Here is a 114,705-nt window from a genome sequence, read left to right on the forward strand (position 1 = left end):
TTACGCCGCCCGCAGCAGGGTCATCCCGCCGCTACCGTGGCCGACTTTCTCACCGCCGTTCTCAATGTAGATGGGCGCGGCAACGTTTGCATGGAGCAGGAGCTGCCATGCGAGATAAATGACATTGCTGGTTGTTTGGACGCGTTTGGTTAGCCAATTGGGCGTATTGGCTTTGAGGCTGTTGCGCTCAGTCAGCACCTGGTCTTCGGGCCTTCTGCATGACCGGCCACGGTTTTCGGGTTTCTGGCGCCAGTCGACCAACAGGGGCCGGCTGGCGCTTCAATCAAGCGTTCCTCAGTCGCTGGCCTTCTGCATCGCAGCTTCGAGCTTCTTGATATCGGCGTCGCTGAGCTTTGGACGATCGATCTTGATCGTCAGTTTCTCCAGTTTGGCCGTGAGCGAGAAGGGTGGCTTGTAGTCATCGTCGTTTACGCCCGTGAGGGTATCGGAACCGACGTCGAAGGCTTCGTCCCACTGCAGGATGGTCGGGATGGTGTTCTTCATTTCCTTGGTGTCGACCACCTGGCCATCTACCTTCAAGGTGCCGGTGCCGCCCTTGCCCAACCCGCTTGGGCTGCCGTAGGCGAGCGTCGCCGCGCCGAGACCGTCATACTGGAAGTCGAACTCGACCATATGCTTCCCGGGAGCCAACGCTTCCTTCCCTTCCCACTTGATCCGCTCCAGGTTGACCATGTTCCAGGTGAAGACCGGCTTGCCCTCAAGCAGATAGAAACCGTAGCCTGCGAACCGGCCACCCGAAGTCAAGATCATCCCCTCGGCTCCGCCTTCGGGCATCTCGATCTCTGCCGTGATCGTGTAGGAACTGTTGAGCAGGCTTGGCGAGTCGCCCTGCGGAACTCCCGTCATTGGCCGCGTATAGACGAACTCACTGCGACCCGCCGTGATGCTTGGCCGCGGCTTCGCAAGTCGCGTGGTCACCGACGCGTCCATCGGGAAGACCTGATATTTCTTTGCCTCCTCGATGAACATCGCCTTCATCTCCTTCACCTTGTCGGGATGATCCTTGGCGACATTGGTCGATTGGTTCATGTCGGTCGTCAGATCGTAGAGTTCCAGCACCTGATTGTTGAGCGGATCGGGGTTCGGCGTCCCTGGCGTCTCCCAGGGCATTCGGTTGACCTCGGTGCTCAGCAGCCAGCCGTCGTGATAGAGCGCCCATTGGCCCATCATCTCGAAATACTGGGTAGTGTGGCGCGAGGGCTCATCAGCATTGGTATTATCGAAGGTATAGGCGAAGCTTGTGCCTTCGATCGGCGACTGCTTGATGCCATCAACCGTCTCGGGCTGCTTGATCCCTGCCACTTCGAGGATCGTCGGAACCACGTCGATCACATGCATGAATTGATCACGGCGCCCACCCTTGTCAGAGATACCTTTCGGCCACGACACCACCATGTTCTGGCGGATGCCGCCGAGCCGATTGGCGTTCTGCTTGAAGTAATCGAAGGGTGTGTCGAAGGCCCAGGACCAACCGGCGGACATATGGTTGTAGGTCTCTTCTGTACCCCAGACATCATACCATTGCATCTGGGTCTCGGCGGGCATCTCGGCGATGCCGTTGAACCATGCAACCTCGTTGGGCGTGCCCATCGGCCCTCCCTCCGCACTCGTGCCGTTGTCGCCATTGATGTAGATGATCAGTGTGTTGTCCAACTCGCCGATGTCCTCGATCGCTTGAACGACGCGGCCGATCTCGTGGTCGGTATAGGCGGCATAGGCAGCAAAGACCTCGACCTGTCGGATGAAGAGCTTCTTCTCGTCATCGTTCAGGGTGTCCCAAGGCTTGAGTTTGTCCGCGGGCCATGCGGCTAGTTTGGCGTCCTGCGGCACCAGCCCCAGCTTCTTCTGGTTCTCGAAGATCGTCTGGCGCAGCGCCTCGTACCCATCATCGAAGAGCTTCATGCCTTCGATTTTCTCGACCCATTCCTTTGTCGGATGGTGCGGGGCATGGGTGGCGCCCGGGGCATATTTCACGAAGAACGGCTTTTCCGGATCGACCTGGTGCAGGTCGGTGATCCATCCAATCGCTTCATCGGCCATGCCGGTGATCAGATTCCATTCCGGATCGCCGTCAAACGGGTAGATCTGGGTGGTATTGCGAAACAGGTTCGGCTGCCACTGGTTGGCGTCGCCACCGACAAAGCCATAGAAGTATTCGAAACCGAGACCGCTCGGCCACTGTTCGAAGGGACCGGCTACGCTGGCCTGAAAGGCTGGCACGTTGTGGTTCTTGCCGAACCAAGAGGTACTGTAGCCGTTCTCCTGCAGAATTCGGCCGATGGTCGCCTTGTCTTTGGTGATGATGGAATTGTAGCCGGGATAGGCCGTCGATTGCTCCGAGATGACACCAAAGCCTACCGAGTGGTGGTTGCGCCCAGTGATCAGTGCGGCCCGCGTCGGCGAGCAGAGAGCGGTGGAGTGGATGTTGGTATAGCTCAGCCCCTCGGCGGCCAGGGCATCCATTGTCTCGGTCGGAATGACTCCGCCGAAGGTGCTTGGAACACCGAAGCCTGCGTCATCGGTGATGATCAGCAGCACGTTGGGCGCCTCTTCCGGGGGAACGACGCGCGGCGGCCACCAGGGCGTGGACTTGTTCGCCTGTTCCTCGATCTTGCCGCCAAACGCCATCGGCGGCGGGGGCAGTTGCGTGCCGTCGAGCGTAATGGTGGAAGATGGGGATCCAGTTGGTGTTTGTGCCAGTCCGGGCAGAAGTGAACTGGTCAGCATGACAAGGACCGCCGGCACTGCCAGGACGATCTTCCGATTGAAAGACATCGACTTTTTCCGATCTGATGGCGCGAAATGAAAGCGCCGGGCCGACGCGTTTGCGGGCCCGGCGCTACTGAATCGGCCCTGAAGCCTACATTTCAGGGCAAGGGATCACTCCATTCCCAGCACCTTCTTGACTTCCATTTCGAGCTGAGACGGGTTGCCTTCATGCTGACCGCTCAGGGCGATGATCTGACCGAGTTGCTCTTCGGTCGCGTCCGCCGGAATCTCGACGTTGACTCCGGCACTTTCAAGTTCGCCCTGAGCTTGAGCATGCAAGCCTCCCTGGGCAAATGCAGACATGGCGAGAAGGCCGGAAATTGCGGCCGCAGAAATGAGACGAGTAAACATTGGTCTTCCTCCATATGGACCAGCGCCATCCGTCTGGCACAAAGAGAAATGCAGGTCGCCAAAACAGATGACGCTACGTCATCATGAGCCCCCCACATTAATGGCGCAAGGACAAAGATGCGCTACTTCGCTGCTGAATTTCTTGATTCAGATCAAATTGTTTTGGGAGATTTGACTTTACGGGCCAAGATCTAAATAGAGGGTCGGAGAAACGGCATGAGTTACAACATCCCCTTGATACGGGTCGCCGCGATCGCACCAATCCACAGGTGGCTCGTCGATCGGCAACTCGATGCCAGACCGTTCCTTGAGCGTTCCGGGCTCGGTTGGGTTTCACTTGCCGACCTGCTTCTGCCAATTCCCGTGTCGGGAGCTGTTCGGTTGCTGGTAGACATCGCGCGGGCCGAAGGACCGGACGCGCCATACCGGATGGCCCGTGAACGTGGTGGGTTCGAGATCGGCTTGATCGGAGCGGCTGCACTTCAAGGGCCGACCGTACGTGACGGGTTCCGGCGGCTTTCTCGTCAAATGCCGCTCCATTGTACCCACGAGGTGTTTTCCGTTCAGACCGTCGGGGCAAACATTACCATCAACGATGGTTGGACGCTGAGTCTCGGCGACGACGAAGTTCTGCATTATGTGCAGCAGTATGTGGCTGCGTTGGTGGACTCGATTTGCAGCGTCGCAACGGGGCGCGCGCCAAGCGTGACGCGGGTGGGTATGGTGCCGCATCCGCAATTGGGCGTTTCACACCTCCGGCCTTGGCTCGGTGATCGGGTCGTCGGACGTGCGGATCGCCTGCTCGATATCCTCGTAGACAGTGACGTGGCCGATCTGGCTATGCCGGAACACATCCGCGAAAAGGCTGATTCCAGATTTGTTGGCAAGGTCGCGCCGCTGAACGTGGGCAACAGCCTGTCCGGCGACGTGGCCACGCTTGTTGCCAGCATGATGTCGCACCAGAAACCCACAGTCGATGCCTTGGCGGCGACGGCAGGAATGAGCGCGCGCACTTTCCGGCGACGGCTTTCGGAAGAGGGAACCTGTTTTTCCGATATCCTCGAACGAACACGTGCGCTCATAGCTCTCAATAGCCTGCAGACACCAAACCCGCCGTTGCTCCGAGACCTTGCGAGCGAGCTTGGGTATGCCAATCAGGAGACCCTGACCCGAGCGATGCAACGTTGGGCCGGCCACACGCCGACCGCGATCAAGGCCATGCAGAAATAGCGCACGGCACGCGCCCGGTCGCCGTAAGCAAGCCCATGGCACTGATCTCTCATTCGTCCCCGAGAACGGCGCCTAAGGCGTTCCAGCAACTTTGAGCAGCACCGCGAAGACTGGCGGAGCGAAGGCGCCCCCCATGTCAGATAGGAGAGGATCATCGCCCCGCGCTTCCCGACGTGTCACTGCGGCGCGCGAAAGTTTTTCGGCCCGCCCCAGAAAGTCTGCCCTAAATCCGGTGTATACTAGATCGGCGAGGTATGGGCGCGTTCCTGGTGAGAGCGCGGAATACCTTCCGGCGTAATCTTGATATCGAAGCGGGCCTTGTCACAGGCTTGCCAAGTCGGCGTCGGGATCTCGAGAACACTTGCGTAACAGACAGCCGGAACCGAGGGGTCGAAATCCGTGTCGGTCCAGACAGCGCGCAATTCTGGAGCGCCGATCGTGTTGGTCCACGTCGCTTGTTCTACATCCACAGTGTTGCCAACCGGATCGCTGGCGCGTCCGTCAGCCCCGATTTCGCGACCATCCGAGACCGCCAAGTCAGAGATCCGCTCATGGCGCTCGCTGTCGGTATCGACCCAGCCCTTGATGATCTTTTTCCCGTCGAGATTTCCCGACCAGGGATCCTTGAGTGCCCCAACCATGAAGACGGGCGCGTTTACCCCATCGGGCGCGGTGGCAAGGTCACCGCGCATCGGCACTCCCCTCGCATATCCGATCTCGACCACGTCGGGCCGATAGATTTCCTCCTAGGCATGTCGGCAGCGGTCCAGTCGCGACGGTAGAACGATCCGAGGCTAAGGTTCGAGAAGCGCCACAGCCAGACCTTGCGCTGGAAGCCCCAAGGTCGGCTATGCGCAGTCATCGGACCTGTCGGCCCGAGCACACAGACACCGAGCGGCCATGTCGCCAGCAAGTCTGCTTGGCCGACCATGGAGGCATCTGATCGAAATGATCAGATGACTGCTGCGAGCCCGAAGCGGACATGGGCGGTGTCGGGAGTCGTCATGCCTACCACGCAATGCTAGCCTGGTAGTCAGACCCGCGCGAGCCCAACCGTTCACTTCTGGTGCGGGGGCTCAGGAAGACAGTGTTGGAAAGGCGACTACTGCCATGGCGATCTCCGAACCCTTCGATACCGCAACTCATCTGGAGCTTGGTCTTATGCAGGGGTTTCCGCCGCCTGCCGGTAAGCGGGTGGATCGCTTCAATGGTGTGTGGGAGCCGCCATTCAATCGGTGGGCCTACCAGAATATGCGGCGGATCTGGCCGACAGCACCTGTGCGGCCCAGCGATGCCGGTACCGCGCTGAGGCGCGAGATCGACGCTGACATCGGCAGCCTGTCAGTTCGACGCAAGGATGGCTCTCTCGCTGATTTCGAGTGCTTCCTGCGGCAGACATTCACTGACAGCCTGATCGTGGTTCACAAGGACAGGGTCGTCTACGAGCGTTACCTCAATGGCATGACGCCGGACACGCCGCACATCATGTTCAGCTGCACCAAGTCCTTCATCGGCCTCTTCGCATTGATGGCGATCGAAGAGGGGCTGGTCACGCGGGACACCCCGATCGTGGACATCATACCGGAACTCGACAACGGATCGGGTTTTTCCGATGCCACCTTCGGTCAGGTCCTCGACATGACAGCATCGCTGAAATTCAGTGAGTACTATGCCGACCCCGACGCAGAGATCCACGATTACGTCGCGGTTCTTGGGGCCGGCTTAAAGGCGGTCGATTGGGACGGACCACAGAGCCTCTATGACTATGCCAGCACACTGACCAAGCTCGAGGGGCGCGCGCATGGGTCGGTGTTCGAGTACCAGACGCCGCAGGCCGATGTCCTGAACTGGGCGGTCAGTCGACTGTTCGGTCAGAATTTTGTGACCCTACTGGAAAGCCGCCTGTGGTCAAGACTCGGCATGACCGGCGAGGCCTATGTCCTTCTGGATGCCACGGGCAACCTCTTCGCCGGGGGTGGGCTGAACGCCACGGCAGAGGACATGGCGCGCTTTGCCGCGGCAATGCTCCGGAATGGCCGTGTTGGCGGTGACCAGATCATCCCCGAAGCGGTGATCGACACGCTTTCACAAGGGGGGTCCACCGAAGCCTTCCTGAGGGGCCCGAGTGCAGAAGAAGACATGGCGAATGGCCATTGGAGCTATTGCGCACAATGGTGGATCAGAAACACGCCCGGGTCGGAAGCGATCATCGCGCTCGGGGTGAACGGCCAATGGATCTACATTGACCGAAACAGGGAGATTGCGGTCATCAAGCAATCAAGCCAGCCCGAAGCGGACAGTTGGTACTTCCACGACTATACTTGCAACGCGATGGACGCTCTGGTCCGGCATGTTGCAGGCGAGCACGTGACATAGTGAGCAGGAAGACGTTGGATGCGAGCTTCGGCTCCGTCCCGCGCAGCCGACCTTGCCCCAAGTTCACCCAACGGCAGGAATGCGCAGCTTGCTGATCTCGACTGCTCGCGTGGTCTGCGACGCCACCGGCCGCTGATCTATCGGCAACTTTGCCGACCTTGCTGTCATCTGACGAAAAGGCTCAGATGACCGTTGTGAGCCCGAAGTGGACTTAACTCTTCAAGATTCTTGCCGTTGCTGCGATCCCGTTGACCAAGAACTCTGGCAGCGCGGCAATTCAAAAAGCGATTCTCCATTCCGCCCACAGCGAATGTGTCGATCTGAACGAGAGACTTGCGGAACTTTTTCCGTTCGCTTCACGGATTTTTGGCGTCGTCTGGTTCCGGCGATTCAGATAGGTTCTTTACGTTGGCCTCGGATTCCCGGTCCGTGCCTTTTCCTCTCTCTGCGGAGATGACAGCCCGCAAGACCGAATGCGGGACATCGCTTTGACCTCGAGCCACACCACCCCGCTGAGCCCGCACGAGCATCCACACGAGTTGAACAACACGCGCGGGCTGTTGCTGATGGGGCTTGGCTTTCTGCTATTCTCGGCCGCCGACGCCCAGGCAAAGCTGCTGACGGAGTCATTCCATCCGGTGCAGATCGTCTGGTTCCGTCAACTTGGGTTGCTCTCCGGTGTGGTGATTGCGCTGGCCATACGGGGGCCGTCGATCTTACGCACCCGCCATCCTGTGCTGCAGATCGCACGCGGGATGTTGGCAGTGATATCTGCGACATGTTTCATATTTGCCGTGAAATTCGTACCGCTGGCGGACGCTGTAGCGGTCAGTTTCGTCGCCCCATTTCTGGTCACGGCGATGGGGGCGTTGCTGCTGGGCGAGCGAGTCGGCTTGAAGCGCTGGATCGCCGTTGCCATCGGTTTCGTCGGGACACTGATCGTGATCCGCCCGGGGATGGGAGTCATGCATCCGGCGGTGTTGTTGGTTTTGGTCGCGGCGTCTGCCTTTGCCGTGCGGCAGGTGCTGTCGAGGCGGTTGGCCTCGAGCGACCAGACGATCACCACTGTCGCATATACTGCGCTTGCGAGCGTGCTGGCTCTGTCATTTTCATTACCCTTTTTCTGGACGATGCCCGAGGCAGACTTGCAATGGGCGCTGCTGGCCGGCATGGCCGTGTTCGCGGCACTGGGCGAGCTTATGATTATCAAGTCGCTGGAAATAGCACAGGCATCCGTGCTGGCGCCGATGCACTACAGCCTGATAATCTGGAGCACGTTCTGGGGTTGGCTGGTATTCGACCAGTTGCCAGACCGATGGACATGGACCGGCGCTGCGATCATTGTTGCCACCGGCCTCTACATCATCCACCGGGAGCGACAGCTGGCCAGCGTCGATTGAGGTGACGGTTCTCAGACCGGGAGCTTCGTCCGCACTCCGGACCTAGCTTGGATACGAGAGATTGTCTGCAATGCGCAGTGAGCACCAGTTGGCCTCTGCGGGCCGAACAACTGGACTGTCCGCACTGCGGGTATCGACTATCCGGACGATGCCGCACAGCGCAAAGAACGTCGGCTTTGACGAGGCCGCGCCGCGGCGATGATCATCTTGGCGAATGTCTGTTCAGGGCCGTTCGCATCGGTCGGAAACCTTGCTGCGCGTGCGAAGTGCCGCTCCCGGCCAACGGCCGCAAAGCGCAGGTAGCGCCAGTTGTTCGCAAGGTGCCGAGCGACCGGAGAGCCCGCATGTGAGAAGGCCAACGCGCCTGCAACGAACGACCGGATTGTCCTTCGGCCCGTCTGGCCGTGTTGAGTATTGGAGTAATCCACGGTTCCTCGCATATCGGCCTGGTCATGTGGTTGGCTTTGGATGGAAGGATCGGCACAGCAATGCCTATCCGGATTAACCGGCCCAGGAACATACACGCACAGTTCTCGTCCAATATACTGGATGGTTTTGTCGACTGAGTTAGTTGCCCGCCGGACCTTCGCACTCGTCGCCACGTCAAAAATCCGGCACGTTCAGGGGGTATCTTTGGGGGCACGGATTAGTTTTTGATTCTGAATGCTATTTTTTATCAATGGCTTGAGTGTATTTTAAGAAGCCGCCCCCGGCACCACTTATTCAGCTAATCCCCTGACTATAGTCAGATATCTTGCTTCCCGAAGACATCTATCCACCGAGATATTCACCCTTTGCGCGTCGCTTGAGGGCATATCAGGCGTATTCTGGGGCCTGACAAAATTCGCTTTCAGACCTTACTGCATTGATAGCAAGAGGCAGGCTTTCACTTGCCGCGTTCTTCCCGCCAACGCGCCCAGCGCTTTCTGACTAAAGAGGTCCGCGATGCGGCGCTAATAGAGCCCCGCCTCGCGCAGCGTCGTCGCCACAATGTGGCGCAAGCCCTTGAGCGTGTGGCTGGGCGCGATCAACCGTTCCTCCTCCAGCCCGGTCCTGAAGCCGTTCCAGACGGCAGCAAAGCCGTTGTAGGTCCATGCCGCACCGGTCGCACTGACCAGCACCGTGGCCGCCTCATGCTCGGGGATGCTGTCGAGCGCCGCCTGCAACGGCGAACTGACGGGAATCCCCACCTCCTCACCGGTCTTGCGCGCACGCACCAGATCGTGTCGCCGTCGATCTGTTCCTCGCGCAGCGTCAGAGCGTCTGAAAGGTCGCGCCTGGCGTTCATCATCAACGCTAGCGCCACCCGCACATGCGGCTTTCTCTTCTTCGAGAACCGGGCAAAAGGTGGGGCGAAACACGATGCGCACTATCCTGATCGGCCTCGTCCCCGTCGAGTATGAATTCGAGCGTCGACCAGACCATGTTGATGGAGTGATCGTGCAGTAGTTTGCGCAAGCGCAAACTTTCGCTGCTCGAAGATCGCTAATCACACGTTCCAGAGCCCCAAGCGGGCGCGGGAAAGGGAGCGTGGAGATGGCCCATGCAATCACCATTGTGGCAAGGACACTTCTTGTTCTTCTGTGTCTTGCCGCACCGGTGCATGCGGATGTCCTGATCTCCGGCTTTCTCGACGACGTAACACCGGCAGAGCTGGTGCCAGGAGCAACAGCGTTCGGTGCGCCGGACGGGAACGGGATCGTGCCGGCGCTTTCGGGCGGGGAGACCGTCGGCTGGGTATTTCTGACGTCGGACTTCGTGCCCACGACCGGCTACTCCGGCAAGCCGATCCACATCGTCGCCGGCCTCTCTCCCGATGCGCGGCTGATCGGCGCGAAACTTGTCAAGCATTCCGAACCGATCGTGCTGGTCGGCATCCCGGAGAGCGAGATCCGCGCGGTGATCGACCATTATGCCGGTTTCGACCTGCAGGGCGCGTCGGGCGCGCGGGATGCCGAAGATCTGGAGATCGTTTCCGGCGCGACCGTTACAATCATGGTCATCGACGACTCCATCCTGCGGGCCGGGATCAAGGTCGCTCGCGCGCTCAGCCTCAAGGGGTTTGCGGACGAGGCCCCGTCCGGACCGACCCGTGTCATCGACCGGGAGGCCGGGGAACTCGCGGACTGGGAAACGCTCGCAGGCAATGGGGCCTTGCGGCGCCTGAGCCTCGACGTCGCGACGGTCAATGCCGATTTCGCCGCGCTTGGCGATCCGCGCACTGGCAAGCACGCCGAGCCGGGCCCCGACGACACGGCCCAGGTGGACGTCTGGACGGCGCTGGTCAGCCAGCCCGCGATCGGCCGCTCTCTGCTCGGCGACGCCGCCTACGCAAACCTCGCGGAGCGGTTGCAACCGGGGGACGAGGCGATTGCCGTGTTCGGCGCCGGCCGGTGGTCCTTCAAGGGGTCGGGCTACGTGCGCGGCGGCATCTTCGACAGGTTCCAGTTGATCCAGGGCGAGATCTCGCATCGGTTCCGCGACCGCGAGCAAAGCCGGGTCGTGCATATCGCCGCCGCCGGGGCGCCGGAGTTTCCGGAGATGGACCTGTTCATCATCCCGGCCGATGCCGGTTTCGATCCGGCCGCGCCCTACCGTCTGCAGTTCCTTGTCAGCCGCTCCGTGGGGCCGATTGAGAAGGTCTTCCTGACCTACGACCTCGGATACGAGTTGCCGGAAGCCTACACGCGCACCATAGCACCGCCGCCTGCGCCTACACCGGTTGCCGACACTTCCGACCTGGAGGCCCGCGACGCCCTCTGGCAACGGATCTGGCAGACCAAGCGCACGCAGGTCTTGGTGCTTTCGGCCGCCCTCGCCCTCCTGACCGGCATCTTCTTCTTCCAGTCCTACGCCACCCGGAACGCCCGCTTCTTCGCGGCGTTGCGCAACGCGTATCTCGTCTTCACGCTGGTCTTCGTCGGCTGGATCGCCAATGCGCAGCTCTCTGTGGTCAACGTGATGGCCGTGGCCAATGCGCTCTTCAGCGACTTCCAGTGGCAGACCTTCCTGATGGATCCGCTGATCTTCATCCTGTGGTTCGCCGTGGCCGCGGCGCTGCTGTTCTGGGCGCGCGGCGCCTATTGCGGCTGGCTCTGCCCGTTCGGGGCGCTGCAGGAGCTGTCAAACAAGATCGCCCGCCGCCTTGGCGTGCCGCAGGTAACTCTGCCGTGGGGCCTGCATGAGCGACTCTGGGCGCTGAAATACATGCTGTTCCTCGGGCTGTTCGGAGCCTCGCTCTACTCGCTGGAACTGGCGGAGCGCCTTGCGGAGGTAGAGCCGTTCAAGACGGCAATCATCCTGAAGTTCGCGCGTCCCCTGCCCTATGTGCTGATCGCGTTGGCCTGCCTCGTGCCGGGGCTCTTCATCGAGCGATTCTACTGCCGCTATGTCTGCCCGTTGGGCGGCGGCCTCGCCATCCCCGCTCGGCTGCACATGTTCCAGTGGCTCAAGCGCTACAAGGAATGCGGAAACCCCTGCCAGCTCTGCGCCACCGATTGCCCGGTGAAAGCCATTCATCCGTCCGGCGAGATCAACCCGAACGAATGCATCTCCTGCCTGAACTGTCAGGTGCTCTACCAGGACCACGCCCGCTGCCCGGTCGTCATCAAGACCGACAGGCGGCGCGCAAAGATCGCGGAATCGGCGGCCTCACTGGCGGCCCATGGCGAACGGCCGAACCTCGGCCACCCCAACCAGCTTGCAAGAGTCAAATGACGGAGGGAAATCCAATGAGTGACACGCAAAACGGCATGACGCGCCGGGGACTTTTCAAGGGATCGGCGGGCGTCGCGGCGCTGGCTTCAATTACCGGCGGCAGCCTCGGCCTTGTCAGCGCTCCGCGCGCTGCAGCCGCCGCAGGCTCGGTCGAGGTCGCGCCGGGCGAACTCGACAGCTACTACGGCTTCTGGTCGTCCGGCCAATCGGGCGAAGTGCGCATCATCGGCGTGCCCTCGATGCGGGAGCTGATGCGCATCCCCGTCTTCAACCGATGCTCCGCCACCGGATGGGGCTCGACTCTGGAAAGCCTCAAGATCCTCACCGAGGGCCTGATGCCCGAGACAAAGGAGTTCCTCGCCAAGAGCGGCAAGCTCACCTACGACAACGGCGACCTGCACCACCCGCACATGTCCTTCACCGATGGCACCTATGACGGGCGCTACCTGTTCGCCAACGACAAGGCCAACACCCGGGTCGCGCGCATCCGCTGCGACATCATGAAGACCGACAAGATCATCGAGATTCCCAACACGTCGGACATCCACGGCCTGCGCCCGCAGAAGTACCCGCGCACCGGCTATGTCTTCGCCAATGGCGAGCACCGGGTGCCGCTGCCCAACGACGGCGTGGTGCTGGACGATCCGAGCAAGTACGTCTCGATCTTCACCGCGATCGACGGCGACACGATGGAGATCGCCTGGCAGGTGATCGTCGACGGCAACCTCGACAATTGCGACGCCGACTACGACGGGCTCTACGCCTTCTCGACCTGCTATAATTCGGAAAACGGCGTCACCCTCGCCGACATGACCGCCAACGAGCAGGACTGGGTCGTCGTCTTCGACATCAAGGCAATCGAGGCCGGCGTCGTTGCAGGCGACTACAAGGAATACAACGGCGTCAAGGTGCTCGATGGCCGGAAAGCGGGCAAGTACACGCAGTATATTCCCGTCTCCAACTCGCCGCACGGCTGCAACATGGCGCCCGACAAGCGGCACCTGTGCATCAACGGCAAGCTCTCGCCCACGGTCACCGTCGTCGACGTGACGAAGCTGCCTGAGGTCTTTGCCGGCGCCGAGCCGCGCTCCGCCGTCGTGGCCGAACCGCAACTGGGCCTCGGCCCGCTCCACACCGCCTTTGACGGCAAGGGCAACGCCTTTACCACGCTCTTCCTCGACAGCCAGATGGTGAAGTGGAGCCTCGAGGACGCCGTGCGCGCCTTCAACGGCGAGGACGTGGACCCGATCATCGAGAAGATCGACGTGCACTACCAGCCCGGCCATAACCACACCACCATGGGCGAGACGCTCGAGGCCGACGGCAAGTTCCTAATCTCGCTCAACAAGTTCTCGAAGGACCGGTTCCTGAACGTGGGCCCGCTGAAGCCCGAGAACGACCAGGTGATCGACATCTCCGGCGAGCGCATGGCGCTGGTGCACGATGGCCCGACCTTCGCCGAGCCGCACGACTGCATCCTGGTGCGTGCCGACGTGGTGAACCCGGCGTCGGTCTACGACCGGGGCGACCCGCTCTGGGAGGAGGCCCGCATTCAGGCCGAGAAGGACGGTGTGGACCTCGACTGGGGCGCCGACGTGATCCGCGACGGCAACAAGCTCCGGGTCTACATGCACTCCGTGGCGCCCGCGTTCAGCCTCGAGCAGTTCGAGGTCACCCAGGGCGACGAGGTCACGATCTACGTGACCAACATGGACGACGTGGACGACCTCACCCACGGCTTCACCCTCGGCAACCACGGCGTCGCGATGGAGGTCGGCCCGCAGGCCACCGCCTCGATCACCTTCAGAGCCGATCGTCCCGGCGTGCACTGGTACTACTGCCAGTGGTTCTGCCACGCGCTCCATATGGAGATGCGCGGTCGAATGCTGGTCAAGCCGGTCGCATAAGGGAGGACCCGACGATGCGCCTTCCGGTTCTTGCCCTGCTCCTGTCGACGATCCCGCTGGCTTGCCCGGCGGAGCGGATCGACGTGCATCCCGGGCCGGAGGCGCTGACCCGGGCCATCGCCAACGCCCGGCCCGGCGACGTGCTGGCCCTCTCCGAGGGCAGCTACGCCGGACCGGTCACCATCGACACATCCCTCACACTCACGGGACCCCTTGCCCGGATCGAAGGTCCGGGCGAGGGATCTGTTGTGACCGTAACTGCCCCGGACGTGACGATCTCCGGCCTCGCCATCACGGGCGCCGGAACGAAACTGAGCGACCTTGACAGCGGAATCCGCCTGCTCAAGGGCGCGGACCGCGCGGTGATCGAGCACGTCTCGCTCGAGGGAAACCTTATCGGCATCGACGTGCACGGCGCGAAGGGCGTCACCATCCGCGGCAACCGCATCGACGGGCGCAACGACCTGCGCGTCGCCGAGCGCGGCCCCGGCATCTACGTCTGGAATGCGCCGGGCCTGACGGTGGAGGACAACGTCATCTCCAAGGGCCGCGACGGGGTGTTCATCACCACCTCCAACGAGGCCATCTATCGCCGCAACCGGTTCAGCGAGCTGCGCTTCGCCTTCCACTCGATGTACGCCAACCGGATCGAGGTGACCGACAATATCAGCCGCGGCAACGACATGGGCTTCGCCTTCATGTACTCCACCCGGCTGACGGTCGAACGGAACCTCTCCGAGGGCGACGCCAACCATGGCTTCTTCATGAACTTCGCCAACAAGGCAGAGTTGCGCCACAACGAGGTGCGGGACGGCGGCGAGAAGTGCCTGTTCATCTACAATTCCAACCACAACCTGTTCGAGGCCAACCGCTTCCAGGGCTGCGGGATCGGCGTACACTTCACTGCTGGCAGCCAGGGCAACGTGCTGACCGGAAATGCCTTTGTCGGCAACCGGACACAGGTGAAATACGTCGGCACCCGCTGGCTTGAATGGTCGGACGGGACACGCGGCAATTACTGGTCCGACCATGTCGCCTTCGACGTGAACGGCGATCGCCTGGCCGACAGCCCCTACCGCCCCAACGACAGCATCGACCGGCTGGTCTGGTCGCAACCGGCCGCCAAGCTGCTGATGGGCGCGCCTGCCATGCAGCTCATCCGCTGGTCTCAATCCCGCTTTCCGGGGCTGCTGCCCGGCGGCGTGATCGACAGTCATCCGCTCGTCTCGCCGGTCGGCGCGGGCGTTCCTGCACAGGAGACAAGGCCGTGACAGACACCATTCTCGACATCCGGAATCTCTCGCTGTCATTCGGCCGCCTAAGGGCGCTCGACGCGGTCTGCCTGCAGGTGCAGGCCGGCGAGAGGCTGGCTCTGCTCGGTCATAACGGGGCCGGGAAATCCACGCTCTTCAAGGCGGTGCTCGGGTTTCTCGCGCCAGACGCCGGCTCCATCGCTATCGCGGGCCACGTGCCGGCAACAGACGCCGCTCGGATCGCTATCAATTATCTCCCCGAAGTGGTCGCCTTCCCGCGCAGCCTGACGGGCCGCGAGGTGCTGGCCTATTTCTCCGGCCTTCGCAGCACCCCGAAGGCCGGCGTCGCCGATCTGCTGGAGCGCGTCGGTCTGAGCGACGCCGCCGACCGCGCCGTGGGCACCTATTCCAAGGGGATGCGGCAACGGCTGGGGCTTGCCCAGGCCCTGATCGGCGCGCCGCGCCTGCTGTTGCTGGACGAACCGACGAGCGGGCTCGACCCGGTGTCCCGGCACGAGTTCTACGCGGTGATCGCCGAGGCGGCTGCGCGCGGCTCGGCGGTCCTGCTGTCGTCACACGGGCTGGAAGAAATCCAGACCCGCACCGACCGTGTGGCGATCCTCGCGCGTGGCGCGCTCAGGGCCGACGGCACGCTAGAAGAACTCGCCCGCCGGGCCGCGTTGCCGACGACCATCCGCGTGACCGCCCTCCCGGGCGAGGCCGACCGGCTGCAGACCGAGTTCGGCGGCCGGAGGATCAATGGCTGCCGGCTGGAGATCGACTGCACCGCCGAGGCAAAGCTGGCCCTGCTGGCCCGCATCGGCACCCGCAGCGACGTGCTGCAGGACATCGACGTGGCCGTCCCCGGGCTTGACGACATCTATCGCCACCACTCCAACCAGTCCGACGAGGAGGCCAGCGCATGAGTACCCGCATCGGCACCGTCTTCGCGCAGGAATTGCGCCTCGCCCGCCGCAACCTATGGGTCGCGCTGGCGACCGTTGTCCTGGCGCTCTTCGCCCTCGCGCTCGCCTTCTTCGCAGCGGGCCAGGGCGCGGCACTGGACGCCGATGTGCTCAGCCTCACCTCGGCCAGCCTCGCGACACTCTCGGTCTACCTGATCCCCTTGATCGCGCTGCTGATGTCCTACGATTCCTTTGCGGGCGAGATCGAGCGCGGCGCGCTCGCATTAACCTTCGCCACGCCGGTCCGCCGGTCGGAGGTCTTTGTCGCGAAGTTCCTCGCGCAATGTGCGGCGGTGGGGCTTTCGATCGTTCTGGCCTATTCCATCGCCGGGCTGGCAGTCCTGCCGCTTCTCGGCGCGGGGCCGGAAGGAATCGCCGCCTGGCTCCGCCTGATTGGCTCCTCCGTGGCGCTCGGGGCCGTCTTCGTGGCCGTCGGGCTCATGTTGTCGGCCTTCTCCGGGCGCACCGCCCGTGCCGCCGCGCTGGCCATCGGCACATGGCTCTTGCTGGTCGTGCTCTACGATCTCGCCCTGCTCGGCGGCATCATGGCGGCCGGCGAAGGCCCCTTCGCCTCGCATGTTTTCCCCTGGCTGGTGATCGCCAACCCCGCCGACGCCTTCCGCCTCTACAACCTTGCCTCGCTCGAAACCGCGCCGGTGGCCGGGATCGACGGGCTGGCCCGCACCCTGCCCTTCCCGCCGGTCGCCGCGCTCGGCGCGTTGGCGCTCTGGCTCGGGGCCATGGTCGGGCTCGGCATCTTCCGTACGAAAAGGATCGTCCCATGACACGGCTCGCACTGTCCCTTGCGCTCGCCCTTGCACTCGCCGGCTGCAAGGAGGAAACCGCCGGGATCCCCTCTCCCACCGAGATGACCGACGAGGCGCTCGGCCACTATTGCCAGATGTTCGTGGCCGACCACCCGGGGCCCAAGGCGCAGATCCACCTCAAGGGCTACGACGCTCCACTCTGGTTCAGCCAAGTCACCGATGCGGTCGCTTATATCAGCGACGCGGAACGGGACGGCGAGATCGCGGCGATCTACCTCTCCGACATGGGACGTGCCGAGAGCTGGGCCATCCCCGGCACCGGAAACTGGCTGGAGGCAGGCGCGGCGCACCTTGTGATCGAGAGCAGCCGGCTCGGCGGCATGGGGTTACCCGAGGCGATCCCATTTGGAGAGGAAAGCGCCGCACGCGCCTTCGCCGCCGAGAATGGCGGACGGATCGTCGCCTTTTCCGAGATCCCGGCAGCCTATGCCCACCCGGACATGGAGACGATGACCGCCAGCGACATGCACGCGGGGATGCACTGATGGCGCCGCGTTTTTCCAGACGACGCTTCCTCGCCGTGGCCGCAGCCGCCTGCACCGCCGCACAAGTCCGCGCCGAGGCTCCGCTCGCAACCTGGCGCGGCCCGGCCCTTGGGACACTGGCAGAGGTGCGTCTTGCGGGGCTGGACGATGCGGAGGCCGCGCCGATCCTCGCCAAAGTCGAGGCCGAGCTTGCCCGCATCGACCGGCTGTTTTCGCTCTACCGAGAGGACAGCGCGCTGGTGCACCTGAACCGTGACGGCGTCCTGCCCGACCCCGAGCCCGATTTCCTGCACCTGCTGTCGCTGGCGCGCACCGTGCATCTCGCGACCGAAGGCGCATTTGACCCGACCGTGCAACCGCTCTTCGCGCTGCATGCCGAACATGCCGCCGCCGGGCGGAGCGTCGATCCGGAACTCTTAAGCGACGCTCGCAGCCGCGTCGGTTTCGAGCGCGTCCAGTTCGATGGCCAGTCGGTGTACTTCGAGCGCCCCGGCATGGCGATGACCCTGAACGGGATCGCGCAGGGCTATGCCACCGACCGGCTCACCGACCTGCTCCAGCAGGCCGGGCTACAAGATATCATGGTGAACGCCGGGGAGATCCGCGCGATTGGTTCCGAGCAGGGCGCGCGAGGCTGGCCGGTGCGGCTGCCCGGCGGGCGGCTCTGCCGGCTCGAGAACCGGGCGGTGGCCACGTCCGATCTGCTCGGCACACTCGTCGATCCGGCACGCGGCGTCGGACACATCTTTGCCCCGTCGCAGGGAACGCGCCCGTTGCGTCAAGGGCCCGTCACGGCGTTTCATGAAAGCGCGGCGGTAGCAGATGCCGCCTCGACCGCTGCCGTCGTCCTTGACGACCGGCAACTCGCCCTGCTCGGCCCGCTCGGCGTGCACCTGCAGCCCTCGGGGTGACTTCGTGGTACCGGACGAGGGCAGCCATCCCGATTCCCAAGGAGGAGGCCATGAGCCGCCCGGATCCGCATGACCCCGACCTGCCCCTGTCCGCGCTCTTCGCGGAATGGCCGGACCTGGCCCCGCTGTTCTGGGAGCGGAACATGCTCTGCCCGGGATGCCCCATCGCCCCGTTTCACACGTTGACTGATGCCTGTGAAGTCTACGGGATCGACGAAGCCGACGTCCGGGCTATCGTCATGCAGGTCTTGCCGCGCGACTAGCCCTTCGGACGTGACAACAGCATCAGAGCATGCGGGTCGGTGACGACGATATGCTTGCGGCTGGACCGCACGATACCGTCTTTTTCCCAAGCCGAAAGAAGCCGCGAGACCGTGTGAAGCGTCGTGCCAGTCATGTCGGAGATGTTGTGACGTGTCACGGGAAAGCCGATCTCGATGCCCACCTCCGACTTCTGCCCGCTCTGGTTGGCCATCCGCAGCAGAACCGCCGCCACCCGCTGCTCCACGGCCTGCGTCGCCATCTCGGTCAGCGTCGTCTGGATCTCCCCCAGCCGCTGGCCGAGCGTCTTGTAGCTTTCCGTCGCGAAGCCTTCGTACTGCGCGATGTAGCTCTCCCACAACCGCGTGGGCCAGGAGAGCGCGATCGATTCCGCCGCGGCCACCGCCGTCGCCGGATAGGTTGAACGTTGCAGCGCCTTCGCGATCCCGAAAAGCTGACCGGGCGAGATGTGCAGCACGATGATCTGCTCACCATCCGGCGTCGTACGGATCACGCGCAGGTACCCGTCGAGCAGCAGGTAGAACCGCTCCGCCTCATGCCCTTCCCGGAAGATGGTCGCACCTTCCTCGTACCGCCGCGACGTGGCGTCGTCGAGGATTTGCCGGATCTGGTCCCGGTCGAGCCGGGAAAAGGGCGGCAACCCGGTCAGCAGGCTGGTGTCGAGTTTCAAGGATTCCGTCCGGAAGTTTGAGCAAACGCAAAGTTCGCCGGCCGCTTCTAACGCAAAAGCCGGGCCAACGGAAAGCCACGACTGGATGGAAAGGATTCCCGATGATGAAACCGCTGATGCTGGCCGCCCTTCTTGCTGTCATCGCAGGTATCGCTGCCGCCGAGACCCACGAGGTGCAGATGCTCAACAAGGGCGAGGCCGGCAGCATGGTGTTCGTGCCCGCCTATGTGAAGGCTGCGCCCGGCGATGTGGTCCGCTTTGTCTCTGTGGATGCCGGGCACAACGTGGAAAGCATCGAAGGCATGCTTCCCGAGGGTGTCGAGGCGTTCAAGACCAAACCCTCCGAGGACTTCGAACTGACGGTCGCCGCAGAGGGTCTCTACGGCATCAAGTGCACGCCGCATTACGGCATGGGAATGGTCGCTCTTGTTCAGGTCGGCGATGCCGTGAATCTCGAGGCCGCGACCGCGGTGAAGCAGCGTGGCAAGTCCCGCCAGCGCATGGCGGATCTTCTGGCAAGGGTGGAATGAACGCAACCCGGCCCGCAGGACCAAGACACGCCCCTCAAGATCGGAGGCCAGATTGACCATTCGTTCGGACTACCGCGGGCCGGCCCTGTTTTCCGGAGGCTTCCGCCCGTTCTTCCTCGCCGCAATGTTGTTCGCAATCGGCGTCATCCCCGCCTGGTATCTCGCCTGGCGTGGCGAGATCGCGCTGGGAGGGCCGTTTCCCGCGGTCGACTGGCACATCCACGAGATGATCTTTGGCTACGGCGCCGCCGTGGTCGCCGGCTTCCTGTTCACCGCGGTGCCCAACTGGACCGGCAGGTTGCCTACCCGAGGCTGGCCCCTCGCAGGGCTGCTCGCGCTCTGGGTCGCGGGTCGGCTGGCGCTGGCCGGGGCCTTCCCGCTCCCGCCGACCGGCGTGCTCGCCATCGACCAGGCCTTCCTTCTGGCAGTCGTCGCGATGATCGCCCGCGAAATCGTCGCCGGAAAGAACTGGCGAAACCTCAAGGTGCTGGTTCCGGTGACGCTCCTCTGGGCCGCCAACCTGGCATTCCATGCCGAAGTGCAACTCGAGGGAACCTGCGACCTGTCGCGCCGCGCGGGAACCGCCCTGCTGATCTTTCTCATCATGCTGATCGGCGGCCGCATCGTGCCAAGCTTCACCCGCAACTGGCTCGCCAAGGCGGGTGCCCAGCGCATGCCCGTACCCTTCAACCGGTTCGACGGGCTCTGCATCGGTGCGGGCACAATTGCGCTCGTGGTCTGGTGTGTCTTGCCCGACACCCCGTTGGCCGGGTTCGCGGCGGCCGCCGCCGCGGGACTTCACCTGGGCCGCCTGGCCCGGTGGCGTGGCATGGCGAGCTGGAGATCACCGCTGCTCCTGATGCTGCACGCCGCTTACCTGATGATCCCCCTTGGGTTTGTCAGCGTGGCCGCTGCCGCCGCAGGTCTGGCCGGTCCCGACGTCCCATCCCATCTGTTCGGAATAGGCGCGATCGGCGGCATGACCGTCGCCGTGATGATGCGAGCGAGCCTTGGCCATACCGGGCGGAACCTGGTCGCCGGCCCTTGGTTGACCGCATCTTTCGTGCTGGTGCTGCTCGCAGCTCTTGCCCGGCTGGCCGGCTACGAGCCTCTTCTGAAAGGCATCGACGGCATCTCTTTGGCGGCCGTTTTCTGGACGGTGGCTTTCGCTCTACTGGCAACGCGTCTTGCGCCATGGCTGCTGACCGACAAGGCAGCCGCGCGCGCGCCCAACGCCCGGGTTCGGACTACCGCAATCAATCGGCAAATCTGACCGCCGTCAGAGTTTCCGGGACAGGACGGGCGACTTCGTAACGAGAGTTCCGGTTCACCTTCAGTTTGAAAATCCTGCGGCCGCGTTCTTCTCGTGCAAGCGACGTTTCCGGATGGTCCGTTGCGCGACCTCCGACCTGGTGAACAGGATCATTGCGCTGCGAGCGCGGTACACTTCGGCGGGCGTCTAACTGCCAAGGCTCTCACTCTAGCGCCGGTTCTTGTAAACATGGAGGAAGTCGTCGATCTGCCGTATAGAATGCGCCGGGAACGAAGTGGTTCTCCCGCAGGAATCGGTTTTCATCGCCCGATACCTTGGTTCAATCTTCCATTGGGTCTGAGTGCACTTACGTCAAGCTGCAGCGCTTTCTCGTCCGAAAGATACAATTCCCCGACAGGCTCGCCGGAGAGATGAACTTGCCGATGATCCCACGGGCGTCGGATGATATAGGCTATGCCGGTCCGGTCAGCATGGAAGCCGATGCCAGGAATGACCCGGAAGATGCCCTCGCGGCCTTCCGTGCTGCCTTCACGCTGTAACACCAACTGAAAGAACAATGACATGTTGAAAGTGGGTCTTCTTGGTGCCGGCCGCATCGCCGGCGTTCACGCCACCGCCATTTCCTCCCATCCCGGCAGCACCCTGGCCGCCGTTTCGGACTTCCACCCGGAGAACGCCGAGAAGCTGGCCTCGCAATACGGCTCGGTCGCCCGCACGACAGAGGAGATCATCGCCGATGACAGCATCGATGCGGTGCTGATTGCGACCTCGACCGACACGCATTCCGTTCTGATCGAGGCGGCGACGCAGGCCGGCAAGGCGGTGCTCTGCGAGAAGCCGGTGGACCTGAGCCTCGAGCGTGCGCGAGCATGCCAGAAGGTGACCGCGACGACCGGCAAGCCAGTGATGATCGGCTTCAACCGCCGGTTCGATCCCAATTTCGGGACAATGAAGGCGGCGCTGATAGCCGGCGAGATCGGCAAGCCGGAACTGCTGTCGATCACCTCCTTCGACCCGGCGCCGCCGCCGGTAGCCTATGTCAAGGTATCCGGCGGGCTGTTCCGGGACATGATGATCCACGATTTCGACATGGCCAATTTCATGATGGGCGAGCCGCCGGTGTGGATCATGGCGGCCGGGTCGTCGATCGTGGATCCCGAGATCGGCGCTGCGGGCGACGTCGACACCGCCGTGGTGACGATGACTTATGCCGATGGTCGGATCGCGGTGATCAAGAACTCCCGCCGCGCCGTCTACGGCTATGACCAGCGGGTCGAGCTGCTCGGGTCCGAGGGGCTTCTGCAGGCTCAGAACATGCTGGAGAACACCGTGGTCAAATCCACCACCGCGGGCGTGACAGGCGCAAAGCCCACCTATTTCTTCCTCGAGCGCTACATGCCGTCCTATGCCGCCGAATGGGCAGCCTTCATGGAGGCGATCAACGGTGGCAGCGCGGTTCCGGTGACGCTCGAAGACGGCATCGCGGCGCTGGCCATGGCCGAGGCCGCTACCCGCTCGCACAAGACGGGTGCGCCCGTGCAACTGGCCGACGTCTGATATGCAGACCGTGGCGGGGGCCTGCAAACCCCTCGCCATGGCGCGGCCACATGGCCGGTCTTCTATCGCGAGAACTGCGCCGACATTGTGGTGACGGTAGACGACATCGATCGGGCGTTCATCCGGCGCGCGCGGGCGGCTCCTGCGACGGTTTCATGTCCGGCCTGCTCAAGGGCTGGCTCGACGGCGAGGCCTGACCGATGGTGCTGAAATATGCCAAAGCCTGCGGCGCCTTTGCGGTCAGCCGCCAAGGCTGCACGCCGACCCAACCGAGCGGGGAGAAGCTCCAGTTCATTTTGGAACGCGGGATTCGGTGGACAGACTTGCGCCATCAGGCCGTCAGATGCCCCTGTTTCCGCCATCCTGATCACGATGCGGACATGTCGGCCGCGCAGGAGTCGACGGTTCTGCGCCGGTTCAGCGAGGCTTCGCCGTCGGCCGCAGGATCTTTGGTAATGCGGCGCGAAATTGGATGGCGGGCAACATCTCCAACGGCGAGGCCGTGGCCGAGACGGAGGATGCCGGGCGCATCGGCCACGAGAGCGGCAAACCCGGCCGCCGGATGCCCGCCGAAACCGAGGGGCTGCGCGCCTATCTCGACCGTTACGGCGTCGCGCTCTGCGGCGGCTGGTGCTCGGGCAACCTGATGCGGGCGTCTGTGGCCGAGGAGAAGGAGGCGATCCGCCAGCAGGTCGAGCAATTCGCAGCGCTCCAGGCCCACTGCTTTGTCTATGCTGAATACGCCAATACCGTGCAGGGCGAGACCGGCACCCCTCAGCCAGCGCCCGAAACCTGGCCGGGACGCGGTGCTGGCCTGGGCGGCGAAGCACTCGGAACTGGCCAAATGGTCGGCTGATCAGGGCGTGGTTCTGAGCTATCATTACCACATGTACAGCATGATCGAAGATGCCGAGGAGATCGACTGGCTGATGGATGGCCGCGACCCGGCGCTGACGCTGGTCTATGATACCGGACACCTGCATTTCGCCGGGACGGACCCCCTGTCGGTGCTCGACAAGTGGAGCGAGCGCATCCACCACATCCATTTCAAGGACGTGCGCCAGCCGGTCATGGACCGCATCCGCGCCGAGGATCGCAGTCTTCTCTATGCCGTGGCGGGCGGGGCCCTTACCGAGCCCGGCGCCCCAGAAGGCTGCATCGACTTCCAGGCGGTCACCGACCGGCGCAAGGCGGTGAACTACGCGGGCAGGATCGTCATCGAGGCGGAGCGGGACCCGGGCATCGCGCCGCCGTTCGGCTACTCGACGACGAGCTACGAGCGTATCATCTCGAACCGCGGAAGGTCAGGGTTGCAGATTGTAAGCTGATTTCACCGGTCCCGTCCGGGGCCAGACCACGAACCATGGCAATGGAGGTTTTCATGGTGGATCGTCCTCTTGGATTTATCGGGTACTTCGGTCGCGAGTCCTGCGATCTTGATGAGTTCAAGGTGCTGACCTCCCAGAACCTCCGGACCGACGTGGTGCCCCATGCCGCGGCGGTCGAAAAGAACGTGCCGATCTACGACATGGGCCAGTTGGCCCCGGCGTTCGAGGACCCGGAGAAACGCCATGCCCTGCTGGCGGAATGGGCGTGGGTGCTGCGATACTCGGCTGGCGTCATCGCGCTGAAAGGCGCCCATGCCGACACTGCGCCGATCGACCGCGCTTCGGACGTGTTCCGACAGATCATCTCGGACGAGAAGGCGTCCAACGCCGGCAAGGGTGATCACTTTGCCGCCTCGGGGGCCAACGACCGCATCTGGAACTCGTTGCAGAAGCACTGCCTGCGCGATCCGGAGGGGTTTGCGCTCTACTTCGGCAACACTGCCATCGCGGCGGCGGCAGAGGCCTGGCTCGGACCGAACTACCAGATGACCGCGCAGGTCAACCAGGTGCGGCCAGGCGGCAAGGCGCAGCAGGCGCACCGCGACTATCACCTCGGGTTCCAGAGCGCCGAAAGCGCCGCGCGCTACCCGGCACATGCACACGAGGTCACCGCGACGCTGACCCTGCAGGGCGCGGTGGCCCATTGCGACATGCCGATCGAGAGCGGGCCGACCAAGCTCCTGCCATTCTCGCAGCTTTACGGCCCGGGTTACCTCGCCTTCCACGAGGCGGATCACGCGGCCTGGTTCGAGGAAGCCTGTATCCAGCTTCCGCTCTCCAAGGGCGACGCGGTGTTCTTCAACCCGGCGCTGTTCCACGCCGCGGGCGAGAACCGCAGCGCCGACATCGAACGGATGGTCAACCTGCTCCAGGTGTCCTCCGCCTTCGGCCGCGCGATGGAAAGCGTCGACCGCGCAGCCATGTCGACGGCCCTGCTGCCGGTGCTTATCTCGCTCAAAGAGGCGGGCCGGCTCTCGGACGGCGAGGTGCAGGCCGCGATCGCCGCGACGGCGGAGGGCTACCCCTTCCCGACCAACCTCGACACCGACCCGCCCATCGGAGGCAACGCACCGGTGAGCCAGGCCGAGCTGCTGGCACAGGCCGTTGCCGAGGGAAGCACCGCCGAGGCCTTTGCCGGCGTGCTGGCCGCCCAGAAAACCCGACAGGCCGCGTGACGCGGCGGGTCGCAACTCCAGCTCCGGCCGGCCATTCTGGCCGGTCGGAATGAAAGGACATCAGATGCCCGATCTCCTCAGAAAACCGTTTGGGTCCCGTGGCAAGGTGCACCAGATCACGCCCGATAGCGCCGGCTGGCGCTATGTCGGCTTCTCGCTCTACCGCCTGAAGGCCGGCGACACGGCGCGCGAGGCGACCAGGGAGCGCGAGGTCATCCTGGTGATGGTCGAGGGCAAGGCCCGGATACGCGGTGCGGGGCAGGACTGGGGCACCCTCGGAGAGCGGATGAACGTCTTCGAGAAGACCCCGCCGCATTGCCTCTACCTGCCCAACGGCACCGATTGGGAGGCCGAGGCGGAAACCGACTGCGTGCTCGCGGTCTGTTCCGCGCCGGGCATGGGCGGCCACGACGCGCGGCGGATCGGCCCGGACGGCATCACCCTGACCGAGCGCGGCAAGGGAACGAACACCCGGTACATCAACAACATAGCGATGGAGAAGGAGGACTTTGCCGACAGCCTGCTGGTGACGGAGGTCTTTACCCCGGCCGGCCACTGGTCGTCCTACCCGAGCCACCGCCACGACGAGGATGATTTCCCCCGGATCACCTATCTGGAGGAAACCTACTACCATCGCCTGAACCCGGCCGATGGTTTTGGCATCCAGCGTGTCTATACCGACGACGGTCAGCTCGATGAAACCATGGCAGTGTCTGACGGTGACGTCGTGCTCGTGCCGCGCGGCCACCACCCCTGCGGCGCGCCCTATGGCTTCGAGATGTACTACCTCAACGTGATGGCGGGCCCGCTGCGGAAATGGCGTTTCGTCCCCGCGCCGCAGGTCGAGTGGATCATGGAGCGCGACGCGACGTGAGGCGACGCCGGGACAAATCTCGGCGAATGGCGCCCTGAAGGCATTTTACTGCCGCCAAGCTATTCCTGGCCAAATCTGACTCCACCAAGTCTTCGATCTGTCGGGCATCAACAATGCCGCGCAAACTGGACGGCGGAAGGAGTCGAGGTTCAGCAAAACCCACGCCTGAAACGAAAGACCTCCGGCAACCGAAACCGCCCGCTTTTATCAGTTTCTGCGTGGCCAGCCTGTCGGCGAGCCTGTCTCCACCAAGGCAAAGCAGACCTTGGCGCTTGCCTTGATCGAGCAAGCCGGCTCCGTCTTGGCCGCTGCAGCCTCACGCTGCTCGGCGCCCCGTCCTACCTGCGGGGCACGCCCGCCGGTCTGGAAAGCCGTTTCAGGGCCGCAGTGCGGTAGGGCGCATTGGGGGCGCCGTAGCCGTCGTAGCCGCCGCGACGCTCGATGATCTCGAAGAAGAACCCGTCGCCATAGGGGCGCGAGTAGAGTTGGAAATACGACCCGCCCGCGCCGTCCTCGTCGTAAAGGATGTTGGCCGCCCTGAGCGCGGCCACGACGTCGCTCGTTAACCCGAAGCGAGATTCGATTTCGCCGTAGTAATTCGTCGGAATTGGCAGACTCTCAAAGCCGTTCGCGGCGAGCTTTTCGGCGGTCGCGAAGATGTCCGAGGTCGCGAAGGCAAGGTGCTGGACCGAGGAGCCGAAACTGTCGGAGACGAAGCGGCCGGCAAAGGTCCGGTGGGTATCCACCCCGTTCAGCGTGATGCGGATCGCTCCGTCGGCACTTTGCAACGCCCGCGAATGCACGATCCCGCCCGGGTCGGCCACGTCCACTTCGGGCGCCTTCTCGATCTCGAAGATCGAGGTGTAGAACAGCGCCCAAGTCAGCATTTCCTCGTGCTTCATCACCTGCGCCACGTGATCTATGCGGGTCAGCCCGGTTGGGCTGGCGGCCGCATCCGGCTCCACCGGCCTGAATTCCATCTCCCAAACCTGGCCGAGTTCCGAGGAGCGGTCGAGGAAGTGCAGGACGGAGCCGCCGACCCCGCGCACCGCTGGAATGTCCAGCTCTCCAGCCCCGAGCGGCTGGGCAAAGAGGTTCGCCCCGAGCGCACGGGCGCGCTCGGCGGTGGCGCCGGCGTCTTCCACCATCAGGCCGACGTCGCAGACACTCGTGCCATGCATGACATAGGACGAGTGAGCGAAGCCCTCCTGCTCGGTGTTGATGACAATGTTGATGCTGCCCTGCCGCCAGAGCGAGACGGATTTCGCTATATGCCGGGCGACGCGCTTGAAGCCCAGCGTGTGTAGCATCTGGCCCAGCATCTCGGCCTCGGCGTCGCTCGCAGAGAACTCGACAAACTCGACGCCAAGAACGCGCCCTTTCGGCGGCATGTCGGGCACCGGGATCCGCGTTGCGGGCTCAATGCGCTTGAGCTGGTCGGCGAGGTAGATCAGCGAGCGGTGTCCGTCGAGCGCCGCGATTCGGGCGCTGCTGCCGCGGAGCTGGTCGTTGAGGATCTCGAGGCTGAACGGGCCGTCGTAGCCGGTGACGGAGACCGCGCGGAGAAACTCCAGCACCGGCAGGTCGCCCTCGCCCGGCATCACGCGGAAATGCCGCGACATGTATTCCAGGTCCATCGCGATCATCGGCGCGTCGGAGAGCTGGACATGGAAGATGCGGTCGCCGGGGATCGCGCGGATGCCAGCGGGGTCGACCTTCTTGGCCAGGGTGTGGAAGGAGTCGAGGATCAGGCCAACGGCGGGATGATCCGCCCGGCGAACCACCTCCCAGGCGTCGCGATAATCCGAGACGAAGCGCGCCCAGGAGCGCGCCTCGTAGCCGATCCGCAGCCCCCGAGCGGCCGCGCGTTCGCCCAACTCGGCGAAATCGGCGGCAAACCGGTCGACACCGCCCAGGCAATCGGCATGGGTGCTGGAACTGACCAGTAGCAGATCGGTGCCCAGTTCTTCCATCAGGTCGAACCGGCGCTCGATCCGATCGAAGGCCTTGGCGCGAAGCGGCTCCGGCAGTCCCTCGAAATCGCGTACCGGCTGGAACAGGTCGATCTTCAGCCCGTGGTCGCGGACCATCTCGCCAATCTCGGTGGGCGAGCCGCTGTAGGCGATGAAATCCTGCTCGAATATCTCGATGCCGTCGAAACCGGCCCCTGCGATGGCGGTCAGCTTGTCGCGCAGGTCGCCGGCGATCGAAACGGTGGCAATGGAGGTCTTCATCGCTTCTCCCTTTCTGAGAGCAGGCGACGCGCGTGTCCGCCGCCACCCGTCATGTGTCAATCGGTCGACACGTGGCCAGCATTGCCATCCGGCGAGTAGATGTCGAGGATGTTCCAGTGACCCGACGTCGGCGTCGGGTTGTTGATCATCGCGACGTCGATCACCGTCGGCCGGCCGCTAGCAATCGCCGCCTCGAGCGCCGGCCTGAACGCCGCTGCCGAGGTCACGCGCACCCCGTCGCAGCCGTAGGCGCGCGCGATCGTGGCGTAGTCCGGCGTCTGCTCCTCGGGCGCGGCAGCCCGCGGGAAGGTTGTGCCGTGGGTGAGGCCGTAGTTCGCCTTCTGCAGCCCGGCGATCGTGCCGTAGGCGTTGTTGTTCATGATGATCCAGACGACCGGCGCGTTCTCCGCCGCCGCCGTGGCCAGCATCGCCGGGTTCTGCCCGAAGCCGCCGTCCCCGACGAGGCTGATCACCACCCGGTCGGGCGCCGCGATCTTGGCGCCGATGGCCGCCGGCGGGCCGAAGCCCATGGTGGCGAAGCCGCCGGGGATCAGGATCGAGCCGGGCTCGTAGATGTCGAATTGCTGGGCGACGCCGTTCTTGTTCCAGCCCACGTCCGAAGTCAGGATCGCGTCGCGCGGCATCGCCGCCCTCAGGTCGGCCAGGATGCGCTCCGGCATCATCGGGAAGGCGTCGGAGCGTTGCATCTCGACGTTCTTCTCGGCAAAGGCGGCGCGCTCGGCGGCGATCCGCTCCGCCAGCCCGGGCGCCTTGCGACCTTCGGGCAGCATCTCGCGCGCCACCCGGTTCAGAACCTTCAAAGCGGCTTTCAGGTCCGCTACCACGCCGATCTCGGTCGGGTAGTTGCGGCCGATCTCCTGCGGCTCGATGTCGATGTGGATGAGCTTCGAGCCGTCCTCGCCGATGTTGAAGGTGTATTCGGGATACCAAGACGAGCAGTCGGCCTCCTTGAAGCGGGTGCCGAGTCCGAGGATCCAGTCCGCCGCCAACGTCTGCTCGTTGGTGAATTTCATGCCCCAGAAACCGGTCATGCCGAGCACTAGCGGGTGATCGTCCGGCAGGACGCCCTTGCCCATCAGCGAATGGGCCACCGGGATCTGCATGTGGTCGACGAAGTCCCGCAACTCGTCGTAGGCCCGAGCGAGGGCCACGCCGCCGCCAACATAAAGCAGCGGCGACGTGGCGGCGGCGAGCCAGGAGACGATCTTGCGCGCGGTCTCCTGGTCGATCGACGGCTTGGTGAGGGCCTTCGTATTGCCCCTCAGCCTGTCCCAGAGCGCCACGTCGATCTCTGCGGAAAACATGTCCATCGGCACGTTCACCAGAACCGGGCCGGGCTGGCCGCTCTCGGCCAGCAGAAACGCCTTCTCGAGGATCTCGGGCAGCAGTTCGGGCGTGTCGACCCGCCAGGCCCGCTTCACGAACGGCCGGTAGATCTCGTACTGGCTGGCGTCGGCATGCAGGTTCACCTCCTGGTGGGGGTGCTTGCCGTAGTAGTAGCTCGGGATGTCCCCGGCGATCACCACCATCGGGATGCAGTCGAGTGCGGCGTTGGCGACGCCGGTCGCAGCGTTCGTCAGCCCCGGAGAGAGGTGCGACAGCAGCACCGAGGCCTTGCCCGTCACCCGCGCGTAGCCGTCGGCGGCGTGGGCCGCGATCTGCTCGTGGCGGACGTTGATGAAGCGGATCTTCGAATTGGCCAGCGACGAGAGCACCGCGATGTTGGTGTGCCCGCAGAGGCCGAAGATATGCTCGACGCCGCGCCCCTCGAGGTAGCGCACGATCTGGTTGGACATCAGGTCCTTGCCGGGGGCGATGTTGTCCTTCGCCATCACATGACCTCCGTGTTGTAGAACTCGCCGAAGAGTTCCTCGTCCGAAGGGCGATCCATCGGGATCGGGCGCGCCACCCACGTGACGTTCATGTAGTGCTTGAGCGACACGTTCTCGTTGGTGATATTGCCGCCCCAGATGCCGCAGCCGAGCGAAGAGGTCATCGGCATCCCATTCTCGAAGCTGCCGGCATTGGCCTTGGATTGCGGCTGGCGCACCATCACCCGCGAGACCGGCGCATTGGTCGCGTGGCGCAGTATGCGGTCCTCGTCGAAGCTGTAAATGCCGCAGGAATGACCCTTGCCGCCGACCTCGAAGATCGCCCGAACCTTGGCAAGCGCCTCGTCGAAGTCCCTGAACCGGTAGAGCGCCATGACCACGCAGAGCTTCTCCGAAGAGAACCGGTGCTCCGGGCCGATCTCGTCCTGCTCGACCATGATGAACTTGCGGTCCTGCGGGATCTCGAAACCGGCAATCGCGGCGATGGTCTGGGCGGAGACGGCGACGGTGTTGATCGTCCGCCGGCCCTCGTCGTCCCAGAGCGCCTTTTCGAGCAGCGCCTTTTCCGCGGCGTCGCAGAGGTAGCCGCCCTCGGCCACCAGCGCATCGCGCATCTGGTCGTAGACCTGGTCGGCGATCAGCAGGTTGCCGTCGGCCGAGCAGCCGGAGCCGAAATCCGAGGTCTTGGAGATCCGCGAGTTCATGGCCGCCTCGGCGATGTCGGCGGTCTCGTCGATCACCATGGTCGAGTTGCCCGCGCCGACGCCGTAGGCCGGCTTGCCGGAGCTGTAGGCGGCCTTGACCATCGGCTTGCCGCCTGTGGCGAGCGTCAGGTCACACTGCTCCATCAGGTATTGGGTCATCGGGATCGACGGCTTCTCGACGCACTGGAACATGTCCGCGGGCGCGCCGAGCTTCTTCAGCGTCTCGCGCATCACCCGCACCATCTCGAAGGTGGTCGCCTTGGCGCGCGGGTGCGGCGAGAAGATCACTGCGTCCTTGCACTTGATCGCGTAGATGCCGGTGACCGGCGGCGTGAGTTCTGGATTCGTCGTCGGTATCAGCGAGGCGATGACGCCGGCCGGCTTGGCGATCTTGGTCAGGCCCTTGTCGGGATCCTCCTCGATCACGCCGACAGATTTCTCCCGAAGCGCGTCACGCAACACGCCGAGCACCTTGAAGCGTTTGCCGGCCCGCCCGGCGCGGTCGCCGATTCCGCTCTCGTCCACGCCCATCTGGGCGATCCGCACGAAAGTCTTTTCATTGCCGCAGTTCCAGCCGAGCGCGCGGGCGAGCCGGTCCACCTGCTCCTGGTCGTAGTCCTCGATCTCCTCCATCGCCTTGCGGGCGCGGGCAAGCATCTCGTCGACGGTTGCGACCTCTTCGGGCGTGATGTCTCGTGCCATGTCGTTTCCTCCTGGTGTCCTGGTCCGGCCTCAGGCCGGCTGTCGCGTGCTGCGCCGCTGACCGCCTTCAAAGACGGCGTGCGCCGCCTTAAGGCAGTTCCGGGCGTGTTGTTCGGGGCCGAACTCCGCCATCCGCGCCGCGTGCGGCAGCTCGATGGAGAGCGGCAGGTCGGGGAAAAGGTAGTTGACCGACCAGAAGTCGATGGCGCCTTCCCCCGGATAGAGCCGGGCATCGCGGGCGATGTGGATCATGTCCTCCTTGGTGAAGGCGAGATCCTCCGCATCGCAGATGTGCAGGAAATTGATCCACTCCGGCGGCACCCTCTCCAGCGCAAGCAGCGGCGCCTTGTTGAAGTGCATGTAGAGCGTGTCGACCAGCACGCCCTGGTTGTGCCGGCCGGTCCGTTCGAGGATCTCGACCACCTCTTCCAGCGTCGTCAGCCGCGAAAAAGCCGGGAACTCGAGGTTGACCGTCAGGCCGAAGGGCGCGGCGAGGTCGCAGATCTCGGCGAAGGTGTCGACGATATAGCGCTGGTCGTTGCGCACGTCGGTCCAGGCCGAGCAGATGACGTGGCGCGCGCCAAGCTCTCCGCCCGCCTCGAAGGCCGGCAGGAACTGCTTCGGGTCGAGCCCGCGCACGATCTTCATCAGTTCGATGTCGAAGCACCGCAGCCCTGTTTCCGCGAGCGCCTGTTTCGTCTCGCGCAGGATCTGCGGCGAGGTCGGGTCGATGTCCGGCTCGCCGGCCACGCCGAGGTGGAAGAGCCGGTAGCTGACGCAATCGTAGCCCGCCCTGGCGGCGATATATGTCTGCTCCGGCGGCGTGACGCCTGGCACGGTCAGGTAGGAGAGGGAATATTCGTGGCTCATGGCATTTCCTTTTCCGTCCGCTCCCAGGGTGGCGGCGGCACGTGGCTGATGCGGGCCGGCAGGGCGCGCTCGAGCAGCGCCTCCGCCACCGCCACCGGCGCGCGCAGCGCCTTCCAGTCGATCCCGGTCGCAAGCCCCATCTGTTCGCAGGCAAAGGCGGCATCCTCGGTCGCGATGTTGCCGGTCGCCTTCGGGATGAACGGGCAGCCGCCCAGCCCGCCAAGCGCGGCGTCGAAGATCCGCACGCCCGCCTGCAACCCGGCCACCATGTTGGCAATGCCGAGGCCGCGCGTGTCGTGAAGGTGCAGCGACAGGCCGACGTCCGGCCCGATCGCGTCGCGCAGGCGCGTGCAAAGCTCGAACACCTGACGCGGGTTGGCGAGGCCGGCGGTGTCGGCGATGTTGATTTCCTGAACGCCGAGCGCCGCGAAGTCGCGCGCGATCTCCAGCACCCGGGCCGGGTCCACCCTGCCCTCGAAGCCGCAACCGAGCGCCGACTGGATGCCCGCCCGCACCGCGACACCCTCGGCCAGCGCCGTCTCTATTGTCGGAACGATCGCCGCGCGGGCCTCGTTCACGCCGCGGTTGGTGTTCTTCCGCGAATGGGTCTCGGACGCGGAGACGGAGATCGAGAGGTGCCGCACGCCCACTGCCAGCGCCCGGTCGAGCCCTGCCCTGTTGAGCACCAGCGCGGTATGGACGACGCCCGGCTTCGGAACGATCCGCCCGAACAACTCGTCGGTGTCGGCCATCTGCGGCACCCATTTCGGATGCACGAAGGAGCCGACCTGGATCCGCCGCAAGCCGGCTGCTTCCAGCATCTCCAGGAAACGCAGCTTTTCGTCGACCGAGAAGACGCGAGTCTCGTTCTGCAACCCGTCGCGCAGGAACTCGTCCTCGATCAGCACGTCTCCGGAAAAGCCGTACACCTCATCCTCCCTCGGCGCGCGATGCGCCGTGCCTGTTCAGGGAAGATCCTAACGGCGTGGGAACGGAATACCGAATATCGAGATTTGCGCTTCAGCAAACATGATGTTAATTTTTGCCAGAACGAGGACCCGGGCGGATGCTGACACTCAGGCAGATCGAAGTGATCCGCGCGATCACGGTGGCAGGAACGGTGAAGGGCGCGGCCGAGATGCTTGGCGTGTCCGCACCCGGCATCAGCCGGATCATGAAACACACCGAAAGCCAGCTTGGCCTCCGGCTTTTCTCACGGACCCATGGCCGTTACGTGCCCACCGACGAGGCGCGGGATATCTTCGCGCAGGTCTCGGCGGTGTTCCACTCGGTGGAGAACCTGCAATATTCCATCGAGACGCTGAAGGCCGGCGCCGGGCGCGTCGCGGCCTTCGCAGCCGTCCCCTCGATCGCGCATCACGCCTTTCCGGCGGCGGTCGGCCGGCTGCGGCGGCGCTTTCCAGACCTCCGACTGAGCCTCAACACCATCAAGATCGAGGAGGCGATCGACTACCTGCTCCTGCGCCGCGGCGAGGTGGCGGCGCTGAGCTACAAACTCGACCACCCGGGCCTCCTGATGCAACCGCTCTACAGCGGGCGGCTCATGGCGATTGTTCCCAAGGGGCACCGGCTGGCCGAACAACGCGTTGTTTCGCTGCAAGCAATGGTGTCGGAGCCGCTGCTCGGCGTCGACACCGAGGACCCTTACGGCCGCATCCTCTACGAGCCGTTCCGCCAGAATGGCCTCGACGTCGAATATTCGGTGATGGCCCGCACCGGCCAGATGATCGCCACGCTGGTTGCGCAAGGGTTGGGCGTTGCTCTGCTGGACGAGCTGTCGCTCGCAGGACCGTCACGCCACCCCGGGATCGAGATCCGCCCCGTCGCGGAACCGACGGCCTACCGGGCCTATGCCGCGCTTAACGCCGACGAACCGCGCTCGATCTTTGCCGACGCGCTGATCGAGTTCCTGCGACTGGAAATGAACCTCGTTGCGTCCAAGCGGGAAACCCCTTGATCCGACACCGCTGCCAATGGCCCTCGCCACAAAACGCCGGAACGCCTGCCCCGCGCATGGCACTAGCGTGGGCCTCGGGTGCCAGCCCTTTTCCCGGCGCTGGCAGGCAATCGGCTGACTGATCTTCCGAAATGACGATCTCGTCCCGACATCGCCATACCGTGACGACCGTCGCACGGAGCCTCCCGGACTGTCGAAAGGCCGAAGACCCTTGTTCAAAGCCGCCGAAAGCCGGATATGATCACCTTCAATCGCACATGAGTCCCGGCTTGCGGTCGGATGGGCATGTTGCGGCATATTCAGGAAGGACACAGCGGGAATGACTGCCACTCTGGATGGGATCGTTCCGGTCATGATCACCCCGATGACAGATGACGACCGTATCGACTGGGACGGATACGCCGCGCTCGTCGAATGGTATCTCGCGCATGGTTCGCAGGCGCTATTCGCTGTCTGCCAATCCTCGGAAATGTATTTCCTGTCGCTCGAGGAGCGGGTGGAGCTGGCGCGCTTTACCGTCGAGCTGGTCGATCGCCGCGTTCCGGTGATTGCCTCCGGCCACATCGCCGGAGACCTGGACGGTCAGAAGGAGGAACTGTCGGCGATCACTGCCACCGGCATCGACGGGCTGGTGCTTGTGACCAACCGGCTAGCGGCGCAGGACGAGGACGCCGCCGTGCTGCGCAGCCACCTCGACTCGCTGCTCGGCCACCTGCCGGGCGAACTGCTGCTCGGCCTCTACGAGTGCCCGGCCCCCTATCGCCGCCTGCTCACCGACGACGAGATCAAGTACTGCGCCGATACCGGCCGCTTCGGCATTCTCAAGGATGTCTCCTGCGATCTCGATGTGATCAGACGCCGTGTGGCGCTTACCAGGGGGTCTCCGCTCCGGATCAACAACGCCAATGCCGCAATCGCCTGGTCGGCGATGCAGGCTGGCGGCGGCGGATTTTGCGGCGTGTTCAACAATTTCCACCCCGATCTCTACAGGTGGCTTCAGGACCACGGCGCCGAGCACCCGGCGCTGGCCGAAGAGTTGAGCGTGTTCCTTGCACTGGCCGCGCTCACCGAACCGATGGGCCATCCGAAGATCACCAAGCTTTATCACCAGAGGCTCGGCACCTTCGCGAGCACCCACTCCCGCGCCGTGTCCTATGACATTCGCGAACGGTTCTGGGCGCTCGAGGCGAACCTCGAGCGTATCGAGGAAGGCATTGCGCTCTATCGCCGGAAGATTGCCGCGCTGAAACCTGCTGCGGACTAGCAAAGCCCCAGAGAGGCCGAGCAGAGCGGCGCCCGATTGACGCCGCAAGCTGCCCTCAGCCGCGCGCGCCTTCCACATCCACGCTCTGACCGCTTGCCGCCGAGAGCTTGACCGCCTCGATGACCCGCAACGCGGAAAGCCCGTCCTCACCGCTGACCAGCGGCGCCTCGTCGTTGCGGATCACGGCCGCGAACTGCTCCACCTGGAGCACGAGCGGATCCTCGAACGAGAAGATCGGCTTGGTGAAGCCGATCGGCCCCCACCAACCGTCGTCGTCCTGATACTGCCATACTGCGAGATTCGGAAGCGCGAGCGAGCCGCGCGTTCCGCCGATCCAGTAGCAATTCTCGGCCGTCGCGGGGTAGTGGGCGTTCTCGCGCGCAGTCAGTTCCCAACTCCAAGGCGCGGCCGCGGCATCCGACACGTTAACCGTGCCAAGCAGCCCGCTCGCGAACCGCAGCAGGATGACGGCGGTCTCCTCAACTTCGTAGCCACGAACGGCGTTTGATTCCATCGCCTGAACCGTGGCAACCGGACCGCAGAAAGCCTGCAGCAGGTCTATATCGTGGATCAGGTTCAGGTAGACCGGCCCTGCTCCCTTCTTCCGCCGCCAGCCGACGTCAAAATACCTGTCCGGCTTCAGGAACCAGGTCTGCGCCTGAACCGTCGAGAGCTGTCCGAGGTCTCCGCTCCGGACGATCTCCAGCGCCTTGCGGATCAGCGGATTGTGCCGGCGATGATGCCCGGTCAGCACCGGAATGCCCGCCTCGCGCGCCTTGCGCAGCAGCCTTTCGCCCGACGAGATATCGTCGGTCAGCGGCTTCTCGACCAGCACCGGAAGCCCGGCGTCGATGCAGTCAGAGGCGACGACCTCGTGAATCTGGTTGGGCACGGCAACGATCACGCCATCCGCGCCACCGGACGACAAGAGCGCCTCCAGCGACGCGAACCCAGTTGCACCCGTGGCCTCGCCCCGCGCCCGGGTCGCCTCATCCGGCTCGACGAAGCCCGCAAGCTCCACGCCTTTCGCATGGCGCACCGCCGCAATGTGGCGATAGCCGATCAACCCGGCGCCGATTACCGCGATCCGGACCCGGTCGCTCATGGCGCACGCCCTTCGGGACCTTGGCACCATTCATTCAAGGCGCTCAGCCGCATCGTCAGTTCTCCCCCCCGTTGCTCCTCACCTCAGCATCCTGCCTTTGCAAGATCGTCGGCAACCGTGCCGCCATGGTCGCGCCGTGCCGCTCGATGTGCCGGCGCAACATCGCCGGCGCCAACTCGGCGTCGCGCGCAACGGCCGAGGCCGCCACCGCGCATAGCGCCTCCCGCTCACCGTCGGTCGGCTCGTGGCCCAGGATCGCGCAGTAACGAGATTGAAGATCGGCGAGACGCGCACAGACCTCCCGCAGCATCGGCATTCCGCAGCCCTCCACCATCGTCGAATGCAGGCGCCTCGCGACCTCCTGCCTTTCGGCGTCCGGCGCACGCGACAGGCGGTGCCGGTCGGCCATGACCCGGCTTTCCCATTCCAGATCCGCCGCCGTGATTGCCTGGCCAAGTGCGAGCGCCTCCAGATCCGCGCGCATCCGCGTCACTTCCGACAGGTTCTCGGCGGAGATCGGAGCGATGCGATATCCGCGCTGGTCCTCGAACACCACCAGCCAGTCCGCGACGAGCCGCGAGATCGCCTCGCGCATCGGCGAGAGAGAGACCCCGTGTTCCGCGCGCAACCGGTCGAGATTCACCTTCTCTCCCGGCTTCAGGCGCCCCTCCAGAATCGCCTGTTTCAGCGCGATCGAGACGTTGCTGGCGCGCGTCGGCTTGGAACCCGGTCGCAGAATCTCGGAATTCATGCTCTCGCTTCTACCTCCGTATGGCAGGTCAACTTTTGCGGCAAAAATCGATTTCAAGCAAGGCTCCCGTTTCCTTTTCGGTTGTGGCGCTGCGGCAAAGCCGTCAACCTGCATGGAAAGGATGATCGAACTGCCCATGGAACAGCAACGCGGAACCGGCCAGTCCCTCTACGGCGAAATCCGAAGCGATATCGTGTTTGGCCGTCTGGAACCCGGCGAGAAACTGAAAACCACGGACCTGCGGAAACGCTATGGCACGTCGGTCTCGACCCTGCGCGAAGTGCTCAATCGCCTGGCCTCCGAGGGCTTCGTGGAGGCCCGCGAGCAGCGGGGATTCTTCGTGGCGCCGATGTCGGAGGCCGGGCTGCGCGAGATCGCCGATCTGCGGATCCTTCTGGAGAATCACGCGCTCGAACAATCCCTTGCAGAGGGCGACACCAACTGGGAAGCCGGTGTCATTTCGGCATATCACAAGCTTGAGCGCATGGAGAAACGCCGTGCGGAGGGGGATACCTCCGTCATCGAGGCCTGGAAGCGCTACGACTGGGAATTCCACCAGTCCCTGATCGCCGCCTGCGGATCGACAGAGCTACGTGCCCTGCACGGGACGGTCTTCGACAAGTACCTTCGCTACCAGATGCAGTTTCTCAGCTATCGTGGAGAAGTCGCGGCGAAAGAGCATCGCGGTCTTCTCGACGCGGCCCTCGAGCACGACGCCGCTGCAGCCCAGAAGATGCTCAGGGCTCACATCAGCGGCGGCGTCGAACACGCCCTTTCGCTGATGCGCCTCTGAGCGCCACCCGACAGCTTCAGGCGACAAATTCTGCGTTTCCGGCATGGCCTCGACTCGAAATCGATTATTTACACTTCTTACGCAATTCTTGAAATTTCTCACAAATGCCGGATCAATCGGTTGATTTTTTCGTCGCATATGCAAGGGTTGAGCATGTGTCACCTCTCAACGAGGGGCCCAGGGAGGATTTGGAGGAGAACAATGCCCATGAAACTTGCACGCCGCGGATTCCTGGCGACTGCTGCTGCGGTCGCCATCGCAACGTCGATCGGAACCGGAGCTCTTGCCCAGGACAAGGTCAAGCTGCGCCTTTCGGCGGTCCAGTCCGAGACCGACCAGCGTTCGGTCGCCATGATCGAGAAGTTCGGCCCGATGGTGGCCGACTTCGCCGACTTCGAACCGCATTGGAACGGAACCCTCTATGCCCAGGGGACCGAGCTCGAGGCGATCGCTTCCGGCGATCTCGAGATGTCGATCACGTCGGCACAGGAACTGGCGACGTTCTTCCCGGAGTTTTCCATCTTTACCGCCGGATACGTGCACCAGGATGCTGCGCACCAGGTCGCCGTTTTCAACGATCCGCTGATGGACCCGTTCAAGAAGAAGGTCGAGGACGAGCTTGGCGTCAAGCTGCTGTCCGTCATGTACCTCGGCCGTCGGCAGGTGAACCTGCGGCAACCGAAGGCGGAGCGGACGGTCATGACCCCGGCCGACCTTGCCGGTGTGAACCTGCGGATGCCAGGCACCGACGCATGGCAGTTCCTCGGCAAGGCGCTCGGCGCCAACCCGACACCGATGGCGTTCACCGAGGTCTATACCGCGCTCTCGACCGGCTCGGTCGATGGCCAGGACAACCCGCTGCCGACGGTCGTCGACGCGAAGTTCTACGAGGTGACCAAGCAGATCGTGCTGACGTCGCACCTTGTCGACCTCAACTACATCGCGCTCTCCAAGGCCGCCTGGGACGCCATGACGCCCGAGCAGCAGGAAAAGGTGCAGGCCGCAGCTGACGCAGCCGCCGATTTCGGCCGCGAGAACCAGCTCAAGAAGGAAGAGGAACTCGTCGCCTTCCTCCAGGAGCAGGGCCTTGACGTCTACGAGCCGGACGTGGCCGCCTTCCGCGAGCAGGTGCAGAAGATGTACCTTGAGAGCGAATACGCCGCGACATGGCCCGAAGGCGTGCTCGACAAGATCAACGCGCTCGGCAACTGACGCCTGAAATCTGCACGGGAGGAGCGAGACATGGGCACCACCACCCGTTGGTTCTCCCGTGCGACAGAGTTCGTGGCGGCCATTCTCATGGCCGCCATGTTCGCCACCTTCATCATCCAGATCACCATCCGCTACACCGCGCGTCTGTCGTGGGTCGCTGAAGCAGTGCCCTTCCTGGCGCCGGACCGGTATGGCTGGACGCTGGAGTTCTGCCTGTTGATGTGGGTCTGGATCGTGTTCTGGGGCAATGCCTTCATCGTTCGCCAGCGGGACCACGTGACCTTTGACATCCTCTATACGCACGTGGCGCCGAATGTCCGGAAATGGTTCGCCATAATCTCCGGTCTGGCCGTCTGCGTGGCGCTTGTTGCATCAATCGAGCCGACGTGGAGCCGCTTTGCGATCCTCAGGCTGAAGAGCACGGCCACGCTCGACCAGGTCTTCGGCCCCGATCTCAAGATGCGCGGCATCTACTCGATCTACATCGCCTTCCTGGTGATCGTGGCGCTTCGGTATGGCTGGCGCGCGATCAACGCCTACCGGAACGGCGCCGAAGCGGACCTGCATCACTACGCCGAGATCGCGGAGGAAACCGACGAAGAATTCCAGACTGCGGACCCCAAATGAGCCTCGAATTCGCCGCCTGCATTCTCACGCTCTTCTTCCTCGCCGGAATCGGCACGCCCGTCGCCTATTCGATTCTCGTGGCGTCCATCGTCTACCTTTTCGCTTCCGGACAGAGCATCGGGATCGCGGGCAAGCAGTTGATGGACGGCCTCTACCAGAGCTTCATCCTGCTCGCGGTGCCGCTCTTCATCGTCGCCGCCAACATCATGAACGCGGGCACGATCAGCGACCGGCTGCTGCGGTTCTGTATCGGACTCGTGGGTCGCTTCCGGGGGGGCCTCGGGCATGTGAACGTTGTTGCCTCGCTGATCTTCTCCGGCATGTCCGGCTCCGCGGTGGCTGATGCCGCGGGCATCGGCAAGATCATCATCGACATGATGACCAAGTCCGGCCATTACACGCGCGGCTACGCCGCCGCGATCACCGCGGCCTCCGCCACGATCGGCCCGATCATCCCGCCGTCCATTCCGATGGTGCTCTACGCACTCGTCTCCAACACCTCGATCGGCTTCCTGTTTCTCGGTGGCATCCTTCCGGGTCTGCTGATGGGCGTCGTGCTCATGGCGATGAACTATTTCATCTCGAGCCGCCGGCAGTTCGGGATGGAGGACGCCGTTCCGCTGAAGGAGTTGCCCTCGCTGACGGTCAGAGCCTTCCCGGCGCTGCTCATGCCCGCGATCCTGCTCTACGGGATCTACGGCGGCGTAACCACGCCGACGGAAGCCGCGGCCGTCGCGGCGTTCTACGCGCTCCTGCTCGCCGCCTTCTTCTACCGTGCTCTCTCCATCGGCGCCTTCTACAGGATCCTCGTGGAAAGCGCCCGGTCCTCGGCCGCGGTCGGACTGGTGATCGGCGGCGCACTGATCCTGAACTACATCGTCGCCTCGGAAAACATACCCAACATGATGGCCGGCGCGCTGGTGGACCTCGACGTATCGCCGATCGTGTTCCTCATCGGCGTCAACATCCTGATCCTGCTTCTCGGCTGCGTTCTCGATGCCACAACAATCATTCTCGTCATCATCCCATTGTTTCTGCCCACTTGCCGGGAACTCGGGATTGACCTGGTGCACTTCGGGGTCGTGGCGGTCGTCAACTGCATGATCGGCCTGATTACCCCGCCCTACGGCATCCTTCTCTTCGTGATCAACGCGGTCACCCACATTCCGCTCGGCGAGATCATCCGCGAGGTCATTCCCTTCCTGCTGGTGCTGATCGTTGCCTTGCTGGTGCTCATCCTGGTTCCGGACGTGGTGCTCTTCCTGCCACGGCAACTCGGATATCAGGGATAGTCGGACAAAAGACCATGAAACGGATCCGCCTCGGACTGATCGGCGACAACATCAAGGCCTCGCGCGCGCCTGCCCTCCACCGCCAATGCGGCGAGATGACCGGGCTCGACGTCAGCTACGACCTCTTCATTCCGAAGGAGATGGGGATGGAGTTCGACGCAGTGTTCGACCATGTCCGCCGGAACGGGCTGGACGGCATCAACGTCACCCTGCCCTACAAGGAGCGCGTCGTGGCCAAAGTGACGGTCGAGGACCCGGACATCGCGCGTATCGGCTCGGTCAACACCGTCACCTTCAGGCCCGAGGGTCCGAATGGCCAGAACACCGACTTCACCGGCTTCATCAGCGCCTGGCGGAACAGTTTCGACACGGCAGAGCCGGGAACGGTGGCGATGTTCGGGGCTGGCGGCGTTGGCAAGGCAATCGCCTTCGCGCTCAAGCGTCTGGGTGCGCGCGAGATCATCTTGATCGAGACCGACCGCCAGAAGGCGGAAACGCTCGCCCGGAACGTCAACGCGGGCGGCGCGGCCTTGGCGCGGGTTGGCACGCTGGACGACCTCGCAGGCGTCGATGGTGTCGTCAACTCCACCCCGCTCGGCATGGTCGGCTATGGCGGCACGCCGGTTCCGGAAGGCACCTTCCCCGCCGCGCGGTGGGCCTTCGATGCCGTCTACACACCGCTCGACACCCCCTTCAAGGCGCAGGCGGAAGCGGCGGGTGCGGCGTTCCTCTCCGGCTACGAGCTCTATTACTACCAGGGCGTGGATGCCTTCGAGATCTTCACCGGCGTCCCGGTTCCGGACCACACGGCCCTGCGCAAACGCCTCGCCGAAATGCTCTGACGCTCGGCCCGGCGAAGCACCTCTCTGGCAGCGGTGCCCCACCGACCGTGCCCTGCCCGTTCCCCGAAAGCGGCGCCGGTAGCCAACCGGACATGCGGCCAGGCTCGCCACGCGAATGATCCTTTCAGGATCTCCGACACGGCCGCCTGCTCGCGCGTCCCGCCCGTAGCTCTCCCTTACACCACCCGGATCGATGGCCGGCCACCGCTCCGCAGTAGAGCGCGTTGAAATCCGCCAGGATGGACATGGCGGGCCGCCACATGGCCCCCCCCTTCCCCCACGACCGGATCCCTCGCGATTCCCCATACTGCTGTCCTCCTTGCGCGATGCGGGCGACCCTTTCCGTCGCAGATACGTTTCTTGACAGACCTCTGCCGATCCTCGGAAGTTGTTGCAGAACAACCATTTCCATTTCTCTGCCAAAGGACGATTGCAATGTTCCCCAGCTTCGATCCAAAGCTCCTCACGCCGACGCGCCGGGACGTGCTCCTTGGTGCGATGGCTTCCACGGTGATCCTTCCTTTCGGCTCGGCTGGCCTGGCCTCGGCGCAGCAGGGATCGGCCGGGGCACCAGCCGCCTCGGAGGCAGCCAAACGCGCGGTCGAGGCCTATCGAGACGTCATCCTGCGGATATCGCACGAGGTCTGGGAGAACGCGGAACTGTCGCTGCAAGAAGAGGTCTCGGCCGAAATTCACCTGCGCGAGCTGCAGGAGGCCGGGTTCGAGATCGTAAGCGTGGGGACCTCCAACATCCCCACCGCCTTCGTTGCCGAGTGGTCGCAGGGCGACGGCGGGCCAAAGGTCGGCTTCCTGCCGGAATATGACGCGCTGCCCGGGCTCGGCAATGCCGCCGAGCCGCGGCAGACGCCGGGGCCCAGAGGCGTCGAGGTCGGGCATGGCTGCGGACACAACATGCTGGGCGCCGGTTGCACCGGCGCGGCGATGGCCCTGAAGCAGATGATGATGGAGGATGGCACGCCGGGAACGGTCCGGGTCTATGGCTGTGCAGCCGAGGAGACCGAAGGCGCCAAGGTATACATGGCGCGCGACGGTCTCTTTGACGATCTCGACGCCTGCCTGGCCTGGCATCCTGCGCCGGTGACCGCTGCCGGGCTCCTGCGGACGGCGGCACTCGACCGGCTTCAGGTCACATGGCGGGGTCAGACCGCCCATGCCGGGGTCGATCCCTGGACGGGGCGCAGCGCGCTCAAGGGCGCCGAGATCTTCGCCACTGGAATCCAGTTCATGCGCGAGCACCTCAAGCCTACCACTCGGCTTCATTACGTTTACACCGCCGCGGGCGAGGCGCCGAATGTCGTGCCCGACCAGGCCGGAATCCTGATCGTCGTCCGGGATGCCAGCCGCGAGGAGGTCGCCGAAGTCACCGAGTGGGTGCGGGAGATCGCCGAAGGCTCTGCCCTGATGACCCAAACCGAGGTCGAGGTGGATCATCTCTTCGGCATGCATGACCTTCTGCCCAACGAACCGCTGGCCCGGCGCATCTACGACCACATCGCGGCGGTGCCTGTCGTGTGGACCGAGCAGGAGCAGGCCTTTGCCACCGTGTGTCAGGCCGGGATGGGGCTGGAGGAAGCGGGTCTTGACGAGACTGTGCTGCCGTTCCTTCCCGAGATCACCTCGGGTGGATCGACCGATGTGGGCGACGTGAGCTACAACACCCCGACCGGCGTCTTCGCCTGGACCACGATACCCCGCGGGGTCGGGTTGCACACCTGGCCTGTCACCGCCTGCAGCGGCATGACGATCGGGGACAAGGGGGCGCTAAACTCGGCCGTCGTCATGGCGGGTGTCGGCTACGACGTGATGACGGACGCCGCCTTTCGCGAAGAGGTTCGAGCCGACTTCGACACGCGCCTCGGCGGGCGCACCTATGTCTCGCCGCTGCCGGAGGACAAGATCCGCCCGCACGGCGTGCCGCCGCACCTCCTGCTTCGGGACGGAACGGGCGAGTTGACGGACGAGTTCTTCAAACTCGGCGCCTAGACTGCAGATGCCGCAGTCTCATCGGAAAGACGCGGCATCACCGGTTCACCGACGCAGGCGGTGCGCCAAGGCGAAACCAAACCCGCCTATAATTGGACGGAGTGCCTGTTCACGGCGACCCGTCTGGAACAACGGCCCTCCCCGCCGCCAGATCACGCAGCCGCGCCGAAGCGCCCGAGATTGTCGAGGGATTGCAGCCCCGAGCTTTTCCGCCCCGAGCCCCGAACGTCTGGAAACTGGGCAGAGGTATTGAAGAGCAATCCCAGCGTCACCGTAGTCGCATCGCCGGCTTCTTCGAACGTTGCCCGGGCATCGGCGTGCTTGGGTCCTTTTTTGCCAGTGCCGCGCATCGGAATGCGTTCCTCGTCCCGGATCTCGCCAACCAGGCGGTGGTTCCGGAATTTCGCGCCGTCCGGCACGATCCAGCCTAAAATCCCATGCCTCCCCGTCTGAAGATCGATCCGGTCCGTGCGGCAGGTGAAACCATCCGCCCCCCACCATTGCGGCAGAGTTTCGGGCATGACCAACGCCCTCCAGAAGAGCCACCGGGGCGCGCGGATCTCGCGACCCAACACTTTGGTGCGCTCGTCGACCTCCGACAGATGTTTCCTTGCGGCGCCAAAGCCCTGCTGAAACCCCGGCGCCACATCCGCGGCCTGCGAAGAGAGCGGCACCGTCACGATGACGCGGCCGCCCTCCCGCGAGTCACTGAATTCGGCGGCGATCAGCGCCGCTGACAGTGCCTCGCCCTCTCAGAAGACGCGTCGTAATCCACGCTGCTGTCCGGCCGCGAGATTGACAGCCATTGCCTCGTCCCGTCGGTAGGCGCAGGCGTTCCGACACGAGGAGAAAGGCCGTGACCGGCACTATTGCAAACATCCGTGATCTCTCGCTGTCGTTCGGCCACGTTCGTTATCCCGACGCGGGCTCCATCGCGGTGGCGGACCACGCGCCGGGAACCGAGGCCGCCGACCATGCGCCCCTTCTTGGGGGCATCCACGGCGCGAACTTGCCGGCCCGCCTTCTGGACTTTGGCGTTCGCCCTGCTGGCCGCGCCTTTTGCGCCATGGCCACGGACTGCCGGGTCGGCCTAACGCACTTCGAATGCAAGGCTTCCGAATACTGGAACCAATCGCTCCGTCCGAAATCCTGACCCTGCCGCAAGGGCGGCAAAGGCATGGCCGACCCGACCCAGGAAGGCGGGCAGCTGGCCTGTCTTCGAAAATGTCGTTGGCACGACCGGTCTCCGGGAGGGACTTACCTTATGTTAGCAGGTCGTGCAGTTTTCGACCCGGAGCCACGCCGGTTGCGCGCAGACACCGGCGAAGTCCTGTTGCATCTCCGCGAGCCAGGCGTCGAGGTAGCTCAGGAACGCTCCGCCTGATGTCTGGACCGGGCGGTATCGAGGCGACCAGTTACCGGCGGACCAGGCATCCCATGGCGAGGTCGTCGAGATGTGGGACCCAAGCTGCGAGTTCCGCACGATGCACTTGCCGACCGCTTCGAGGCACCGTCGGCTGATCTGCCCGCCATCCGCCTCGAGGTGATCCGAATTGCCGAGGATGCTGCGGTAGTCCGCCCCCTTCGGCACGCAATAGGGCGTGGCGCGCACGCCCTCGAACCATTGCCTTCCAAGGAAACTCGTCCCGTTTGGCCCCGCTTCCGAACCATCATGCGTGAAACGGCAGCGATCAAAGACAAACCCGTGGGGCATCCAGAGGTTGGTGCTAGGCGCCAGCGCCCAGCTTCTTGCGACGCGAGCGCCGCGGGTGACAACTTCGCATCGATCAAAGAAGGCGGTGGCCCCTCCGAAGATGAAATCGACATCGCCGGATATCCGGCACCCTGACAGGAAGCTGCGCCCGATGCCCGCGACGGGAGCTTGCAGATAGAGCGTGTCCTGGAAGCTCTCAAGATGCAGATCGTGGAGATGGACACGATCCGCGCCGGCGACATGGCAGGCGACGGCCTGGTGCTGACCCTGCGCGTAACGTCCATGAACGTCTGCTTCTGCGCCAGATGGCGCGGCCTCCTTGCGGTCGCAGGCGTAATCGTTGCGGATCGTCATGCCCGCGACGCAGGTGTCGCCACGCTCGATCCGCAGGACCGCCGTATTGCCTGTGGTGATCCGTTCGCGCGCCACGATACGGGCGAACTGGGCGCGCACCGGTGGCGGCGCGGCGGCGAAATTTGCGCCGAACCGCTCTTGATATTCCCGGCCCGGCATTCGCGCGTCGATCCGGGCGGCCAGCGTCACCTTGTCGGGCCCGGTGCCCAGCAACGACAGCGGTGGTGCTTCGGCCGGCAGGAACACAGGCCCCCGGTAGAAGCCTGATGCGATCCGGATCACCCGCCGCCCGCCATCCCGCGCACCCGCGCCATCCCTTATCGCCTGGTCGACCGCGGCCTGAAGGGTCCGGAAGCGATGCGGCGGGTCCGCAGGCGCTTCGCTGTCGACAATGTAGTCGACGGCCGAAGTCTCCCAATCCGGCACCTCGGGCACCCATGGATCGGCAAGCGCGGCCCCCATGAGGTCCGCGCCGGAAAGCACCGCCGCGCTTGACACGGCCGTCCGCGTGAACGGGGCGGCGTCTGGCGGCCAGTCCGGGAAGCGGTTCACCGGCTGGCGCGTATCGCCGGCCGGCTCTGCGCCAGCTCAAGGTCGGCCGCTACGGCCATCATCAGCGGCCCGACCCCCTTGGCGTCGTCCGCCACCCGCCGCTCGGAGAGGTAGTATTCGGCCGAGCCGTCCCGAAAACGATCCCCGAACGTGCCCAAGCCGGCGACCTCGCAAATCTCGACGAACTCCATGCCGCCCGACGGGGTCGGGCGCAGCGCCTGTGCCGTGAGCCGATCGAGCAGGCCATGGCACGCACCGTTCCAGAGCCCGAGCGCCCTGGCACGGAGCAGGGCGTAGATGAACATCGCCGAGGCCGAGCTCTCTTCGTAGTTCCCGGCAAGGTCCGGCCGGTCGATGACCTGAAGCCAGAGGCCGTCCGGCTGGCGCAGCGCGTCGATCCGCTCGAGGAGGGTCACGGTGCGCCCACAGAGCGGCGCAAACCGCTGAGGCCCCGCAAGCTCCGCGATATCGACAAGCGCCATGGCGAGCCAGCCGAGCGCGCGGGCCCAGTGGGCGCTGGAGTGGCCCGTTTCCGGGTCGGCCCAGGGCTGCTTGCGCGCCTCGTCGACCGCGTGGGCATAGAGCCCGGTCTCGGGCACATGGGTCATGTCGAGCGCCGTGCCGACCTGGGCCAGCGCGTCGCCGATCAGGGCCTCGTCGCCGATCCGCAGGCCATACCCGACCTGGAAAGGCGCACCCATGTAGATCCCGTCGAGCCAGACTTGCCACGGGTAGCGGAGCTTGTGCCAGTAGACGCCCGAACGCGTGCGCGGATGGGTGGAGAGCTGCCGGGCCAGCAGGGCGGCCGCGTCGAGATAGACCGGCCTACCGGTGATCTCGTGCAGATAGAGCAGCGCGCGCCCGGGCAGCACGTTGTCGATGTTGTACTCGTTGGGATCGTAGCCCGAAAGGACGGGCCCGTCCTCCATCCGCGCGTCCACAAGGCGGGCGAGGTGATCGCTCCAGAGCGGATCGCCGGTGGCCCGATGAAGGCACTCGAGCCCGCGATAGATGCAGCCATCCTCGTAGCACCATGCCCCGTTCTTATAGGGGTGGTAGGCCCGGACATAGGTGTCGAAAAACTCCATCAGCATGGGGTCATGTCCTCGTCCTCTGTGAAGCAGGTCACGGTGCCGGTGACCTCGGCGTTCCGGGCAATCACGCCGGCATGGCGCACCGGCTTGACGCCGAGTGCCATCAGTGGTTCCGCCGCGCGCGCATCGGGATCGTAAGAGACCTCGAAGCCCGCAATTGCGATCCCTCCAACGGGCGCTTCGGGCAGGCCGAGCACGGCCGCCGCGGCGAGAGAAACCCGATGCGCACGAACGTTCGTCAGGCTGATCCCGCGCAGGCTGGGCGTGGTCTCGTCCACCGGTGCAGGCGCGCGGTTCTGGACCCAGTCGTCCTTGCCGTCGGGATCGCAGAAATAGAAGGCGTTAACCGCCAGCGGCGTCGGCACGTCCCACATCTCGACATTGCGCATGGACACCCGCTCGACGGTGCCACCCCTGCCCCGCCGCGTCTTGAGCCGCAGCCCGCGGTCAGTGGCGTGGAACTCGCAGTCCGAGATCGTAACGTTGTGGATGCCGCCCGACATTTCCGAGCCGAGGACGACCGCGCCGTGCCCGCGCTGCATCCGGCAATGCGAGATCCGGACGTCGCGCGTTGGCGCCAGGTGGTCGGTCTGTCCAGGCCCACGCTTGCCCGCCTTGATGGCGATGCAATCGTCGCCGACGGAGAAATCCACGCCCGCGATCTCGACCGCCTCGCAGCTCTCAGGGTTCAGCCCGTCGGTGTTCGGGCTGTCGGGCGGGTTCTCGATCCTCACGGAGGAAACATGCAACCGGCGGCACCGGTAGGGATGCACCGTCCAGGACGGCGAATTGCGGATGGTGACGCCGGTGACGCTGATATCGGCGCCATGGACGAGGTGGAGCGTGCGCGGCCGCCGGGCGCCGTTGCGGCGCTCCTTCGGCCAGTGCCACCAGTCGCCGCGATCGCCGCCGCCGTCGATCACGCCGCGCCCGGTGATCGCGAGGCGATCGCAGTCGATCGCCGTGACCAGCGCCGCGTAACAGGGTTCCGGCAGGCCTTCCCAGGTGCCCAGAACGCGGCCGTCCGCGGTCCGTTCGGGCAGTATTGGCCAGCCTTCCCGGTCGGATCGGGCGGCGAGTTCCGCGCCCTCGTCGAGATGCAGCGTCATCCGCGGCTTCAGGAACAGCGGACCGGTAACATGGCGGCCGCGCCCGAGCCGGAGCGTGCCGCCCGGGGGCACCGCGTCGATAGCGCGGGCAAAGGCTTCAGTGTTGTCCGGGTGCATCGCGTCGACGCCGAAATCCGCCGCCTCGACCAAACCGGCGCAGGGCTGCGTCCGAAACTCCAGCGAGCCGATGTCGGTTTCGAGCCTGTAACCCGTGTCCGGGGCGAGCCCGTCGAGGAAGAGCGCGGCCGCCCGCGCCTCTCCGGCCGCCACGCGCCGGCCTTCCGCGTCCCGGAGCGTCCAGTAGATCGGCTCCGACAGCGCGAACCGCGCGCCGTCGGGCGCCAAAAGGAGGGAAACGGTTCTCGCGGTGGTCGCAAGAACGCGAAGGCCGGCCATGGTGGTATCCGTTTCAGGTGGTGGGCTGCCGGGCCACGGGGGCCCGGCTTCCGGAGTGGTGGTCAGGTCAGGATCTGACGTCTTCGAGGGCTTCCTCGATCGCGTAGATCATCTCGTCGGCCGCGGTCGCGGCGTCGATTTCGCCGTAGGCGAAGAGCTCCAGGTTGTCCTGCAGCGCCGAGCGCACGTCCGGGTGCTCCATCATCGGGTGGATGCCCGGCCCCTTGGCGTTGATGACCCGGTCCTGCGCCTCGATCTGCATCGGCTCGATGTCGCCGGCGTCGATCAGTTGCTGGCGGGCGGTCGTGGAGGCCGGCACGCCGCGGGTGGACCCGAGTGCCGAAACGCCCTCGGGCTCGTTCAGCAGGCAATTGACGATCTGCGCCGCGGCTTCCTTGTTTTCGGAGTTTTTCGAGATCGAGAACACCATCGAGGCCTTGCGGTAGATGCCCGGGGTCTTCTCGCCGTCCTGGCTCAGCAGGTCGGTGTAGACCAGTTCCTGACCCTCCTGGAGCGGATCGGAGATCTTGAAGTAGGTGGAATCCCACTGGTAGGTGCCCGCGATCTTGCCGGCGGCCCAGTTCGGGTTCTCCTGCAGCGGCACGTTGCCAGCGGCGGCGACCTGCTTCCACGGGATGATGACGTGGTTGTCGACGAGTTCCTGGTAGAACTCGATCGCCTCGGTCAGCTCCTCCTTCGTCCAGGCGATCTCGTTGGTCGCGGGGTCGATCAACGGCTTGCCGGTCTTCTGGGTGCCATAGAGCGTCATGATGAGCGAGGCGTCGAGCGCGGCGGCCTCGAACGGGTAGTAATCCTCACCGAGCTTCTCCTGGAACACCGGGCCGGCGGCGATCAGGTCGTCCCAGGTCTTCGGCAGCTCGAGCCCGGCCTTCTCCCAGGTGGTCTTGTTGAACACGAACAGGCGCCCGGTGGTCGACACGGGCAGGCCGTTCAGCTTGCCGGCCATCGAACCGGCCTCGATCTGGGTCTCGTCCCAGTTCGACAGGTCGATGATGCCGGAGAGTTCCTTCAGATCGGCCAGCCCCTCGCCATTCGCCGAATAGATCGACAGCCACGGCCAGTTCACCTGCATGATGTCGGCCTCGGTGCCGCCCGCGATCTGGGTGGTCAGCTTCTCGAAATGACCGGACCAGCCGGTGAACTCGGGGCTGATGGTGTGGCCATGCTTCTCGCCACAGACCTTCAGGGCTTCCTGCGTGGCGAGGTGGCGGCTGTCGCCGCCCCACCAGCTCATCCGCAGATCGGCGGCGCTGGCATTGGTCGCGAGGGCTGTCGTGGCGAGCGCGAGGCTCAGTAGGCTGAGTTTCATGTTTTCCTCCCTTGAACTCAGTGTGCTGCGGTGGCGAGCGATACGTTCTCGCCGGTATCGGCATCGAACAGGTGCACATGAGACCCGGCCGGCCGCAGGCCGACGCTCTCGCCACGCGCAAAACGCTTCTCGAAACGGTCCGAAGGCACGACGGCGACGAGCTGCGCGTCGCCAAGCCTGGCGTGCAGGTTCACCTCGTGCCCCATGAACTCGACATGGCTGATCGTGGCGGTGAAGGCGCCCTCGCTGCCCGGCGCGACCACATGCAACTGCTGCGGCCGGATGCCGAAGGTCACCGGGCCGTTCCCGGTCTGGATCCGGTGGGCGAGCCCGTCGGCGATGGCGATGGTCTGCCCGCCCGCCGTCAGCTGCGGCAGGTCGCCGTCGCGGGTCAGCACGGCCGGAAAGAGGTTCATCTCCGGCATGCCGATGAAGCCCGCGACGAAGGCGTTGGCGGGGCGCTCGTAGAGCGTCTCCGGATCGGCCACCTGCATGATGTAACCGTCCTTCATCACGCAGATCCGGTCGCCCATCGTCATCGCCTCGACCTGGTCGTGTGTGACGTAGACGACCGTGGCGGGGCGCCCCTCCTCGCGCAGGCGCTTGTGCAGGTCGGTGATCCGCACCCGCATCGAGGCGCGCAGCTTGGCGTCTAGGTTCGACAGCGGCTCGTCGAAGAGAAAGACCTCCGGCTGCTTGATAAGGGCCCGCCCGAGCGCCACCCGCTGCGCCTGCCCGCCCGAAAGCTGCTTGGGCAGCCGGTCGAGCAGTTCCTCGATCTCCAGGACGCCGGAAACCTCGTTGGTCGCCGCGTTGATCTGGTCCTTCGGCGTCCCGCGCAATTGCAAACCGAAGCCAAGGTTCCGCCGCACCTTCATGTGCGGGTAGAGCGCGTAGTTCTGGAACACCATCGCGATGCCGCGCTTGCCCGGCACGAGATCGTTGACCACGCGGTTGCCGATGCGGACCTCGCCGCCGGTGATCGTCTCCAGCCCGGCGATCATCCGAAGCGTGGTCGACTTGGCGCAGCCCGACGGGCCGACGAGCACCATGAACTCGCCTTCGTGAACGTCGAGGTCGATCCCGTGCACCGCCTTGAAGCCGTTGCCATAGGTTTTCACGACCGATTTGAGTTGCAGTTCAGCCATCAGCCTTTGACTCCTCCCGACGAGATGCCCTCGATGAAATACTTCTGGGCCATGAAGAACACGATCAGCGAGGGCGTGAGGGTGAGCACCGACATCGCGAGGATCTGGTTCCAGTTGAAGGCCTCGGTCGTGTCGATGGAGAGCTTGAGCGCCAGGCTCACCGGGTAATGCTCGACCGAGGAGATGTAGATCAGCGGCCCGAGGAAGTCGTTCATGGTCCACATGAACTGGAACAGGCAGACCGAGATGATCGCCGGGGCCAGCATCGGCACCACGATGTAGAGCAGCGTCTGGATCGTCGTCGCCCCGTCGACCCGCGCGGCCTCTTCCATGTCACGCGGGATGGCGCGCAGGAACTGGATCACCATGAAGACGAAGAAGGCGTCGCCCGCAAAAGCCGAAGGCACCCAGAGCGGCAGGAAGCTGTCGAGCCAGCCGAGTTCCCTGAACAGCAGGTACTGCGGGATGCGGGTGACCACGTTCGGCAGCAGCAGCGTCGCGATCACGGTGGCAAACAGGATCTTCTTGCCCGGGAACTCGAAGCGCGCGAAGCCATAGGCCACCAGGGTGCAGGAGATCGCCGTGCCAATCACCTTGGGGATCACGATCCAGAGCGAGTTGAGGAAGAAATGCCCGAAAGTGTAGGGCGTGGAGGTCTTCCAGCCGTCGATATAGCCCTGCAGTGTCGGCTCCTTCGGCCAGAACCCGGCGGAAGAGAACATCTCCGCGTTGGTCTTGAATGAGGCGCCGATCATCCAGATCAGCGGGTAGATCATGATCAGCCCGACGATGGTCAGCAGGCTGTAGCGCAGGGACGAGGAGATCCGGCGCTGGCGGCGCAGCTTGACCTCGATGTCGGTGGGCGGGATGACGGCGGACCGGACGTTGACTTCGGAAATATTGGCCATGGGTCAGTTCCTCTTGTCGCCGGCGTAGTAGACCCACTTCTTCGACGACCAGAAGGCGATCAGGGTCAGCACCATGATGATGGCAAAGAGCACCCAGGCGATGGCCGACGCGTAGCCCATGTCGAAGCTCTTGAACGCCTCGTCGTAGATGTAGAGCGGCAGCAGGTAGGTCGATTTCAGAGGACCGCCCTGGGTGATGATGTAGGGACCGTTGAACTCCTGGAACGCCTGAACGGTCTGCATGATCAGGTTGAAGAAGATCACCGGCGTGATCAGCGGCAGCGTCACGTGGCGGAAGATGCGCCAGGGGCCCGCGCCATCGATGGCCGCCGCCTCGTAGAGCGATTTGTCCACCGATTGCAGCGCGGCAAGGAAGATCACCATGGCCGAACCGAATTGCCAGCAGCGCAACAGCGTGATGGTGAAGAGCGCGTTGGACGGCTCCCCGAACCAGTTGACCGGCTCCCCGCCGAGCCCCGTGATGACCATGTTGACCAGCCCGGTATCGGCGAAGATGTAGCGCCAGAGCACGGCGATCGCGATCGAGCCGCCGAGGATGGAGGGCACGTAATAGGCCGTCCGGAACAGGTTGATCGCCTTGAGGCGGTAGTTCAGCACCACCGCGATGAAGAGCGCGAAGGTCAGCTTCAGCGGCACCGTGGTGAAGACGTAGATCAGGGTGACCTTCAGCGACTTGTCGAAGGTGCGGTCGCGGGTGAAGAGCTTCTCGTAGTTCTTCGTGCCGACCCATTCCGGACGCGACAGCAGGTCGTAATCGGTGAAGCTCAGGAAGAACGAGGCTACGAAGGGAAACGCGGTGAATAGCAGCAGCCCGATCACGTAGGGGGCCACGTACCACAGCCCGAGATACTTGCTGTCACCACCCATCAGGCCGCTCCTTTCAGGTCATCGGGAAGAACATGGGATGTCGCCGCGAGCATCTGCGCGAACATCTCGCGCGCGGCCTGCTCCGGCATCGGCGCGACGAGCGGATCGCTGCAGAACAGCGGGAAGAGCGCCGCGCTGTCCGCATCGAGCACCGCCCGGAGCAAGGCGTCCTGCCGCAGCGCGTGGTCCCGCACCATTGCGCCGAGCGCCTCCGGCAGGCGGCCCGCGCAGACCGGCGCGACGCCACCCTGCGTGAAGACGGCATTGGTCTCCACGATGGTGCCCTCGGGCAGGTCGGGCATCTGGCCGATGTTGGGCAGGTTGACGTTGCTGACATGAGCCTCGCCCCCCATCAGCGCCACGATCTGGTCGACCAGCGCCTCGTCGGACCGGCTGGGCCGCGGTGCGCGCTCGCCGGTGCGCAGGGCCTCCGCCCGTTGTAGCTTTGCTTCCCTGTCCCGCACCCGGTAGGCGACCGGCGTCAGGGCAAATCCCCAGCGTTCGGGGGCGTTCAGATAGTCGGACACCGGCAGGAATTCGGCAAGGTGCCGGTCGCCGGCGGCAGCCGGGATGCCGAAGCGCCGGAAGAGGTCGAAGGCCACGAGGTTCTTCGTTCCGAAGTACCGCGCATCTTCTTCGTCCTTGCCCGGTTCAGTCTGGGCCCAACCGTCCTGCATGTGCGCCCGGACGAACTCCAGATAGGCCGGCATCATGTCCCGGCCCGCCAGCGAGATCCGGTTGACGAAGGTGAAGTGGTTGATCCCGAGCACGTTCACCTGAACGTCGCGATGGCCATAGAGCGTCTCGCCCGCCTGGTGGTTGGCGATCTGTGCGACCTGCCGCCGGATCTTCGTGACCTCGTGGCACTCGCCCCAGGCACGGATGCCCGGGAAGACCGCGTGCAGGGCGCCGGTCAGGACGCTCATCGGGTTGGTCAGGTTGCAGACATGGGCGCGCGGGGCATGGTCGCAGATCGCGCGGGCGATCTCGGCGAGCATCGGGATCGCCCTGAGCGAGCGGACGAAGCCGCCAGGGCCAACCGTGTCGCCCACCGCCTGCGGGATGCCGAACGCGGCCGGGATCGCGATATCCTGAGCCATGTCGTCGAAAGTGCCCGGCAGGATCGAGATCACGACGACGTCGGCGCCATCCAGCGCCTCCGCCAGGCTGGCGCTGGCAGTGTAGGAGGCAGGCACTCCGCGGGAGACGCCGGCGAAGCGGGTCCCGATCTCGGCATTTCGGCGTGCAGCCGATTGATCGATGTCGAACAGCCGGACATCGGCCCGAAGGCGCGTGTCGTGAGCGAGGTCGGCCATCAACTCGGCGGCCCAGTTGAGGGATCCTCCGCCGACAAAGGCGATGCTGACTGGTATTTGCTGGTCTGAATCGTCCATTTCGAACGTGCGATGGGCTCCAGCCAGGGACTGGATCTCCATCTTTTCCTCCCGTTTACTTGCGAAATCCGCTTTCGAACACGAATTCGCATCTTGTGTGAGAGGTTACGGCGCTGGAAGCAGCCCGTGAATGGTGGTAATGTTAGAAAAAGATGGACAAAACCGAACATTCACCGCTCAGCCACATTCCCGTTGGCTCCTTGTCGCTCCGCCTGGCGCGCTCCACCATCAAGATGCAGCACGACGTGGGATGGCGGATCGACAAGCTAAACCCCGTGCACGACCTGATCATCTGCCTCTCGGGCCAGATCAGCTACCAGGTCGGACATGCGACGGAACCGGTCGTTCTCAGCCCCGGGGACGGCATGCTGATCCCAGCCCACACGCGGTTTCGCGGCTCCAATGCGGGGGACACGCAGATTGTCGGGATCGCGCAGCATTTCTCGCTGGAATTCTTTCGCCGCGGCGACCTCATCCGGCAGATGGCGTTGAGACAAGTTGTCCGCTTGCCAAACTGGGAGGTGCTGGAGCCCCTGATCTGGCATTTCCGGCAAAGCGCGCCCACCGACCGGACCACCCTGGGGCAGCACCACCAGTTCATGGTTCTGCTTCTGGCCTATCTCGACGAGGCGTTCGTGGAATGGCAGGTGGAACGCTCCGTTCCCGAGAGCGCCGATCATCTGTCCATGCAGATCATGCTCGTCGCCTCCCGGCTCTCCGCCGACCCCTTGGGAGCCGGGGTCGAGGAGGCGCTCCGGACGGTGCCCTACAACCCCGACTATTTCCGCCGGGCCTTTCGCGAGCGGATCGGCCAGACCCCGCAGAAGTTCCGTGAGTTGAAACGCATGGAATTCGCCGCGAACCGGCTGGGAATGGGGTTGACGGTCAAGGCCGTCGCGGCGGAACTCGGCTATACGGACCCGTATTTCTTCAGCCGAATGTTCAAGCGACACCTGGGCGTTAGCCCATCGACATATCGCGGGCAGCCTACTCCCGAAGCAGGGGGCTGACCCCGGCATCACGTCGGAAACCCGCGGTCCCGACAACTTGCGCCCGTGCCAAGCCGCGCCAAGTCGGTATATGACATCTCAATCGCAGATCAGGATTGGGTGCCACCGTGTCAGAAACCTTTCTCCGCATCACCACAGACGGACCGGCCGAGGCCGATCATCCCCCGGCCGACAGGCTCATCGCGGGATCTCCCGAGTTCACCACCTGGAATCTCGAGGAACGTGACGGGCTCTACTGCGGGACCTGGCGCTCCACCCCGGGCAAGTGGAAGATCCGGTACGACGAGTGGGAATACTGCCGCATCCTCGACGGGCATTCGATCATCGCCGAAGACGGCGGCGAGGCGTTCGAGGTCCGCGCGGGCGACAGCTTTGTCCTTCGTCCGGGCTTTTCCGGCACTTGGGAAGTGATTGAGACGACCACCAAGGAATACGTCATCCGCCTTTGAGCGAAACGGCTGGACGAGCGAACGGCAGCGAGCGCCGCTTGCCGCGTCATCGGCGCCGGATCCATCGGATCGCCAGCGGCGCGAGCGTGATGACGAGGACGAGGCGGAAGACGTGGTGGAGCACCACGTAGGTCAGGTCGGCCCCCGCGACGATCGAAAGCACCACCATCTCGCCCTGTCCACCGGGGAGGAAGGCCAGGAAGGCGTCGAGCCCCGGAGCGATGCCCAGCATGACAACACCGGCGATGAAGACGCTGCTGACGGCGGCCAGCAGCATGCCGTTGGTGGCGCCGGCGAGCACGGTGCGGCGCAACTCCCCGAAGGTCACGCCGGCATAGCGAGCGCCGACGCCGACGCCGATGAAGAATTGCGCCGCCCAGACCATCTCGGCCGGCGGACGATGGGTGATGAGCCCGGCAAGGGACAGGCAGGCGGTGGCGATCAGGGGACCGATGATCGAAGCCCCGAACAGGCCGACGCGCTTCGCGATCTGCCATCCGCCGATCGCCGCTGCGATCATCAGGGCGATCTCGTGGATCGGGATGTCACGGGCCGGCGCGCCGGGACTGGCGGTGAGATCCACCCCCCAGATATGCGCGAGCGCAAAGGGCGCGAGGCTGACGAGCAGCAGCACGCGCGTGGCGTGGATCAGCGAGAGGACGCGCATATCCGCCCCGGCCTCCTCGCCGTAGACGACCATGTCCTGCAACCCGCCGGGCATCGCGCCGTAGTAGCTCGTCACGTGGTCATAGCCGAAAACGTTGTGCAGCAACGGATAGGCGGTCAGCGCGATCAGGCCGACGAAGACAGGAACCAGCGCGAGCGAACGCAGCATGTCCGGCACCTGCGCAATGATATCGGGCGTGAAGGCAGCCCCGGCAGCGACGCCGAGAACCGTACGAAACACCGTTCCCGCGACGCCGGGTCCTTCCAGCCTTGCGCCGATCAGAGCAGCACCGAGGCAGGCGAACATCGGGCCCAGCAGAAACGGTAGTGGCAAGCCGGCCATATAAAAGGCCAGCACGCCGCCAGCGGCAATCGCGAAGGTCCAGAGCCGCGGGCGCAAGTATCGGGAAGCGATGGTCATGATCTGTCAACCGGCGTTGCCGGGCCCGGCGCAGCGGAGCGAAGCCCCCCTGCCATCGTCATGCCCTGGCCCCACTCGCGGCGCTCGGGGCAGCCTCCTGCTTGCGTTGCGCGCACCGCACGAGCGCCGCAAACCCGCTGCGGATCAGCTGGACGAAGCCCATCGTCTCCGCTGCAGGCGGTCGCCTCTCCCACCTCCCGTTCGGCAAACAGCTTGAGCTTCGCCATCCAGCCGGTTCCGACGGCCAGAATCAGCCCAACCGGCACCCCGAGCAGCTTGGGAAGCGAGAACACCCTGTGGGGTGCGCGCAACACGAAGCCATCGTGCATAACCGCGTCCGTGCTGGTCGCCGCGAAACTCAGCAGGAAGACGGACATCAGGAACTGGTGCATATGGCGGCGGGCATGGGAGAAACGTTCCTCTTCCTCGAAATTGCAAGCCTCGCGATGTCCGGCTGAGAGGCCCTTCATCTTCGCTACCATACCGAAAGCGCCCACAAGGTGCGCCCACCGAATGCGCGCGCCACCGACGCTTCGCCAATGGCGGCGCCGCCCCACGGCGAGGCGCGCATGCGGAAAGAAGAAGGCAGGTGCATATTTCGCTACGATCGCATTGTCGGACGAAACCACGTAGAAAGCCTCGCCGCCCGCCGAGCCGATGGCGCGGCTCTCGGACTGCCGGCGGGCTGACTGAAGAAGTTCAAGCACATAGGCGGCGGCCTGCCGTCCTGCGATATGTCCGCAGCTCGTTCCGATGGGAATGCCCACCCCGGCCGGAAGACCGAAGGCATGAACAGCTCCAGCGATTTGGCGTCCATGATGAAATAGCCCACCTGGTCGCGCTACGCGGCCAAGAGCCTTCCCCAGATCGCGTCGCGTTTCGGGCAGATATCCTCCCCCTCGCCTTAGAGGCGTTCCGCGTTCTTGTGGACGAAGATCTAGACCGGCGCGCAGTCGAGCCCAGCGACAATGCCGCCGTCGAAATTCGGGGCGCGACCGTCGATGGCCACGCCATGGCACCGGGCCGGGTTGCCCACCTGCGACCCGTCTACGCCAAAAGGTGGGTCAGCGCGACGCCGCGGTTGCAGAGCGTGCCGCGGATCAGGAAGTTCTCGGCCGCCGCCCTCCCGGGCGCAATTAAGCCACTCGGTATCTGCCCGGACGCCACCCGAGGCCATGATCATTGCCATGTCGACTTGGCGTGTCATTGCACTTCCCTCGCTGGCTTAGGGATATCCGCGCGGGTTTGTTTTGACCGCTGCCACTTTTCTTGCGTTTGCGAAATGTAGAGCAATTTCGACGTCAACGATCTCGAAGCCGGTCTCGCGGCGATGAAGACTGGCTCCTTTCACACGGCAGCCAAGTCGTTGAGCCCGTCGCGATCGGCGATCACCCGCGGGGGCCAGAAGCCTGAAACCGCCCTCGATTTCGAGCTGTTCGAGCGGACGATGCGCGCGGTCAGGCCGACGCTGGCGGCAAGGGGGCTCCGGGCGCGCGCCGAGGCAATCCTGGAGGATGCACGGGCGACCAGCCGCGCGATGCGGGACGAAAGCGTGGCCTTCGGCCACCATCGCCACGCGGTGATCGACGACGCCGTGGCGCGGGCGAGAAAGCCCCATGCCTGGCCTTATGAGGCACACCGGTCGACCACGGCGCTTGAGCCGGTGAGCGGCGAAAGCGGGGTCGCCCTGGTGAGCGCCTCCGCCGTCACGCCCGGTTTCTCGGAAGGCATCGTCGTCAGCCCATTGCCCGCACCGACGATCCTGGGTCCTATCGGACTGCTCTCCCCCATCGGGCAGAAGGACACGCCCGTCGTCGCGGCGTTCAAGGCGGCGGTGCGTCTGTTCGCCTGAGCGGGTCAGCCCGCACTCCGCGCCCAGACCTCGGCGTTAATCATGTGGATGGGCTCGCCCGCGGCATAGGCGTTGATCTGGTCGAAGATGTCCGCGAACTGAAGGTCGAACTCATCCTCCGTGACGAAACCGATGTGCGGCGTCGCGATCACCCGAGGATGAGACAGCAACGGATCGGAAGGATCCGTGAGGGGTTCCGTGTCGAAGACGTCGACGGCCGCTGTTCCAGGGCGACCCGCATCGAGCGCCGCCAGAAGCGCGCCCGGCTCGACCAGCCCGGCGCGAGATGTGTTCACGAAGACCGCGTCGGGACGCATCGCCGCGAGGTCGCCGGAGGTGACGATGCACCGCGTCTCGGGCTTCAAGCGGACGTGGATCGAAACGACGTCGCAGGTCGAGAAGAAATCCGCTCGGCTCACCGCAACGGTCTCGCCGACGGCACGCGCCCTCTCGCGTCCCGCCTCCGAGCCCCACCAGACGACCTCCATGCCGAAGGCCCGGGCATAGTCCGCGACCGCTTGGGCGATGCGGCCATATCCGTAGAGCCCGATCCTGCGCCCCCGCAACGTCCGTCCGACACCCATCTGCCAATGCCCGGCCTTGAGCGACGCGATTTGCGCAGGCAGCTGCCGCATGGCGGCGAGGACCAGCGCCCAGGTCAGTTCGGCCGCGGCATAGGAGGGTGTGCCGCCGTGCATGTTCGAGCACAGCAGCACGCCCGTGTCCGTGCAGGCCGGGACATCGACATGGGGATAGACGCTTCGCTGGCTGATCAGCTTGAGGTTCGGCAAACGCTCGAGAAGGTCGCGGGTCACCTTCGTGCGTTCCCGGAACAACACCAGCGCCTCCGCCCCGGACAGCCGTCCCGCAAGGATGGCCGGGTCTTCCACATGATCGGTCCAGACTGTCACGTCATGTTCCGCGAGACGCGAGAAACACGGCAACCCTTCGAGCGTGTCAAACCAGTCGTCGAGAATATGAACCTTCATCGGTGTAGCCTTCCCGGAATGTCGAAGGCTTGAAGAGAACAGCTTTTCAACAAGACCCTCGATTGCTGAAGCATCAATGCGACAGCAGAACGGGGATGTCGATCTCATTCAAGACGCACGCATTGACCCCGACCGGGGGAGTCTTCCCGGCGCTTCGAGTGCTCGAAGGCGCCCATCACCAGGAAGCCCGGATTGCGCTCCCGCGTGAAGGCCAGAAAGGTTCTGCCGACGCCGCGGTGCAGCGGGAGTTCCTCGTGCCGCGCTTCGACCTCGTGCAGGGCAAGGTGGTCGAGCACCTCCTCCACCGGGCGCGGAAGCCGGGTGCCTTCCACGGTCAGCAGGGTCACGCGCCCCTCGTCCTCAAGCAGTTGCAGGCTGTCGTAGAGCGCCCGCCCGGCAGTGTGGCTGCCGTCCCGGGCGATGGCCGCCTCGGCATGGCTGGCCTCGCGGTCGTAGCCTTGCGGCACCACGACAACGGGCCGTCCGCTCATCAACGCGATGCGGTCGGGATGCAAGGTCACATGCTCGTCGGCATCGCCCGGTTTCGGGCGGCCGAGGATCAATATGTCGAAGCCGCGGGCCGTTTTGGCGAACACCATGTCGACGCGCCCGGACACCTCGACAAGGTGGAGCCAATCGTCCAGTTCGAATTCGGCTTTGACCGCATCGAACTTCGAGCGGACATCATTGATGATCTCGGCATTGCCCGCGGCGATAATCTGGGGCGCCCGCGCGCGCGATGCCGTCTCGGCGCTGTCCGAGCGATCGGGGCAACGAGGATGTTCCGGATTGTCGTGCGTCGGCTTCCGTGTCTTCCCGTACCGAGCCGGTAACGTGGATATGACCATTCGCCAGCTCGCGCGCCGTGCGCAACAGGACCGCTGCGTTCAGTGTGAACCGGCCGTAGAACTTGGACCCCGCCAGGACGTCGGTCATGCCGGATGGGTACTGTAGCCCGACCTCGGCAGGGCCATGCGTGCGGCGCAGGGGCCAGGCGCAATTCACCTTCACTCGCAATCATGACCTGAAGCGCCAATCCAGGAACAGTCGCAGGATTGCGAAAGTGCCTGAGAGCGACTGAGGGAGAATGTCGGCAGGCTCACTCGCGTTCCTGCCATCGCTCAGTCTCCACCAACGCCACGCGTTTGCGCCGGATATATCGGGCGTTCCCCGGTAGGTACTTGATCTGGTTCGCTCTCAGTCGCGGCAACAGATCGAGAATGTGTCGAAACTCTTGCGGATCAAAACCATTCACTCGATTTGCGTGTGCCATTCGGATCTCCGGACGGAGTCTGTGGAACCCGATTATCGGCCATTCGCGTCAAGACGACGGCAAACACGGTATTGCGACATGGCTAAGAAAATTGCCCGACGCAGCTCACACGGCCGAAAGTCCGGCGTTTGTGTTCAACAGGAACTGCCTGAAGATCGGGCTACTCGCGGCGCCGATGCCGCGTGCGTTTCCGCCAACACTGCCGGCCTCGATGCGTGGCTCGATCAGGCCCCGCTTGTCCTGGTTCCCGAGGTAGCGCCGCACCCTGAGCACGAGCTCGTCACGGACATCGCTCGGGAAAGCCCCGTCGATCAGGATGGCGTCGAAGTCGATCACCGAACAGATGGACAGCGAAGCCTTGGCAAGCTCCTGCGCGGTTTCGCCGATCCATGGGTTCACGTAGCGCGAGATCCCGTTCCAGTCCTGCGGGAGCTGCCACATGATCTGCGGGTCGAGCCCGGCCTCGATCAGACGGGTTTCCAGCAGGTGCAGGGAGGCGACGTCGATCAGCTGTTTGCTTTCGCCGAGCGGTCCGGTGCTGCGCATGGAGCCGAACGCACCCGCGTTTCCCTGGTTGCCTTCGAAAACGGTGCCGTTGAGCGCCACGCCCCCACCGACGAAGGAGCCGATGAAGAAATAAGCGTAGTCGCGGAACTCCTTGCCGCGGCCATAGAGATGCTCGGCATGGCAGGCCGCGGTCGCGTCGTTCACGACATAGACGGGCAGGTCCGTGAACCGGGAAACGATGGCGACGAAATCCACATCCTTCCATTGCCGGAAGGTCTCGGACGGACCGTCAACGAGGTCGCTCCATTTCCAGAGCTCGAAGGGCGCACCGATCCCGATGCCGCAGACCCTGTGCCGGAGATCCGCCGTCAAATCCCCCTGAAGCGTCTCGATTCCGTCCTGCAGGAACCGGAAGACCGGCTCCGGCAAGGGATAATCGTAGGTCGTGTGGAGCTGGCGCCGCACCTCCCCCACGAAGTCGATCAGCACGAGATCGGCGCTCCGACGCCCGATCTTCAGGCCGAGGGACAGCACGCCATTCGGGTCCAGCTCGATCGGGATGGACGGCTTGCCGATCTTGCCCCGGACGGGCGCGCCGCGGCGAACGAGGCCATCTTCCTCGAGACCCTTCAGGATTGTTGAAACCGTCGGGCGGGACAGGCCGGTGCGCCGGGACAGGTCCGCGCCGGAGACGGCTTCGTGACGCTGCAGCAACGACAGGATCAGACGCTCGTTGTGGTCGCGCAGCCCGCTTTGATTGACGCCTGCGCCGCGCCCTGCACTTCGCTCTGAGGTTACTGCTCCGTCCATGGCGCCGACCATAGGCCCCTCCCTTACCCTTGGAAAGGTAGCGAAGAATACTTAGTAAGTAAAGTTTACAAACTAATTGACAGACGCCTCAGAATCAGGCTTTTTAAGGATCAGCTTTGCAGCGGCCCAACCGGTGCAAGCCCGGATCAGGGAGGAGCCCGATCCAGAAACGACGTCAGTTTCGAGGGAGGAAACCATGAAAAAACTTATGATCACGTCGGCCTTCGCGATGGTCGCAATGGCCGGAGGCGCCTATGCCCAGACCGCGGCCTGCCTCATCACCAAGACCGACACCAACCCGTTCTTCGTGAAGATGAAGGAAGGCGCGACCGCCGCCGCCGAGGAGGCCGGGATCGAGCTCTCCGCCTTCGCCGGCAAGTATGACGGCGACGTGGAAACGCAAGTCGCCGCCGTGGAGTCCTGCATCGCCGCCGGCGCCAAGGGCATCCTGATCACGCCGACCGACAGCCGGGCCCTGGTTCCTGTCATAACCCAGGCCCGTGAGGCCGGTGCGCTGGTCATCGCGCTCGACACCCAGTTCGAGCCGGCTGACGCCGCCGACGCCACCTTCGCCACCGACAACTTCAAGGCCGGTGAGCTGATTGGCCAATGGGCGGCCGCGACCCTCGGCGACGAGGCCGCGAACGCCAAGATCGCCCTGCTGGATCTCAACGCCTCCGAGGTCTCGGTGGACTACCAGCGCGACCAGGGCTTCCTGACCGGTTTCGGGATCGACGTGAAGGACCCCAAGGACATCGGTGACGAGGACGACCCGCGCATCGTCGGCAACGACGTGACCGACGGCTCGCCCGACGGTGGCCGGACCGCGATGGAGAACCTGTTGCAGATCGACCCCGAGATCAACGTCGTCTACACCATCAACGAGCCCGCCGCGGCTGGCGCCTACGAGGCGCTGAAGGCCGCCGGTAAGGACGAGGGCGTGCTGATCGTCTCCGTCGACGGCGGTTGCCCGGGCGTGAAGGACGTGGAGGCTGGCATCATCGGCGCAACGTCGATGCAGTTCCCGCTCCTGATGGCCTCCAAGGGGATTGAGGCGATCAAGAACTTCGCGGAGACCGGCGAGAAACCGCAGAACTCCGAAGGCCTCGACTTCTTCAACACCGGCGTCGAACTCATCACCGACCAGCCGGTCGAAGGCCTTCCCTCGCTCTCTTCTGCAGAGGGCCTGGAGAAGTGCTGGGGCTGACGCCTTCGGGATTTCAATGGCGGCGGCGCGCTCGCGCCGCCGCACCCGCAACTCCCAATTCCGGATCATGAAGCGACGATCTGCCTGCGCATCCCGCGAGGCAGGGGGAGGATATCATGTCAGACACAAGCGAACCGGCCCGCAAGGGCCAGGACTTCGAGCAGACATTGGACAGGAGCGATACGAGGGTCGCCGAGTTCGATGCCAGGCGGCACTCGCCGATCAAAAAAGTGCAACACTTGCTGCACGACAACCCGACCCTCGTTCCCGTGATCGTGCTGATCATCAGCCTTATTGCCTTCGGGCTGATCGCCGGGGGCAAGTTCTTCTCCGCCTTCAACCTGAGCCTGATCCTTCAGCAGGTCTCGATCATCGGGATGCTGGCCGCGGCCCAATCGCTGATCATCATCACCGCGGGCATCGACCTTAGCGTTGCCGCGATCATGGTCCTGATGTCCGTGATCATGGGCAATCTCGCCGTCTACATGGGCGTGCCGAGCGGGATCGCGATCCTCGTCGGCTTTGCCGGTGGCGCTGTGGCCGGCCTGTTCAACGGCCTGCTGATAACCAAGATCAAGCTGCCGCCCTTCATCACCACGCTCGGGACCTGGTCGATCTTCTATTCACTCCTGCTGTGGCTCTCGGGGGCGCAGTCCATCCGGGGCACCGATATCGACGCCAACGCCCCCTTCCTGAAATTCTTCGGCTCCACGATCGAGCTGGGCGGGGCCAGGATCACGCTCGGCTCGCTGCTCATGGTGCTGATCTTCGTCGCGCTCTGGTACATGCTCAACAAGACCCCCTGGGGCCGCCACGTCTACGCCATCGGGGATGACAAGGAGGCAGCTGAGCTATCGGGTATCCGCACGGACCGGGTCCTGGTCTCCGTCTACATGCTCGCGGGCTTCGTCTGCGCGGTTGCCGGCTGGGCCTCCATCGGCCGGGTCGGGTCGATCTCTCCGCAATCCTTCTACGAAGGGAACCTGCAGTCGATCACCGCCGTGGTCATTGGCGGCATCTCCCTCTTCGGCGGACGCGGCTCGATCATGGGAGCGTTGTTCGGGGCGCTGATCGTCGGCGTCTTCCAGTCCGGCCTGCGCATGGCAGGGGTCGACGTGCTCTGGCAGGTCTTTGCCATCGGCTGGCTCATCATCATCGCGGTCGCCATCGACCAATGGATCAGAAGGGTCTCTGCGTAATGTCCGATCAGACACCAATCGTTCAGGGTCGCAACATCGTCAAGCGCTACGGCCACGTGACTGCGATCGACCATTCCGACTTCGAGCTGCGCCAGGGCGAGATCCTGGCCGTCATCGGGGACAACGGCGCCGGCAAGTCTTCGATCGTCAAGGCGATCTGCGGGGCGGTCACGCCCGACGAGGGCGAGATCCTCATCGAGGGCAAGCCGGTCCGCTTCACCTCGCCCATCGAGGCGCGGGAGATGGGGATCGAGATCGTCTACCAGACGCTCGCGCTGTCGCCGGCGCTCTCCATCGCGGACAACATGTTCATGGGCCGCGAGATCCGCAAGGAAGGCTGGATGGGCAAGTGGTTCCACATGCTCGACAAGAAGAAGATGGAAGATTTCGCCCGCGACAAGCTCACCGAGCTCGGGCTGATGACCGTCCAGTCCATCTCCCAGCCGGTCGAGACGCTTTCCGGCGGCCAGCGCCAGGGCGTCGCGGTCGCCCGAGCCGCGGCATTCGCGACGAAGTTCATCATCATGGACGAGCCGACGGCCGCGCTCGGCGTCAAGGAGAGCCGCCGGGTTCTGGAGTTGATCCAGGACGTGAAGGCGCGGGGCATTCCGATCATCCTGATCAGCCACAACATGCCCCACGTCTTCGAAGTGGCAGACCGCATTCACATCCACCGCCTCGGCAAGCGGCTCTGCACGATCGACCCGAAGGACTACACCATGTCCGACGCGGTTGCCTTCATGACAGGTGCCAAGGAGCCGCCCGAGCAACACGCGATGTAGCTCCGGGACGCCCCGCAGTTCAAGACAGGCCGAAGCCACCCACCGGTGGCTTTGGCAATTTGCGAGGCACGGTCTCGGCCTGCCGCCAGACCTGTGTCGCCGACGGTTCCATGAGATGGTTGCCGGAGCGAAACCGCACCCCCCAAGCGCGACACGTCATGCCCTTGTCCCGGCCAGCCTGTTCGCCGCTCTTTGCGAGATACCGGCACAGACCAGGAGCTGGGACATGTGGTAGATCATCAACGGCAGCACGATCACCGCAAGATCACCCGACGGAAACAGCGCCGTTGCTATGGGAAGTCCGGTCGCAAGGCTCTTGGTCGATCCGCAGTAGAAGAGCACCGACTTGTCTGCGCTTGGCAGCCCCGTCCAGTGCCCCGTCCATCCAATGAACGACATCGCGATGGCGAGGAAGGCCAGGACGACGACAACGAGCATGGCCAGCGTCGCCGCGTCCATCGAGGCCCAGAGGCCTGAAACCGTGCCCGCGCTGAAGGCGGAAAAGACGATCAGCAGGATCGCACCCCTGTCTGCGCAGAGGGTGAGAGCCTTGTGTTTCGTCACATGCGGGCCGATCCAGGGTCGGGACACCTGACCAAGCGCGAAGGGAAGCAGGATCTGCGTCGCGATTTTGATTACCGCGTCCAGCCGTACGCCGCCCTCCCCGACATGCAGCAGCGCGGCCACCAGCAGGGGCGTAAGGACGACGCCTACCAGGTTCGACACCGAGGCCGCGCAAATCGCGGCAGGCACATTGCCACCAGCCATGGACGTGAAAGCGATCGAGCTTTGCACCGTTGATGGCAGGACCGCCAAGAACAATAAGCCAAGTGTGACGGTCGTCCCCAGGACCGGACCGGTCAACAGCGACAGCGCGAGTCCCACGAGCGGAAACAGGATGTAGGTGGCCGCAAGGGTCATCCCTTGCAACCGCCAATTCGTCAGACCGGACCGGACCGCACCGGCGTCCAGCTTTGCGCCATAGAGAAAGAACAGCAGCGCGACGGCCCAGAAGGTGACGTGCCCGAGCACCGTAGCAGCGTTGCCCTGCGCCGGGACGATCACTCCCATCGCCGCCGTCGCAAGCAGCAGGAGCATATAAATGTCGATGCCGAGTTTCTTGAGATATTTCATCGTTCTTCCCGGGGCGGCGCCTTCGACGCTCAGAATCCGGCAGCCTGGCCGTCCTTTCGCGGGTCTGAGCCCGCCGCGTGGCCGCCGCCCGGCAAACGATGCACCAGCTGCGCGCCGCCAAAGCTGAAGAAGTCGGCACTGGAATGGACCGTGACCCGGTGGCCGAGGGCACGCAGCCCCTCGACGATCTCGGGGGACAGCCCCGGCTCGCAGGCGACTTCCAGCCCGCTCATCATCCGCCACCGCGGCGCGTCGGCGGCTGTCTGCACGTCCTGCCCCCAGAGCTCGGTGCGGAGCAGCAGCTGCACGTGCCCCTGGGCCTGGATCGGGCCGCCCATCATGCCAAAGGCCATCAGCGGCGCCCCCTGCTTCATCGCGAAGCCCGGGATGATCGTGTGGAAGGGCCGCTTTCCACCACCCACGCAGTTCGGGTGGCCGGGAATGGTGTTGAAGCCAAGGCCGCGGTTCTGCAACGCGAGGCCGAGGCTCGGGACCGCCACGCCTGAGCCGAACCCATCATAGTTCGACTGGATGAAGCTGACCATCATGCCGGAGGCGTCCGCCGTGGCCAGCAGGACGGTGCCACCGCGTTTCGGCGCGCCCGGCCCGTGGTCGATGGCCCTCGCAGGGTCGATCAGCGCGGAGCGGGATTTCAGATAGTCCGGATCGAGCAGCGCGGTTTCATCGACCTCCGTCATGTGATCGCGGTCCGCCACGTAGGCATGCAGGTCGCGATAGGCGAGCTTGATCGCCTCGATCTGGAGGTGCACGGCGGCCAGGTCGTCCGGCCCATGCTCCCGGATCGCGGTGTGCTCGAGGATGCCGAGCGCCATCAGCGCGGCGATGCCCTGCCCGTTCGGCGGGATCTCGTGCAGCTCGACATCCCCGAAGCGCTGGCTGATCGTGCTGCACCAGTCGGCGCGATGGCTGGCCAGGTCCTCCAGCGTCATGGCGCTGCCGTTGGCCTGCAGGAAGGCCACGAGTTCCTCAGCGATCTCGCCCTCGTAGAAGGCGCGGCCTGCGGTTTCCGCGATGGCACGCAGGGTCCGCGCAGCGCCCGGGTTGCGGAAGCGCTCGCCCGGACAGGGCGCCCGCCCGCCCGGCATGAAGGTCTCGGCGAAGCCGGGCTGGCCAGAGAGCGGTTCGGCGTATTTGGCCCAGAGCGTTCCGATAACGGGCGAGACGATGAAGCCCTCTTCGGCATAGTGGATCGCCGGCGCAAGCACCGTGGCAAGGTCCAGCGTGCCGAACCGCTCGGCGAGCGCGACCCAGGCGCTGACCGCGCCGGGAACGGTCACGGTGTCGACGCCGATTTCCGGCATGCCATCGGGAAAGCGCTCCGGTGTCCAGGCGGCCGGCGCGCGACCGGACGCGTTGAGACCGTGCAGCGCCTCACCGTCCCAGAGGATGCAGAAGGCGTCCGACCCCAGCCCGTTGCCCGTGGGCTCGACAATGGTCAGGACCGCGGCCGTGGCGATCGCGGCATCCACGGCATTCCCGCCCTGCCGCAGGATGCTCAGCCCGGCCTGCGTGGCCAGCGGCTGCGAGGTGGCAACGACATTATCGGCCAGCACCGGCGAGCGGCGCGACGTGTAGACGGGATCGTGGCGGAACTGCATCTGGCGTCCTTGGTAGAAAGTTTCCTGTGGCGCTTCGATCGGACTCTCGGGCGGGGGCCGCCCCCTGCGCCGACTTGGCCCGCATCGAGGCTGCGCGCTCGTGAATAGCGCGCCGCGTCAGAGAACCAAAGCCCCTGCGTAAAGGATCCGTCCCCAACGGCGGCACTGATCGGCGGCGGTCGCCATTCCCCCCAACCAAGGTGCGGCTTCGCCGATCCGAGCGATCGTCGGTGAGCGGTTGACGTCTGCCTTCGCGTGGCATGCGCGTCACTCTCCCGCCCCTTGAAGTCGTGCCGCACGGCAACGGTCTCGACATAGCGTTCAGCGTCATACCGAGCGCCAGGCGTTCTTGCGCGGCCCGCGGAGCGTTGTGCCGCAGGGTCGGCAATTCCTAGCATTGCGAGCCTGCCCCGTACGGTTGCATTTTCCCCGTTTCCGACGGATACGAATTTGTTACTTTTTGTCACCCGGAGCCCCTATGACCGCCTCGTCGACGCGCCAGAGCACCCCGTCATCCGCGGAGATCTTCCGGCTGGCATGGCCGCTCGGCCTCAAGGCGATGATGCTCCATGGCATCGTGGTGATCGATGCCTGGCTTGTTTCAGCGCTCGGCGAGGAATCGGTGGCCGCGATGGGGCTGGCGGCCGCGGTCGGCGGCCTTCTGCTCGGCGTGCTCTTCGCCTTTTCCAACGCGGCGCAGATCAGGATCGCGCAGGCCTACGGATCGGGCGACCCGGTCTCGCTCAAGACGGGCGCCTACATCGGACTGCTGATCAACCTCGTATCGGCACTGCTGGGGATCGTTCTGGTCTGGCTCTTCGGCGATCGGGTCATCGAGACCTTTGCCCATACGCCCGACATCGCCGCGCAGGCCGTCAGCTACCTCTCTGTCTTCATGTGGGTCGTCCTGATGGAGGCGGTGGCGCAATGCCTCGGCAGCTTCTTCAACGGATGCGGGCGTACCACCCTGCCCGCCTACAGCTATCTCATCGCCATCCCGATCAACGTGGCGGTCAGCTACTCGCTGATCCACGGGCATTACGGGATGCCGGAGATGGGCGTGGCGGGCGCGGCCGTCGGCAGCGCCATCTCCTCGCTCACCCGCGCGCTGTTTCTCGGCGCGCATTTCCTGCGGTTGACCGGCGGCTACCGGGATGTCACGGGCTGGCGGAACGGCACCTTCGGCGCCTCCCTGCACCGGCACCTGGTATTTGCCATGCCGATCGCCGGGCAGTTCATCTCCATGGTGATCGTCAACAACATCTGCATGTTCATTTACGCCAAGATGAGCGTGAACCAGTTCGCCGCGATGACTCTCATCAATCCCTGGGTGATGGTCGCGGGCAATTTCAGCACCGCCTGGGGCATGGCGACGGGGATCGCCGTGGCGCAGATGCTCGGCAACGGGCAGAGCGGGCCGGAGTTGAACGTCTTCCTGCGCCGCGCCTGGTGGGGGGCCTTCGTGGCCGCACTGATCGTCGCCGGCTGCTTCCTCGCGCTCTGCCTGTCGGTGGACGCGATCTACGCGAGCCTCGGGAGCGAGACGCGCGCCGCGCTGGTCTCCTTCCTGCCCGTTCTGCTGCTCATGCCGCTGCTGCGCGGGTCGAACATCATGTGCGGTCACACGCTCCGCGCCGGAGGGGACACGCTCTATTCGATGAACGTGCACGTCCTGACGCAATGGCTGTTCCGGGTCCCGATGGTGGCGCTCTTCGTTCTCTGGCTGGACCTCTCGGCGACTTGGGTGTTCTCGCTGATCCTGTTCGAGGAGTTGCTGAAGTTCCCGTTCTTCCACAGGCGGGTGCTTCAGGGCGAATGGCGCAAGGGGCCTGCCGAGGAATAGATCCGACTTGGGACGCCGTTGCCCCGTCGGTTCAACCGAAGCAGCTGCCGCCAATTCATGGGATGTATGATCCAGGTGCTGCGTCGATTCCGCCGAAAAATTGACAATCCACGGCATCTGACACATAAGTCATCCCATGTCAGATCCCTCGGATGCCCACGGGCCATCCAACGGCGACATTGCCAGAACCCCGGACACCAAGGCTGCCAGATCATGACCACGCGAGCCCCGATTATCCTCCACGAGACGGATACGATTGCCATTCTGCCCAGCGGCGCAAAGGCGGGCGAGGACCCTCTGGGAATCGGCGCCCCGCTGGCAGCCCCGGTGCGCGCCGGGCACAAGCTCGCCCGACAGCACCACGCGGCAGGCGAGGCTATCCTGAAGTTCGGGCAGATCATCGGACGGGCGAGCGAGGACATTCCGGCCGGCGCCCATGTACATTCGCACAACTGCGCCTTTTCCGATCATGAGCAGGATTATCAGATCGGCGGTGACCTCGCGGCTTCGAAGGCCGCGATCCCGGCTCTCGAGGGGCGCAGCTTCCTCGGATATCGCCGCGCCAATGGCCAGGTGGGCACCCGCAATTTCATCGCGCTTTGCGCAACCGTGAACTGCTCGGCCACGGTGATCCGTCAAGCCGCGCAGGAACTGTCGCTCTCGGGTGATCTGGACGCCTTCGAGAACGTGGACGGCGTGGTCGCCTTCGCCCACGGCACCGGCTGCGGCATGAACATGAAGGGCAAGGGGTTCGAACTGTTGGAGCGCGTGCTCTGGGGGCATGCCACGCATCCCAATGTCGGCGCGGCGATCTTCGTCGGGCTGGGCTGCGAGATGATGCAGATCGCCCACATGAAACATCTCTACGACGAACAGCATGCGGATCGCTTCCACGGGCTGACCATCCAGGAGACCGGCGGCACCCGGGCGACGATCGAGGCCATCAAGGCGAAGGTCAGGGACCTGCTGCCCGAGGTGAACGCCGTGCGGCGCGAACCCTGCCCGGCCTCCGACCTCAAGATCGCCCTGCAATGCGGCGGCTCGGACGGGTTTTCCGGCATCACCGCGAACCCGGCGCTCGGCGTCACCTCCGATCTGCTGGTCGGCCTGGGCGCCACGGCCATCCTGTCGGAAACGCCCGAGATCTACGGCGCGGAGCAATTGCTGCTGCGCCGGGCCGCGAGCCCCGAGGTCGCGCAGAAACTGCTCGACCAGATCCACTGGTGGGAGAATTACGTCCAGATCAACCAGGGCAGCCTCGACAACAACCCCAGCCCCGGCAACAAGGCCGGCGGGTTGACCACAATCCTCGAGAAATCCCTCGGCGCGGTCGCCAAAGGCGGCGCGACGCCGCTCACGGCGGTCTACGACTACGCGGAGAAGGTGACAGCGCCGGGTTTCGTCTACATGGACACGCCGGGCTACGATCCGGTCTGCGCAACCGGCCAGATCGCGGGCGGCGCACACATGGTCGTCTTCACGACGGGCCGCGGTTCGGCCTTCGGCTCGAAACCCGCGCCCACGATTAAGGTCGCGACCAACGACACCCTGTTCGCCGCGATGCCCGATGACATGGACATCAATTGCGGTGACGTTCTCTCCGAGGGCGTGCCGCTGACGGACAAGGGGGCGGAGATCCTCGAGATGATCCTGGCCGTGGCCTCGGGCCAGAAGACCAAATCCGAGCTTCTGGGCCTGGGCGACAACGAGTTCGTCCCCTGGCAGGTCGGCGCGGTGATGTAAGGGCGGAAGCCACTCAGCCTGCCCCTCCCGGGCTGGCGGTGCGGCTCTCGATCTCGCCGGGGTTCTCGGCGACCCATTCCAGCACCCCGCTGATGTGCAGCCACATCGCGCTCTTCGCCGCCTCCACGTCGCGAGCCTCGATCCCGCGCAGGATCATCGCATGCTCGGCGCAGACATCCGCAAGGTCCTGTTGGCGCCATATCCGCGCGCGCATCGTCGGCCCGGACACCAGGCGCAGGAGCGATGTCAGGATCGGGTTTCCCGCGATCTCCGCGAGACGCTCGTGGAACGTGGTATCCGCCTCCATCATCGTCTCGGACGACTCGGCTTTCGCCATTTGGGCGATGCTGTCCCGCAGCCGCTCCAGCTCGGATTCCGTCCGTTTCGCCGCCGCGATCCCGGCCACGTGGAACTCGATCATCCGGCGGATCTCGAGAAACCAGATGATGGCCTGCGGCCCCGAGACGTCGACGGCGAAGCGTAGGGCGTCGAGCATCCCGGCCGGGTCCAGATCCGAGATATAGGTGCCGTCGCCCTGCCGCGCCTCGAGGATGCGCATGGTCTGCATGGCCCGGATGGCCTCGCGCAGCGAATTGCGTGAAACGCCGAGTTGCGCCGAGAGTTCGGCCTCGTTGGGCAGGCGATCTCCCGGTCGGAAGGCACCGGTCCGGATCAGGTCCTGCAGAAGCGAAATGGCCAGATCAACCTTGGTGATGCTCATGACCTGATCCTCCCCGCCCGCGGGCCAAGTTGTTCGGAGAGCGCGTAGCGCTGTCGTCCCCCAGTTTCGTCCGAAGGTATGCGGCGCCGCGACGGGCCTGCAAGCGACGTTTCGAAAGGACCGTGGCCACGCCCGGCTGGTTTCTGGCAAGTCCCTCGACGGGGCGCCCGGGCCACTTTACTCCGGTCCCGCGCCATCCGGAGGCATTCGCCTCCCCGGCTCGGGCCGGGAAGGCAGCCATCGATGACCCCTCCGATCACACGAAACGCAGATCGAGGGTCGCCTGGTTCCAGAGGTTCTTTCGCGGCCGGATCGGGTCGAACCTGAAGGGCGTGTGCTGCCCCTCCTGGAACCGGACGCGCCGGCGCCCTTCGGCCTCCAGATCGTTGATCGGTCGGTTCTCATGCGCCCGGCCGCCCTCGTGCGCGACGAGGTACTTCAGACCGCCGACGGAACGCCCGGCAACCCGGTCGTAGACGTCGAAGACCAGCGGCGCATGGGCCGGAATCGTCGGGTGCAGGGACGACCAGGGTTGCCAGCTGCGGAAGCGGATGCCGGCGACGTAGGTGTCGGGGGCGACCCGCTGCAGCGGCACCTCGACCTGGTTGCAGGTGATGACGAAGCGGCTGCCGAGATCCCCCTCGACCTTCAGCTCCACCCGCTCCAGCGAGCTGTCCACGTAGCGGGACGTGCCGCCGCCGGTGGCCTCTTCGCCCAGCACCAGCCAGGGCTCGATCCCGTTGCGCAGGGTGAGCTTCACCCCCTCGACCGTCGTGTGCCCGACCTCGCCGAAGCGCATCTCGTATTGCGCGTCGTACCAGTCCGGCCGGAAGACGAACCCGTGGGCGGTGCTGAGGTCGTCCAGGACCTGGTTGAAATCCTCGCGGCAATAGTGCGGGAGCAGGTACTTGTCGTGCAGCTCCTTGCCCCAGTGCACCAGCGGCTCGGTGTAGGGCTTGTCCCAGAACCACGCCAGCAGGCCCCGCATGACCAGCGCCTGCGCCATGCTCATCTGCCAGTGCGGCGGCATTTCGAAGCCGCGGAATTCCACCAGCCCCAGCCGGCCCGTGGGACCGTCCGGCGAGAACATCTTGTCGATGCAGATCTCGGCCCGGTGCGTGTTGCCGGTCATGTCGGTCAGCAGGTGGCGCAGGATCCGGTCGGCCAGCCAGGGAAAGGCCTGTCCGCTCGCTTGCATCCGGGACAGCTCGCTGAGCGCGATCTCCATCTCGTAGACCCGGTCCGCCAGCCCTTCGTCGAAACGCGGCGCCTGGCTGGTGGGGCCGATGAAGGTGCCGGAGAAGAGGTAGGACAGCGAGGGGTGCCGCTGCCAGTAGCGAATGATGGAACCAACGAGATCCGGCCGCCGCAGGAACGGGCTGTCTGGCGCCGTTGCGCCGCCCACGACGATATGGTTGCCGCCACCGGAGCCGGTGAGCCGTCCGTCAACCATAAAGGTGAAGCTGTCGAGCCCACACTGGCGGGCCTCCTCGTAGAGCGCCTCGTTGATCTCCTTGAGCGACTGCCAGTCCTTCGCCGGATGGATGTTGATCTCGATGACGCCCGGGTCGGGGGTCACGCGGATCACGTTGAAATTGCCGTCGCGCGGTGGCTCGTAGCCCTCGATCCGGACCGGAAGGCTCATCGCCGCGGCGGTCTCTTCCACCGCTTCGACGAGGTCGAGATACTCGTCCGAAGAGCCAGTCGGCGGCATGAACACATGCAGGATGCCATCCCGCGGCTCGACCGCCAGCGCGGTGCGGATCGGCATGCCTTCGACCCAATAGCTGTATTCGCCCACGAGCCAGTCATCGGAGCTTTCGACATCGCGCAGCCAGACGGATTCGTCGAAATCCTGCGCCGGACCGGGCGCCGCATCCCGGCGCTGCTGTCGGATCCTGCGCACCGGCTGTGCCTGGGGTGGCACGATGTAGCCATCGGGCAGCGGTGCGGTCGGCTGTCCCGGCCCGTAGCCCGTGCCGAAATGGGGCGTGTCGAGGTATTCCTCGGTCTCGTATTCGGCTTCCGTTCCGCGGTAGGGCTTGCGTCGCGGCGGCAGTCCCTTACGCCGACGGAGCATGGTGTCGCGGAAATACTGCTTGAACTCCTCGGTCCTGGAGAGCGAGTTCAGCGGCAGTCGGTAGCCGGCCGGGCTGTCGCCGGGCAGCAGGAAGAGCTTGTCGCGCCGCGTGCCCCAGTGGTCGGACGCCCAGCGGAACCGGCGCCGCTTGCTGGCCTGGGCCTGAGCCAGCTGGATCGGGATCACGTAGCTGACGGGGTTGCTGAGACCGTTGTTCAGCATCCGCACGAGGCGCGCGCGCTCCTGCGGGTCCTCGAGCTGGTTGTCCTCGACCGTCACGTTGTCCGGCAGCATCGCTTCCTTGCCCATGAAGTGCATCGGGTCCTCGTAGACCGGATGGGCAAAGGCATCGTCCTCAAGTTCCAGCGCGTCGAGCAGGCGTTCGGAAAACTCCGCCGCCGTCTCATGGGTCGCGTGACCGGTGTTTTCCCGCGCAAGCAGATCGGCATCCGACCAGAGCGGCAGCCCGTCGCCGCGCCAGATCAGCGAATAGGCCCAGCGGGGGAGCGGCTCCCCCGGGTACCACTTGCCCTGCCCGTGGTGCAGCACGCCATGCGGCGCGAAACGATCCCGGAGCCGGCGAACAAGCCGGTCGGCATAGACACGCTTGGTCGGGCCGACGGCTTCCGTCGTCCATTCGGCGCCGTCACGGTCGATGGCCGAGACGAAGGTCGGCTCCCCGCCCATGGTGAGGCGCATGTCCTGGGCCTGGAGCTTGGCTTCCACAGCCTGTCCGGCGCGGTCGATCTCCGCCCATTGCTCCGGCGAGAGCGGGCGGGTGACGCGCGGCGGCTCGTCGATCCGCTCCACCGACATCTCGAAGCTGAAGGTCACCTCCGCCTCGTCGTGCGCGCCGGTGATCGCGGCGGCGGACGAAGGCTCGGGCGTGGCCGCGAGCGGGATATGTCCCTCCCCGGCGAAGAGGCCCGAAGTCGGGTCCATCCCGACCCACCCCGCGCCGGGCAGGTAGACCTCGCACCAGGCGTGCAGGTCCGTGAAATCGTTCTCCGGTCCCGCCGGGCCCTCGATCGGCTTGAGGTCCGCCGTAAGCTGGATCAGGTATCCCGAAACGAACCGCGCCGCATACCCGGCTTCCCGCAGCATCGCGACCATAAGCCAGGCGCTGTCCCGGCAGGAGCCGAGCGCCTTGCGGATGGTGACGGCCGGGCTTTGCACCCCCGGCTCCATCCGGATCGTGTAGTCGATCCGCTGCGAGAGAAACCCGTTCAGCGCCACCAGCCAGTCGTTCGTGCGCCCTTCCTGCTTTGGCGACTGTTCGACGAAATCCCTGAACGTATCCCCCCGGCCCACCTTGCGAAGGTAGGGCCGCAGATCCTTGAGCTGCGCGTTGGTGTATTTGAACGGGACTTCCTGACAATCTTCCTCGAGGAAGAAGTCGAACGGGTTGATCGCGACCATGTCGGCGACGAGATCGACGGTCACCGAGAATTTCCGCGTCGGCTTGGGGAACACCAGCCGCGCATGCCAGTTGGCATAGGCATCCTGCTGCCAGTTGAGAAAATGATCCTCCGGTTCGATCTTCAGGCTGTAGCTCTTGATCGGAGTCCGGCTATGGGGTGCGGGACGCAGGCGCACGACGTGCGGCGCGAGAGTGACCAGGCGGTCATATTCGTATGTTGTTCGATGACTTAGCGCTACGCTTATGGACATGCATTTGCCGCTTTTTCTCGCAGCCTCGAAACATTTTCGGAGCTGCTGTTTCGGACCCGCCTTTTCTGGCGCTTCCTTCGTGTTTGCGGGTCCGAAGTGATTGTGGTCAACCCCTTTGTTGCACGGCAGGTTTCGCGGCTTTGCGCCGAACTTGGTCGAGGTTTCGCAGCATGGGCTGCTGGAAACCGAAATGGCCGGAGCGCTTCTGCGCCGCCGGCCATCGAAGGGTCGCTCCGTCCTGCTGCCTCGGCTTAGAGGATCACCGGCCCAACCGTCAGAAGGATATTGGCGAACCTCCGCGTCTCGCCGCTGGCGATCACCAGCAGCGTGTCCGAGGATTTTGCCAATGCGTAGAACTCCTCGCGGGCGACGAATTCCATCGGCGTGTCGTCGGCAAGAATCTCGACATACTCCGTATGCAGAGCGTTCTCGAAATCCTCGGGCCAGGCCATCATCCGCGCCATCTCGACATTGATGAGCTTGCAGACGCCTTTCAGGATCTCGGCGCTGGCGACAGTCCCGGGAGCGAAATTCAGATAGACGATTTCCGCTTCCGGCGCGGAATTGGTCACGAATGAGTAATTCGCGTCCGAAATGAGAATCTGGGCCTTGTGCCCTGCCCGGGCGAGCGCGGCCAGAAGCTGCGGATGAAGGATGTCGGACTTGATCATGATGCCTCCTTGGGCGTGGCGCCGCGCGGGCGGCACCACTCATGCGATCACATGCGGTAGACGCCGCCGTTGACGTCGATCGTGGCTCCGGTGATGAACCCATCGTATTCGGAGGCGAGGAAGGTGATCGTCCGCGCGACGTCCTCCGAGGTGCCGGCCCGGCCGAGCGGAATGCCCCTGACCGTCTCGTCCGCGGATTCCTTGGTCGTGTGCTGGTTGTGGAAGCGCGTGCCGAGGATCAGCCCCGGGGCGACGGCGTTCACCCGGATGCCGAATTCTCCGAGTTCGGCGGCAAGCGACCGGCTCCAGGTGAGAACCGCCCCCTTGGTCATGGAATAGACCAGCGAGCCGGAATGCCCGCCGGAACGGCCAGCAAGGGAGGCGAGGTTGACGATGCTGGCGCCTTCCTCTGCCTGCTTAAGGTGAGGAAGCGCGGCCTGGGTGACATTGAGCATGGTCGTCATGTTGACGTCGATCACCATCTGCCAGAACTCCGGCTCGATCTCGCCCAGCCATTTCCGGGCGATGATGCCGCCGACGTTGTTTACCAGCACATCCATGCCGCCCAGGAACTCGGCGGCATTCGCCACACAGGTCTCCGCCTCGTCCTTCTTCGTCAGGTCGGCCGGGCCGAACGCGGCGCGCCGGCCGAGGGATGTCGCAAGCTCGACGAGCTGTTCCGGCCCTTCCGTTCCGCTGAAGTAATGCAGGTAGATATCGCAACCCGCCTCGATTAGGCATTTGGCGGTATGGAAACCGATGCCCTGCTCGGCGCCGGTGATGAAGACCTTCTTGCCTTCCAGTTTTCCCATCTTCTTCTCCTTGGTGGATCGAGTGACGCCCCTGCGCCGCTTCTCGACAGCGGCTGCACGCGGGGCCGGCCGTCATTCAGTGGTTGCTGTTCCCGCAAGCGCCGACCACGCATGCAACGCCGATGACCGGCGTCGCAGCCCCCGGCCCGGGCTGGCAACGGAGGAACGGTTCGCCTGCGGGTTGGGTCTCGGAAGCACGTTCGTCCGGCCATGGATCATGGCGAGGTCATGCACAGCGCCATTTTTGTGAGTATTTGTAAACATCTCGGGCGCCTGTATGCGCCAGCCCGTAGGGATTGACTATCCCTGCCTTGCCCACTGCGACAACCGGCGCCGATGGGCCACGCGCGTTCGGTCGCCCGATTGACCACAAGCACTTCCGCGCGCCGATCAATTGCCCTGCCCCGCATGGCGATCCAATCTCCCTGGCAGGGAAGGTTCCGACCCTACCGGACAAGGCACGGTTCATCGACGGGGAGATTCAAGGAAACCGGTGCCGCGATCCGCTCCACTATGAACGGACCGGCGGACGGCACGCTCACTTGCGGCGTGGGCGCACGCCGTTGAGGAATATCTCGATCGCGCGATCGCGGCGGGCCTCACGATCTTCCGGCTTGCGGAGGATGCGGTCGGGATCCAGCAGGCAGGGGAGGGTGTTGCCCACCACCATGTCCACCAGAAGTTCTGCCGCGGCAGGAATTTCGTCGAGCGCGAGGCCGATTTCCCCCGCCTCTGCGGCCTGCAGAAGTTCCTTGCAGAGCAGATCGACCACCTGGCCCGGTCCCATCCGGCTGAGGCCGAGGGCCATTTCCGGGTAGTTGCGGGCCTCAGCGATCACCGCGCGCAGCATTTCGATCACCACGTCCGGGGGCTCGCGCTTGAGATTGAAGGTCAGAAGGATGCGCAGCCGCTCCTCGAGCGACGCGTTCCGCTCGTCAGGCCGGAGCGGACGGAACAGCGCCCTGCTCATTCGCGCCAACCCGGCGCCGAGAAGCTCCTCCCGGCTGCGATAGAGCGAATAGAGCGTCCGCTTCGACATGCCGGCTCGCTGGGCGATGTCGTCCATCGTCACATCCTCGGGCCCCTTTTCCGACAGCAGGGCGATGGCGCAGTCCAATACCAGCGTCTCGCGCTCAGCCCGGCACATCTGCACAGGACGTCCGCGCTTGCGCAGATTGCCCTGGTCGTTCCGGTCGGTTTCCTTAGGAGTCAAAGCCAATTACCGTCCCCCTGAAATGCCACGTCCCGCATCAGACGCGCATTTGCAGCATGAGCGGACTTTACAAAACCGTATAGTTTCCATAATGGCCGCATTCAAGAGTTCCGCCGCGCAACAGAGCGGACGTTTGTCTCCCGGAGTCCCCAATGCCGACGTTTCGATCCCTCCTCCCGATTCTGCTCGTGGCAATAGCTCTTGCCCCGGCCGCGCCCCCGGCGCAGGCACAGCAACAGGGCGGCGAGCGCCCGCCGATGCCGGTCACCGTGGTGACGCTGCAGGCGAGCGACGTGACGCTCACCTCGACCCTTCCCGGCCGCGTCACCGCCTCCGGCGTCGCCGAAGTGCGCCCGCAAGTCAGCGGGATCGTCACCGAACGACTCTTCGAAGAAGGCAGGCCTGTGGAACAGGGCGCGCCGCTCTATCGCATCGACGCGGCCAGCTACGAAGCCGCGAAGGCCGCCGCGGAAGCGAGCCTTGCACAGGCGCAAGCGCAGTTCCGTGCCGCCGATCGCGAGAAGACCCGTCAGGAGGAACTGCGCCAGCGCAACGTGACGAGCCAGCAGGTGCTTGATGACGCCGTTACGGCCTTGGATGCCGCAACCGCAGCGGTCAAGGTCGCCGAAGCGCAGGTTCTGTCCGCGACGATCGACCTCGAGCGGACGACGATCACGGCTCCGATCTCGGGGACCGTCGGCCTCAGCCAGACCACGCAGGGCGCGCTGGTCACAGCCGGTCAGGCCAGTGCCCTGACCGTGATCCGCAAGCTCGACCCGGTCTATGTCGACGTGACGCAATCGGCCGCGGAGATCCTGCAGTGGCGCCGTTCCGGCCAGCACCTGGCCGAGGACGCCGGCACCCGGATCACCCTGCGCCTCGCCGATGGCGGCACCTACGAGCACGATGGTGTCCTTGCCGCGGCCGAACCGCATGTGAACGAGACCACCGGCGTGATCGTTCTGCGGCTGGAATTCCCCAATCCCGAGCAGTTCCTGCTGCCGGGCATGTACGTCCAGGTCGAGTTGCCCCAGGGGGTGGTGCAAGACGCGGTGCTCGCCCCGCAGGAAGGCGTCACCCGTGACCGCCGCGGTCGCCCCGTGGCGATGGTCGTGAACGCCGACAACCAGGTCGAGACGCGCGAACTCACAGTGGAGCGCGACCTCGGAAACCAGTGGGTCGTGACCGACGGCCTCGCGCCGGGCGACCGGATCATTGTCGCCGGCCTCCAGAAGGTTTCGCCCGGCATGACCGTTCTGCCCGAAGAACGCGCGGCAGCCGACGCCGCTGCCCCCGCCAACTGAACATCGTCCCCCGGAGGGAACCATGGCCCGATTCTTCATCGACCGGCCCGTCTTTGCCTGGGTGATCTCGATCCTCATCATGGGCGTCGGCCTGCTGTCGATCTTCACGCTCCCCGTCGCGCAATATCCCCAGATCGCACCGCCCTCGGTGCGGATCAGCGCGCAATATCCCGGCGCCTCGGCGGAGACCGTGGCCAACACGGTCACTCAGATCATCGAGCAGCAGATGACCGGGCTCGACGGGATGCGCTACATGTCGTCTTCCTCGACCTCGGCCGGGACGGCGAACATCACCCTGACCTTCGAGGCCGGCACAGATCCGGACGTGGCGCAGGTGCAGGTGCAGAACAAGCTGGCGCAGGCGACGCCCCTGCTCCCGGAAGCCGTGCAGCGGCTCGGCGTTCCGGTGGAGAAGGCGTCGTCCTCGTTCTTCATGGTCATCGCCCTGATCTCGGAGGATGGGCGGCTCGACCAGTCGGACCTCTCAGACTACCTGAACTCCAACATGGTCGACGAGTTCTCGCGGATCGAAGGCGTGGGGGGAGCACAGGTATTCGGCGCGCAATACGCGATGCGGATCTGGCTCGACCCCTCCAAGCTCGCGGCCTTCGAGATGACTCCCTCGGACGTGGTCAGCGCGGTCTCGGCGCAGAACGCGCAGATCTCTGCGGGCTCCTTCGGCGCGCTTCCGGCGCCTGAAGGGCAGCAGCTCAACGCCACCATCACGGCCCAGTCGCTGCTCACCACACCCGAGGATTTCCGCAACATCGTCCTGCATGCAGAAACTGACGGCGGCCTCGTGCTGCTGCGCGACGTGGCGCGCGTGGAGATCGGTGCCGAGAACTATTCCACCATCGCCCGGTTCAACGGCCAGCCGGCATCCGGCATGGCGCTGAACCTCGCCTCGGGGGCCAATGCGCTCGACACCGCGGAGCGGGTGAAGGAACGGATCGCCGAATACGCCGAGTTCTTCCCCGAAGGCGTGAGCTACGTCATTCCCTACGACACCACCCCCTTCATCGAGATCTCGATCCACGAGGTCCAGAAGACGCTGTTCGAGGCCATCGGGCTGGTCTTCGTGGTGATGCTGCTCTTCCTGCAGAATTTCCGGGCCACCCTGATCCCGACGCTCGCGGTTCCGGTTGTCATCCTCGGAACATTCGCCATCCTGTCTATGGCGGGCTTCACCATCAACACCCTCACCATGCTGGCGATGGTGCTGGCCATCGGACTGCTGGTCGATGACGCAATCGTCGTGGTCGAAAACGTCGAGCGGATCATGGAGGAAGAGGGGCTCTCCCCCCGCGACGCGACGCGCAAGTCGATGGGGCAGATCACCGGCGCCCTGATCGGCATCGCGCTCGTGCTCTCGGCGGTGTTCGTGCCGATGGCCTTCTTTGGCGGCTCGACCGGTGTGATCTATCGCCAGTTCTCGATCACCATCGTCTCGGCGATGGCGCTTTCAGTGCTGGTGGCCCTGACGCTGACGCCGGCGCTCTGCGCCACCCTGCTGCGCAGCAAGGACGTCCAGCACGCCCGCCGCGGCCCGCTGGCCTGGTTCAACACCGGCTTCGACCGGCTGACCGGCGGCTACGCGGGCACCGTGGGCTATCTGATCCGCCGACCGTTCCGCGTGCTCATCGTCTACGCGGCGCTTGGCTACGGGATGGTGTTCCTGTTCCAGAACACGCCCACCGGCTTCCTGCCCGACGAGGACCAAGGCATCCTGATGACGCTGATCCAGGCGCCCACCGGCGCCACTGCCGAGCGCACGCAGGACGTAGTCAAGCAGGTCGAGAGCCATTTCAACACGGTCGAGGCGGAGAACGTGCAATCGGTCTTCGGCGTCGTGGGCTTCAGCTTTGCCGGCCAGGGTCAGAACATGGGGCTTGCCTTCGTCCGGATGAAGGATTGGGAGGAGCGTCCCTCGCCCGCGCAATCGGTTCAGGCCGTGGCCGGCCGCGCTTTCCCTGCCTTCATTGGGATCCGCGATGCGATGGTCTTTCCCATCGTCCCGCCCTCGGTGATCGAACTGGGCAACGTGTCGGGCTTCGACTTCTTCCTGCAGGCGCAGGCCGGTCAGACCCATGAGCAGCTCCTTGCCGCGCGCAACCAGCTGCTCGGCATGGCGTCGCAAAGCCCGCTCATCGCCTCGATCCGTCCTTCGGGGCTGGAGGATGCCGCGCAGTTCAAGCTCGACATCGACTGGCGCGCCGCCGGGGCCGTTGGGGTCACCCCAGCCAACGTCGGCACCACGCTCAACATCGCCTGGGCCGGGAGCTACGTGAACGACTTCAACGATAATGGCCGGATCAAGCGGGTCTATGTCCAGGGCGAGCCGGACAGCCGCGCGACCCCGTCGGACCTGAGCAAATGGCGGGTCCGCAATGCCAATGGCGAACTCGTGCCCTTTGCCAACTTCACCAACGAGAGCTGGGAATACGGCCCCCAGGGGCTCAACCGCTACAACGGCATTCCCGCGATGCAGATCCAGGGGACGCCTGCCCCTGGCGTGACCACCGGCGAAGCCATCGCCGAGATCGAGCGCATGGTGTCGGAACTCCCTCCGGGCTACAGCGCCGCCTGGACGGGACTGTCACTGGAGGAACTCGACTCAGGTGGCTCAGCGCCGATGCTCTACGCGCTGTCCCTGGCGGCGATCTTCCTCTGCCTCGCGGCGCTCTACGAGAGCTGGGCGATCCCCTTCTCGGTGATGCTGGCGATGCCCATCGGCGTGCTCGGCACGATGGGTGCCGCCTACTGGTTCGGGTTCGAAAACGGCGTCTTCTTCCAGGTCGGGCTGCTGACCGTGATCGGCCTGACCGGCAAGAATGCGATCCTGATCGTTGAGTTTGCACGCGAACGGTTCGAGGCGGGAGAAGACCTCTATTCCGCCGTCAAGGAAGCCGCCCGCCAGCGTTTCCGGCCGATCATCATGACCTCGCTGGCCTTCTCTCTGGGCGTGGTGCCGCTGGTGCTCTCCACCGGTGCCGGTGCCGGCGGACGCACGGCCGTGGGCTCCGCGGTGCTTGGCGGCACGATCACGGGCACCGTGCTCGGGGTGGTCTTCGTGCCGCTGTTCTTCGTGCTGGTGGCGCGGATCTTCAACCGCAAGCGGGTTCGTGCTCAGGCCTGCGCACTGCCGACGGCGGAGAGCCACCCCTGACACGGGCTTGAAGCCCCGAACGACTGGGGGCTGGGGCGCTGTTGTGCGCCCTGCCCCGACCCCCGCGTCAGACGCCCTCCATCGCCCCGAGCGCGTCACGGTCACGGCCCCCTGAGAATGGCGGGCAGGCGTGCCCGCCGAGAGCCTTTTGCCCAGATTGAAACGGTCCGCCGAGCGGGCGTTTACCGCTTCTTGTGCTGCGGCGTTGCAGAGCCATGGGCTCCTGCCTTGCCGCCCTTCTTGCCGACAGCCATCGCCCTCGCCTTGTTCTTCTTGCTGTTCGGCTTTCCGACGGGCGGCTTCGGCCCCTTGGGCTTGCCGTCAGGCGACTTCCGCTTCCCGTACCCCGCATTCGGCTTGCGCTCCGGCGTTCCTGCGGCCGTGTCCGACGGCGATCCGACGTGGCGCTTCTTGTGCCGCGGCTTGCGCTCACCCGGCACCGTGTCGGGCGCAGGCCACTCCTCGCGGGGGGCGGGATCGGCGGCGCGTTCGGCGGTCCGGGGCTTCTTCGACGCGGTGTCTGCCGCTGCGGCCAGCTCAGCTGCGGGTTTCCTGCTGACGGGAGCGCTGCGCGGCGACTTCGCCACGGTCGGCGCCTCGTCGAGCCGCGCCAGCGTCACGCCGGGTTCGACCGACAGGTCCGGGCCGATGGCGTCGAGGAACGCCGGCACGCTGGATTCCCGGATCTCGACATAGGAGACATCGGGCTGGAGGCGGATCGCGCCAACGTCCTCCTTGGTGATCTGGCCCGCCTTGCACAGCATCGGCAGAAGGCGGCGCGGTTCGGCGCCCTGGTTGCGCCCGGTCGAGAGCGAGAACCAGACGCTCGGCCCGAATTCCGGCCGCGGCTTGGGCTTGTCGTCATAGGAGGACAGCTCCTCGGGGACGGAGTGGCGTTCCTGGTAGAGCCGCAGGTAGGCCGCCGCGAGCTGCCGGGCCGTGAACCGGTCGGCCAGCGTCTCGACGGTCGACTCGATCGACTCGGAGATCTCCTCATGCCAGGCCGGGTCCGCGAGCATCCGCTCCTCGTCCCGCGCCCTGACGGCATCGGCGGAGGGCGCCTCGGACCAGTCCGCCTTGAGCTTGGCCCAGCCGAGAAGGCGCTCCGCCTTCTTGCGCGACTTCGGCGGCACGATCAGCGTGCTGACGCCCTTGCGCCCCGCCCGCCCTGTACGGCCCGACCGATGGAGCAGCGTCTCGTGGCCCGAAGGCAGTTCGGCATGCACGACCAGATCGAGGTTCGGCAGATCGATGCCGCGCGCCGCCACGTCCGTTGCCACGCAGACCCGCGCCCGGCCGTCGCGCATGGCCTGCAGCGCGTGGGTCCGCTCGCTCTGCGACAGTTCACCGGAAAGCGCCACCACGGAAAACCCGCGGTTCGACAGGCGGGTGGTCAGCCGGTTGACCGTGGCCCGCGTGTTGCAGAACACGATGGCATTGGGCGCCTCGTAGAAGCGCAGCACGTTGATGATCGCGTTCTCGGTGTCCCGCTCCGACACGCTCAGGGCGCGATACTCGATATCGGCGTGCTGGGTGTGTTCGGACTTGGTGTCGACCCGGATCGCGTCCTTCTGGTACTGCTGGGCCAGCGCGGCGATGGATTTCGGCACGGTGGCAGAGAACAGCAAGGTTTGACGCTCTTCCGGCGCCTCGCCGAGAATGAACTCCAGGTCCTCCCGGAAACCGAGGTCGAGCATCTCGTCGGCTTCGTCCAGAACCACGGCGCGCACCTCGCCCAGGTCGATGGAGCCGCGCATCAGGTGGTCGCGCAGGCGCCCCGGTGTGGCGACGACGATATGGGCCCCGCGCTCCAGCGCACGACGCTCGTCCCGCATGTCCATGCCGCCCACGCAGGACGCCACGACCGCGCCCGCCTTGGCATAGAGCCAGCCGAGCTCGCGCTTGACCTGCATCGCCAGTTCGCGGGTCGGCGCGATCACCAGCGCCAGCGGCAGTCCTGCAGCATCGAAGACTTCGGCATCGCGTAGAAGGGTGGGCGCAATGGCAAGGCCGAAGCCGAGCGTCTTGCCCGATCCGGTCTGCGCCGAGACCAGAAGGTCCGCGCCAACCAGCTCCGGCTTGGTCACCGCCTTCTGGACAGGGGTGAGCGTTGAATATCCACGCTCTTCGAGCGCGTCAGAAAGTGTACGTATCACGGTGTTCATTTCCGTTGTCTAGAGATTGGAAACGCCGTGCACAGTGTCTCTTCCCGACCGTTCAGCGCCTCTTCCGGTGCGCCTCCTGGCGTGACGGTCACATCAGGAAATCGCGATCGACGGGTTCTAGTCTGTCTGGGCGGGGATTCATAGGCCTTTTTCCCATCGCTTCGCGAGAACTCGTCGGCCGTCGGAAATTGGCCGGAAAACGATGGTCTCAAAAATGCTCTCACAGCAGCGGCCTTGCGCGACTCAAAGATGATCCGCAGATATATCTATTAACTTTCAATCTGTTAAAGCCCAATTTGCGACGCTTCGTCACTTGCTAGATGCCTCACGACCTTGTTACCGTGAGTCCGTAAGGACAAGGGCGGGCCCCGTGTCGTCCGCCTCCCGAGCAAGCAAGATCAACCTCGCAAGCAATGGAAGGTGGACAGATGACAAACGCTTTGCGCGGCACGATGCTGGCCCTCGCTCTCGCCGGGGCAGCGGCCTTTGGCTGGACGACCTCGTCCACATCGGTACATGCCCAGGAAAGCGGCACAGCCGCAGCTTTCAACCCGGCGGACCTGATGCCGGAAATCCCGGCACTGGAAGCGTGGCGCAATTCTCCCCACGCTGATCTGTCCAAGGAAGCGTTCCGCCATTGGGACGAGGAAGAGGACAAGCTGATCCCCGAGGAGTGCTCCAAGTGTCACTCCACCACCGGGTATCTTGAGTATCTCGGTGCCGACGGCAGCGAACCAGGTGTCGTCACAAAGCAGGAAATCGATCCCGAACACGCCCCCGGCATTGCCTGCATGGCCTGCCACAACACCGTCGCGCAGAACATGACTTCGATAATCTTCCCCTCTGGCGACGAGGCGGAAGTGTTCACCTCGGACATTCGCTGCATGACCTGCCACGGCGGCCGGGCCTCGACCGTCCAGGTCAATGACAAGATGGTGGAGCTGGGAAATCCGGAGACGGACAGCGTCGCGGCCGACCTCGCATTCATCAACATCCACTATCGTCCGGCCGCGGCGACGCGGTTTGGCGGCGAGGCGCGCGGCGGCTATGAGTACGACGGCAAAGACTATGCCGGGTACTACTTCCACGACCGCGACTCCCAGACCTGCAATGATTGCCACAGCCCGCACTCGCTTGAGGTGAAGGTGGAAAGCTGCACCGATTGCCACGACGAGGTCGATGCCGCGAACGCGGAAACCATGCGCCTCGTGCGCTCTTCGAAGGCGGACTATGACGCCAACGGCGACACGTCCGAGGGGATCCACGCCGAGATCGCCGCGCTGCACGGCCAACTCTTCGAAGCCATCTCGAGCTACGCGGACACAGTTCTGGGTCAGCCGGTCATCTTCCGGAGCACAAACTATCCGTACTTCTTCAACGACACCAACGGCAACGGAGAGGCGGATGACGACGAGATCGCGTTCCCGAACCGGTACCAGTCCTGGAGTCCGCGCCTGCTGAAGGCCGCCTACAATTACAACTTCATCTCGAAGGATCCAGGCGGCTACACGCACAACCCGTACTACCAGCTGCAACTGGCCTATGACAGCATCGCCGACCTCGCCGAAGGTGGCAGCGGTGTTGAAGTCACGGGCGAGCGTCCGGACGAGTAGGACACGCGGTTCACCGTGATCGAATCTGGGGAGCGGCCGCCGATGGCGGCCGTTTCCTGCAAATCTCCTCCCAAAATACGGATCACCCATATGCCAATGCCCCGGCTCAGCGGCCTGATGCTGGCGCTCGCCCTTTTTGCGACGGGCGCCCAGCCTCTGGCGGCCCAGTCAGATCCCGCCACTCCCCTTGAGGCATCGCCGTCCGAAAATGCCGCTTCCGGCTCGACAGCCGATCACACGCGGTTCACGGAACTGGAGGGCCCTTTCAAGAATGCGCGCGAGGTCAACGAGGCCTGCCTTTCGTGTCACAACACCGGGCCCGAGCAGTTGCATGGCACGATCCACTTCACCTGGACGGCGCCCAAAGAGGCGGTAGGGGAAGAGGCTGACCAGCTCGGCATGCTGCACGTCGCCAACGGCTTCCTGCTGTCGACCCCATCCAACATCGAGGCATGCACCTCGTGTCACATCGCCGGCACCCGTTCGGACGATTCCGCGCTGCTGGACGCCTCGAGCGATCCCGTCGCCCCGGTGGATTGCCTCTCCTGCCATGAGCCAACCGGCCAATGGACCGTCGCCAATTTCCACGAGAACGGCGCCGCCTGCACCATGTGCCATGACGACCGGCTCAAGGGCGACACGCCCGAGGTCGAGGATCTTGCTCTGGCGGCCCGCTCGGTCGGGCCATCTACCCGCGCCGCCTGCGGCAGCTGCCATTTCGACGCGGACGGCGGCCCCGGCGTCAAGCATGGCGATCTGAACGCCGATCTGATCGAGCCCGACGCAACGCTCGACGTCCACATGGCCGCGGCCCCGGATGGCGCCGGGTTCACCTGTTCGACCTGCCATACCACGCAGGAGCACAGAGTCTCCGGCAGCCGATATACTGGAGGTCCGGGCGAGAGCCCTGAGCGACCCGCCCTCGCCGGCGCCGCCGCCTCCTGCCAGAGCTGCCACAGCGCGACGCCCCACGAGGCGCTCGCCAGCGGCCCGCGCCTCGACCGCCATATCGACGCCGTCGCCTGCGAAGCCTGCCACATCCCGGCAATCGCCCGCGGCGAGACGAAAACGCGCGTGCTTTGGGACTGGTCCAGCGTCGGCGAGCTTGACCGCCGCCGGCAACCCTTTGTGGACACAGAGAAGGACGGAACGGTCACCTATTCATCGGAGAAAGGGCACTTCGCCCATGCCTCGGCCTACGAGCCCACGCTGATCTGGTCCGATGGCCGACTGAACGTGCATCGCCCCGGCGATGTCCTTCCGGAGGTCACGGGCGAAGTGGACGAAGAGCTTGCCGACGAGGTCCGCGAGGGAGTTGCCGAGGCGATCGCCGACGCCTTTGCCGACGCGCCCTGGATCTCCCTCTACGACGGAGTCGCTGGAGCAGGAAGCTCGCGGATCGCACCGGTCAAGGTCATGCATTCCGTCGTGCCGATCGACGCGGAAAGCCGGGCGCTTGCCTCGGTGCTGTTCTCGGGACGTGGGCGGGATGCGCTCTGGAACGACTTCCGCTGGGAGGATGCGGTCGAGGCCGGCATGGACGCGGCAGGCGTGGATTTCAGCGGCGATGTGGCCTTCGCCCGCGTGCGCCAGATGATCCCCGTCAACCACATGGTCGCCCCTGCCGACCAGGCGCTCGACTGCAACGCCTGTCACGTCAGGGCGGGGCGCCTCGCCGACCTGCCCGGAGGCTTCGTGCCCGGGCGCGACGGGTTCGACCTGCTGGACAAGGCGGGGCTCCTGCTCCTTGCAGCCACGCTGGCCGCCGTCCTGCTGCACCTGATCCTCCGGCTCGGCTTCGGGCTCTTCTACAAGGGCAATCGTAATGGCTGACACGCACACATCCGACAGCAGGGGCGTCTATCTCTTCCCGCTCTTCGAACGGTTCTGGCATTGGTGCCAGGCGGCGTTGATCATCTTCCTCATGGCCACCGGGGCCGAGATCCATGGCTTCTGGACCTGGCTCAGTTTCGAGCGAGCGCTGAACCTGCACGTAATGGCTGCATTTGCGCTGGTGGTCCTGTGGGTCTTTGCCATCTTCTGGCACATCGTGACCGGCCAGTGGCGCCACTATGTGCCGACCACCAAGGGGCTGTGGAAGGTGATCTCCTTCTACGCCACCGGCATCTTCATCGGCGCCCCGCACCCGTTCCAGCCCAGCACCCGGCGCAAGCACAATCCGATGCAGGCGATGGCCTACCTCGGCTTCAAGCTGGTGATTGCGCCGGGGATCTGGATCTCGGGGCTGATCCTCTGGCTCTATGGCAAGTTCCCGGCGCTCTATCCGGAGGCGCTGCCGATCCTCTGGGTCAATGCCGTGCACGTCGCCGCCGCCTTCCTGATCGCGGCCTTCCTGATCGCGCATCTCTACCTGATCACGACCGGCGAAACGGTGTTTGCGCAGCTGCGGGCGATGATCACCGGCTGGGACAGGCACGGTAAGGCCGAAGAGGACTAGGCTAAACTTGCCCTGCGTCAGGGCCTTCGCCCTGCGATCGGACCTCTGATCGCAGCGCGAGGGTGTCGGCACGCTGCCAGATCATCTCCAGGTCGCCGGGCCGTGCCCGACCACGCCGCGGGATCAGGCGAGCGCAATCCGTACCGGCCCCACGTCAGCCCCCTTAACGGGGCTGATCCATCCTCTCTTCCTCATTGCTTCAGATTCTTCGGGCTATGTCCGCCGCGATGCGACGGAAAGCCACGTCCCACCCGTTGGGTTGTGGCGAACCGGACGGCAAGAAGCACGAGAGGAAACGAGACATGAAAGACCTGAGAACCCTCGGATTGGTCGCAGCGCTGGCGATCCTTCCGCTCCCTGCGCTGGCGCACCACGGCAGCAGCGGCCAGTTCGACACGAGCAAGACGGTGGAGTTTACCGGCACGATCACCCGCGTCCGCCTCGTCAATCCGCACGCCTATGTCTATTTCGACGTCACCGACGACGCCGGCGAGGTCACCAACGTGCGCTGCGAGCTGCAATCGGGCTCCCTGTTGAAGCGGCACGGCTGGAAATCCGACATGTTCGAGATCGGCAGCGAGATCTCGATCGTCGGCTCACCCGACCGCAGCGACCCGACCACCTGCTCCATGAGCCAGATCACTTTCGCCGACGGTGTCACCGCGACCCGCTACAGCACCTTTGACGACGACGGGAACATCGAGGCCGAGCAGCGCCAGACCGAGCGGGACGACGGGACGCCCAACCTCGACGGAAACTGGGCGATGGTGCGCGAGCGGGGCGCGCCTCCGGGCGGCGGCGGCCAGTCGCCTGCCGTGCTGACCGAGGCCGGCGCTGCCGCGGTCGAGGGCGCAACCGCCAACGACAACCCGCGGCTCCATTGCGAGGCGACCAACATCGTCATGGACTGGTGGTTCGACCAAATGGTCAACGTCATAGAGCAGACCGAAAGCGAGATCACCATGACCTACGGTTTCATGGACCTTGTTCGCACCATCCACCTCGACGGCAGCGAGATGCCGGAAGATTTCGTGCCGAACCGCGCGGGCCATTCCACCGGTGAATGGGACGGCGACACGCTGGTTGTGACAACAACCGGCTTCGACGAAGGCTGGATCATGGCCCCGATGGGCGGCGGACCGCGCGAGCAGGCAGACGGCGGCGATGCGCCTGGGGAGCGCCCCGCCCGCGAAGGGCAGCGCCGCAGACCGCCGAGCCCTGTGAAGAACAGCCCGGAACTCGTGGTGACCGAAAGGTTCACCCTCAATGACGACGGCACCGTCCTGACACGCGACTACACCTTCACCGACCCACTCTACCTCGAACAGCCCCTCGAAGGGTCGGACGAGGTCACGCTCACCAACGATGCTTACGAACCCTATGCCTGTGACGACCTGACCACCGAACGAACGCATTGACAGGATGGGGCCGTGCCAAGCCGGCCCCATTTCCCGCCTCACACCCACACGGAAAGCGGCGGGCCGCCCGTTGTTGCCGCGTGCTTCGGCGGCGGCCGCGCCATGCTGCCCCAGTCAGGAAGGATCCAAATGGAAACGTTGTATTGGCTGGAGGACTCGGTCGTCGGAATGACCGTCTCCAGCACCGAATGGGGCTATCCCATCATTCTGTCGCTCCATGCCGTCGGCATGGCCATCCTGGTCGGCGTAGCCCTGATGCTGATCGTCCGCGTCCTGGGCTACGCGCCGGCAATCCCGGTCACCGCCATGGCGCCCTACGGGCGGGTGGCATTGGGTGGCTTCGTCCTCAACCTCGCGTCCGGCGCGGCGCTCTTCTGCGGCAATGCCTCCGAGCTGTTCTTCAACTGGGCGTTCCGCATCAAGATCCTCCTCGTGTTCGCCGGGATGGCGCTGACCTGGCGGCTGATCCGGGCCTGCATCCGGCGCGCCGACGAGATCGCACCTGCCCACCGCAGGCTCGCCGGCGTTGCCGCGGCCACCTGGGTCGCCGCGATCATCTCCGGCCGCCTGATCGGCTACCTGTCCTGAGGAGACCTGTCTGATGAACACCTTGCTCGACCGGCTCATCGACACGCTCAACGCGACCGCATTGAGCGGCTTCGTGATGGACAACGCCGTCGTCTTTCCGGCGCTGGAGATGGCGCATTTCCTCGGCCTTTGCCTGCTGTTCGGCGCGCTCCTGGTCGTCGATCTGCGTGTCGTCGGCTTCGCCCGGGCGGTCCCGATCGCGCGCGTCGAGATCTTCGTGCGCTTCGCCTTGATCGGCTTTGCCATCAACCTCGTGTCCGGGCTGATGTTCGTTTTGGGCGATTCCGGTCGCTATCTCGTCAACATCGCCTTCTGGACGAAGATGGGGATGATCGTGGCGGCCGGCCTCAACACCGCCTATTTCGTGCGCCGCGTGAAGCCGCAGATGGATGCAGGCGTGGACTCGTCCGAGCTCACGGCGGATGCCCGGGTGGTCGCGTGGCTCTCGCTCGCGCTCTGGACCGGAGTCATCGTCCTCGGCCGGTTCATTCCCTACGTCGAAGATTTCTGAAGGGCGCAGCACGCTGGCTTGAAATTGCCCAACGGAGAGCTTTCTGGCAGGCCCTTCCGGACCTCCACTGACGCAGGATGCCTGACGGCTTCAGCGGCTCTGAAAAAGAACTCCGCGCCGCCTGACGGGCGGCGCGGAGCAGTGTCTATTCGCAAAGGTCAGTCGAACCAGAACAGCGCGATTTGCGGGAAGGCGACGAGCAGTCCGACGGCCAGCACCTGCATCGCGATGAAGGGCATGAGCGAGCGGAAGATGATGCCGAGCGTGATGTCGTCCGGAACCACCGACTTCAGGTAGAAGGCGGCCGGGCCGAAGGGCGGCGACAGAAAGCTCACTTGCATGTTCATGCAGAAGACGACGCCGAACCAGATCGGGTCCAGCCCGAGGTTGCGGATGATCGGCACGAAGATCGGCATCGTCAGCAGCGCCACCCCGACCCAGTCGAGGAAGGCGCCGAGCACGAAGAGGATTGCCATCATGAAGAGCACGATCACCGTCGGGTTGTCCGAGATGCCGTACATCAGGTCGGAAATGAACTTGATGCCGCCCATCAGGTTGTAGACCCCGACGAGCGCGGTGGCACCGATGCCGATCCAGACGATCATGCCCACGGTGGCGAGCGTCTGCATTGCGGCACCGCGCAGCAGGCCCCAGGAGAACTCGCCCCGAACGACCGTGGAGAGCAGCACGCCGCCCACACCGACCGCCGAGGCTTCCGTGACCGAGGCGATGCCGCCGTAGATCGAACCGAGCACGGCGATGACCACCAGGATCGGCAGGACCAGTCCCTTGAGGAGCCGCATCTTTTCCTCGGGCGCGATCCTCTCCATCTGCGGCGGGGGTACCGCGCCCGGGGTAAAGTAGGCCCGGAAGAGCACGTAGAGCACGTAGAACGAGGCCAGCATGAAGCCCGGCACGAAGGCCGCGGTGAACAGGTCGCCGATCGAGACCGAGGCGGTGAGGCCGTAGATGATGAGCACGATCGAGGGCGGCACCATGGTGCCGAGCGCCCCGCCCGCGCAGACCACGCCGATGGAGAGGTTCCGGTCATAGCCCTGGCGCAGCATCTGCGGAAGCGCGAGCAGGCCGAGCAACACGACCTCGCCGCCAATGATGCCGGACATGGCCGCCAGGATCACCGCGACGAAGATGGTCTGCACGGCGACGCCGCCCTTGATCCGGCCGCCGACCAGTTTCATCGCGTCGAACAGGTCGCGCGCGATGCCCGATCTGTCGAGGATGGCCGCCATCAGCACGAACATGGGCACCGAGACGAAGACGAAACTCTCGACGAAGGTGTAGATGCGCGAGGAGATGACCTGCACCGCCATCGGCCCGAAGCCGAGCAGCGCGAAAGTGAGCGCAACGAGCAGCGTCACGAAGGCAAGCGGCATACCGGTGAGCAGCAGCAGCACCATCAGGCCGAACATCATCATCGTCGAGTTGCCGATGCCGATGGCGGCGAAATCGAGGATCGCGTTCATCAGTTGGTCTCCTCGGCCGGACGGCGGATGTAGTTCCAGGTCAGGATCAGGAACTGGATGGTCATCAGGATCATCACGATCAGCAAGAATGTCTTAACCAGAGCCGGCGCAGGCGGGTTCCAGGCGGAGCCAGAGCGCTCCATTCGGAAGTCGCCGGTGGGCGTGAACAGCGCCTTGGTCGACATGATCCAGGCCGCATAGGTGAAGAACCCGGCGGCGATGAAGGAGGCGAAGGAGATGATGATATTGACCACGCGCCGCACCTTCGGCGGCAGGATGTCATAGATCAGCACGACTCGGATGTGGCTGTTGCGCGAGGCGCAGTAGAGCCCGCCGTAAAGGAAGGAGATGCCGCAGAGAAAGGTCGTGGTTTCGTGCGCCCAGACCGTCGGGCTGTTCAGCACGTAGCGCAGGAAAACCTCGATCAGCAGGATGCAGGCGGAAGCACAGATCGCGACGGCAAAGAAAATGCCGCCGGCGTTGATAATCCTGCCAAACTGGCCCGCTTCGGGAACGGCGCCGCGATCGACCTTGCGGGTAGGTGTTTCCACCTCGGCCAGCGGGTCCGGCCCGGGGGTCATTTCTGTCTTGTCTGTCATTGCGAGAACTGCCCGTCCGAAGGGAAAGGGGGCGGGCCATGCGCTGGCCCGCCCGCGTCGTCATGCCTGGTTTAGTTCAGCAGGCCGTTCTCGGTGAGGTAGGTGGTCAGCGTCTCGTAGACCTTCTGGGCCATCGGCGAGCCTTCGGCGAGCGACTTCCACTCTTCTTTGGCGAGAGCCCGGAACTTGGCGCGCTCCTCGGGGGACCAGTTGTGCACGGTGATGCCCTCGGCCTCGGCCGCCGCGACAGCAGCCTGGTCGCGCTCCATCAGACCGCCAACCTGGGTCTCCTGGAAGACCTTCACGGAATCGTAGAACGCCTTCTGGATGTCCTCGGGCAGCGCGTCCCACTTGGCCTTGTTCATCGAGACCTCGACGAGCGGCAGCGAGTGGAAGCCCGGGTAGACCGGGTGTTTGGCGATCTCGTTCAGACCCTGCTCGTTGTTGACCGAGAACACCGAGTAGTCGGCGGCGTCGATCACGCCCTTGTCGAGCGCAGTGTAGACCTCGGAGGCCGGCAGGTTCACCGGGGCGGCGCCTGCAGCGCGGAATACGTTGGCGATGGCGCCTTCGGGCGAACGCATCTTCACGCCCTTCAGGTCATCCACGCCGTCGAGCGGCACCTTGGACACGAAGGCTTCGAGGCCGGGGGTCGATACGCCGATGAAGTAGACGCCATAGGGCTCCTGCAGCTCGCGCATCAGCTCTGCGCCGCCGCCGTTCTCGACGAAATCGATCATTTGGGCCGGGTCCGACCACGCGCCCACCGGGTTGGCGATCAGTCCGAAGGCCGGGTCCTTGCCGGTGAAATAGGAGGTGTCGCAGATATGGCCGTCGAGGATACCGGCGCCGACAGCGTCCAGCGTTTCCTTGTAGTCCACGATGGTGCCGACGGGCAGCATCTCGACCACGACCTTGCCGTCGGTCATCTCCTTGAGAACCTCGGTCCAGCCGACCTGGTACTCGAAGTTCGGGTTGCCGGCCGGGTCCGACGACTGGAACCGGAAGCTGTATTCCTGCGCCGAGGCGCCAAAGGCCATCAGGCCCAGTGCAATGACGGATGTGAAGAGACGTGTGTGCTTCATGGTATCCTCCCTGGAGTGTTGAAGCGGTTGTGACTCAGTTCTCGCCGAAGCGAAGTTGCACCTTCATCGCCTGCGCCTTGTCCGAGGCGAAGTCGAAGGCGGCGATGGCGTCCTCCATCGGGAAGACACCGGTCAGGACCGGAGCGAGGTCGACCCGCCCGCGGTCGATCAGCTCCGCGGCGACCGCGAACTCGTGGTCGAAACGGAACGAACCGGAAAGCTTGATCTCCTTTGTCACGACAAGGCTCAGCGGCAGCACGGGTTCGCTGCCGAGGCCCACGGTCACGATATGCCCGCGCGGCCGGACGACCTCGCAGGCGGCCTTGAGTGCGGGCGCCGCGCCGGAGCATTCGAACACCACGTCGATCTGCCCCTTGCCGGCCCGCTCCGCATCGAGTGCGCCGGGCTCCTCGGAAAGGTCGATGCAGCGGGTCGCACCCATCGCCGCCGCGATCTTGAGCGGGGCCGCGGCGATATCGGTGACGATGATCTCCGCCGCCCCCGCGAGCCTGGCCGCGGCGACGCAAAGGCAGCCGATCGGGCCGCTGCCCGAGATCAGCACCCGCTTGCCAAGCAGCGAACCGACCTGGTTCACAGCATGCAGGCAGACCGAGAACGGCTCGCAGAGCGCGGCCAGCGCCAGATCCGTCTCCGGCGAGACCCGAACGACGAGTTCGGCCGGCACCGTCACCTCGGCGCGGAACAGCCCCTGCTCATGCGGCATCCGCATCGCGGAGCCGTTGAACCGCATGTCGAGGCATTCGTTGCGCATGTCGCGCTTGCAGTAGTCGCAGGTGCCACAGGGCCGCGAAGGATTGATCGCGACCTTGTCGCCAACGGCGAGCCCGCCGACGCCCGCGCCCAGTTCGGTGACGACGCCCGAAACCTCGTGCCCGAGCGCCATAGGCTGCTGAATGCGCACGGTGCCGAAGCCGCCGTCGTGATAGTAATGCAGGTCCGAACCGCAGATCCCGCCGCGGGCAACGGCCACACGGACCTCGCCCTCGGCCGGCACGGCTGCCTCTGCAATCTCCTCGACGCGAAGATCGTGCGGGGCGTGAATGACGACAGCTTTCATGTCAAAGCACCGAGATCATGCCGCCATCCACATAGATGAGCTGGCCATTGACGTAGTTGGACGCGTCGGAGGCGAGGTAGATCGCGGTTCCGGCCATCTCCTCCGGCTGGCCCCAGCGGCGGGCAGGCGTCCGTCCCTTGACCCAAGCGTCGAATTCCGGGTTCTCGATCAGCGCCGTGTTCATCTCGGTCGCCATGTAACCCGGACCGATGGCGTTGGTCTGGATGCCCTTGTCGCCCCATTCGGCGGCCATGTTCTTGGTCAGCATCTTAACACCGCCCTTGGCTGCGGCGTAGGGCGTCACGGTGGCGCGCCCCAGATCGGACAGCAGCGAGCCGATGTTGATGATCTTGCCGTGGCCGCGCGGCAGCATCCGCTTCGCCGCCTCGCGGGCGCAGATGAACACCGCCGTGAGGTTCACGTCGATCACCCGCTGCCAGTCGGCGGTGTCGAGCTCGATGATCGGCTTGCGGAACTGGATGCCGGCGTTGTTGACCAGGATGTCGACCGCCACGCCATCGGCGTCGAGCTTCTCGAAGGCGGCGACGATCTCGGCTTCGCTTGCCACGTCGAAGGCCGCACCGAGCACGTCGTAGCCTTGCGCCTTCATCTCCTCGACGGCCGAGTCGAGCCGCGCCGCGTTCACACCGTTGAGAATGACCCGCGCGCCGGCGGCCGCCATTCCCTCGGCCATGGCCCGGCCGAGGCCGCGGGACGATCCGGTGATCAGGGCGGTCTTGCCGCTGAGATCGAAAAGTTTCGTGCTCATGTTCTTTCCTCAGAGTTCGGATAGGCGCGTAGTCAGGTCGGTGCGGTCGAAGAAGCCGGGCTGCAATTCGGTGCCGAGGCCCGGGCCCTCCATCGGGTAGACGTAGCCGCCCTCGATCCGCGGCACTTCCGTGACCAGGTCGCGATACCAACCCTTGTAGAAGGCGCGCACGGATTCCTGGATCAGGGTGTTTGGCTGACTGAAGCTCATGTGGATCGCCGCAGCGAAGCCCACCGGGCCGATGCAATCATGCGGGGCGAAAGGGCGATGGTAGGTCTCGGCCATGGCGGCGATCTTGCGGCCCTCGGTCAGCCCGCCGGTCCAGCAGAGATCGGCCATCACGACGTGGCAGGCGTCGCGGTCGAGGAATTCCTTGTAGGCGTAGCGGGAGCCCAGCGTCTCGGAGGCACAGGTCCAGACATCCGTGGAGCGGGCGAATTCGGCCAGTGCCTGCGGCGAGTTCATCCGGATCGCATCTTCGTACCAGGTGGGCTCGAAGGGCTCGAGCGCGCGGGCGATCTTCTTGGCGGTCGGCAGGTTCCACAGCGAGTGGAGCTCGACCATGATCTCAATCCGGTCCCCTACCGCGTTGCGGATCTGCTCGAAGGGCCGGATCGCAGCCTTCATCTGCTCGGCGGTAATGTAGAGCCCCTTGTTCTCCATCGCCGGCGGATCGAAGGGCCAGATCTTCATCGCGGTGATGCCGTTGTCGAGCAGGTCTTCGGCAAGCGCGCCCGCATCGGTCATGAAGGCCTGCAGATCCTCGTACTGCCCGCCCTCGCCGAAGTTCCAGGTGTCCACCGGCTTGATCTTGGTGGTGGAGACATAGCGGGTGCCTGCGCAGGTGTTGTAGACCCGCATCCTCTCGAAGCAGAGCCCGCCGAGCATCTGGTGCACCGGCAGCCCCGCGACCTTGCCGAAGAGGTCCCAGAGCGCGATGTCGATGGCCGAACAGGCCCGGTACTCGACGCCGGTGGAGCTCTGTGCGTTCGGCAGGTTCAGCATCTCCTTGTGCAGCGCCTCGATATGCAGCGGGTTCTGCCCGAGCAGGCGACTGGCGAGCGTGTCGTGGATATGCGCCTCGACGGCGGCGGCGCCATAGAAGGTCTCGCCAAGTCCGGTCACGCCTTCGTCCGTCTCGACATGCACCCAAAGGACGTTCTGGTGCGCCTCGACCCTGAAGGTCCGGATGGCGGTGATCTTCATGTCGCTGTTCTCCTCCAGAGATTCTGCGAACGATTCGATCGTCTCGACCTAGCTCGAAACGGTCGCCTCCTCCGGCCCGATTCGATCATTTTGTTGCCATTTGATACGACGGCAAGATATCATTTGAAAGACAGAATTGATCAAGTGATACGACGATATGGGCAAACCTATCATACAATCTGGCGATATCGACTCGAGAAAATCATCGAGCCTTGTCGAGCGGACGATGTCGGATATCAGAAAATTCATTCGCGACAATGAGTTGCGGGTGGGGGATGTTCTACCCTCCGAAACCGCCATGGCCAACCAGCTCGGGGTGTCGCGTACTGTCGCACGGGAGGCGCTGCGGGGACTCGCGGCGCTCCGGATTCTCGAAGTCGGCAACGGCCGGCGGGCCCGAGTCGCCAATGCGACGGCCGAAACCGTCAGCGCGATTCTCGATCACACAACCTATACGAAGCAGGTTTCGGTGGTTCAAATCCAGGATGTGCGCCGGACGCTCGAAATGCGCACGGTCAGTCTTGCGGCATTGCATCGCAGCGGGGAGGAGGCGCGCCAACTCCTCGAGACGATCGACGGCATGATGGAGGCGGTCAAGAGAGACGACCCGCACAGCGTCATGGAGCTGGACATCCTGTTTCACGAGATCATCGCCCGCGCCTCGGGCAACCCGCTCTACTCCGTGCTCCTCGACGGCTTCCGCATCATCACGCGGCAGACCTGGGATATCGGCTGGCGCGCCCGAGCGACCTATGAAAGCAGGGTAGAGAACATCAAGTGCCATGAGCGCATCGCGACGGCCGTCATGGCACAGGACGCGGCGCGGGCCGAGGCGGCCATGTCGGAGCATTTCGACAGCTCCTTCATGGTTCTTTTGCGGGCAGGCGTGAGCTGACGCCACCGCACCCGCTTGCTCCACGCAGAAAGCGGCCCGTCAGGGTCTGCATGCCGGCACTCGTCGATTTACCCGAACGCGGCCCTGTAGCGCGACGGTGGCAGCCCTTTTAAGCGCGAGAACTCGCGGCGAAAGCTCTCGGGGCTGCCGAATCCGGAGGCCAGCGCGATGTCCGTGAGCGTGGCATCTGTGGTCTCGAGCAGCATCGCTGCATGAGCCACTCGCATGGAGGTCAGCCAGCCCAGGGGCGTGTCGCCGACCGTCGCGTGGAACCTGCGGGTCAGCGTGCGCGGCGACAGGCCCGCGAGGTCCGCCATTCGGGCAACGGGCCAGTCCTCGGCCAGACCGCCCAGGATCCTGTCGAGCAGAGGCGCTATGCGTCCGCCGCGCCCTTGCGGCACCGGCGCCTGAACGAACTGGCGTTGCCCTCCGTCTCGGTGGGCGTGCAGCACCAGCCGGCGCGCCACGGCGTTCGCATGACGCGCGCCCCAGTCGCTCCGGACGATGTGCAGGCAGAGATCGAGCCCCGCAGCCGACCCGGCGGAAGTCAGGACCGATCCGTCGTCGATGTAGAGCACATCGGCATCCACTTCGATGTCGGGATGGCGTTCGGACAGCGTCTCGACATACCGCCAGTGAGTCGTGGCCCGTCGGTGGTCGAGCAGCCCTGCGGCTGCGAGAACGAACACGCCAGAACAGATGGAGGCCACCCTTGCGCCGCGATCGTGCGCCGCCCGCAGTGCCATCACGAGCGCCTCCGGCACAGGTGCATCCACGCCGCGCCAGCCCGGCACGAGAATCAGGTCCGCCTCGGAAAGCGCACTGAGGTCATGGGTCGCCTCGACAGTCACGCCTCCGGTCGCCCGCAACGGCCCCTCGTCGACCGCGACTGTCCGGAATCTGTACCACGGATCGAATTCCGGCCGGGGCAGGCCGAAGACCTCGACGCCGATCCCGAATTCGAAGGTGCACAGACCGTCATAGGCCAAAAGGCAGACCAGTGGGCCGACGTCCTCCGTGCGGGGATATTTCGAGCTGGGCGGGGTGGTGGAAGGCATTTGACCGTATCTGACCGACAGTTGTCCATTCGGACACTACCCGCCAGCCGCGCCGCCGCACAAGATCGCCAACGTCACTGCGAAAGGATTCATCATGCCCCTCCCCTCCTCCGTTGCCGAAGTGCCCGCCGCCGCTAGCCAGGACGCCCAGCGCCATTTCGAGGCCAAGCTGGCCTTCGAGACCGATTGCTGGGACGTCCACGACAGCCTGTCGAAACAGGCCGGCGACTTCGTCCTGCTCGATGTGCGGGGCCCGGCGCTCTATCGGGGCGGTCACGTGCCGGGCGCGCTGAACCTTCCGCACGGCAAGATCACCGCGCACCGGATGTCGGACTGGTCCGAAGATACCCTGTTCGTCGTCTACTGCGCGGGTCCGCACTGCAACGGCGCTGACAAGGCAGCGGTGCGCCTCGCGCGACTGGGGCGGCCGGTGAAGCTGATGATCGGCGGGATCACCGGCTGGACCGACGAGGGTTTCGCGCTGGCGAGCGGCGACGCGCAGTCCTCGGTGCCGGAGGCCGAAGCCGGCTGATCCCGACGGAACGCGGCATCACCCGATTCAGCCGCATCCATGCAAGTTTCGCGGGGCCGCTGCACACCAGCGCTTATCATACTGCCTATTTTGTATTCTTTTCTGGCCATCATTAATAAAATTGTATACAAAATGACGCGCACCGCTGCGCTCGAAGCCCCAAACGGCTTCAAACCCTCATGTCTGTCGGGTTCCTGAACCCATGCTCTAGCGACCAGGAAAGGATCTCCCATGGACAGACGCAAATTCATCGCAGCCGGTGCCACCCTCGCGGCGGCGCCCCTCGCCGCCCCGACGATCGCGCGGGCCCAGACCTCCTTCAGCTGGAAGATGACGAACGCCTACGGGCCCGGCTCGCCGTTCTACGTCGAAGGCCCCGGCAGCCCGACCGATTTCTGCAAGAAGGTCGAGGCGATGTCCGACGGCCGGCTCAAGATCCAGCACTTCGCCGCCGGCGAGCTGATCCCCGCGCTCGAAGGCTTCGACGCCGTGCGCTCCGGCGCGGTCGAGATGAACGCCGCCAACGCCTATTTCTGGGCCGGCAAGATCCCAGCGGCGCAGTATTTCACCACCGTGCCCTTCGGGCTGAACTTTCAGGGCATGAACGCCTGGCTCTACCACGCCGGCGGCATGGAACTCTGGGACGAACTCTACGAGCCGCTTGGCCTCAAGGCCTTCCCGATGGGCAATACCGGCGTCCAGATGACCGGCTGGTTCCGCAAGCCGATCGAAAGCGTGGCGGATTTCCAGGACCTGAAGATGCGGATCCCCGGCCTCGCCGGCAAGGTCTACGCGGCGCTCGGCGTCGACGTGAAGCTGCTGCCCGGCGGCGAGATCTTCCCGGCGCTGGAGCGCGGCGTGATCGATGCGGCGGAGTTTGTCGGCCCCTACCAGGACCGCCGCCTCGGACTGCAGAACGCGGCCAAGTACTACTACACCACCGGCTGGCACGAGCCGTCCAACGTGACCGAACTGCTGATCAACGCCAACGCCTGGTCCAGCCTGCCCGCCGACCTGCAGGCGATCGTCCAGACGGCCGCGATGGCCTGCAACCTCGAGAGCCACACCTGGTGCGAGGCCAACAACGCCGCCGCGCTGAAGGACATGGTGGCGAACGACGGCGTGATCGCGAGTGTCCTGCCCGAAGACGTGGTGATGGAGCTGAAATCCGTGACCGACACGGTTCTGGCCGAATTCGCCGCGCAGGACGCCGAGGCAGCCAAGGTCCACGAGGCCTTCATGACGTTCAAGGCCGAGCACGCCGAATGGGCTGCGCTTTCCGAGCAGCCCTACCACAACCTGCCGGCGTGAGTGCGATGACCGCCTTGCTCGACAAGATCGCGAACGGTGCCTCCGGCATCGTTCGCATCACCGGCCAGGTCGCCGCATGGAGCGGCCTGGCACTGGTTCTGCTGGTCGCCTTTAACGTGCTCGCCCGCTACCTTTTCTCCTTCGGCACGGTGGCGCTGCAGGAGGCCGAATGGCACCTGATGGCCGTGGGCGCTCTGTTCGGAATGGCCTATGGGCTCAACCAGGGCGGCGAGGTGCGGGTGGATATCTTCCACGCCCGGATGCGTCCCCGCGCCCGCGCCGCCGTCGACCTTTTTGCCAGCCTCTGCATGGGAGCGACCGCGCTCATCATCGCCTGGCTCAGCATCGCCTACGTCCAGAGCAGCTTCGCCATCAACGAAGGCTCCCCCGATCCCGGCGGCCTGGGCTACCGCTACATCCTGAAAGCCTGCATGCCGGTCGCCTTTGCGCTCCTCGCGCTGCAGAACATCGCCATGACGGCTGAGCACCTGCGGGACCTGATCCGTCCCCGCCCGCTCGCAGAAGACTGAGACCTGCCAAGATGCCATTCACCGAAATTCTCGCCCTCTGCATGATCGGGGCGTTCTTCATCCTGCTGCTGGGCGGCGTTCCCGTGGCCGCCTGCCTCGGGATTACCGGTCTCGTGTTCGGCTATGCCGGGTTCGGACCGTTCCTGTTCTCGCTGCTGCCGGCCCGCGTCTTCGGCGTTATCACCAATTACACGCTTCTTGCGCTGCCGCTGTTCATCTTCATGGGGATCATGCTGGAGAAGTCACGGATCGCCGAGGAATTACTGGATGTCATAGGGCTCGCCATGGGCGGGCTGCGGGGCGGCATGGCGCTCGCGATCATCCTGGTCGGTGTACTGATGGGCGCGGCCTCCGGCGTTGTCGGCGCGACAGTCGTAACCGTCGGCCTGATCGCCCTCGGGCCGATCATCCGCCGCGGCTACGACACCGGCGTGGCCTGCGGGGTGATCTGCGCCTCCGGCACGCTGGGCCAGATCATCCCGCCCAGCCTCGTGCTGATCCTGCTCGCAGACATCCTCGGCGAATCCGTCGGCACCCTGTTCGCCGCCGCGCTGTTCCCCGGCCTGCTGCTGGCGGGCCTCTTCGTGGCCTATGTGCTGATCCTCGGCGTCCTGCGACCCGAGGCCGTCCCGGCGATCCCCCGTGAGGAGCGGGCGCAGTACACTGGCCGCCAACTGGCGGGCAAACTGCTCAAGGTGGTGTTCCCGCCCATTGCGCTGATCGTGCTGGTCCTCGGGTCCATCATCGGCGGCGTGGCCGCGCCCACGGAAGCCGCCTCGATGGGCGCCTTCGGCAGCATCCTTCTCGCCGCCCTGTCGGGCCGCCTGGACTACGCCATCCTTCGCGACACAGTGCGCGCCGCCTTCGTGACCAGCGCCATGGTGTTCCTGATCCTGATCTTCGCCCAGCCTTTCGGTCTGGCCTTCCGCGGCCTCGGCGGCGAGAAACTGGTGCAGGATGCCTTCTCGATCGTTCCGGGCGGGCTGAACGGACAGATCTTCTTTCTCATGCTGCTGCTCTTCGTTCTCGGCTTCTTCCTCGAATGGATCGAGATCTCCTACATCGCGCTGCCGCTGTTCCTGCCGATCTTTCACAATGCCGGCGTGGACATGGCCTGGATCGCCATTCTCGTCGCGGTGAACCTGCAGACCTCGTTCCTCACGCCCCCCTTCGGCTGGGCGCTGTTCTTTCTGAAGGGCGTCGCCCCGCCGTCGGTCTCGACCGCCGCAATTTACAAGGGGGTGATCCCCTTTATCGGGTTGCAACTGATCGGGCTTCTGATGGTGTTCTTGTTCCCGGGCCTGGCCGTCTGGCTGCCCAATTCAATCGGATGGTAAGTCATGCTGCACTCTGCTCTCGGCTTTAACGGAGCCATAACCGCCCCCCACCGCGCCGCCGCGCTGGCCGGACGCGACATCCTGGAGGCCGGCGGCACCGCCATCGAGGCGATGGTCGCCGCCGCGGCGACGATTGCAGTCACCTACCCGCACATGAACGGGATCGGAGGTGACGGGTTCTGGATCATCCACCGCCCCGGTCAGGCGCCGGTCGGCATCTCCGCCTGCGGGCAGGCCGCGGCGCTGGCCACGCCGGAATGGTACGCCGAGCGAGGACATACCGACGCCATCCCGGCGCGCGGCGGAATGGCCGCCCTGACCGCCCCCGGCACCATTTCCGGCTGGGAGATGGCGCTCGCCCTCGTGCCCGAGGCTCGCCGCTTGCCGCTGGAGCGCCTGCTCGGCCAGGCCATCGCCTATGCGGAGGACGGCATCGCCGTCACCGGCAACCAGTCGGTCACGACGGCCGAGAAGCTGGAGGGCCTCCGCGATGTGCCGGGCTTCGCAGAGACCTTCCTCGTCGATGGCGAGGTGCCCGCACCGGGACATCGCCTGCGGCAGGCGGCGCTGGCCAAGACCCTCTCCACCCTCGCCCGCGACGGGCTGCGCACCTTCTACGAAGGCCCGATCGCAGAGGCGCATGCGGCGTGGCTCGAGGCCAACGGAAGCCCGCTGCGGCTGGAGGATTTCGCCGCCTGCCGAGCTCGTGAGGTGACCCCGCTTACCGTCCGGACCTCGCATGGCACGCTCTACAACATGACCGCGCCCACCCAGGGCGTGACCTCGCTGATGATCCTCGCCCTGTTCGACCGGCTCGGGGTCACCGAGGGCGAGGGCTTCGATCACCTGCACGGCCTGATCGAGGCGACCAAGCAAGCCTTCCTGCTGCGCAACGCCGGGCTCGGCGATCCGGACAGCATGGAAGAGCCGGCGCAGGCCTGGCTCGACGACGCACGGCTCGACGCGCTCGCGGCCTGCATCGACCGCGAGACCGCCCTGCCTTGGCCGCATAAGCCCAAGGACGGCGACACAATCTGGATGGGCGCCGCGGATGCCGACGGCACCGTGGTCAGCTTCATCCAGAGCGTGTTCTGGGAGTTCGGCTCCGGCCTGGTCTGCCCCGAGACCGGCGTGTTCTTCCAGAACCGCGGCGCGGGCTTCTCGCTCGCTCCCGGCCCGAACCAGCTCGCCCCCGGGAAGCGGCCGTTCCATACCCTGAACCCGGCACTGGCCCAGCTCGGCGACGGGCGGGTGATAGCCTATGGCACGATGGGCGGCGAAGGTCAGCCACAGACGCAATCGGCCGTCTTCAGCCGGCACGTGCAATTCGGGATGGACCTCCAGCAGGCCGTGACCGCGCCGCGATGGCTGCTCGGCAAGACCTGGGGCGAGGCGACCACCTCGCTCAAGCTCGAAGGCCGCTTCGACCCCGGGGTCGTGGAGGCCCTGCGGAACGCGGGGCACGACGTTGAGATCATTCCGCCCTACTCCGACATGGCCGGCCATGCGGGCGCCATCGTGCGGCACCCCGACGGGTTGCTCGAGGCGGCAACGGACCCGCGCTCCGACGGCGCGGCAGTGAGCTACTGACCCCATGACAGACCTGACACTGCTACAGATCCTGCCGCTCGTGCTGGGCGTCGCGGCGACCGCCATCGTGGCCGGGCTGATGGCCGGGCTGCTCGGCGTCGGAGGCGGGATCGTGATCGTCCCGGTGCTCTTCTGGATCCTCTCGCTCACCGACTTCCCCCCGGAACTCGCCATGCACATGTCGGTCGCCACCTCGCTGGCGACGATCGTCTTTACCTCCGTCTCCTCGGCGCGATCCCACTTCAAGCGCGGGTCGGTGGACACGCGGCTCCTGCGAATCTGGGGGCCGGGCATCGTGGCGGGCGCGCTGACCGGCGGGCTTGCGGCCAAGTTCATCGACGCCGACGGGCTGAAGCTGATCTTCGGCTGCATCGCGCTGCTGGTCGCACTCAACATGGCCAGCCCGAAGACGCTCGTGCTGAGCGACGACCTTCCCAAAAGGGGCTGGGTCAACGCCGCGATCTCCTACGTGATCGGCGGGTTCAGCTCGCTTATGGGGATCGGCGGCGGCACGCTCTCCGTTCCGATCCTCAGCGCCTTTTCCGTCGAGATCCGTCGGGCCGTGGGTACGGCGGCCGCCTTCGGCTTCCTGATCGCGGTGCCGGCAGCGATCGGTTTCGTGATCTCGGGGCTCGGCGTGCCTGACCGGCCGCCGCTCTCGCTGGGCTACATCAGCATTCCGGCCGCCCTGCTCATCCTGCCCTTCACCGTGAGCTTCGCTCCCGTCGGCGCCGCACTCGCGCATCGGCTGGACGGCAAGTGGATCAAGCGCGCCTTCGCGCTGTTCCTGGGAATCACGGCCCTGCGGATGCTGTCGGCGGCCCTGGGCTGACGCATCGGGGTGTGCCGTTGTGGCGGCGCTCCCCACCACCTCAATCCAGCCGCGAGAGCACCTCGCGCGCCGCGCTGACCAGATGCCGGCGCAGCGCTTGCTCCGTGCGCTTGGCGTCCCGGTCGAGAATGGCGTTGACGATCTCGGTGTGCTCCTCGTTGGAGCGCGCCATCCGCCTTTCGCTCTGCAACTGGGATTTCCGGAACGGCGCCAGCTTCAGCCGCAGCGTGTTGGCAAGCTCGAGGAGATCTTCGTTGCGGGTCGCCCGAAAGATCCGCTCGTGGAACTCGATGTTCGCCGCCTCGTAATCCTGCGCCTCGCCCGCCGCCGCCATGGCGGACATCCGGCGGTGCAGCCGCTCGAGGTCGACGCGTTCGCTGGTCTGCATGCGTTCGGCGGCAATCCGGCCACAGAGCGCCTCGATCTCTCCCATGGCCTCGAACATCTGCTCCACCCGCTCGCGAGTGATCTCGGCCACGATGACGCCCCGATAGGGCACCCGAACCGCCAGCGACCGCGCCACGAGCATGTGCAGGGCTTCCCGGATCGGGGTGCGGGACACGCCGAACCGCTTGGTCAGGCCCTGCTCATCGAGCTTTTCGCCAGCCTTGAGCGCCCCGGATACGATCTCGGCTTCGAGTTTCGCGGCTATCGCGGTACTGTGCAGCTCACGCGGGGGGCAATCGCCTGGTCCCGGGGCCTTCATTACCTTGTCAGACATGTATTCAATCCGAAAGAAATTCACTTGATTGGTATACAATTTTGCGCAGACAATCAATCGCTGCTCGCCCCCGGCGGACGCTGATGGATCTGAAGAAGCGCCGGCGTCCGTGCCAACCGATGCGCCTGGGCCGATCCGATCGGTTCCAGTAGCTCCAGCGCCACCGCCGGATCCACGCGCTTGAGGCATTCGATCGCCTCCCGGCTCACGACGAAAACCACGCAGGGCGTTTCGGCGATCACATTCGCGGTCCGCGTGCCGCCTGTAAGGAAGCCGATTTCGCCCACGGCCCCCGGGAAGGAACTGCGCGACGCGTTTCCGCCGAGCCGCGCTCAGTGGAAGACAGGCGCAGGCGCGCATGGTAGGCGGCACGCAGCAGGGGCAGTCGGGAATGGGCCTGTGTGAAACGGATCGAGCCGGCGAGCAGACTGGCCGCTATCCCGGGACTAAAGCCATAGGCGAGTGTCACGCCGGGACTGGCGATCATCAGGAGGCTATCATGGGCGGCATCCGCCAGACCTCCATCCAGAGGCAGCGATGCAGGATGCCGACGCTGGGATAGACCGGTAGCGGCCGCCGCCGGCAAGCAGGCCGCGCGGCGGACAGGACGAGCGGCGCTCCGGGCAACTTCGCCTTGCTCACCGGCGACGCGCTCTTACACAACTTTCACAACGACGACGAGGACAAGGACGATATAGGTCCATTGATGCAGCGCCTGATCGACGCCGAACAAGGCCCAGAAGGGCGCCCTTTCGGGCGTCAGACGCCAGTGGTCAGTCAACCGCGCCTTGGCCCAGTCGACGTGATAGTGGAAAAGAAACTCCGCCGCCGCCATCGCAACTGCTGCAGTCGGCGCGACTCCGAAGGCGAGAAACACGCCCAGCGATCCCAACCCGTGGAGGCCGGCGTGCATGAGGCCGCCAGGATGGAGATAGCGCCCCTTGTTGGCGTGCATGTATCCCGGCTGGAGAAAGAAATCCGCGACCAGGTGCTTGACCTGCAGCGCCGCGAGAAGCCAGAGGGCACCCGCGACGCTCATCCTGCGCGCCCCGCCCTGGCGGCGCGGAAGAAAGCGGACCACCGACCAGCTTCGCGGATTGCGCCCCCGGGGCTTGCAGCCTGCCTTGCCAAATTTCGCCCCCTTCCAGCGTCCGTGCGCACACACGGAGGCGCGCCTCCGTTTCAGGAGATTTCCGCAGCCCCGGCATGTCAACCCAAAGCGGCGGGGCGCATTCCAAGAGCCGAAACCCTGAGCATTCGCTAAAAATGCGTGCGCCCTGCCTGCCTCAATGGCGCCATGGCCCGCGCTTTTGCGGCGCGCAACACAGCTGTCTTGAATACGGGTGAGCTTCCGCTGCACATTCTGAAGGATTTTTCAGAAACGATTGCGAAATGGATACGTTCCCATCTCCCACCATTTCTTCGGGTCCCGTCTGGGAATATCTCAGGCGCCTGCTCGAGGAGACTTCAGGAATAACGGATGGCAAGGTTGCCGACTACATCCCGGAACTCGCAAAAGCGGACCCCGAGGATTTCGCAATTGCCATGGCTACCGTCGATGGAACGGTCTATTCCGCCGGCTGCGACGGGCGCGCATTCACCATCCAGTCGGTCTCGAAGCCGTTCCTCTTTGCCCACGCCATCGAGACCCACGGCATCGAGGCCGTGATGCGGAAGGTTGGTGTGGAGCCGACCGGCGATCCGTTCAACTCGATCGTGCTGGATAATCTGAACAACCGGCCGTTCAACCCGATGGTCAATGCCGGTGCCATCGCGATGGCGGAGATGCTCGCAGCAAGGACTCCCGACGCGCGACAGGCAGAGTTGCTGGAGATGTTCGGAAAATTTGCCGGCCGCAGCCTCGGGATCGACGAGACCGTCTACCGCTCCGAGAGCGAGACCGGGCACCGCAACCGCGCAATCGCCTACATGATGCTGAATTCCGGCATGATCGACGGCCCGCCCGAAGAAATCCTCGACATCTACTTCCGGCAATGCTCCGTCAGGGTCACCACCCGCGATCTCGCGGTGATGGCCTCGACGCTCGCCGCGCACGGCCGCAACCCCGTGACAGGTGCGCGGGTTCTTGCCCCCGACACCGTGCGGGACGTTCTGTCGGTCATGGCGACCTGCGGCATGTACGACTATGCCGGCCAATGGATGTTCGACGTGGGCCTGCCCGCCAAGAGCGGGGTCTCCGGCGCCATCATCGCCGTCCTTCCCGGCCAGCTCGGCATCGCGGTCTATTCGCCCCGGCTCGACAGCGTGGGCAATTCGATCCGTGGGGTCGAGGTCTGCAAGCGGCTCGCCCGGGATTTCAGCCTGCACGCCTATGTCGACCGCTCGGACACACGCGGCGTCGTCCGCCGCCGGTATCGTGGCGACGAGGTCCGCTCCAATCGCGTGCGCTCGCACCGGGAGTTCGACCTGCTCTCCGAACGCGGCCGGGAGATCGTCGTGATCGAGGCCCAGGGACCGCTCTTTTTCGGCTCGGCCGAAAGACTCATCCGCAAGACCGCGGACTTCGCACAGGACGCGCGCGTAGCGATCGTCGACTTCCGGCGGGTGGCCTATGTGGACAAGGCGGCTACGACGCTTCTGCGCGAACTGGTACAGGATCTCACGCTCCGCGGCTGCCGGGTGGTGTTCACCGATGTGAAGGGCAACGCGAACCTCGCCGACTTCGAGACCGCGCTCGGCGACAAGCTGGAAGCCGGCCAGTGCGAACTGGACACCGACATCGACCGCGCCCTCGAAACAGCCGAGGATACCATCCTCGCGGACGCCGGGCAGTCAGGTCCGAGAGAACGCCTTGCGCTGGCAGAACTCGAACTGTTCGAGGGGCTTGGCAAGGAGGATCTGGCCGCGCTGGAGGGCTCCATCAGCAGCTACCAGTTCGACAGCGGCGAAACGATCCTGCGGGCGGGGGATGACGCCCAGCTCATCTTCATCGTCGCGCGGGGATCGGTCAGCATCCTCGTCGGCTCCGACACCGCGACGGGGCGCAGGGTCGCCTCTGTCGGGCCGGGACAGAGCTTCGGCGAGATGGCGTTGCTCGATGGCGGCAAACGCTCTGCCGATGTCCGGGCCGATACGCCGGTTCTGGCCTACGGGATCGCAGTCGAGGAGTTGCGCCGCCTTTTCGATGCCAGCCCGCAGATCCTCACCACGATCTACGCCAACATCATCCGCTCGATCTCCAGCCGGCTGAGGAACGCGAACGACCACCTCCGCGCCCTCCAGTAGCAAATCAGGACTTGGCAAACTTTCCGCTGCCAAAGATACTCGCGGAAGCTAATTTTCTTTCCCGTTCAGGTGACCGAAGCGCATTTTTCAGTTTCGCCCACCGAAATACTTGGTGCCATTCGATACAAATCCGGAGCCGTCATGCCCCGTATCTTTCTGATCTCGCTTACGTCCCTCCTCCTGTCCACCGCGCCGCAAGCTGCGCGTCCGGACACCGGCGACCAGCACCTGATCGACAGCGGCAACCGTCTGGCGGCCGTGCTCAGGGCCGGGCGAAGCGTGGTGTCCGAGAACCAGGAGCTCATCAATGACGCGGCCATCGGCGACAAGGGCCTGACGCCCGAGGCTTTCCTGGAGCAAGTTGTTGCGACCTATGCCGCGACCAACGGCGAGCCGCCGCTGACCCCGGATCTGACGGAGCTTCAGACCCGACTTACCGAGGCGCAGCTCGCGGCGATGGGGGAAGTGATCGCCGAGGCACAGGATCAGCTCAACGCCCAGGACATCGGCTTCAAGGGCTTCATTCCCGCGATCTTCGCCCGGCTGACCAACGAGCGTTTCGGCGAGAAGGTGGGCGATCTGGCAAGCATCAAGGTGACGGCCCCGCCCCACCTCGTGCGCAACCGCAAGGCCCGCCCGGACGCATGGGAGGCGGCGGTGATCGAGGAGCGCTTCCTGTCGTCGGACTGGCAGGCGGGCGCGAGTTTCGAGGAGATGACTGAAGGCGCCGACGGCGAGGTCTTCCGGATGCTGCTGCCGGAGTATTACAGCGCCTCCTGCCTGAGTTGCCACGGCCAGCCGGCGGGCGAGGTCGACGTGACCGGCTTTCCCAAGGAAGGCGGCGCCGAGGGCGATCTGGGTGGCGCGATCTCGATCACGCTGAAGCCGTGAGCATCGGCCTCGACATCCGGCGGATCGCCTCCAACCGCATCCCGCTCCACATCGGCTCGCTCACTGCTGTCCTGCTCGGCGCGCTCGTGATCTCCACGGTCATTGTCGCCTACGAGTTCACTGCCAACCAGAAGCGTATCTCCGAAGCGACCGCGCGTTTTCACCGGCTTCAGGTCGCGGCGGAGGCCGAGCGCCATTTCGGCACCATGCGCTATTGGCTCACCGAACTGGCTGTCAGCCTGCTGACCCTGTCCGAGAAGCGCGCCGAGGAGGCCCGCGCCCAGCTGAGCGACAGTCTCGAGGGTCTCGGCAGCTTCGCACCGGCCCCGGCTGAGAGGATCGCGGAGGCGGTCGACGGCTACTGGGACAGCTCGATCGCCGCCGTGGACGCCTATACCGACGGCAACCGGATCATCGGCAACACCCTGATGGCGCAGACCCGCCAGCAGAGTGCTGCGGTGACCGAGGAATTCGCGGCGCTGGTCAGCGCATTGGCGGAAGAGGCCGACGCTGCGAACGCCACGGCGGCCGACGCCTCCGTCGCCGCCAAGCGGCGCGCGCTCATGGCCTGTCTCGCCATCGTGGCGACCGGAGCGCTGGCAACTGTCTGGGTGTTGCGCCGGATCCTGGGACCGCTCGGCAGGATCGATGCCGCGATGGCCGACATCCGAGCCGGGCAGCCGCCGCAAGAGCTCCCGCCTGAGGGCCCCGACGAGTTCGGGCGGCTCTCCCGCACCCTGCGCGACCTGCACGAGACCCAGCAGGCGCGGCGCGAGTTGGAGGCTGCCGCGGCCGAGCAGCGGCGGACGGTCCTCACCGCCATCGAGACTATTCCGGACGGCTTTGCGCTATATGACGAGGACGACCAGCTGGTGCTGCGAAACCAGAGGTTCGTCGAGATGTTCCCGAGCGCCGCGAGCCTTTCGGAAAGCGCCAGCTACAGCGACTTCCTCGATGCCGCAATGGCCGCGGGCGAGGTCGATCTCGTTGGGGCCGCTGCCGCGGAGTGGAAAGCCGGCCGTCTCGCCCGCCACGCCGACCCGACGGGCTCGCGGGAAGAAGTTCCCTACACCGGCGGCTGGATGATGGTCACCCGGCGCAAGACCCCGGACGGCGGGACGGTCTGCGTCTATTCCGACATCACCGAGTTGCGCCGGCGCCAGAGCGATCTGGAAACCGCGCGGCAGGAGGCCGAGACGGCCAACGAGTCCAAGAGCCGGTTCCTCGCCTCGATGAGCCACGAGCTGCGCACGCCGCTCAACGCGATCATCGGCTATTCCGAGATGCTGATCGAGGATGCCGAGGACGGCGGCGACACCTCGACGGTGCCCGACCTCGAACGGATCATGGCCTCCGGCAGGCACCTGCTCTCCCTGATCAACGACATTCTCGACCTCTCCAAGATCGAGGCCGGGAAGATGGAGCTGCATGTCGAGCGGGTCGACGTGCCCCAACTCGTCCGAGATGTGGAGGCCACCGTCGCCCCGCTGATCGCCCGCAATGGCAACACACTCGAGGTTGCGATCGCGCCCGACGTCGGCGAGATCGACACCGACCACACCAAGCTGCGGCAGAACCTGTTCAACCTCCTGTCGAACGCCGCGAAGTTCACCGAGAACGGGCGGATCGCGCTCGGCGTCCGCTCCGAGGGCGGCTTCATCCGCTTCGACGTCCGTGACGAGGGGATCGGCATGACGGAGGAGCAGCTCGGCCGCCTGTTCAAACCGTTCTCCCAGGCCGAAAGCTCCACCTCCAGCGTCTACGGCGGCACCGGGCTCGGCCTGTCCATCGTGCGCAGCTTCACCGAGATGATGGGGGGCGACGTCTCGGTCACGTCGGAGCCGGGCAAGGGATCCTGCTTCACGCTGCGCCTGCCCGAGATCGCCGCGGCCGTCAGGGGTCGGGACGCGGGGGACGCCGCCTTTGCCGTGCTGATCATCGACGACGACACCGCGGCCCTGTCCTCCATGGCCGAGTACGTGCGCGCGCAGGGCTACAAGGTCTTTGCTGCCTACGATGCCCAGACCGGGCTCGACCTCGCCCGGACCCGGCGGCCGGACGTGATCCTGCTCGACGTCATCATGCCCGAGCGCGATGGCTGGTCGGTGCTGCGTGAGCTCAAGAAGGACCCCGCCCTGTGCGAGACGCCGGTGATCCTCGTTTCGGTCGTTACCGACCGGGACATGGGCCTCGCGTTCGGTGCGGTCGACCACATGGTCAAGCCCGTCGACCCGGCCCGGCTGATCGAACGTATCAACAGGCTGGTGGGCGAGCGCTCCCGCGAGGTGCTCATCGTCGACGACGACCCCGCGACCCGCGCCCTGTTTCGCCGTCTTCTGGTGCGCGAGGGCTGGTCGGTGCGGGAGGCCGCCGACGGCGCTCGCGCGCTGGCGCTGATCGGCGAGGAGGCGCCCGGGCTGGTGGTGCTCGACCTCATGATGCCCAACATCGACGGCTTCGAGGTGCTTCGGAGACTGCGCGCAGCCAGCGGGTCTGCGGACATTCCCGTGATCGTCGCAACCTCGAAGGACCTGACCCGCCGCGAAATCGAATGGCTCGGCGATCAC

Annotated in this window: 97 protein-coding genes and 3 pseudogenes (1 of these 100 only partly in view); 55 read left to right on the top strand and 45 right to left on the bottom strand. The window is 65.0% G+C overall.

The window, feature by feature from the left end; translation table 11 throughout:
• Positions 1-294: 294 nt before the first annotated feature.
• Both ACFQ2S_RS19615 and ACFQ2S_RS19620 read right to left on the bottom strand, forming a co-directional pair.
• Positions 295-2,796: an arylsulfatase gene (locus tag ACFQ2S_RS19615; protein WP_089233236.1), complete on the bottom strand. Its 2,502-nt coding sequence runs from the start codon at positions 2,794-2,796 to the stop codon at positions 295-297.
• 105 nt (positions 2,797-2,901) lie between these two features.
• Complete coding sequence (locus ACFQ2S_RS19620) at positions 2,902-3,141, bottom strand: hypothetical protein (protein ID WP_089233237.1); 240 nt, start codon at positions 3,139-3,141, stop codon at positions 2,902-2,904.
• 216 nt (positions 3,142-3,357) lie between these two features.
• Here ACFQ2S_RS19620 and ACFQ2S_RS19625 point away from each other — a divergent pair, with 216 nt between their 5' ends.
• Positions 3,358-4,371, top strand: a complete 1,014-nt coding sequence (locus ACFQ2S_RS19625; protein ID WP_386077108.1) for a helix-turn-helix domain-containing protein — start codon at positions 3,358-3,360, stop codon at positions 4,369-4,371.
• Between the two features lie 239 nt (positions 4,372-4,610).
• Here ACFQ2S_RS19625 and ACFQ2S_RS19630 read toward each other — a convergent pair whose 3' ends face one another.
• Positions 4,611-5,111 carry a DUF3604 domain-containing protein gene (locus ACFQ2S_RS19630; RefSeq protein WP_386077355.1) on the bottom strand — a complete coding sequence of 167 codons (501 nt, stop codon included), beginning with the start codon at positions 5,109-5,111 and terminating at the stop codon, positions 4,611-4,613.
• Between the two features lie 370 nt (positions 5,112-5,481).
• Here ACFQ2S_RS19630 and ACFQ2S_RS19635 point away from each other — a divergent pair, with 370 nt between their 5' ends.
• Positions 5,482-6,747 carry a serine hydrolase domain-containing protein gene (locus ACFQ2S_RS19635; protein ID WP_386077110.1) on the top strand — a complete coding sequence of 422 codons (1,266 nt, stop codon included), beginning with the start codon at positions 5,482-5,484 and terminating at the stop codon, positions 6,745-6,747.
• 473 nt (positions 6,748-7,220) lie between these two features.
• Entirely contained in the window at positions 7,221-8,147 is a 927-nt protein-coding gene (locus tag ACFQ2S_RS19640; protein WP_386077112.1) for a DMT family transporter, read from the top strand.
• Between the two features lie 953 nt (positions 8,148-9,100).
• Here the strand turns inward: ACFQ2S_RS19640 and ACFQ2S_RS19645 are convergent.
• Entirely contained in the window at positions 9,101-9,337 is a 237-nt protein-coding gene (locus tag ACFQ2S_RS19645; protein WP_386077114.1) for a hypothetical protein, read from the bottom strand.
• A 346-nt stretch (positions 9,338-9,683) separates the two neighbouring features.
• On the opposite strand from ACFQ2S_RS19645, the gene ACFQ2S_RS19650 reads away from it, so the two are divergent.
• Genes ACFQ2S_RS19650 through ACFQ2S_RS19685 form a run of 8 tightly spaced genes read left to right on the top strand, consistent with a single transcriptional unit; the run spans position 9,684 to position 18,475 of the window.
• Positions 9,684-11,864 carry a 4Fe-4S binding protein gene (locus tag ACFQ2S_RS19650; protein WP_386077115.1) on the top strand — a complete coding sequence of 727 codons (2,181 nt, stop codon included), beginning with the start codon at positions 9,684-9,686 and terminating at the stop codon, positions 11,862-11,864.
• 14 nt (positions 11,865-11,878) lie between these two features.
• Positions 11,879-13,771: a TAT-dependent nitrous-oxide reductase gene (gene nosZ / locus ACFQ2S_RS19655; RefSeq protein ID WP_386077117.1), complete on the top strand. Its 1,893-nt coding sequence runs from the start codon at positions 11,879-11,881 to the stop codon at positions 13,769-13,771.
• Positions 13,772-13,785: 14 nt separating this feature from the next.
• Complete coding sequence (locus tag ACFQ2S_RS19660; protein ID WP_386077119.1) at positions 13,786-15,042, top strand: nitrous oxide reductase family maturation protein NosD; 1,257 nt, start codon at positions 13,786-13,788, stop codon at positions 15,040-15,042.
• Positions 15,039-15,950: an ABC transporter ATP-binding protein gene (locus tag ACFQ2S_RS19665; RefSeq protein WP_386077121.1), complete on the top strand. Its 912-nt coding sequence runs from the start codon at positions 15,039-15,041 to the stop codon at positions 15,948-15,950. The genes ACFQ2S_RS19660 and ACFQ2S_RS19665 overlap by 4 nt, the downstream gene beginning before the upstream one ends.
• On the top strand, positions 15,947-16,774 hold the full coding sequence (locus tag ACFQ2S_RS19670) for an ABC transporter permease (protein WP_386077122.1): 828 nt from the start codon (positions 15,947-15,949) through the stop codon (positions 16,772-16,774). Before ACFQ2S_RS19665 ends, ACFQ2S_RS19670 begins: the two co-directional genes overlap by 4 nt.
• Positions 16,771-17,301 carry a nitrous oxide reductase accessory protein NosL gene (locus ACFQ2S_RS19675; protein ID WP_386077124.1) on the top strand — a complete coding sequence of 177 codons (531 nt, stop codon included), beginning with the start codon at positions 16,771-16,773 and terminating at the stop codon, positions 17,299-17,301. The genes ACFQ2S_RS19670 and ACFQ2S_RS19675 overlap by 4 nt, the downstream gene beginning before the upstream one ends.
• Entirely contained in the window at positions 17,301-18,212 is a 912-nt protein-coding gene (locus tag ACFQ2S_RS19680; protein ID WP_386077126.1) for an FAD:protein FMN transferase, read from the top strand. Before ACFQ2S_RS19675 ends, ACFQ2S_RS19680 begins: the two co-directional genes overlap by 1 nt.
• 50 nt (positions 18,213-18,262) lie before the next feature.
• Positions 18,263-18,475 (top strand): DUF1858 domain-containing protein, encoded by a 213-nt coding sequence (locus ACFQ2S_RS19685; protein ID WP_386077128.1) that lies wholly within the window; start codon positions 18,263-18,265, stop codon positions 18,473-18,475.
• On the opposite strand, the gene ACFQ2S_RS19690 is transcribed toward ACFQ2S_RS19685, so the two are convergent.
• Positions 18,472-19,164 (bottom strand): Crp/Fnr family transcriptional regulator, encoded by a 693-nt coding sequence (locus ACFQ2S_RS19690; protein ID WP_386077129.1) that lies wholly within the window; start codon positions 19,162-19,164, stop codon positions 18,472-18,474. The genes ACFQ2S_RS19685 and ACFQ2S_RS19690 overlap by 4 nt on opposite strands.
• Positions 19,165-19,265: 101 nt before the next feature.
• Between ACFQ2S_RS19690 and ACFQ2S_RS19695 the strand changes: the two genes are divergently transcribed.
• Positions 19,266-19,694 carry a pseudoazurin gene (locus ACFQ2S_RS19695; protein ID WP_386077130.1) on the top strand — a complete coding sequence of 143 codons (429 nt, stop codon included), beginning with the start codon at positions 19,266-19,268 and terminating at the stop codon, positions 19,692-19,694.
• 52 nt (positions 19,695-19,746) lie between these two features.
• The gene (locus ACFQ2S_RS19700) at positions 19,747-20,967 is read left to right on the top strand and encodes an NnrS family protein (protein ID WP_386077132.1); all 1,221 of its coding nucleotides are present in this window, start codon (positions 19,747-19,749) and stop codon (positions 20,965-20,967) included.
• Positions 20,968-21,266: 299 nt separating this feature from the next.
• On the opposite strand, the gene ACFQ2S_RS19705 is transcribed toward ACFQ2S_RS19700, so the two are convergent.
• Positions 21,267-21,530 (bottom strand): hypothetical protein, encoded by a 264-nt coding sequence (locus ACFQ2S_RS19705; RefSeq protein WP_386077134.1) that lies wholly within the window; start codon positions 21,528-21,530, stop codon positions 21,267-21,269.
• Between ACFQ2S_RS19705 and iolG the strand changes: the two genes are divergently transcribed.
• The 6 genes and pseudogenes from iolG to iolB all read left to right on the top strand — a co-directional run bounded on the left by iolG (position 21,529) and on the right by iolB (position 25,961).
• The gene (gene iolG, locus ACFQ2S_RS19710) at positions 21,529-22,524 is read left to right on the top strand and encodes an inositol 2-dehydrogenase (protein ID WP_386077136.1); all 996 of its coding nucleotides are present in this window, start codon (positions 21,529-21,531) and stop codon (positions 22,522-22,524) included. The genes ACFQ2S_RS19705 and iolG overlap by 2 nt on opposite strands.
• 137 nt (positions 22,525-22,661) lie before the next feature.
• Positions 22,662-22,862, top strand: a pseudogene (locus ACFQ2S_RS19715) (bifunctional 5-dehydro-2-deoxygluconokinase/5-dehydro-2-deoxyphosphogluconate aldolase); the annotation flags it as partial.
• A gap of 83 nt (positions 22,863-22,945) precedes the next feature.
• Positions 22,946-23,380 (top strand): annotated as a pseudogene (locus ACFQ2S_RS19720) (hypothetical protein); the annotation flags it as partial.
• Between the two features lie 7 nt (positions 23,381-23,387).
• The gene (locus tag ACFQ2S_RS19725) at positions 23,388-23,852 is read left to right on the top strand and encodes a TIM barrel protein (RefSeq protein ID WP_386077138.1); all 465 of its coding nucleotides are present in this window, start codon (positions 23,388-23,390) and stop codon (positions 23,850-23,852) included.
• Between the two features lie 53 nt (positions 23,853-23,905).
• Positions 23,906-25,087, top strand: coding sequence for a phytanoyl-CoA dioxygenase family protein (locus tag ACFQ2S_RS19730; protein ID WP_386077139.1), 1,182 nt, complete (start codon positions 23,906-23,908; stop codon positions 25,085-25,087).
• A 64-nt stretch (positions 25,088-25,151) separates the two neighbouring features.
• Entirely contained in the window at positions 25,152-25,961 is an 810-nt protein-coding gene (gene iolB, locus ACFQ2S_RS19735) for a 5-deoxy-glucuronate isomerase (RefSeq protein ID WP_386077141.1), read from the top strand.
• Positions 25,962-26,299: 338 nt separating this feature from the next.
• Here iolB and ACFQ2S_RS19740 read toward each other — a convergent pair whose 3' ends face one another.
• Genes ACFQ2S_RS19740 through ACFQ2S_RS19760 form a run of 5 tightly spaced genes read right to left on the bottom strand, consistent with a single transcriptional unit; the run spans position 26,300 to position 33,253 of the window.
• Positions 26,300-28,195, bottom strand: coding sequence for a bifunctional sugar phosphate isomerase/epimerase/4-hydroxyphenylpyruvate dioxygenase family protein (locus tag ACFQ2S_RS19740; RefSeq protein ID WP_386077143.1), 1,896 nt, complete (start codon positions 28,193-28,195; stop codon positions 26,300-26,302).
• 56 nt (positions 28,196-28,251) lie between these two features.
• Positions 28,252-30,048: a thiamine pyrophosphate-binding protein gene (locus tag ACFQ2S_RS19745; protein WP_386077145.1), complete on the bottom strand. Its 1,797-nt coding sequence runs from the start codon at positions 30,046-30,048 to the stop codon at positions 28,252-28,254.
• Complete coding sequence (locus tag ACFQ2S_RS19750; protein ID WP_386077147.1) at positions 30,048-31,454, bottom strand: aldehyde dehydrogenase family protein; 1,407 nt, start codon at positions 31,452-31,454, stop codon at positions 30,048-30,050. The genes ACFQ2S_RS19745 and ACFQ2S_RS19750 overlap by 1 nt, the downstream gene beginning before the upstream one ends.
• A gap of 30 nt (positions 31,455-31,484) precedes the next feature.
• Complete coding sequence (locus ACFQ2S_RS19755) at positions 31,485-32,324, bottom strand: sugar phosphate isomerase/epimerase family protein (RefSeq protein ID WP_386077148.1); 840 nt, start codon at positions 32,322-32,324, stop codon at positions 31,485-31,487.
• On the bottom strand, positions 32,321-33,253 hold the full coding sequence (locus tag ACFQ2S_RS19760; RefSeq protein ID WP_386077150.1) for a hydroxymethylglutaryl-CoA lyase: 933 nt from the start codon (positions 33,251-33,253) through the stop codon (positions 32,321-32,323). The genes ACFQ2S_RS19755 and ACFQ2S_RS19760 overlap by 4 nt, the downstream gene beginning before the upstream one ends.
• A 137-nt stretch (positions 33,254-33,390) precedes the next feature.
• Between ACFQ2S_RS19760 and ACFQ2S_RS19765 the strand changes: the two genes are divergently transcribed.
• Entirely contained in the window at positions 33,391-34,302 is a 912-nt protein-coding gene (locus ACFQ2S_RS19765; protein WP_386077152.1) for a LysR family transcriptional regulator, read from the top strand.
• A gap of 319 nt (positions 34,303-34,621) precedes the next feature.
• Positions 34,622-35,566: a dihydrodipicolinate synthase family protein gene (locus ACFQ2S_RS19770; protein WP_386077154.1), complete on the top strand. Its 945-nt coding sequence runs from the start codon at positions 34,622-34,624 to the stop codon at positions 35,564-35,566.
• A 55-nt stretch (positions 35,567-35,621) separates the two neighbouring features.
• Here ACFQ2S_RS19770 and ACFQ2S_RS19775 read toward each other — a convergent pair whose 3' ends face one another.
• Positions 35,622-36,671 carry a Gfo/Idh/MocA family protein gene (locus ACFQ2S_RS19775; RefSeq protein WP_386077156.1) on the bottom strand — a complete coding sequence of 350 codons (1,050 nt, stop codon included), beginning with the start codon at positions 36,669-36,671 and terminating at the stop codon, positions 35,622-35,624.
• Positions 36,672-36,726: 55 nt separating this feature from the next.
• Positions 36,727-37,536 (bottom strand): GntR family transcriptional regulator, encoded by an 810-nt coding sequence (locus ACFQ2S_RS19780; protein ID WP_386077158.1) that lies wholly within the window; start codon positions 37,534-37,536, stop codon positions 36,727-36,729.
• A gap of 7 nt (positions 37,537-37,543) precedes the next feature.
• Here ACFQ2S_RS19780 and ACFQ2S_RS19785 point away from each other — a divergent pair, with 7 nt between their 5' ends.
• The 6 genes from ACFQ2S_RS19785 to ACFQ2S_RS19810 all read left to right on the top strand — a co-directional run bounded on the left by ACFQ2S_RS19785 (position 37,544) and on the right by ACFQ2S_RS19810 (position 44,192).
• Entirely contained in the window at positions 37,544-38,215 is a 672-nt protein-coding gene (locus ACFQ2S_RS19785; RefSeq protein WP_386077160.1) for a GntR family transcriptional regulator, read from the top strand.
• 201 nt (positions 38,216-38,416) lie between these two features.
• The gene (gene dctP, locus ACFQ2S_RS19790; protein ID WP_386077162.1) at positions 38,417-39,427 is read left to right on the top strand and encodes a TRAP transporter substrate-binding protein DctP; all 1,011 of its coding nucleotides are present in this window, start codon (positions 38,417-38,419) and stop codon (positions 39,425-39,427) included.
• Positions 39,428-39,457: 30 nt separating this feature from the next.
• A complete protein-coding gene (locus ACFQ2S_RS19795) occupies positions 39,458-40,054 on the top strand; it encodes a TRAP transporter small permease (protein WP_386077164.1) in 597 nt (198 codons plus the stop codon).
• Entirely contained in the window at positions 40,051-41,346 is a 1,296-nt protein-coding gene (locus tag ACFQ2S_RS19800; RefSeq protein ID WP_386077166.1) for a TRAP transporter large permease, read from the top strand. Before ACFQ2S_RS19795 ends, ACFQ2S_RS19800 begins: the two co-directional genes overlap by 4 nt.
• 14 nt (positions 41,347-41,360) lie before the next feature.
• Entirely contained in the window at positions 41,361-42,188 is an 828-nt protein-coding gene (locus ACFQ2S_RS19805; RefSeq protein ID WP_386077168.1) for a shikimate dehydrogenase family protein, read from the top strand.
• A gap of 435 nt (positions 42,189-42,623) precedes the next feature.
• Positions 42,624-44,192: an amidohydrolase gene (locus tag ACFQ2S_RS19810; RefSeq protein ID WP_386077170.1), complete on the top strand. Its 1,569-nt coding sequence runs from the start codon at positions 42,624-42,626 to the stop codon at positions 44,190-44,192.
• A 152-nt stretch (positions 44,193-44,344) separates the two neighbouring features.
• Here ACFQ2S_RS19810 and ACFQ2S_RS19815 read toward each other — a convergent pair whose 3' ends face one another.
• Positions 44,345-44,872, bottom strand: a complete 528-nt coding sequence (locus tag ACFQ2S_RS19815) for an SRPBCC domain-containing protein (protein ID WP_386077172.1) — start codon at positions 44,870-44,872, stop codon at positions 44,345-44,347.
• 176 nt (positions 44,873-45,048) lie between these two features.
• On the opposite strand from ACFQ2S_RS19815, the gene ACFQ2S_RS19820 reads away from it, so the two are divergent.
• Positions 45,049-45,345: a hypothetical protein gene (locus ACFQ2S_RS19820; RefSeq protein WP_386077173.1), complete on the top strand. Its 297-nt coding sequence runs from the start codon at positions 45,049-45,051 to the stop codon at positions 45,343-45,345.
• 114 nt (positions 45,346-45,459) lie between these two features.
• Here the strand turns inward: ACFQ2S_RS19820 and ACFQ2S_RS19825 are convergent, their stop codons facing one another.
• The 8 genes from ACFQ2S_RS19825 to ACFQ2S_RS19860 form a co-directional block, all read right to left on the bottom strand.
• On the bottom strand, positions 45,460-46,812 hold the full coding sequence (locus ACFQ2S_RS19825) for a pectinesterase family protein (RefSeq protein WP_386077175.1): 1,353 nt from the start codon (positions 46,810-46,812) through the stop codon (positions 45,460-45,462).
• Positions 46,809-47,906, bottom strand: a complete 1,098-nt coding sequence (locus ACFQ2S_RS19830; protein ID WP_386077177.1) for a glycoside hydrolase family 88/105 protein — start codon at positions 47,904-47,906, stop codon at positions 46,809-46,811. The genes ACFQ2S_RS19825 and ACFQ2S_RS19830 overlap by 4 nt, the downstream gene beginning before the upstream one ends.
• The gene (gene pglA, locus ACFQ2S_RS19835) at positions 47,900-49,411 is read right to left on the bottom strand and encodes a polygalacturonase PglA (RefSeq protein WP_386077179.1); all 1,512 of its coding nucleotides are present in this window, start codon (positions 49,409-49,411) and stop codon (positions 47,900-47,902) included. Before pglA ends, ACFQ2S_RS19830 begins: the two co-directional genes overlap by 7 nt.
• Positions 49,412-49,478: 67 nt before the next feature.
• On the bottom strand, positions 49,479-50,741 hold the full coding sequence (locus tag ACFQ2S_RS19840; protein WP_386077181.1) for an ABC transporter substrate-binding protein: 1,263 nt from the start codon (positions 50,739-50,741) through the stop codon (positions 49,479-49,481).
• Between the two features lie 17 nt (positions 50,742-50,758).
• Positions 50,759-51,889 (bottom strand): ABC transporter ATP-binding protein, encoded by a 1,131-nt coding sequence (locus tag ACFQ2S_RS19845; protein ID WP_386077183.1) that lies wholly within the window; start codon positions 51,887-51,889, stop codon positions 50,759-50,761.
• Positions 51,889-52,797, bottom strand: a complete 909-nt coding sequence (locus ACFQ2S_RS19850; protein ID WP_386077185.1) for a carbohydrate ABC transporter permease — start codon at positions 52,795-52,797, stop codon at positions 51,889-51,891. Before ACFQ2S_RS19850 ends, ACFQ2S_RS19845 begins: the two co-directional genes overlap by 1 nt.
• 3 nt (positions 52,798-52,800) lie before the next feature.
• Positions 52,801-53,685, bottom strand: a complete 885-nt coding sequence (locus ACFQ2S_RS19855; RefSeq protein WP_386077187.1) for a carbohydrate ABC transporter permease — start codon at positions 53,683-53,685, stop codon at positions 52,801-52,803.
• Positions 53,685-55,121, bottom strand: coding sequence for a family 4 glycosyl hydrolase (locus tag ACFQ2S_RS19860; RefSeq protein ID WP_386077188.1), 1,437 nt, complete (start codon positions 55,119-55,121; stop codon positions 53,685-53,687). The genes ACFQ2S_RS19855 and ACFQ2S_RS19860 overlap by 1 nt, the downstream gene beginning before the upstream one ends.
• A 110-nt stretch (positions 55,122-55,231) precedes the next feature.
• Here ACFQ2S_RS19860 and ACFQ2S_RS19865 point away from each other — a divergent pair, with 110 nt between their 5' ends.
• Both ACFQ2S_RS19865 and ACFQ2S_RS19870 read left to right on the top strand, forming a co-directional pair.
• Entirely contained in the window at positions 55,232-56,089 is an 858-nt protein-coding gene (locus ACFQ2S_RS19865) for a helix-turn-helix domain-containing protein (RefSeq protein ID WP_386077190.1), read from the top strand.
• Positions 56,090-56,196: 107 nt separating this feature from the next.
• Entirely contained in the window at positions 56,197-56,538 is a 342-nt protein-coding gene (locus ACFQ2S_RS19870) for a cupin domain-containing protein (RefSeq protein WP_386077192.1), read from the top strand.
• 46 nt (positions 56,539-56,584) lie between these two features.
• On the opposite strand, the gene ACFQ2S_RS19875 is transcribed toward ACFQ2S_RS19870, so the two are convergent.
• A complete protein-coding gene (locus ACFQ2S_RS19875) occupies positions 56,585-57,625 on the bottom strand; it encodes an AbrB family transcriptional regulator (protein WP_386077194.1) in 1,041 nt (346 codons plus the stop codon).
• Positions 57,622-58,254, bottom strand: coding sequence for a hypothetical protein (locus tag ACFQ2S_RS19880; RefSeq protein WP_386077196.1), 633 nt, complete (start codon positions 58,252-58,254; stop codon positions 57,622-57,624). The genes ACFQ2S_RS19875 and ACFQ2S_RS19880 overlap by 4 nt, the downstream gene beginning before the upstream one ends.
• A 686-nt stretch (positions 58,255-58,940) precedes the next feature.
• Between ACFQ2S_RS19880 and ACFQ2S_RS19885 the strand changes: the two are divergent.
• Together ACFQ2S_RS19885 and ACFQ2S_RS19890 are read left to right on the top strand one after the other, a co-directional pair.
• Positions 58,941-59,093: pseudogene (locus ACFQ2S_RS19885) on the top strand (helix-turn-helix domain-containing protein); the annotation flags it as partial.
• Complete coding sequence (locus ACFQ2S_RS19890) at positions 59,073-59,477, top strand: LysR substrate-binding domain-containing protein (RefSeq protein ID WP_386077357.1); 405 nt, start codon at positions 59,073-59,075, stop codon at positions 59,475-59,477. The pseudogene ACFQ2S_RS19885 and the gene ACFQ2S_RS19890, both read left to right, overlap by 21 nt.
• Positions 59,478-59,482: 5 nt before the next feature.
• Here ACFQ2S_RS19890 and ACFQ2S_RS19895 read toward each other — a convergent pair whose 3' ends face one another.
• The 3 genes from ACFQ2S_RS19895 to ACFQ2S_RS19905 all read right to left on the bottom strand — a co-directional run bounded on the left by ACFQ2S_RS19895 (position 59,483) and on the right by ACFQ2S_RS19905 (position 63,068).
• A complete protein-coding gene (locus ACFQ2S_RS19895) occupies positions 59,483-60,466 on the bottom strand; it encodes a D-2-hydroxyacid dehydrogenase family protein (RefSeq protein ID WP_386077198.1) in 984 nt (327 codons plus the stop codon).
• Between the two features lie 104 nt (positions 60,467-60,570).
• The gene (locus ACFQ2S_RS19900) at positions 60,571-61,314 is read right to left on the bottom strand and encodes a universal stress protein (protein ID WP_386077200.1); all 744 of its coding nucleotides are present in this window, start codon (positions 61,312-61,314) and stop codon (positions 60,571-60,573) included.
• A gap of 530 nt (positions 61,315-61,844) precedes the next feature.
• Positions 61,845-63,068: an ROK family transcriptional regulator gene (locus tag ACFQ2S_RS19905; RefSeq protein ID WP_386077202.1), complete on the bottom strand. Its 1,224-nt coding sequence runs from the start codon at positions 63,066-63,068 to the stop codon at positions 61,845-61,847.
• 184 nt (positions 63,069-63,252) lie between these two features.
• Here ACFQ2S_RS19905 and ACFQ2S_RS19910 point away from each other — a divergent pair, with 184 nt between their 5' ends.
• The 3 genes from ACFQ2S_RS19910 (at position 63,253) to ACFQ2S_RS19920 (ending at position 66,244) form a co-directional block, all read left to right on the top strand.
• On the top strand, positions 63,253-64,263 hold the full coding sequence (locus ACFQ2S_RS19910; protein WP_386077204.1) for a substrate-binding domain-containing protein: 1,011 nt from the start codon (positions 63,253-63,255) through the stop codon (positions 64,261-64,263).
• Positions 64,264-64,379: 116 nt separating this feature from the next.
• Positions 64,380-65,462 (top strand): ABC transporter permease, encoded by a 1,083-nt coding sequence (locus tag ACFQ2S_RS19915; RefSeq protein ID WP_386077206.1) that lies wholly within the window; start codon positions 64,380-64,382, stop codon positions 65,460-65,462.
• Complete coding sequence (locus ACFQ2S_RS19920; RefSeq protein ID WP_386077208.1) at positions 65,438-66,244, top strand: ATP-binding cassette domain-containing protein; 807 nt, start codon at positions 65,438-65,440, stop codon at positions 66,242-66,244. Before ACFQ2S_RS19915 ends, ACFQ2S_RS19920 begins: the two co-directional genes overlap by 25 nt.
• 156 nt (positions 66,245-66,400) lie before the next feature.
• On the opposite strand, the gene ACFQ2S_RS19925 is transcribed toward ACFQ2S_RS19920, so the two are convergent.
• A complete protein-coding gene (locus tag ACFQ2S_RS19925) occupies positions 66,401-67,378 on the bottom strand; it encodes a bile acid:sodium symporter family protein (RefSeq protein ID WP_386077210.1) in 978 nt (325 codons plus the stop codon).
• Between the two features lie 29 nt (positions 67,379-67,407).
• On the bottom strand, positions 67,408-68,997 hold the full coding sequence (locus ACFQ2S_RS19930) for a gamma-glutamyltransferase family protein (protein ID WP_386077212.1): 1,590 nt from the start codon (positions 68,995-68,997) through the stop codon (positions 67,408-67,410).
• Between the two features lie 478 nt (positions 68,998-69,475).
• On the opposite strand from ACFQ2S_RS19930, the gene ACFQ2S_RS19935 reads away from it, so the two are divergent.
• Together ACFQ2S_RS19935 and ACFQ2S_RS19940 are read left to right on the top strand one after the other, a co-directional pair.
• Complete coding sequence (locus ACFQ2S_RS19935; protein ID WP_386077214.1) at positions 69,476-70,840, top strand: MATE family efflux transporter; 1,365 nt, start codon at positions 69,476-69,478, stop codon at positions 70,838-70,840.
• Positions 70,841-71,053: 213 nt separating this feature from the next.
• Positions 71,054-72,583, top strand: coding sequence for a UxaA family hydrolase (locus ACFQ2S_RS19940; RefSeq protein WP_386077216.1), 1,530 nt, complete (start codon positions 71,054-71,056; stop codon positions 72,581-72,583).
• A gap of 13 nt (positions 72,584-72,596) precedes the next feature.
• Here the strand turns inward: ACFQ2S_RS19940 and ACFQ2S_RS19945 are convergent, their stop codons facing one another.
• The 5 genes from ACFQ2S_RS19945 to ACFQ2S_RS19965 form a co-directional block, all read right to left on the bottom strand.
• Positions 72,597-73,304, bottom strand: a complete 708-nt coding sequence (locus tag ACFQ2S_RS19945; protein WP_386077217.1) for a FadR/GntR family transcriptional regulator — start codon at positions 73,302-73,304, stop codon at positions 72,597-72,599.
• Between the two features lie 256 nt (positions 73,305-73,560).
• On the bottom strand, positions 73,561-77,055 hold the full coding sequence (locus tag ACFQ2S_RS19950; protein WP_386077219.1) for a transglutaminase family protein: 3,495 nt from the start codon (positions 77,053-77,055) through the stop codon (positions 73,561-73,563).
• 251 nt (positions 77,056-77,306) lie between these two features.
• Complete coding sequence (locus ACFQ2S_RS19955) at positions 77,307-77,726, bottom strand: RbsD/FucU family protein (RefSeq protein ID WP_386077221.1); 420 nt, start codon at positions 77,724-77,726, stop codon at positions 77,307-77,309.
• Between the two features lie 47 nt (positions 77,727-77,773).
• Positions 77,774-78,538 carry an SDR family NAD(P)-dependent oxidoreductase gene (locus ACFQ2S_RS19960; protein ID WP_386077223.1) on the bottom strand — a complete coding sequence of 255 codons (765 nt, stop codon included), beginning with the start codon at positions 78,536-78,538 and terminating at the stop codon, positions 77,774-77,776.
• Between the two features lie 538 nt (positions 78,539-79,076).
• On the bottom strand, positions 79,077-79,757 hold the full coding sequence (locus ACFQ2S_RS19965; RefSeq protein ID WP_386077225.1) for a TetR/AcrR family transcriptional regulator: 681 nt from the start codon (positions 79,755-79,757) through the stop codon (positions 79,077-79,079).
• Positions 79,758-79,903: 146 nt separating this feature from the next.
• On the opposite strand from ACFQ2S_RS19965, the gene ACFQ2S_RS19970 reads away from it, so the two are divergent.
• Both ACFQ2S_RS19970 and ACFQ2S_RS19975 read left to right on the top strand, forming a co-directional pair.
• Positions 79,904-81,055, top strand: a complete 1,152-nt coding sequence (locus ACFQ2S_RS19970) for an efflux RND transporter periplasmic adaptor subunit (RefSeq protein ID WP_386077226.1) — start codon at positions 79,904-79,906, stop codon at positions 81,053-81,055.
• A 22-nt stretch (positions 81,056-81,077) separates the two neighbouring features.
• Positions 81,078-84,221 carry an efflux RND transporter permease subunit gene (locus tag ACFQ2S_RS19975; RefSeq protein WP_386077227.1) on the top strand — a complete coding sequence of 1,048 codons (3,144 nt, stop codon included), beginning with the start codon at positions 81,078-81,080 and terminating at the stop codon, positions 84,219-84,221.
• 182 nt (positions 84,222-84,403) lie between these two features.
• Here ACFQ2S_RS19975 and ACFQ2S_RS19980 read toward each other — a convergent pair whose 3' ends face one another.
• The gene (locus tag ACFQ2S_RS19980; protein ID WP_386077228.1) at positions 84,404-86,386 is read right to left on the bottom strand and encodes a DEAD/DEAH box helicase; all 1,983 of its coding nucleotides are present in this window, start codon (positions 86,384-86,386) and stop codon (positions 84,404-84,406) included.
• Positions 86,387-86,814: 428 nt separating this feature from the next.
• On the opposite strand from ACFQ2S_RS19980, the gene ACFQ2S_RS19985 reads away from it, so the two are divergent.
• From ACFQ2S_RS19985 to ACFQ2S_RS20010, 6 genes are all read left to right on the top strand, one after another.
• Positions 86,815-87,999 (top strand): hypothetical protein, encoded by a 1,185-nt coding sequence (locus tag ACFQ2S_RS19985; protein ID WP_386077230.1) that lies wholly within the window; start codon positions 86,815-86,817, stop codon positions 87,997-87,999.
• Positions 88,000-88,089: 90 nt separating this feature from the next.
• On the top strand, positions 88,090-89,832 hold the full coding sequence (locus tag ACFQ2S_RS19990) for a multiheme c-type cytochrome (protein WP_386077232.1): 1,743 nt from the start codon (positions 88,090-88,092) through the stop codon (positions 89,830-89,832).
• On the top strand, positions 89,825-90,457 hold the full coding sequence (locus ACFQ2S_RS19995) for a cytochrome b/b6 domain-containing protein (RefSeq protein ID WP_386077234.1): 633 nt from the start codon (positions 89,825-89,827) through the stop codon (positions 90,455-90,457). The genes ACFQ2S_RS19990 and ACFQ2S_RS19995 overlap by 8 nt, the downstream gene beginning before the upstream one ends.
• A gap of 302 nt (positions 90,458-90,759) precedes the next feature.
• Positions 90,760-91,875, top strand: coding sequence for a DUF6152 family protein (locus tag ACFQ2S_RS20000; protein WP_386077235.1), 1,116 nt, complete (start codon positions 90,760-90,762; stop codon positions 91,873-91,875).
• 129 nt (positions 91,876-92,004) lie between these two features.
• A complete protein-coding gene (locus ACFQ2S_RS20005) occupies positions 92,005-92,463 on the top strand; it encodes a hypothetical protein (protein WP_386077237.1) in 459 nt (152 codons plus the stop codon).
• A 13-nt stretch (positions 92,464-92,476) separates the two neighbouring features.
• Complete coding sequence (locus ACFQ2S_RS20010) at positions 92,477-92,974, top strand: DUF6644 family protein (protein WP_386077238.1); 498 nt, start codon at positions 92,477-92,479, stop codon at positions 92,972-92,974.
• A 158-nt stretch (positions 92,975-93,132) separates the two neighbouring features.
• Here the strand turns inward: ACFQ2S_RS20010 and ACFQ2S_RS20015 are convergent, their stop codons facing one another.
• From ACFQ2S_RS20015 to ACFQ2S_RS20040, 6 genes are all read right to left on the bottom strand, one after another.
• A complete protein-coding gene (locus ACFQ2S_RS20015) occupies positions 93,133-94,458 on the bottom strand; it encodes a TRAP transporter large permease (RefSeq protein ID WP_386077240.1) in 1,326 nt (441 codons plus the stop codon).
• Positions 94,458-95,057, bottom strand: a complete 600-nt coding sequence (locus ACFQ2S_RS20020; protein ID WP_386077242.1) for a TRAP transporter small permease subunit — start codon at positions 95,055-95,057, stop codon at positions 94,458-94,460. Before ACFQ2S_RS20020 ends, ACFQ2S_RS20015 begins: the two co-directional genes overlap by 1 nt.
• A gap of 71 nt (positions 95,058-95,128) precedes the next feature.
• The gene (locus tag ACFQ2S_RS20025; protein ID WP_386077244.1) at positions 95,129-96,142 is read right to left on the bottom strand and encodes a TRAP transporter substrate-binding protein; all 1,014 of its coding nucleotides are present in this window, start codon (positions 96,140-96,142) and stop codon (positions 95,129-95,131) included.
• A 34-nt stretch (positions 96,143-96,176) separates the two neighbouring features.
• The gene (locus ACFQ2S_RS20030; protein ID WP_386077246.1) at positions 96,177-97,220 is read right to left on the bottom strand and encodes an L-idonate 5-dehydrogenase; all 1,044 of its coding nucleotides are present in this window, start codon (positions 97,218-97,220) and stop codon (positions 96,177-96,179) included.
• A gap of 1 nt (position 97,221) precedes the next feature.
• Positions 97,222-97,989, bottom strand: a complete 768-nt coding sequence (locus tag ACFQ2S_RS20035) for a glucose 1-dehydrogenase (RefSeq protein ID WP_386077247.1) — start codon at positions 97,987-97,989, stop codon at positions 97,222-97,224.
• Between the two features lie 9 nt (positions 97,990-97,998).
• Positions 97,999-99,195: a mandelate racemase/muconate lactonizing enzyme family protein gene (locus ACFQ2S_RS20040; protein WP_386077249.1), complete on the bottom strand. Its 1,197-nt coding sequence runs from the start codon at positions 99,193-99,195 to the stop codon at positions 97,999-98,001.
• 226 nt (positions 99,196-99,421) lie between these two features.
• On the opposite strand from ACFQ2S_RS20040, the gene ACFQ2S_RS20045 reads away from it, so the two are divergent.
• Positions 99,422-100,090 carry a FadR/GntR family transcriptional regulator gene (locus ACFQ2S_RS20045; RefSeq protein ID WP_386077251.1) on the top strand — a complete coding sequence of 223 codons (669 nt, stop codon included), beginning with the start codon at positions 99,422-99,424 and terminating at the stop codon, positions 100,088-100,090.
• Positions 100,091-100,158: 68 nt separating this feature from the next.
• On the opposite strand, the gene ftrA is transcribed toward ACFQ2S_RS20045, so the two are convergent.
• Positions 100,159-101,148: a transcriptional regulator FtrA gene (ftrA, locus tag ACFQ2S_RS20050; RefSeq protein WP_386077253.1), complete on the bottom strand. Its 990-nt coding sequence runs from the start codon at positions 101,146-101,148 to the stop codon at positions 100,159-100,161.
• Between the two features lie 94 nt (positions 101,149-101,242).
• Here ftrA and ACFQ2S_RS20055 point away from each other — a divergent pair, with 94 nt between their 5' ends.
• The 6 genes from ACFQ2S_RS20055 (at position 101,243) to ACFQ2S_RS20080 (ending at position 107,280) form a co-directional block, all read left to right on the top strand.
• On the top strand, positions 101,243-101,680 hold the full coding sequence (locus ACFQ2S_RS20055; protein WP_386077255.1) for a rhodanese-like domain-containing protein: 438 nt from the start codon (positions 101,243-101,245) through the stop codon (positions 101,678-101,680).
• Positions 101,681-101,911: 231 nt separating this feature from the next.
• The gene (locus ACFQ2S_RS20060; RefSeq protein ID WP_386077257.1) at positions 101,912-102,991 is read left to right on the top strand and encodes a TRAP transporter substrate-binding protein; all 1,080 of its coding nucleotides are present in this window, start codon (positions 101,912-101,914) and stop codon (positions 102,989-102,991) included.
• A gap of 5 nt (positions 102,992-102,996) precedes the next feature.
• The gene (locus ACFQ2S_RS20065; RefSeq protein WP_386077258.1) at positions 102,997-103,521 is read left to right on the top strand and encodes a TRAP transporter small permease subunit; all 525 of its coding nucleotides are present in this window, start codon (positions 102,997-102,999) and stop codon (positions 103,519-103,521) included.
• Between the two features lie 11 nt (positions 103,522-103,532).
• Positions 103,533-104,858, top strand: a complete 1,326-nt coding sequence (locus tag ACFQ2S_RS20070) for a TRAP transporter large permease (RefSeq protein WP_386077260.1) — start codon at positions 103,533-103,535, stop codon at positions 104,856-104,858.
• Positions 104,859-104,861: 3 nt separating this feature from the next.
• Complete coding sequence (locus tag ACFQ2S_RS20075) at positions 104,862-106,448, top strand: gamma-glutamyltransferase family protein (protein WP_386077262.1); 1,587 nt, start codon at positions 104,862-104,864, stop codon at positions 106,446-106,448.
• A gap of 4 nt (positions 106,449-106,452) precedes the next feature.
• On the top strand, positions 106,453-107,280 hold the full coding sequence (locus ACFQ2S_RS20080; RefSeq protein ID WP_386077263.1) for a sulfite exporter TauE/SafE family protein: 828 nt from the start codon (positions 106,453-106,455) through the stop codon (positions 107,278-107,280).
• 40 nt (positions 107,281-107,320) lie between these two features.
• Here the strand turns inward: ACFQ2S_RS20080 and ACFQ2S_RS20085 are convergent, their stop codons facing one another.
• The 3 genes from ACFQ2S_RS20085 to ACFQ2S_RS20095 form a co-directional block, all read right to left on the bottom strand.
• Positions 107,321-108,001 carry a GntR family transcriptional regulator gene (locus ACFQ2S_RS20085; protein ID WP_386077264.1) on the bottom strand — a complete coding sequence of 227 codons (681 nt, stop codon included), beginning with the start codon at positions 107,999-108,001 and terminating at the stop codon, positions 107,321-107,323.
• Between the two features lie 53 nt (positions 108,002-108,054).
• Positions 108,055-108,243 (bottom strand): hypothetical protein, encoded by a 189-nt coding sequence (locus tag ACFQ2S_RS20090; protein WP_386077265.1) that lies wholly within the window; start codon positions 108,241-108,243, stop codon positions 108,055-108,057.
• Between the two features lie 413 nt (positions 108,244-108,656).
• Positions 108,657-109,082 (bottom strand): DUF3307 domain-containing protein, encoded by a 426-nt coding sequence (locus ACFQ2S_RS20095; protein WP_386077266.1) that lies wholly within the window; start codon positions 109,080-109,082, stop codon positions 108,657-108,659.
• Between the two features lie 311 nt (positions 109,083-109,393).
• Between ACFQ2S_RS20095 and glsA the strand changes: the two genes are divergently transcribed.
• From glsA to ACFQ2S_RS20110, 3 genes are all read left to right on the top strand, one after another.
• Positions 109,394-111,247 (top strand): glutaminase A, encoded by a 1,854-nt coding sequence (gene glsA, locus ACFQ2S_RS20100; protein ID WP_386077267.1) that lies wholly within the window; start codon positions 109,394-109,396, stop codon positions 111,245-111,247.
• A gap of 141 nt (positions 111,248-111,388) precedes the next feature.
• Entirely contained in the window at positions 111,389-112,138 is a 750-nt protein-coding gene (locus tag ACFQ2S_RS20105) for a Tll0287-like domain-containing protein (protein WP_386077269.1), read from the top strand.
• A protein-coding gene (locus tag ACFQ2S_RS20110) for a response regulator (RefSeq protein WP_386077270.1) crosses the window boundary here: on the top strand, positions 112,135-114,705 show its 5' portion. Its footprint extends 108 nt past the window's final position; the window shows 2,571 of its 2,679 coding nt (coding positions 1-2,571); its start codon is at positions 112,135-112,137; its stop codon lies beyond the right edge, outside the window. Before ACFQ2S_RS20105 ends, ACFQ2S_RS20110 begins: the two co-directional genes overlap by 4 nt.

This window comes from Tropicimonas aquimaris (genome assembly GCF_042676185.1).
Lineage (GTDB): Bacteria > Pseudomonadota > Alphaproteobacteria > Rhodobacterales > Rhodobacteraceae > Tropicimonas > Tropicimonas aquimaris.

Excerpts from the sequence above, each read along its gene's own strand:
- ACFQ2S_RS19615 (WP_089233236.1), bottom strand. The coding sequence starts at position 2,796 with ATGTCTTTCAATCGGAAGATCGTCCTGGCAGTGCCGGCGGTCCTTGTC.
- ACFQ2S_RS19620 (WP_089233237.1), bottom strand. The coding sequence starts at position 3,141 with ATGTTTACTCGTCTCATTTCTGCGGCCGCAATTTCCGGCCTTCTCGCC.
- ACFQ2S_RS19625 (WP_386077108.1), top strand. The coding sequence starts at position 3,358 with ATGAGTTACAACATCCCCTTGATACGGGTCGCCGCGATCGCACCAATC.
- ACFQ2S_RS19635 (WP_386077110.1), top strand. The coding sequence starts at position 5,482 with ATGGCGATCTCCGAACCCTTCGATACCGCAACTCATCTGGAGCTTGGT.
- ACFQ2S_RS19640 (WP_386077112.1), top strand. The coding sequence starts at position 7,221 with ATGCGGGACATCGCTTTGACCTCGAGCCACACCACCCCGCTGAGCCCG.
- ACFQ2S_RS19650 (WP_386077115.1), top strand. The coding sequence starts at position 9,684 with ATGGCCCATGCAATCACCATTGTGGCAAGGACACTTCTTGTTCTTCTG.
- nosZ (WP_386077117.1), top strand. The coding sequence starts at position 11,879 with ATGAGTGACACGCAAAACGGCATGACGCGCCGGGGACTTTTCAAGGGA.
- ACFQ2S_RS19660 (WP_386077119.1), top strand. The coding sequence starts at position 13,786 with ATGCGCCTTCCGGTTCTTGCCCTGCTCCTGTCGACGATCCCGCTGGCT.
- ACFQ2S_RS19670 (WP_386077122.1), top strand. The coding sequence starts at position 15,947 with ATGAGTACCCGCATCGGCACCGTCTTCGCGCAGGAATTGCGCCTCGCC.
- ACFQ2S_RS19675 (WP_386077124.1), top strand. The coding sequence starts at position 16,771 with ATGACACGGCTCGCACTGTCCCTTGCGCTCGCCCTTGCACTCGCCGGC.
- ACFQ2S_RS19680 (WP_386077126.1), top strand. The coding sequence starts at position 17,301 with ATGGCGCCGCGTTTTTCCAGACGACGCTTCCTCGCCGTGGCCGCAGCC.
- ACFQ2S_RS19685 (WP_386077128.1), top strand. The coding sequence starts at position 18,263 with ATGAGCCGCCCGGATCCGCATGACCCCGACCTGCCCCTGTCCGCGCTC.
- ACFQ2S_RS19695 (WP_386077130.1), top strand. The coding sequence starts at position 19,266 with ATGATGAAACCGCTGATGCTGGCCGCCCTTCTTGCTGTCATCGCAGGT.
- iolG (WP_386077136.1), top strand. The coding sequence starts at position 21,529 with ATGTTGAAAGTGGGTCTTCTTGGTGCCGGCCGCATCGCCGGCGTTCAC.
- ACFQ2S_RS19705 (WP_386077134.1), bottom strand. The coding sequence starts at position 21,530 with ATGTCATTGTTCTTTCAGTTGGTGTTACAGCGTGAAGGCAGCACGGAA.
- ACFQ2S_RS19730 (WP_386077139.1), top strand. The coding sequence starts at position 23,906 with ATGGTGGATCGTCCTCTTGGATTTATCGGGTACTTCGGTCGCGAGTCC.
- iolB (WP_386077141.1), top strand. The coding sequence starts at position 25,152 with ATGCCCGATCTCCTCAGAAAACCGTTTGGGTCCCGTGGCAAGGTGCAC.
- ACFQ2S_RS19740 (WP_386077143.1), bottom strand. The coding sequence starts at position 28,195 with ATGAAGACCTCCATTGCCACCGTTTCGATCGCCGGCGACCTGCGCGAC.
- ACFQ2S_RS19745 (WP_386077145.1), bottom strand. The coding sequence starts at position 30,048 with ATGGCGAAGGACAACATCGCCCCCGGCAAGGACCTGATGTCCAACCAG.
- ACFQ2S_RS19750 (WP_386077147.1), bottom strand. The coding sequence starts at position 31,454 with ATGGCACGAGACATCACGCCCGAAGAGGTCGCAACCGTCGACGAGATG.
- ACFQ2S_RS19755 (WP_386077148.1), bottom strand. The coding sequence starts at position 32,324 with ATGAGCCACGAATATTCCCTCTCCTACCTGACCGTGCCAGGCGTCACG.
- ACFQ2S_RS19765 (WP_386077152.1), top strand. The coding sequence starts at position 33,391 with ATGCTGACACTCAGGCAGATCGAAGTGATCCGCGCGATCACGGTGGCA.
- ACFQ2S_RS19770 (WP_386077154.1), top strand. The coding sequence starts at position 34,622 with ATGACTGCCACTCTGGATGGGATCGTTCCGGTCATGATCACCCCGATG.
- ACFQ2S_RS19775 (WP_386077156.1), bottom strand. The coding sequence starts at position 36,671 with ATGAGCGACCGGGTCCGGATCGCGGTAATCGGCGCCGGGTTGATCGGC.
- ACFQ2S_RS19780 (WP_386077158.1), bottom strand. The coding sequence starts at position 37,536 with ATGCAGGTTGACGGCTTTGCCGCAGCGCCACAACCGAAAAGGAAACGG.
- ACFQ2S_RS19785 (WP_386077160.1), top strand. The coding sequence starts at position 37,544 with ATGATCGAACTGCCCATGGAACAGCAACGCGGAACCGGCCAGTCCCTC.
- dctP (WP_386077162.1), top strand. The coding sequence starts at position 38,417 with ATGCCCATGAAACTTGCACGCCGCGGATTCCTGGCGACTGCTGCTGCG.
- ACFQ2S_RS19795 (WP_386077164.1), top strand. The coding sequence starts at position 39,458 with ATGGGCACCACCACCCGTTGGTTCTCCCGTGCGACAGAGTTCGTGGCG.
- ACFQ2S_RS19800 (WP_386077166.1), top strand. The coding sequence starts at position 40,051 with ATGAGCCTCGAATTCGCCGCCTGCATTCTCACGCTCTTCTTCCTCGCC.
- ACFQ2S_RS19805 (WP_386077168.1), top strand. The coding sequence starts at position 41,361 with ATGAAACGGATCCGCCTCGGACTGATCGGCGACAACATCAAGGCCTCG.
- ACFQ2S_RS19810 (WP_386077170.1), top strand. The coding sequence starts at position 42,624 with ATGTTCCCCAGCTTCGATCCAAAGCTCCTCACGCCGACGCGCCGGGAC.
- ACFQ2S_RS19830 (WP_386077177.1), bottom strand. The coding sequence starts at position 47,906 with ATGCTGATGGAGTTTTTCGACACCTATGTCCGGGCCTACCACCCCTAT.
- pglA (WP_386077179.1), bottom strand. The coding sequence starts at position 49,411 with ATGGCCGGCCTTCGCGTTCTTGCGACCACCGCGAGAACCGTTTCCCTC.
- ACFQ2S_RS19840 (WP_386077181.1), bottom strand. The coding sequence starts at position 50,741 with ATGAAACTCAGCCTACTGAGCCTCGCGCTCGCCACGACAGCCCTCGCG.
- ACFQ2S_RS19845 (WP_386077183.1), bottom strand. The coding sequence starts at position 51,889 with ATGGCTGAACTGCAACTCAAATCGGTCGTGAAAACCTATGGCAACGGC.
- ACFQ2S_RS19850 (WP_386077185.1), bottom strand. The coding sequence starts at position 52,797 with ATGGCCAATATTTCCGAAGTCAACGTCCGGTCCGCCGTCATCCCGCCC.
- ACFQ2S_RS19855 (WP_386077187.1), bottom strand. The coding sequence starts at position 53,685 with ATGGGTGGTGACAGCAAGTATCTCGGGCTGTGGTACGTGGCCCCCTAC.
- ACFQ2S_RS19860 (WP_386077188.1), bottom strand. The coding sequence starts at position 55,121 with ATGGAGATCCAGTCCCTGGCTGGAGCCCATCGCACGTTCGAAATGGAC.
- ACFQ2S_RS19865 (WP_386077190.1), top strand. The coding sequence starts at position 55,232 with ATGGACAAAACCGAACATTCACCGCTCAGCCACATTCCCGTTGGCTCC.
- ACFQ2S_RS19875 (WP_386077194.1), bottom strand. The coding sequence starts at position 57,625 with ATGACCATCGCTTCCCGATACTTGCGCCCGCGGCTCTGGACCTTCGCG.
- ACFQ2S_RS19890 (WP_386077357.1), top strand. The coding sequence starts at position 59,073 with ATGCGCGCGGTCAGGCCGACGCTGGCGGCAAGGGGGCTCCGGGCGCGC.
- ACFQ2S_RS19895 (WP_386077198.1), bottom strand. The coding sequence starts at position 60,466 with ATGAAGGTTCATATTCTCGACGACTGGTTTGACACGCTCGAAGGGTTG.
- ACFQ2S_RS19900 (WP_386077200.1), bottom strand. The coding sequence starts at position 61,314 with ATGGTCATATCCACGTTACCGGCTCGGTACGGGAAGACACGGAAGCCG.
- ACFQ2S_RS19905 (WP_386077202.1), bottom strand. The coding sequence starts at position 63,068 with ATGGTCGGCGCCATGGACGGAGCAGTAACCTCAGAGCGAAGTGCAGGG.
- ACFQ2S_RS19910 (WP_386077204.1), top strand. The coding sequence starts at position 63,253 with ATGAAAAAACTTATGATCACGTCGGCCTTCGCGATGGTCGCAATGGCC.
- ACFQ2S_RS19915 (WP_386077206.1), top strand. The coding sequence starts at position 64,380 with ATGTCAGACACAAGCGAACCGGCCCGCAAGGGCCAGGACTTCGAGCAG.
- ACFQ2S_RS19920 (WP_386077208.1), top strand. The coding sequence starts at position 65,438 with ATGGATCAGAAGGGTCTCTGCGTAATGTCCGATCAGACACCAATCGTT.
- ACFQ2S_RS19925 (WP_386077210.1), bottom strand. The coding sequence starts at position 67,378 with ATGAAATATCTCAAGAAACTCGGCATCGACATTTATATGCTCCTGCTG.
- ACFQ2S_RS19930 (WP_386077212.1), bottom strand. The coding sequence starts at position 68,997 with ATGCAGTTCCGCCACGATCCCGTCTACACGTCGCGCCGCTCGCCGGTG.
- ACFQ2S_RS19935 (WP_386077214.1), top strand. The coding sequence starts at position 69,476 with ATGACCGCCTCGTCGACGCGCCAGAGCACCCCGTCATCCGCGGAGATC.
- ACFQ2S_RS19940 (WP_386077216.1), top strand. The coding sequence starts at position 71,054 with ATGACCACGCGAGCCCCGATTATCCTCCACGAGACGGATACGATTGCC.
- ACFQ2S_RS19945 (WP_386077217.1), bottom strand. The coding sequence starts at position 73,304 with ATGAGCATCACCAAGGTTGATCTGGCCATTTCGCTTCTGCAGGACCTG.
- ACFQ2S_RS19950 (WP_386077219.1), bottom strand. The coding sequence starts at position 77,055 with ATGTCCATAAGCGTAGCGCTAAGTCATCGAACAACATACGAATATGAC.
- ACFQ2S_RS19955 (WP_386077221.1), bottom strand. The coding sequence starts at position 77,726 with ATGATCAAGTCCGACATCCTTCATCCGCAGCTTCTGGCCGCGCTCGCC.
- ACFQ2S_RS19960 (WP_386077223.1), bottom strand. The coding sequence starts at position 78,538 with ATGGGAAAACTGGAAGGCAAGAAGGTCTTCATCACCGGCGCCGAGCAG.
- ACFQ2S_RS19970 (WP_386077226.1), top strand. The coding sequence starts at position 79,904 with ATGCCGACGTTTCGATCCCTCCTCCCGATTCTGCTCGTGGCAATAGCT.
- ACFQ2S_RS19975 (WP_386077227.1), top strand. The coding sequence starts at position 81,078 with ATGGCCCGATTCTTCATCGACCGGCCCGTCTTTGCCTGGGTGATCTCG.
- ACFQ2S_RS19980 (WP_386077228.1), bottom strand. The coding sequence starts at position 86,386 with ATGAACACCGTGATACGTACACTTTCTGACGCGCTCGAAGAGCGTGGA.
- ACFQ2S_RS19985 (WP_386077230.1), top strand. The coding sequence starts at position 86,815 with ATGACAAACGCTTTGCGCGGCACGATGCTGGCCCTCGCTCTCGCCGGG.
- ACFQ2S_RS19990 (WP_386077232.1), top strand. The coding sequence starts at position 88,090 with ATGCCAATGCCCCGGCTCAGCGGCCTGATGCTGGCGCTCGCCCTTTTT.
- ACFQ2S_RS19995 (WP_386077234.1), top strand. The coding sequence starts at position 89,825 with ATGGCTGACACGCACACATCCGACAGCAGGGGCGTCTATCTCTTCCCG.
- ACFQ2S_RS20000 (WP_386077235.1), top strand. The coding sequence starts at position 90,760 with ATGAAAGACCTGAGAACCCTCGGATTGGTCGCAGCGCTGGCGATCCTT.
- ACFQ2S_RS20005 (WP_386077237.1), top strand. The coding sequence starts at position 92,005 with ATGGAAACGTTGTATTGGCTGGAGGACTCGGTCGTCGGAATGACCGTC.
- ACFQ2S_RS20010 (WP_386077238.1), top strand. The coding sequence starts at position 92,477 with ATGAACACCTTGCTCGACCGGCTCATCGACACGCTCAACGCGACCGCA.
- ACFQ2S_RS20015 (WP_386077240.1), bottom strand. The coding sequence starts at position 94,458 with ATGAACGCGATCCTCGATTTCGCCGCCATCGGCATCGGCAACTCGACG.
- ACFQ2S_RS20020 (WP_386077242.1), bottom strand. The coding sequence starts at position 95,057 with ATGACAGACAAGACAGAAATGACCCCCGGGCCGGACCCGCTGGCCGAG.
- ACFQ2S_RS20025 (WP_386077244.1), bottom strand. The coding sequence starts at position 96,142 with ATGAAGCACACACGTCTCTTCACATCCGTCATTGCACTGGGCCTGATG.
- ACFQ2S_RS20030 (WP_386077246.1), bottom strand. The coding sequence starts at position 97,220 with ATGAAAGCTGTCGTCATTCACGCCCCGCACGATCTTCGCGTCGAGGAG.
- ACFQ2S_RS20035 (WP_386077247.1), bottom strand. The coding sequence starts at position 97,989 with ATGAGCACGAAACTTTTCGATCTCAGCGGCAAGACCGCCCTGATCACC.
- ACFQ2S_RS20040 (WP_386077249.1), bottom strand. The coding sequence starts at position 99,195 with ATGAAGATCACCGCCATCCGGACCTTCAGGGTCGAGGCGCACCAGAAC.
- ACFQ2S_RS20045 (WP_386077251.1), top strand. The coding sequence starts at position 99,422 with ATGTCGGATATCAGAAAATTCATTCGCGACAATGAGTTGCGGGTGGGG.
- ftrA (WP_386077253.1), bottom strand. The coding sequence starts at position 101,148 with ATGCCTTCCACCACCCCGCCCAGCTCGAAATATCCCCGCACGGAGGAC.
- ACFQ2S_RS20055 (WP_386077255.1), top strand. The coding sequence starts at position 101,243 with ATGCCCCTCCCCTCCTCCGTTGCCGAAGTGCCCGCCGCCGCTAGCCAG.
- ACFQ2S_RS20060 (WP_386077257.1), top strand. The coding sequence starts at position 101,912 with ATGGACAGACGCAAATTCATCGCAGCCGGTGCCACCCTCGCGGCGGCG.
- ACFQ2S_RS20065 (WP_386077258.1), top strand. The coding sequence starts at position 102,997 with ATGACCGCCTTGCTCGACAAGATCGCGAACGGTGCCTCCGGCATCGTT.
- ACFQ2S_RS20070 (WP_386077260.1), top strand. The coding sequence starts at position 103,533 with ATGCCATTCACCGAAATTCTCGCCCTCTGCATGATCGGGGCGTTCTTC.
- ACFQ2S_RS20075 (WP_386077262.1), top strand. The coding sequence starts at position 104,862 with ATGCTGCACTCTGCTCTCGGCTTTAACGGAGCCATAACCGCCCCCCAC.
- ACFQ2S_RS20080 (WP_386077263.1), top strand. The coding sequence starts at position 106,453 with ATGACAGACCTGACACTGCTACAGATCCTGCCGCTCGTGCTGGGCGTC.
- ACFQ2S_RS20085 (WP_386077264.1), bottom strand. The coding sequence starts at position 108,001 with ATGTCTGACAAGGTAATGAAGGCCCCGGGACCAGGCGATTGCCCCCCG.
- glsA (WP_386077267.1), top strand. The coding sequence starts at position 109,394 with ATGGATACGTTCCCATCTCCCACCATTTCTTCGGGTCCCGTCTGGGAA.
- ACFQ2S_RS20105 (WP_386077269.1), top strand. The coding sequence starts at position 111,389 with ATGCCCCGTATCTTTCTGATCTCGCTTACGTCCCTCCTCCTGTCCACC.